Consider the following 113,592-nt stretch of genomic DNA (forward strand, 5'->3'; position numbering starts at 1 on the left):
GGGGGGGGGGGGGGGGGGGGGGGGGGGGGGGGGGGGGGGGGGGGGGGGGGGGGGGGGGGGGGGGGGGGGGGGGGGGGGCCGGCGCGCCCCCCCCCCCCCCCCCCCGGCCGCCCTCGCCGGCGCGGGATCAGCGACGACAGCGTTCCGCACCGTGGGCATGAACTTCCCTACGACAAGGGCGAGTTCAGCCGCGAAGAGCATCAGCATACGTAACGTCCGATCGATATCGCGAACACGGCCCTCTTGATGTGGTCACGCCCCCCAGGCCATATTGGTCCGGACCATTCCCGTCGAGGGAGGGCAGGGCTGTGCGACGCGTACTCCTGCGAGCCGCGGTGGTCTGCGGCGCGTTGCTCATGGTGGTGTCCTGCGGCTGGGGCGGTGAGGGCCCGGCCGCCGACCGGCCGCCCGCGGCCCCGGCGGGCGTCACCGCGGCGGCGGGCAGTTCCACCAGCGTGCACGTCATGTGGAACCGGGCCTCCGGGAAACCCGAGGTCGCCCACTACGAGGTGTATCGCGGCACCACGATGGTGAAGGAAGTACCGGGTTCGGACCACATGGTCGACATCACCAGGCTCAAGCCGTCGACCGCGTATGCCTTCTCCGTACGGGCGCGGGACGCCGACGGACGGCTCGGACCCCCCAGCGAGCGGGTGCGGGCCACCACTCCGGCCGCGACCGCCGCCGACGGACGGGCCCCGAGCACCCCCGAGCGCCCCCGCGGCAAGGCGGCCGGGAGCCGGGCCGCCCAGTTGTCCTGGGACAGGTCCACGGACGACCGGGGTGTGGCCTCGTATGACATCTATCAGGGCGACTCGAAGATCCACAGTGTGGGCGGCGCACAGTCGGCGACCGTGGTCACAGGGCTGCGGCCGGGCACGCGGTACTCCTTCACGGTCCGGGCGCGGGACGCGGCGGACAACGTCTCGCCCGCGAGCGCGGCGGTACGTATCACGACTCCCGCCGGCTCAGGGGACGGGAGGGGCACCGGCCTGGCACCGACCGGCTTCCGGGCCTCGACGCATCGCACCGACGGGGCGTACTACCTCGACCTCTCCTGGATTCCGCCCGACGCCGACACGATCGACGGGGTGATCACCGAGTACCAGATCCAGCTCGACCGGCAGCCCGCCACCTCGCTCGTCTGGGGCGGGACCGCACCCCGCGACAAGGCGACGTACAGCTTCTACGTGGGGCGCGAGGCCGGGGTCACCCAGCGGGTGCGGATCAGGGCGAAGCTGCCCGACGGGACATGGAGCGGCTTCTCGGCGGAACGGACGGTGACGACGGGAGCGGCGCGGCCGTAGGGCGGAGCGACGGAACGCGGTACGGCGGGGGCGGCAGGCGCCCGCACGTGGTCCGTCCATAGACAGGGCCTAGGATTCTCCGTATGCCCCATAGGGAGTCCAATGGCACCGCCGCGTCCGCCGCCCCGCTCGATCTCTCGCTGCTGCGGACCTTCCTCGCCGTGCACCGGGCGGGTTCGTTCACGGCGGCGGCGCGGCTGCTGGGGCTGTCGCAGCCGACGGTGACCACGCAGATCCGGTCCCTGGAGGACCAGTTGGGGCGCGAGCTGTTCGAGCGGCGGCCGCGCGGCGTGGTGTCGACCTCGGTCGCGGACGAGCTGGCCGCGCGGGTCGCGGCGCCGCTGGACGCGCTCGCGACGGTCACGGACCGCGGCGGGTTCGGCGCGGACGTGGTGCCGGAACCGGTCCATGTGGCGGGTCCGGCGGAGCTGCTGTGCACCCGGGTGCTGCCCGCTCTGGCCCCGCTGACCGGGCAGGGGGTGCGGCTGCGGGTCACCACCGGGCTGACCGACGGTCTGCTGGAGGGGCTGCGCGGCGGCCGCTTCGACCTGGCGATCGCCACGTCACGGCCGCGCGGCCGCGCCCTGAGCGCGGTGCCGCTGGCGGACGAGGAGTTCGTCCTCGTGGCCGCGCCCGCGTGGGCCGAGCGGATCGGCCGGGACCGGGTCGCCGCCGAGGGGCCCGCCGTGCTGCACGCGGCGCCGCTGATCTCGTACGCCGAGGATCTGCCCATCGCGCGGCGCTACTGGCGGCACGTCTTCGGCGTACGGCTGACCGGTCGGGCGGCGCTCACGGTGCCGGATCTGCGTGGCGTCCTCGCGGCGGTGGTGGCGGGCGCCGGGATCTCGGTGCTCCCCCGCTATCTGTGCCTCGACGAGCTGGCCTCCGGCGCGCTGGTCACCCTGCTGGACCCGGAGGACCCGCCGATCAACACCGCGTATCTGGTGCGGCGCCCGGGGGTGTCGGACAGCCCGCATGTCGCGCTCGTCGGGGAACGGATCCTGGCGGCCGGCCGGACCTGGTGACGGCCCGCGGAAAGTAGTGGGCAACCCAGGGGCAGGCCACCGGCGGTCGGCCGGACGAAGGAATTCGTCACCTGCCCGGTCCCGGCCCGCATGCGGAACCGGTGATCCTCGCATTGGCTCGGTCCGAAGGCGCACGGACGTTCCCAACCCTCGGCGGCGCATGGGATGTACCGCCAACCGTGCTGTCGGAGGGCAGTTCTATGCGTATGACCCAGATGCTCGTCCGCTCCGGTCTGACCGTGGCGGCCGCCGCCGCGCTGCCGCTGACCCTCACCGCCACGGAGGCCGTCGCGGTGAACACGGCCATCAATGTGACCACCAGCGGCACGACGGTGCAGGTGACCACCAGCGACTGCGCCACCAGGTCCAACGGCTCCATGGGGAACGCCTCACTGCTCTCCAGCGGTCAGGCCAACTTCGCACAGGGGCGCCAGGCGACCCTGTCCGGGACCAGCACCAGCCAGGCCGCGGCCTGGTCCAACGTCACCACCGGCACGTACACCGTCATCGTGGTCTGCGCCGACGGCACCACGGCGGGCACCCAGTCCGTCACCGTCTCCCCCGTCTCCAGCCCCACGATCTCCGCGACGGCGACGACCACCCCGACGTCTTCGGCGTCACCTTCGCGCGGGGTCATGGGCGGGATGGGCGGCGGTACGAAGGACTACGGCGCCGCCACCTACGCGGCGGGCGGTGTCCTGGTGGTGGCGGGTGTCGGGGCCACGGTCTGGGTCCTGCGCCGACGCTCCAAGCCGCACCGGCTGTGAGGAGGGCGGCGGCCCGGAATCCGGGTCTCGACGGCCGGAACCCCGGTCTCGACGAGGAGGCCGGGCCGCCGCCGACCACCGAATACCCGGACCGTCAGGACGCCGGGTCCTGCGCGGGAAGCCGATCGAACTCCTCCAGCGCGTGTGTCAGCCAGCCCGTCCAGAAGGTCTCCAGGTCGATCCCGGCCCGCAGGACGAGGTGCTGAAGGCGGTCCTGCGGCGCGTCCTTGCCGGGCGGGAAGTCCCGCTCCTGGATCTCCTCGTACTCCGCCAACTGCCGCTGGTGCAGGTCGAGATGGCGCCGCAGGTCCGCCTCGATGCCCTCCGTGCCGACCACCGCCGCGGCGCGCAGCCGCAGCAGCATCGTGTCGCGCAGCGGCTTCGGGTCCTGGGACGCGGCGGTCCACCTGGCCAGTTCGGCGCGGCCCGCGGGCAGGACCTCGTACCGCTTCTTCTGTCCTCGGGCCGGCTGTTGCGTCGGGAGGGCCCTGATGTGTCCCTCGGCCTCCAGTTTTCCCAGCTCGCGATAGATCTGCTGATGCGTCGCCGACCAGAAGTAGCCGATCGACCTGTCGAAGCGACGGGTCAGCTCAAGCCCCGAGGACGGCTTCTCGAGCAGGGCGGTGAGGATCGCGTGCGGGAGTGACATGGAGTCATCCTAGGGACGGTCCGTACGGTCCCTACAGCGCCGCCGCCAGCTCCGTGCCCTGCTTGATGGCCCGCTTGGCGTCCAGTTCGGCCGCCACGTCGGCGCCGCCGATGAGGTGCACGCTGCGGCCGTCGGCGCGCAGTGCCTCGTACAGGTCGCGGCGCGGTTCCTGTCCCGTGCAGAGCACGATCGTGTCGACGGGAAGGACGGAGGCCCGACCGTCGACGGTGACGTGCAGGCCGGCGTCGTCGATGCGGTCGTACTGGACGCCCGGGACCATGGTGACGCCGCGGTGCTTCAGCTCGGTGCGGTGGATCCAGCCGGTGGTCTTGCCGAGGCCTCCGCCGACCTTGGACGTCTTGCGCTGCAGGAGGTGGACGGTCCGCGGCGGGGCGGGCCGCTCGGGGGTGCCGAGGCCGCCGGGCGCGCGGTAGTCCATGTCGACGCCCCAGTGCCGGAAGTACGTGGCCGGGTCCTCGCTCGCCTTGTCGCCGCCGTCGCTCAGGTACTCGGCGACGTCGAAGCCGATGCCGCCGGCGCCGAGAATCGCGACCCGGTCACCGACGGGCGCGCCGTCGCGCAGCACGTCGAGGTAGCCGACGACGCTGGGGTGGTCGACGCCCGGGATCTCGGGTGTGCGCGGGCTGACTCCCGTGGCGACGACGACCTCGTCGTACGCGGAGACGTCCTCGGCGGTGACGGGGGTGTTCAACCGCACGTCCACGCCGTGCAGTTCGAGCTGCGTACGGAAGTAGCGGATCGTCTCGTCGAACTCCTGCTTGCCGGGGACCCGTCGGGCCACGTTGAGCTGGCCGCCGATCTCGTGCGCGGCGTCGTAGAGGGTGACGTCGTGGCCGCGTTCGGCGGCGCTGACCGCGCAGGCGAGTCCGGCCGGGCCCGCACCGACCACGGCAACCTGCTTGCTCCGCCTGGTCGGTGAGAGGACCAGCTCCGTCTCGTGGCAGGCCCGCGGGTTCACCAGACATGACGTGATCTTGCCGCTGAACGTGTGGTCGAGGCAGGCCTGGTTGCAGCCGATGCAGGTGTTGATGGCCTCGGGGCGCCCCGCTTCCGCCTTGGCCACGAAGTCCGGGTCGGCGAGCATCGGGCGGGCCAGCGACACCATGTCGGCGTGGCCCTCGGCGAGCAACTGCTCTGCCAGGTCAGGGGTGTTGATGCGGTTCGTCGTCACGAGCGGGATCGACACGGCACCCATGACCTTCTTGGTCACCCAGGCGTACGCGCCCCGCGGCACCGAGGTCGCGATGGTCGGGATCCGGGCCTCGTGCCAGCCGATACCGGTGTTGATGATGGTCGCCCCGGCCGCCTCGACGGCCTTGGCGAGCGTGATCACCTCGTCGAAGGACGATCCGCCAGGGACCAGGTCCAGCATCGACAGCCGGTAGATGATGATGAAGTCCTCGCCGACCGCCTCCCGCACCCGGCGGACGATCTCGACGGGGAACCTCATGCGGTTCTCGTACGAACCGCCCCAGCGGTCTTCGCGTTTGTTGGTCTGCGCGGCGATGAACTCGTTGATGAGGTAGCCCTCGGAGCCCATGATCTCGACTCCGTCGTAGCCGGCCTGCCGTGCGAGGCGGGCGGCCCTGGCGTAGTCGTCGATGGTCCGCTCGACCTCGTCGTCGGTGAGCGCGTGCGGCGGGTACGGGCTGATCGGCGCCTGGAGCGCGCTGGGGGCGACCAGGTCCTGGTGGTAGGCGTACCGCCCGAAGTGGAGGATCTGCATCGCGATCCTCCCGCCCTCGCGGTGCACCGCGGCGGTGATCCCGCTGTGCTGCTCGGCCTCCGCCTCGGTGGTGAGCTTGGCGCCGCCCTCGTACGGGCGGCCCGCCTCGTTGGGGGCGATGCCGCCGGTGACGATGAGGCCGACACCGCCGCGCGCCCGGGCCGCGTAGAACTCCGCCATACGCTCGAAGCCCCGCTCGGCCTCTTCCAGGCCGACGTGCATGGAGCCCATGAGCACACGGTTCGCCAACGTGGTGAAGCCCAGGTCGAGCGGGTTCAGCAGATGCGGGTAACGGCTCATGGGCCCCTCCGTACGCGGTGTCGTCATGTCTTTGTAGACGACGGAGGGGCCCTTTTGCAACTAGTTGCACAATCGCGACCCGAAGGGGCGCGGGGAACTGCGCGACCGGCCACAACGAACCCGCAGGTTCAGTCCCGCCCCCTGCGGAGCTGCTTCACGCCGATCACGACATTCGCGTAGAGCTCCTCCGAAACCTCCAGCCTCGCCATCAGCCCAGCACCGGCAAGGATCTCGACAGCCGGCCCGGCCTGGCGCTCACTCGTCTCGACGAGAAGACTCCCCCCGGGCGCCAGCCACCCCGGCGCCTCGACGGCGACACGACGCAGGACATCGAGCCCGTCCCCACCCCCGTCGAGCGCCACAAGAGGTTCATGGTCACGGGCCTCGGGCGGCAGCAGCCCGACCTCGCCACTCGGAACGTACGGCACATTGGCGGCCAGAACGCCGATGCGACCACGGAGACCACGAGGCAACGCCTCGAAGAGATCTCCCTCATGAACATGCGCACCCGCGCCCACGTTCCGCCGAGCGCACCGCACCGCGGCGGGATCGACATCGGCGGCGTGCAGCTCGACACCGGGAAGCGCGGCGGCGAGCGCCGCGCCCACCGCACCCGAGCCGCAGCACAGGTCCACGACGACGGGGGCCTCGGGGGCGAGCGCGACGGCCTGCTCGACAAGGAACTCGGTGCGACGGCGGGGCACGAAGACACCGGGTTCCACGGCTATCCGCAGGCCCCTGAACTCGGCCCAGCCCAGGACGTGTTCGAGGGGCAGGCCCGCGACCCGGCGGTCCACCATCACGGCGAGTTCGGCGGGTGTACGAGCGGTGGAGAGGATCAGTCGCGCCTCGTCCTCGGCGAAGACACAGCCGGCGGAGCGGAGCGCGGTGACGACATGTGCGTAAGAAGGTGGCATGGAAGCCGAGAGCCTTTCGGGAAGCCGAAGGGCACCCTCCAGGTCACCTGATGAAGGTGAGGCCCTGAGGCGAGAGCACCCGAGCTGACACAGCGGTAATGGGGCTCACCTCCTCGGTCCGTTCGCGACTGGGGCGGTCCGCAGCCGGACGGCAACATTACACGGCACCGACTCCGGCCGGGTCCCGGTTCCGGACCCTCCCCGCCTCGCACCCCCGGGCACCTCTAGTTGCATTAGGCAACCACTTAGTTGTACGGTGCAACCAGAAGAGGAAGGATAAAACCGTGAACGCAGCCGACGTGTCCATCGAGACGATCCACCACGAGCTGACGGCCTTCGCCCGCCGCGCCCGGGCCTCGGCGGGACGTCTGCACCCCGAGCTGTCCCTGGTCTCGTACACGCTGCTCGGCCACCTGGAGGATGTCGGCGGCTGCCGGGCCACCGACCTGGCCGCGCACTACGCCCTGGACAAGTCCACGGTCAGCCGTCAGGTCTCGGCCCTCGAACGGGCCGGGCTGGTCGAGCGCCGCGCCGATCCGCAGGACCAGCGCGTCCAGGTGCTCCACCTCACCGCCGCCGGCACGGAGATCCTCACCCAGGTGACCGCGAGCCGCCGGGTGGCTTTTCGCGAGCGGCTCGCGGGCTGGCCCGAGGAGGACCTGGAGCGGTTCGCCGGGTATCTGCTGCGGTACAACGCGGCGGCGGGCGGAGTGACCTTCAAGACCTCGCCCCAGACCGACTGAGGCACGTCGGGCAGGCGAGCGCGCGGGCTGCCCGACGTGCCTCTCAGCTTGAGGCCGCGTCTTGAGGCCCTCAGCTTGAGGCCCGCGACTTGAGGGCCGCGTCTTGAGGGCCGCCACACCACCGACTTTCAAGCCCGCCGCGGCTCCACGCCCTCCCTCACCGCTAAGCGACCCCCGACGTCTCCCGGTCACCGAGAGGTTCGGGCACCCGCGCACCCACGAACCGCGTCCTGCGCCGCAGCCGGAAGCCCATCGCCTCATAGAGCCTGATGGCGGTGGTGTTCTCCGCGGCGGCGTGCAGGAACGGGGTCTCGCCCCGGGCGCGGATGCCGTGGGCGACCGCCAGGGTCAGCCGCGTCGCGAGGCCCTCGCCGCGGAAGTCCGGGTGGGTACAGACCGCGCTGATCTCGGTCCAGCCGGGTGGATGGAGCCGCTCCCCCGCCATTGCGATCAGGGTCCCGTTCCGACGGATTCCGAGATACGTGCCGAGTTCGACGGTCCGGGGCAGGAACGGGCCCGGTCTGGTGCGCTCGACCAGGTCCAGCATCTCCGGTACGTCGGCGGGACCGAGCCGGACGGCCTCCGGCTCGGGTGCGGCGGCCAGGCCGTCGTCCACGAGCTGTACGCCGTCCAGGCTGAACGTCACTTCCCAGCCGTCCGGGATGCCTCCGTCGAAGGCGGGCAGACCCATCTCCTCACCGGGGCCGACGAGCGCCGCGAGGTCGGCCCAGTCGCCGGCGTCCGGCTCGTCGGGCAGCGCCAGCCAGGGCGACACGTCGACGGGGTAGCGCAGCACGCGCCCGTGCCGCTCGGCGAAGTGGGCGTGCGGGCCGGTCAGCGAGCCGAGCGCGGGGTTGTCCAGCGGGTGACGCACCCCGCTCATACGGCGACCTCGATCACGACCTTGCCGCGTGTGTGGCCCTCCTCAACTGTACGCAGGGCCTCCCCGGCCCGTTCGAGGGGGAAGGTCCGCGTCACCAAGGGGTCCAGCTTGCCGTCGGCCACCAGCCGGACCACCTGGTCGAGCACCGCGGCGGTACGGGCCCGCGCGACGGGCGAGCCGCCGAGGCGCGCCACGATGTCCTTGCCGCCGGCCGTGATCAGCTTCGTCCGGTCCGCGACCAGCTCGGCCGCTGCTTCCAGGACCTCACCGCCGACCACGTCGTAGACGGCGTCCACGCCGTCGGGCGCCACGGCCCGTACGCCGCCGGCGAAGTCGGGGCCCGACGGCACATGCACGGCACCGAGCGACTCGACCAGGTCCTTCTTGCCCGCGCTCGCCACACCGATGACGTTCAGTCCCTCGGCGCGCGCGATCTGGAGCACCGAGGCGCCCACACCGCCTCCCGCGCCCGTGACCAGCAGGGTCGAGCCGGCCGGCAGGTCCAGCTGGCGGACTCCGTCGTACGCGGTCGCCGCGGCTACAGGCAGGGCCGCGGCGTCCGTGAAGGAGACACCGGCGGGCTTGTGGGCGGTGACCGCCACGGGGAGCAGTACGTACTGGGCGAACGCCCCGGCGACCGGGTTGCCGAAGACCTCGTCCCCGACCGCGAAGCCCGTGACGCCCTCGCCGACCTCCTCGACGACTCCGGCGGCCTCGTTGCCGAACACGGCGGGCACCGCGCGCGGTTGCTGGCCGGGGCGCTGGTAGCCGGTGCGCTGCTTGGAGTCGACGGGGTTCACGCCCGCCGCGCGTACGGCGACCAGCAGCTCGCCGGGACCGGGGCTCGGGCGGTCCTGGTCGACGAGGGCTTCGGTCTCGGGGCCGCCGTACTGGGTGAAGACGTACGCCTTGGGCATTGCTCCGTCACTCTCCTTCGCACCGGGGTGGGCACTAGCGGCAAGGTGGATCGCGGGGCTGCTATTCCCCGGCCGCCGGACTGTTCATGCGGCCGCAACGATCCAGGGCGGGGCTTTCCGATGGGCCCGGTACCGTGGAGAGCGTACGCAACGATCAAGGGCCGCCGTCCGGCAGGCCTGGAGGCACCTCCCGCATGAACGTCACCCGAGGCTTCACCGGGCGCCCGCGCGTCCGCAACGACGGGCTGCCGCCCGGCCAGTACGACACGGGCGACGACTGGCCCGTCCTGTCCGCGGAGGTCACACCGGACCTGTCGCCCGAGGAGTGGACGTTCACCGTCGACGGACTGGTCGCCGAACCGCGCACCTGGGCCTGGGACGAGGCGCACGCGCTGCCGCCGTCCGCGTACGAGGGTGACATCCACTGCGTGACGAGCTGGTCGAAGTTCGGGGTGCGCTTCGGGGGCGTGTCGCTCGACGCGTTCCTCGACACGGCCCGTCCGGCGCCGGAGGCCACGCACGTCGTCGCGTACTCGCACACCGGCTACACCGCGAACCTCCCCCTCGCGGACCTCACCGGTGGGCGCGCCTGGATCGTGTGGGAGTACGGGGACGGGCCGCTGCCCGCCGAGCACGGTGGCCCGGCGCGGCTGATCGTGCCGCATCTGTACTTCTGGAAGAGCGTCAAGTGGATCGCGGGCCTCCGGCTTCTCGACCACGACGAGCCGGGCTTCTGGGAGCAGAACGGCTACCACCACCGCGGCAACCCCTGGGAAGAGCAGCGCTACTCCGGTGACTGAGAACACCATGTCCGCCACGGACTCCACGTCGTCGGCCGGCTTCACGCCGCCGACGCGCTTCGCCGTGCCCGGCCGGATCTCCGTGAACAACCTCACGGCGGCCACCTGGCAGCGCGCCACGCTCACCGAGGTCCGCCGGGAGACCCCGCACGCGGCGACCTTCCGGTTCGCCGTGCCGGCCTGGGAGGGCCATCTGCCCGGGCAGCACCTGATGCTGCGGCTCCGGGCCGGGGACGGCTATGTCGCCCAGCGGCACTACTCGATCGCCTCGCCGCCCGACGACACCGGGCACATCGAGCTGACCCTCGACCATGTCGACGGCGGTGAGGTGTCCGGCTGGTTCCACACAGTCGCCGAACCCGGCGACGAGGTGGAGGTGCGCGGACCGCTCAGCGGCTTCTTCGCCTGGCCGGGCGACCGGCCCGCCCTGCTCGTAGGCGCTGGCTCCGGCGTCGTACCGCTGATGTCGATGGTCCGCCACCGTCGCGCGCGGGGGCTGTCGGTGCCGCTGCGGCTGCTGGTCTCGGCCCGCAGTCCCGAGGAGCTGATCTACGGGTCGGAGTACGGGGCCGAGACGACACCCGTGTTCACGCGCACCGCGCCGGAGGGTGTGCCCGTGGGACGTGTGTCGGCCGCACATGTGGCGGCGCTCCTGGCCGACCGGCCCGAAGGTGGGTGGGAGGCCTATGTGTGCGGTTCGAACGGCTTCGCCGAGCATGCCTCGCGGCTGCTGGTGGACGCCGGCCAGCCGGTGGACCGTATCCGGATCGAGCGCTTCGGCTGATCGACCCGGGTCGCGCCATCGGGCCCGGTCGCGCCATCGGGCCGGTCGCGTGATCGGTCCCAGGCGCGTGATCGGCCCGATTCGCACGGTCGGCGCGTGTCGTGCGGTCCGCCCGGGTCGTGTGATCGAGCGGTGGCGTGTGATCCCTCTCAGGGATGGGGCACGACGGCGACCGGGCACGTGGAGTGGTGGACCAGGGAGCGTGCCGCGCGGCCCAGGCCCGGGCCGGCCGAGGCGCGGCGGCCGATGACCAGCAGTCCCGCCCGGGCGGACGCCTGCAGCAGATGGTGCCCGGCGTGTCCGTGGGCGACACGCTCGGTGACCTCGGTCTCCGGGTACTTGTGACGCCACGGCTGCAGAGTCACCGCCAGGGAACGACACTTGGCGTCCTCCTGCTCAGCCGTGTCACCCGGCATCCGCCCGCCGTCGAGGTAACCCCGTCGTGGGGACCGCGTCCAGGCGTGCACGACGTGCAGCGGCGCCGAGCGGACATTGGCCGTGTCGAAGGCATGGCCGATGAGGTCGTCGGCGGGGTGGGCGAGGTCGAGACCGAGGACCACGGGCAGGTACGGGGCCCGGTCCGGCGGGGTGGTTCCGTCGACGAGCGCCCGCTCGTCCTCGGGGAGCTCGCCCGCGCGCACCAGCACCACGGGGCGTTCGGCCCGCGCGGCCACGGCGAGCGCGACCGAGCCGACCAGGAATCCGGCGAAGCCGCTGAAGCCCCGCGAGCCCAGGACCAGGGTCTCCGACTCCGCGGCGGCGGCGACCAGCGCCGGGACGGCTGGTGTTTCGGTGCGGCGGGCGATGATGTCCAACGCCGGGTGGCCGTAGGAGAGTTGGACGGCGGCCCGGTCGAGTGTGGTGCGGACGGGCGTGCCGCCCGGGAGCCATACGGGTGCGGCGGGTTCGTCTCCGGCGTGCAGCAGCCTCAGGGCGACCCCGCGTCGCTCGGCCTCGCGGGCCGCCCAGTCGGCGGCGTCGAGACTCGCGCGGGAGCCGTCGATGCCGACGGTGACGGTCCGGGTGTCCTTGTTCATGGCTCGTACCTTTCGAAGCTCATGCCTCCTGCCTTTCGCCCGCGCGTCTCGGGGTACCCCTCTCACGCGTCTCGCGGATGCCTTCGCGGTGATCGCCGCCCCGGTCGCACACGACTTCCCGGTCACACACACGACGCGGGTTCCACACCGGGCGCGGATCAGTCGTGCGCGGCTGGCGAAGACGCCCGACGGAGAGGACGGTGGAAGGTGGGCGGTGTACGCCGGTGAGCGTGTGACGAGAGGCGGTAACGGTCACGAGCGGTGCCGAGAGGCGAGAGCGGTCACGTGGTGAGGAGGCCGGGACATGCGGACGCGGATTCGGGGCTGGCGATGGCGGCGCAATCCGCTGCGGCGCCGCTCGGACGTGGTGGAGGCGTGGACCGCGCTGTGCGTCGCGGTCCTGCTGTGCGTCGGTGGCCCGCTGGCCGGGATCGCCGCGGGCTGGTGGGCGTACGACAGCGCGCGGACCAGGGCCGAGGAGCAGCGCGCCCAGCGGCACCGGGTGCCCGCCGAGGTCACCGAGCACGCGCCCGCCGCGATGCCGACCTCCGAGGGCGAAGCCCAGCCGACCTACCGGGTGACCGTCCGCTGGACCGAGCCGGGCGAGCCGCCGCGCACCGAAAAGGCCCGGGTACCCGCCGGCACCCGGAGCGGCGACCGCGCGTACATCTGGCTGGACGAGCGGGGCCGGGTCGTGCCCGCCCCCGCGGACGGCACCGCCGTGTGGCAGCACACGCTGTCGGCGGGCGCCTGCGGCACAGGCGTGTTCGCGGGCGGTGTCCTGGCCGGGTACGCCGTCGTACGACGGGTCGCCACGCGCCATCGCCTGGCCGAGTGGGAACGGGAGTGGGCGTACACGGGGCCCGAGTGGCGGCGGCACTGCACGTGAGCGGATCCGCCGGCGATCAGCCCTCGGCGGGCGTCAGCCGAGTCGCTGCATGCTCCGCGCGATGCGCCCGTGCGCCCGCAGCGCGTCACGCAGCCCAGGCAGCACCGGCTCGCCCCGGTCGACGAGGACGCGGCCGCCGACCACCGTGGTCCAGGCGCGGCCGGGCCCGCAGCGCAGCCAGGCCTCTACGGGGTCGCTCAGCGCGCCCGCGAGCGCGACCTCGTGCAGGTCCCAGACGACGAGGTCGGCGCAGGCGCCCGGCCGCAGGTGCCCCAACTCGTCGGCGCGGCCCAGGCATTGGGCGGAGCCACGGGTCGCGATGTCGAGGGCGTCACGGGCGGTCATCGCGCCGGGTCCGCCCCGGTAGCGGCCGAGCAGGAGCGCGCCGCGGGTCTCCATCCACAGCGAGGCGTGGTCCGTGGAGGCGGAGCCGTCGCAGCCGATACCGACCGGCAGTCCCAGCTCGCGCATCTCCCGCACGCGGGCGGTGCCGCCGCCGATGAGCATGTTGGAGCTGGGGCAGTGCGCCACGCCGACCCCGGCCCCGGCGAGGCGCCGCAGTTCGGCGTCGTTCGGGTAGATGCAGTGCGCGACCCAGCTGCGGTCGCTCAGCCATCCCGTGTCCTCGAAGTACTCGACGGGCCGGCAGCCGTACGTCTCCAGGCAGTACGTGTCCTCGTCGCGGTCCTCGGCGAGATGCGTGTGCAGTCGTACGTCGTATCGTTCGGCGAGTTCCGCGGTCGCCGTCATCAGTTCCTTGGTGACGGAGAACGGCGAGCAGGGGGCGAGCGCGACCCGGACGAGCGCGCCCGGCTCCGGGTCGTGGTGGGCCTTGATCAGCCGCTCGCTGTCGGCGAGGACCTCGTCCTCGGTCTGTGTGACGCTCCTCGGCGGCAGTCCCCCGTCCTCCACGGACCGGGTCATCGAGCCGCGGGTGGCGTGGAAGCGGAACCCGATGTCCCGCGCGGCGCGGATCTCGGCGTCCACGAGGCGCGGGCGCGGATGTACGTAGAGGTGGTCCGAGGAGGTCGTGCAGCCGCCCATCAGCAGCTCGGTCATGCCGACGTACGCCGACACGTAGACCGCCTCCTCGTCGAGCGCGGCCCACAGCGGGTACAGCGTGGTGAGCCAGTCGAAGAGGGAGCCGTTCACCGCGGGCGCGTAGGAGCGGGTGAGGTTCTGGTAGATGTGGTGGTGCGTGTTGATCAGTCCGGGGGTAACGATCCGGCCGGCCGCGGACACCGTCGAGCGGGCCTCCGGTTCGGCACCGGGACCGCCCACGGCGGCGACCCGGCCGTCCCTGACGGCCAGCCAGCCGCCCGGGATCTCCCGTTCCCCGTCCACTACCAGCAGTTCGGCGTCCTTGACCAGCAGGTCCACGGCAGGCGGCATGGCGTCATCGTAGCCAGCACGGGCCGGTCGGCGGAGGAGGTCTGGCGACCCTCCGGCCACCCCCGTACGGTGTGATCATCCGCACCCTGATTCGTAGCAAAGGCGGTCTTCCATGGCCTTGTTCGACCTTCCTCTCGATCAGCTCCGGAACTACCGCAGTGCGTCCGTCGAGCCCGAGGACTTCGACGCCTTCTGGGGCAAGACGCTTCAGGAGGCGCGCGAGCACGGCCTGGACGCCCGCTTCGAACCCGTCGAGACCCATCTGAAGAACGTGAAGGTCTTCGACGTCACGTTCGCCGGGTTCGGCGGCCACCCCGTGAAGGGCTGGCTGACGCTTCCGGCCTGGGCGAACACACCGTTGCCGACGGTCGTCGAGTACATCGGCTACGGCGGCGGACGCGGCCTTCCCCATACGCATCTGCTGTGGGCCTCGGCGGGCTTCGCGCACTTCGTGATGGACACGCGGGGGCAGGGTGGGGCGTGGGGCGGCGGCGGGGACACGCCGGACCCGGTGGGCAGCGCGCCCGCGTATCCCGGGTTCATGACACGGGGCGTCGACGCTCCCGAGAACTACTACTACCGGCGGGTGTTCACCGACGGGGTACGGGCCGTGGAGGCGGCCCGCTCGCACGAGTTCGTCGACGCCGAGCGCGTCGCGGTGGTCGGTTCGAGCCAGGGCGGCGGTATCTCCATCGCCGTGGGCGGACTGGTGCCGGACCTCTCGGCGGTCGCGCCGGACGTGCCGTTCCTGTGCGACTACCCGCGCGCGACGACGCTCACGGACCGCGATCCGTACCGGGAGATCGGCAACTACCTCAAGACGCACCGCGGCCGCACCGAGCAGGTCCTGCGCACGCTCTCCTACTTCGACGGCGTGCACTTCGCCGCACGCGGCAGGGCGCCCGCCCTGTTCTCGGCGGCCCTGGAGGACCAGACCTGCCCGCCGTCGACGGTCTTCGCGGCCTTCAACGCGTGGGGCCACGACGACAAGGCGATCGAGGTGTACGACTTCAACGACCACGAGGGCGGCGGCCCGTTCCAGGAGGCAGTGAAGCTGGCCTGGCTGCCCCGGCGCTTCTGAGGCGGCCGGAATGGAGACCCGCAAGGCGGCCGAGCGGTTCGTCCGGGTGTGGGAGCGGGCCTGGGCGGAACACGACGTGGACGCGCTGCTGGCGCTGTACGCCGAGGGGTGCGTCCACCGGTCGATGCCATTCCGGGAGCCGCATGGGCCTCGACGCTGGCCGGGTGTGTCTTCGTGCGCTTCGACGCGGAGGGCTTCGCCGTGGAGGCGCGGGACTACTGGCACTCCGTGCCAGGGCATCAGGAGCCGGCGGGGTCGCTGTTTCTTGGCTGAGCGCGACGGGGAGGGGTGTCAGGTTGTTGGGTATCTGCGGACCGGCTGTGGCTGGGCGCGCAGTTCCCCGCGCCCCTGACGGGGCGCCCTTGTGGCCGTCTGCGGACTGCAGCGATCCCGCTTCACGGCCTGCACATGTGCCGCCCTACCACTTCCACCCAGTCCGACCAGTCGGTATGTTCAGGGCAGCCGGGCGCTCTCTCACGCCTGGCTTCCCGGCGGACGACGGAGGAGCCATGTCCCAGGTTCAGGGGCGGTGCGAGGCGCGCTTCGAGGCGGTGCGGGACGCGTTCGAGGAGAACTTCCGGGAGCGCGACGAACTGGGTGCGGCGGTGGCCGTCACGGTGGACGGCGAGACCGTGGTCGACCTGTGGGGCGGCTGGGCCGACTCGGCCCGGACACGCGCGTGGGAGCGGGACACGCTGGTCAACGTGTGGTCGACCACGAAGGGGCCCACAGCACTGTGTGCGCACATCCTGGCCGACCGCGGACTGCTCGACCTGGACGCGCCGGTGGCCACGTACTGGCCGGAGTTCGCCGCGGCGGGCAAGGAGGCGGTGCTCGTACGGCATCTGCTGTCCCACCGGGCGGGTCTGGCGGGGCTGCGTGAGCCGCACTCGCTGGACCAGCTCTTCGACTGGGAGCTGACCACGAAGCGGCTCGCGGCGGCGGAGCCCTGGTGGGAGCCGGGAACGGCGTCGGGCTATCACGCCTTGACCTACGGCTTCCTGGTCGGTGAAGTGGTGCGGCGCATCTCGGGGTTGCTCCCGGGCGCGTTCCTGGAGCGGGAGGTGACCGGGCCGCTCGGCATCGACTTCACCGTCGGGCTGCCCGAGAAGGAGGCAGGGCGCGCGGCCGAGCTGGTGCATCCGCCGGCCGCCTCGTCCAGTGAACAGGCCGCGATCTTCAGCCAGTTGACGCCGGTGGCGCTGGCCGCCCTGGCCAATCCCCCGACGGGCGCGGCCCAGGCCAACACGGCGGCGTGGCGGGCCGCGGAGATCCCGGCCGCCAACGGACACGGCACGGCCCGCGCGGTCGCCGCGCTGTACGGGATCCTCGCCGGGCGGGGCTCGTACGGCTCGCGGCGCGTCCTCTCCGCGGAGGCCGCCGAGCGGGTCCGTGAGGGGCAGGGTGCCTGCCGGGACCTGGTTCTCGGGGTCGGTTTCGAAAGCGAGACGGAGATCGGCCTGGGCCTCTGGCTCAGCGGCCCAGGCCGTTCCTACGGGCCGAATCCGAGGGCCATCGGTCATGACGGCTTCGGCGGTTCCTGCGGTCTCGCCGACCCGGAGTCGGGCGTCTCGCTGGGCTACGTCATGAACCGCATGGGCCCCCACATCGCCGACGACCCGCGGAAGATGGCACTCATCGACGCGCTCTACACCGCGCTCTGAAGGCAGGGCCGGGCTGGGCGCGGCCGGTTGCCCGACCACCGTCGGCACGGCGCACGGCGACCTCGCGCCCCTCAAGGAATTGCCGTCGGCGCCGCCTCGCGGTCCTCGCGGCCCGGATGGGGGGTGCCCGGTGAAGGCGGCCGCGCGCCCGTCACCGTGCGGCGCTCCTCCTGAAGTACAGGCGTACCACAGAGCCCCCCGGGGCCAGCGTCTGCGTGGCCAGGTCGCTCAACTGCCGTACCACCCACATCCCGTGGCCGTTCGGGGCGCGCGGATCGGGTGGCAGATGGCCGGGGAACGGCGGGCGCGGAGGCGCGGTCGGCGTGCCGGTGTCGGAGATCTCGCAGATGACGTGGTCGGGGTCGCTGCGCAGCCGCAGGACGCCCCGACCGCCCCCGTGACGCAGGGAGTTGACCACCGCCTCGTGCACCGCGGTCACCATGTCGTGCGTCAGCTGCTCGGGCACCCCCAGGCCACGGGCGTACGTAGAGAGCGCGCGCCGAACGTGCGCCGAACGGCCGCGCGCGAAGGGCACGTCGTCGTGTCCCGCGGGGAGCGCCGGAGGCCGTGTCCTGTCGCACTCGGCGTAGAACTCGGCCGGGTCGACATAGCGGCCGCAGTGCGCCGACTGCCGTGGTCCCAGGCAGAGTTCGGGATGGGTGCGGACCGCCGAGCGGATGATGGCGACCGGGAGGACGCGGATGTCGTACGGGCAGAGGATCCAGTGGCCGGTGCCCGCGAAGGCGATGTTGAGCACGGACTCGTAGCGCATCCACTCACGGACCTCCAAGGCCGTACGGTCCGACCAGACGGGCTCGCCGATGACCCGGACCCCGCGCGGCCTGCCGCTCGCGTCCGTGTCGTGCGCGGCGCAGTAGGCGTTGTAGCGGCCCAGGGTGCGGGACGGACTGCTGTACCAGTCGTCCGCGTCGACGAACTCGACCTCGTCGGAGCGGTGGCCGAGTGCCTCGTCGAGGAGGCCGATGTTGTGGGAGGTGACCACGGCGAGGACGGTGTCGCCGGCGTCCAGGCCGTCGCGGGCGAAGGTCAGCGTGCCGTCGAGGAACTCGTCGTCCGAGCCGTAGCAAAGCGCCTGGTGGACGAACCGCGTACGGCTCACGGGCGCCGCTCCTTCCGCCGGGTGCTCCTACAGGTCCGACTGCTCTACGACCAGCCCGGGCACCCGGTCCCAGCCGGTGACCCGCATCAGCCGCTGGATGTGCGGGGCGACGCCGTGCAGGACGAGGGTGCCGCCGGACGCGGACAGGGCGCCGCCCGCGAAGACCAGCAGGCGCAGCGCGCCGACGTCGATGAAGCGCAGTTCGCGCAGGTCGATCAGGGTGCGGACCCCGTTCACCGGGCGGGCGCGGGCACGGGCCGTCTCGGCGTGCAGGGCGCGGGCCAGGGCGGTCACGTTCGTGTCGTCGACCTCTCCGGCGAGCGCGAGACCGGGCGGGGCGAAGGTGCGGGTGATGGAGAGCAGTTCGTCGTGCCAGACGAGGTCGGCGGCGACCCTGCCGTGGTGCAGTCCGTCGAGAGGGGCCAGCTCGCCCTCGCCGAAGACACGGCGGTCGTACTGGCAGATGCCGAGCACCGGCAGGGACGCGAAGACGGGTTCGAGGAGGAGTTCGCTGTCGTGCAGCGTCTTGAGGCCCTTGCCCGCCTGGCCGCGCATGACCTCCATGCTGACGCGCAGGCCGAGGTAGCCGTCGCCGACGGCGCGGCGCGTCTCGCGGCGGATCACCTCGTCCAGGTCCCACAGGCCGTCTGGGGTCGCGAGGTGCGGGTCCACGGTCAGCCGTCCGGCGGCGAGTTCGTCGTCGACGGCGCAGCCGCGGGACTCCAGGAAGGTGAGGGCGAGGTCGGCGGGCAGATCGGCCGGGCCCAGCAGCAGCCCGCGGTGGCCGCTGGCCAGCCCGTCCAGGAGGAACGCGGCGACCACGGTCTCGCGCTCCTCGTCCGCTTCGTAGCCCAGGAGCAGATGGTCTCCGGCGCGCATCTCTCCGACTGCTCTGGGTGCGGGCACGGTGTCCATCCCCCGCACCTCCCAAGGTCACCACTCGGCGTGCCGGGACGCATCCACGCTACGCCCAATGCGGCCTCGGCGTGAGGGCGAGGGCCCGAATACCGGTCACCGGGACAGGGGTCGGACACGGGCGTTCCCGGGCGTTAGGGTGACCGCCATCGGTCGGTTGAGGGGGAGCGATGGCGGCCTCGGTGCGCAACGGCAGAACCGGCAATCTCCCCGCCGAGTCCAACGCGTTCATCGGCCGCACATCCGAACTGGCCGAAATATCGGCCCTGTTGGGGGCCGAGCGGCTCGTCACCCTCACCGGCCCCGGTGGTGTCGGCAAGTCACGGCTGGCGCTGCGGGCCGCGCACACCGTGCGGGCCGCCTTCCCCGGCGGGGTGTGGCTGGTGGAACTGTCCGACCTCAAGAACCCCGACCTCCTCACGAACGCCCTCGCCGAGGCGACCCGGCTGACCGAGCAGACCCTGCGCCCGCTCCTGGAGGCCGTCTACGAGCACCTGGACGACGGGCCGCTGCTGCTGGTCCTGGACACCTGCGATCACGTACTGGACGAGTGCGCGCGAGTCGTCCAGGAACTCCTCGCGCACGTACCGGAGTTACGGATTCTGGCCACCAGCCGTCAGCCACTGGGCGTGGCCGGCGAGCATCTGCTGTCCGTGACGCCGCTGCCGCTCGGCGAACGCGACGACGCGGTGGCGCTGTTCGCGGCCCGCGCCGCGGCCGCCGTGCCGTCGTTCGCGCTGACCGATGCCAACCGGGCGGACGTGGCGGCGGTCTGCGCCCGCCTCGACGGGATTCCGCTGGCCCTGGAACTGGCGGCGGTGCGGCTGCGCGGCTTCGCCCTCGACCGGCTCCTGTCCGGCCTGGACTCCCGGTTCGACCTGCTCGTCTCCCCCGCCCGGCCGCGGCTCGCCCGCCACCAGACGCTGCGTACGGCGATCGGCTGGAGTCATGAGCTGTGCACTCCGCTGGAACGGCTGCTGTGGGCCCGCCTCTCGGTGTTCGCGGGCGGCTGGGACGTGGAGGCCGCCGAATTCGTGTGCCACGGTGGCCCGTTGGACGCCGAGGAGATCCTGGCGCTGCTCGCGTCGCTCACCGAGAAGTCGATCGTGACGCGCGAGGGCGACGGTGTCGCCGGGCGCTACCGCATGCTCGACACGGTCCGTACCTTCGGCGCCGAGTGGCTCGAAGGACTCGGCGAGCAGGACACCGTACGCGGCCGTCATCGTGACTACTTCCGCTGGATCGCGCGCCAGGGCCAGGCCGAGTGGCTCGGCCCGGGCCAGCGGATGTGGGCCGAGCGGCTGAGTGTGGAGCACGCCAACCTGCGGGTCGCGCTGGAGGAGTGCCTGGCGGCGCCAGAGCCCGAGACGGCACTCGAACTCGCGGGCACGCTCTGGTACTTCTGGTTCGCGTGCGGCTTCGCCGAGGAGGGACGCGGCCATCTGGAGCGCGCGCTGCGGCGGGCGGGCGGCGGCGGTCCCGAGCACACCCTGGCGATCTGGGCACACCGCCTGGTCACCGTCGTGCCGGACGACCTGGACGCCGCCGAGTCGGTGAGCGCGGCGTACGTGTGGCTCGCCGAGGAGCGCCGACTGCCCGTGCCCGCACTGCCGTTGACCGGGGCGAGCCTCGCGGTGCGCGGTGAGTCGGCACGGTCCGCGCTGCTGTACGGCAGCAGTGCGAAGGGTCCTGGCGGCGGAGGCGGAGCGGAGTTCTTCCAGCTCCTCACGCTGGCACTGCAGGCGTATCTCCTGGCGGGCCAGGGCGCGTTCGAGCGGTGTGCGGCGGTGGCCGAGCGGCTGCGCGCCGACTGCGCGAAGCGCGGTGAGCTGTGGATGCGGGCCTGGGGCGACTTCTTCGTCGCCCTCGCCGGGATCGGGCTCGGGCGGCCGGAGGACGCGCTGGTCTCCGCACGCGAGGCGCTGGCCGCAAAGTGGCGCGTCCACGACCGGCTCGGCGCCGCGGCCGTCGCCGACCTCCTGGTCGCCGCGGAGGCCTCCCGCGGCGAGCCCGAACGCGCCGCCCGCCTCCTGGGCGCGGGCACCCGCCTCTGGCACGCGGCCGGCCTTCCCCAGCTCGGCGACACCGGCACGACCGTCTTCCGCCGGGAGTACGCACGCCACCTCCGCAAGGCCCTCGGCGACCCCGTCTTCGCCGAAGCGGTGCGCGAGGGACGGGAGTTGAGCCCGGAGGCGGCCATCCGGCTCGCGCTGGACGGCGTACTCGACGAACCGGATCTCTGAGCGACACCGGTCCGCGACGGCGGTCGCGTGACGGATGGCAGGCGCGGGTCGCGTGACGGATGGCAGGCGCGGGTCGCGTGACGGATGGCAGGCGTGAGTCGTGCGGCGGATGGCAGGCGCGGGGCGGCAGGCGTACCAGGGACCATCCCCTGTCCCGTATTGCCGGACCTCCCCTGTCCCCTATCCCTCCGGCCGGGGGCGGCCGTCCTCGGCTCAGAGCCAGCCGTTGCGCCTGAAGCCCCGGTGGATGACAAGGCAGAGGGTCACGATGACGCCGAGGACCAGGGGGTAGCCGTACGTCCAGCGCAGTTCGGGCATGTGGTCGAAGTTCATGCCGTAGAGACCGCAGATCATGGTGGGGACGGCGACGATCGCGGCCCAGGCCGTGATCTTGCGCATGTCCTCGTTCTGGGCGACCGTGACCTGCGCGAGGTGGGCCTGGAGGATCGAGTCGAGCAGCCCGTCGAAGGCATTGATCTGCTCGGTGACGCGGGCGAGATGGTCGGCGACGTCGCGGAAGTACGGCTGGATGTCCCGGGAGAGGGCCGCTGGCGGCTCGTGGGCGAGGATCTGCAGGGGGCGGGCCAACGGGACGACGGCCCGTTTGAGCTCCAGGAGTTCCCGCTTGAGCTGGTAGATCTGGCCGGCGTCGCCGCGTGCGGTGTGCTCGGCGAAGACGGCGGTCTCGACAGCCTCTATGTCGTTCTGTACGGCGTCCGTGACTTCCAGGTAGTCGTCGACCACATGGTCCGCGATGGCGTGCAGGACGGCGGAGGGCCCCTTCACGAGCTGCTCAGGCAGGCTCTCCAGGGCTTCGCGGAGCGGGCCGAGGGAGCCGTGGCTGCCATGCCGGATGGTGATCACGAAGTCGCGGCCGATGAAGACCATCAGCTCGCCGGTGTCCACCACCTCGCTCGTCGCGGTGAGCTGCTCGTGCTCGACATAGCGCACGGTCTTGAAGACGGCGAACAGCGTCTCGTCGTACCGCTCCACCTTCGGCCGCTGATGGGCGTGCACGGCGTCCTCGACGGCCAGCGGATGGAGGCCGAAGAGCTTGGCGAGGCCCGCGAACTCCTCGTCCGTGGGCTCGTGCAGTCCGATCCAGACGAAGCCGCCCCTGCCCTTGCGGGCCCGCCGGATGGCCTCGGCCGGTGCCCAGTCGCCGGGCTGCCGTCCACCCTCGCGGTAGACCACGCAGTTCACCACCGCGCTGCCGAGCGGGGAACGGGCGGGATGGCTGAGGTCCACGGTGCGGCGGTAGGCGCGGCGCACCGCTCTGCTCAGGTTGCTGATCATGGGCACGGGGCGGTCTCCTTCGGTGACCGGGTCAGTGTGCCACCGAATTCCGTTCGCTCCGCGTATGGGTCACCGGGCCGCTGACCGGGCAGAACACCTCCGGGCGGGGACAGGCCGTCACCCGCCCGGAGGTGGGTCCTCGCCTACAGGCCGACGTCCCTGCTGCGGATGTCCTCCAGCGACTCTCGGCGGACGAGGAGCCGGGCGTGACCGCGGTCGACGGCGACCACGGGCGGGCGTCCGACCAGGTTGTAGCCCGAGGCCATGGAGAGGTGGTACGCACCGGCCACCGGCGCGGCCAGCAGGTCCCCCGGGTGTACGTCACCGGGCAGCCGCACGTCCGAGGCGAGGATGTCGCCCGCCTCGCAGTGCCGGCCGACCACCGTGACCGGGGCAGGCTCCGCGGTGGAGTGGCGTCCGATCAGCCGGGGCGCGTACCGCACTCCGTAGAGCGCGGGGCGCGGGTTGTCGCTCATCCCGCCGTCCACGGCCACGAAGGTGTGGTCGGCGGTCCGCTTCACCGCGAGCACGTGATAGAGCGCGAGGCCCGCCGGTCCGGCGATGGCGCGCCCGGGCTCGATCAGCAGCCGCGGCACTGGCAGCCCGGCGTCCGCGCACCTCTCGACAAGTCCGGCGCGCACCTTGCGGGCCAGCGTGGTGAGGTCGAGTGCCTCCTCCCCCGGCCACCGGCGCGCTTCATGACGGGATGCTGACGGAGAACCGCCACGGACTGACGGGACGCTGACGCGAGGACCGCCGTGGACTGAAGGGGCGCTGACGCGAAGAGCCCCGGAGCCAGGCCCTCGTCCCTGCTCCACGGGCCGGCCGGCGCCGGTGGCGGCCGCGACGGCGGATACGCGGATACAGCGAGGTCCCGCCGACCGTCGGTCGGCGGGACCTGGGACGGGCCTCCGGGCCCGGTTTCCCGCGGGTGGCCGGCTCAGGCCTGTGTCTCGCTGATGTTGACCATCCAGGGGATGCCGAACCGGTCCGTACACATGCCGAACACGTCGCCCCACATCTGCTTCTCGAGGGGGACGGCCACCGTGCCGTCGGCGGACAGCTTCTCCCAGTAGCCACGCAGTTCGGCTTCGTCATCACCGCTGAGGCTCACCGAGAAGTTGCCGCCCGGGGTGTACTTCATGCCCGGCGGGGTGTCGGCGCCCATCAGCGTGAACCCGCTCGGGGTCTCCAGCATGCCGTGCATGATCTTGTCCGCGTGGGGGCTGTCCGCCATACCGGACTCCCCGAAGGTGTTGAGCGCCAGTGTGCCGCCGAGGACCTCCTTGTAGAACTCCAACGCCTGCCGGGCGTCGCCGTCGAAGCTGATGTACGGATTGAGGCGCGAGGCCATGAAAACCTCCCAGATCGGGCCAAACAATCAGATCTGCGCAGACTAGCGCGGCCCACTGACAACGGCCCGTCGTGGCTGATGGGCTCGTACGAAGGACAGGTGAACCGTCGGGGGTCCCGCCGCGCAGGGCGCTCCCGGCCAGGGGGCCGCCGGGGCGATCGACAGGCACGGTCCCGGCCCGGCTCTTACGCCATCCGTAGCGATCTCACCGAACCTGACGCCGTCCTGACGCCCTGCCGGGCAGGGCTCATCGGCTTCGGACCGCTCCCGCGCTTACGCTCGCGCCGTGTTCAACGTGACGGGTCTGCTGAAACGCCTGCTGATCGGCCGGGCCAGGCGCAGTGAAGAGCTCCAGGGGACGCTGCTGCCCAAACGGCTCGCCCTGCCGATCTTCGCCTCCGACCCGCTGTCGTCGGTGGCGTACGCGACGCAGGAGATCCTCCTCGTGCTCACCCTCGGCGGGCTGGCGTATCTGCACTTCACGCCGTGGATCGCGGTGGCGGTCGTGTCGCTGATGACAGTGGTGGTGCTCTCGTACCGCCAGGTGGTGTACGCCTACCCGAGCGGCGGTGGGTCGTACGAGGTGGTCTCCACGAATCTCGGCCCGTCGGCCGGTCTGGTGGTGGCGGCCTCGCTGCTCGTCGACTACGTGATGACGGTGGCCGTCTCCGTCGCCTCGGGGGTCGACAACATCATCTCGGCGATCCCCCAACTGGCCGACTACCGCGTCCCGTTGGCGCTGGCCTTCGTGGCGGTCCTGACCGCCATGAACCTGCGCGGCACCCGGGAGTCCGGGAACGCCTTCGCGGCGCCGACGTACCTGTTCATCGGCGGCGTACTGATCATGGTCGGGACCGGTCTGGTCCGCTATCTGCTCGGTGACGCGCCGGTCGCCGAGAGCGCGAAGTACGGCGTGACACCGGAGCCCGCGGACGCGAACCTCGCCGGGCTCGCGCTGCTGATGCTGGTCCTGCGCGCGTTCTCGTCCGGCTGTACGGCGCTGACGGGTGTGGAGGCGATCTCCAACGGCGTACCGGCGTTCCGCAAGCCCAAGTCGCAGAACGCGGCGGCGACGATGGTGGCGATGGGGGCCATCGCCGTCGTCATGTTCGTCGGTGTCACCACGCTCGCGATCGTCTCCAAGGTGCACATCACCGACGACTCCTGCCGGCTCACCGGCCTGGACGGCGACTGCGACGACCACACGCAGCGCACGGTCATCGCACAGATCGCGGCCGCCGTGTTCGGCGGCGAGAACAGTGTCGGCTTCTACTTCATCCAGGCGGCCACCGCGCTGGTGCTGGTCCTCGCCGCGAACACCGCGTTCAACGGCTTCCCGCTGCTCTCCTCGATCCTCGCCCAGCACCGCTATCTGCCGCGTCAGCTGCACAACCGCGGCGACCGGCTCGCCTTCTCCAACGGGATCCTGGCGCTCGCGGTCGTCGCCGGTCTGCTGCTGTGGGGCTTCCGGGCGAACGTCACGAACCTCATCCACCTCTACATCCTGGGCGTGTTCACCTCGTTCACGCTGTCGCAGACGGGCATGGTCCGGCACTGGAACGGCGAGCTGCGGGCCACGACCGACCCGGCGCCGCGCCGACGGCACCACTCGGCGCGCGTGATCAACGCGCTGGGCGCTGTGGTGACCGGCCTCGTCCTGGTGATCGTGCTCGCCACGAAGTTCCTGGAGGGCGCGTGGCTGGCGGTGCTCGCCGCGATCGTGCTGTGGGTGATGATGCGGGGCATCCGCCGGCACTACGACGCCACCTCCGCGGAGCTCGCCGTGACGGACCCGCGCGAGGAACTCGTCCCGCCCTCAAGGGTGTTGGGCATCGTGCTCGTCTCGACACTGCACAAACCGACCCTGCGGGCACTGTCCTACGCGCGTGCCCTGCGGCCCGACCGGCTGGAGGCGCTGACGGTGTCGGTGGACCGCGACGAGGCCCTCGCGCTGCGGGAGCGCTGGGAGGAGTACGGCATCGACGTACCCCTCAAGGTCATCGACTCGCCCTATCGCGAGGTGACCCGGCCGGTGGTCGAGTATGTGCGCTCGCTGCGGCGCGAGAGCCCGCGGGACGTCGTGGCGGTGTTCATCCCCGAGTACGTCGTCGGTCACTGGTGGGAGAACCTGCTGCACAACCAGTCCGCCCTCTGGCTGAAGAGCCGTCTGCTGTTCACGCCCGGTGTGATGGTCACCAGCGTCCCCTGGCAGCTGAGCTCCTCGGCACACGCCGACCGTCCCACCGCCCGGGCACCGGGCTCGGTCCGCCGCGGTGAGCCCGCCTACACGAAGGCGCGCGAGGACAACGACCTGAGCAGGCACTGACCGGCATCTCCCGCACCGGCATCTCCCGCGCCGGCATCCTCCGCACCGGCACCTCCCGCACCGGCGTCCCCCGCACCGGCGAAAGAAGAACTGCGAACGGTGACGGGTGGTTGCATTCCGGACGGACGCCGTACGACACGCGTCAATTTCGTCGGCCGGAGAGTCAGCGAAGCATCAAGTCGCTCCCACGGCGTGACACGCGTGCCTACCGTCGCCGCCATGTCTCGACGTATCGAGGGGCCCGCGTCCGGTCGTTTCCCCGATGTGCCGGCGTACGACGACGGCACCTGGGTCCATGACCGCGCGTGGGCGGGCGAGGCGCGCTCGGCCGTGGGCTGTGCCGCGCTGATGCTGGGGCTGTTGCTGGTGTTCGACGCGGGTTCGGAACGCCTCACGGCGTTGCGCTTCCTGCTGTGGGCGACGCTGGCCTTCGTCCTGTTCGCCGTGCTGCTGCCCGCCCGCGTGTCCGCGTGCGAGGGCGAGTTCGTGTGCCAGGGCCTGTTCGGGCACCGGTCCGTGTGCACGGACCGGCTCGTCGCGGTGTGCCGCTCGGACGGAGTGGCCCAACGACTCGTCCTGCGCGACGAGTTCGGCGGACGCGTCGAGTTCGATCCCCGGATCCTGGTCGCCAACCCCGCGCTGTGGCGGCTCCTGGACGAGGGCGCGCGGGCCTCGGCGGCGGGCGGCTCACTCGTCTGCGGTACGACGGAACTGCGGCGCCTGTCGGAACGGCTCGACCGGGAGACGGCACGGACGGTGTTCCGGATCTCCGGGCTTGAGTAGCCCCTACGGGCACCCCGGCCGGCCGTGGCTACTCCACACTCCCCGGCTTCGTCGCCACCACCATCCGGCAGCGGGGGCTGCCGTCACTCCTGCGCCCGAACTCGGGGAGGGCGTACAGCTCCACCGAGAAACCGGCGCGGACGAGTTCCCGTCGTACGTCGTCGAGGCGGAAATCCCGGTAGTACATGACGAACGGTGGACGCCACACGGCGTTCCGTACGCGCATCGCCGCGTCGAAGCCGAGCAGGGCCCAGTAGCCGCGTGAGCCGGGGCGGGCGGGGGCGCCGATCGGGAAGGCGAACCGTCCGCCAGGCCGGAGCACCGAGTGGACCTGCGCGAACAGCCCCGGCATTTCCCTGGGCAGGAAGTGCCCGAACGCCCCGAAGCTGACCACCAGGTCGAAGGCCGGCCCGAACGGGAGGGCGCGGGCGTCACCGCGTACCCAGGCGGCCGGCGGCCCGCCGGGATGTGCCGCCCTTTCCCGGGCCACGGCGAGCATGCCACTGCTGATGTCGACGCCGGTGACCTGCTCCCGGCACACCGACCGCAGCACGTCCATGCCCGCGCCGGTGCCGCAGCACAGGTCGAGTCCGCGCTGGAACGGGCCGATCCTCCTGAGTGCCCGCGCGACGGACCGCAGTACCGAGTCCGGCGTACGGAAGGGGGTGTGGTCGAACTTCGGTGCGAGGAGGTCGTAGCCGTGCTCGACGGACGACAGCGCCTGTACGGCGAGTTCGCGGAACGTGGGGCCTTGCGGGGTGAACATGGCTGCTCAGCGTAGGCGTTCCACTGGGGTGCGGTTGGTCGTCTGCGGGTTCGTTGTGGCTTGTCGCGCAGTTCCCCGCGCCCCTTCGGGGCGCTGCCCACTTTCCCGGGGTTCGGTCGCGCTGTCACCCTCCACCTATGAACTCCTTCCGTCCCGCACCCGCCTGGCTGGCCGATGCCGTGTTCTACCAGATCTATCCGCAGTCGTTCGCGGACTCGAACGGCGACGGGATCGGTGACTTCGACGGCATCGCCGAGCGCCTCGACCATCTGGCCTGGCTGGGGGTGAACACGGTCTGGCTGAACCCGTGCTTCGTCTCGCCGTTCGGTGACGCGGGGTACGACGTCGCCGACTATCTGAACGTGGCTCCGCGCTACGGATCCAACGACGACCTGGCGAAGCTCGTCGACCGGGCGGGCCGCCGCGGCATCCGCGTACTCCTCGATCTGGTCGCCGGGCACACCTCCGCCGAGCACCCGTGGTTCAGGGCCTCGGCGAACGATCCCGACGACCATCGCTACATCTGGGCGCCGGAGGGCCGGTCGGGGGTCACGCCGGACGGTTTCGTGGCCTCGCCGGGCAGTCGGCCGGGCGCGTATCTGCCGAATTTCTTCGACTTCCAGCCTGCTCTCAACTTCGGTTACGCACGCGAGAGTTCGGCCGAGCCGTGGCGGCAGCCGGTGGACGCGGAAGGTCCGCGCGCCAACCGTGAGGCACTGCGCACGATCATGGACCACTGGCTGAGCCTCGGCCTCTCGGGCTTCCGCGTCGACATGGCCGCCTCGCTCGTCAAGGACGACCCGGACAAGGCCGGGACGAGCAGGATCTGGGCGGAGCTGCGCCACTGGCTGGACCGTACGCACCCGGACGCGGTGCTGCTCTCGGAGTGGGGCGAGCCCGAGGTGTCGGTCCCGGCGGGGTTCCACACGGACTTCTTCCTGCACTTCGGCGGCCCCACCGACGGCCTGGCGCTGCGCTCGCTGTGGAGCAACGGCACCGGCACCGTCAATGAGACCTGGGACCCGCTCGACTGCTTCTTCGACCCGAGCGGCCAGGGCTCGCCCCGCCCGTTCGTCGAGGCCTGGCAGCGGGCTTCGTCAGCCCTGGGTGACAGCGGCTTCATCTCCCTGCCCACCGCCAACCACGACTTCTCGCGCCTCAACTGCGGCCCCCGCACGGCCGAACAGCTCCCCGCGGCCTTCGCCTTCCAGCTCACCTGGCCCACGCTCCCCGCCATCTACTACGGCGACGAGATCGGTATGCGCTACATCCCGGACCTCCCCGACACCGAGGGCAGCGTGCTCGGCCCGCGTTACAACCGGGCGGGTTCCCGCACCCCCATGCAGTGGGACGACGGCCCCAACGCGGGCTTCTCGACGTCCGACCACCCCTATCTCCCGGTCGATCCCGCCCCCGACCGCCCCACGGTCGCCACCCAGCGCGCCGACGACACATCCCTCCTCCATCTCGTACGCCGTCTCATCGCTCTCCGCACGACGACCCCGGAACTCGGGGCGGGCGGCTCGGTGGAGGTCCTGCACGCCGGCTACCCGTTCGTGTACGTACGCGGCGGACGGTATCTCGTGGTCGTCAACCCCCAGCAGAGGCAGGCGAGTTACCGTCTCGACGGCATCCGGCCCGGCCGAGCCCTGGAGGCATCCGGTGTCGGGACCGACGGTGACACCGTCACGGCTCAGGGCTTCGGGTTCGGGATCTTCGACGTGCGCGGGTAGTCCGGCCCCTGTCCGGCAGGACTGCGCCCGGCAGGCCGTCGCATCCGGCCGAGGAGGACGACTGCGACGGCCGTCCCGGCCACCGCGAGGACGACACACGCGACGAACGCGGCCCGGTAGCCCGTCGTGAGGGCGGCGAGCCGGTCCGCCCCGCTCGTGTACGACACCGCGACCGAGGAGACGACGGCGACGCCGAAGGCACCCCCGATCTGGAAGGCCGCGGTGTTGATCCCGGAGGCCACCCCCGACTCCCGCTCCCCCACTCCGGTCAGCGCGGCGATGGAACCGGCGACCGCGCAGGCACCGAGCCCCGGCCCGAAGACCAGCAGCCCGGGGAACAGGTCGCGCACGAACCCGCCGTCCACCGGCACCCCGGCCAGCAGCAGGCTGCCCACGCCGACCAGCGTGAGGCCGCCGACCGCGACGGGACGCGGGCCGACACGGGTGACCAGGGCCTGTCCGGCGTACGAGCCGATCACGGCCGTCACCGGCATCACGACGTTGTAGAGGCCGAAGCGCAAGGGCGAGGAGACGAGAACGCCCTGCCCGTACTGGGAGAGCGTGTACGACATCCCGAAGGCGCTGCCGCCGAGCAGGAACACCACGAGGTTGCCGCCGCTCACCCCACGGGAGCGCAGCAGTCGCAACGGTACGAGAGGCGCCTTCGACCGGGCCTCGACACGCACGAAGAGCAGCGCCAGTACGGCGGAGGCGACCAGCAGGCCCAGCGTCTGCGCCGACAGCCATCCGGCCCGGGGCGCCTCGACGACGGCGTAGACACAGGCGAGGAGCGCGGCCGTGACGGCCAGGGCGCCCGCGGGATCGTACGAGCGGGTCCGGGCCTCGGTGCGGCTCTCACGCAGCAGTACCGGGCTCAGGGCGAGCAGCGCCAGCGCCACAGGCACGTTCAGGAAGAACACCCACTCCCAGCCGAGGACGTCGGTGAGCGGGCCGCCGATCAGCAGCGCCGCCGTGGCGCCGAAGCCGCCGCTGCCGGACCAGAGGGCGAGGGCCTTGTTGCGCTCGGCGCCCTCTTCGAAGGTGTTCAGGAGGATGGAGAGCGCGGTGGGTGCCATGACGGCGGCCGACACGCCCTGCACGGCGCGGGCGGCCACCAGCACGACGGCCGTCCAGGCGAACCCGCAGAGCAGCGAGGCCAGCGCGAAGAGCAGGGTGCCGGTCATGAAGACGCGGCGGCGGCCCAGCAGATCGGCGATCCGTCCGCCGAGGAGCAGGAGCCCGCCGAAGCTGAGCAGATAGGCGCTCATCACCCACTGGGCGCCGCCCGCGGTGAACCCGAGTCCCTCGGCGATGGACGGCAGCGCGAGGACGACGATCTGTGCGTCGAGGATGACCATGAACCCGGCCACGCAGAGCAGGGCGAGGGCACGCCAGCGGCGCGGATCGGGGGCGGGGCCGGGGCCGGGGCCGGGGGTCGTGCCGGTCCGGATTTCCGGTGTCGTGGTGGCCATGGCTCAGCTCCCCAGCCGCAGGCCCGCGAGCCAGACGTCCGGGCCGTCGTCGGGGCCGCTGTCGGGGCCGCCGCCCGGGCTGTGGCCGGCCGAGGGTCGCGCCACGTGGGACACGGGCCGTCGGCGGCGCGGCGACAGCAGCGCGAGGAGCTTGTCGGTGCGCCGGATGGGGGCGGTGGGGGTGGTGGGGGCGATAGGGGTGGTGGGGACGGTCTCGGTCATCGGAGCCTCCGGTGTCGTCGGGTGCTTTCGCCCCACCGACGAACCGTTCCTACGCCGATCGACACTCCGCGAACCGCTTTTCCAGAAACCGCCGCTCGGCGTCGTTCTCCACCAGCTGCAGCGCCTTCTCGTACGCCTCGGCCGCTTCCCCCATACGTCCCGAGCGCCGAAGGAGGTCCGCCCGGGTGGCGGGCAGCAGGTGGTATCCCGCCAGGTCGCCCGCCTTCTCCAGCTCCGCCACGAGCGCCAGACCGGCCTCGGGGCTCTCGGACATGCCGACGGCCACCGCGCGGTTCAGCTTGACCACGTCGGACGGCACGTGGCGTGCCAACTCCCCGTACAGCGCGGCGATGTCGGCCCAGTCCGTCTCGTCGGCGGTGGGCGCGGTGACATGGCAGGCGGCGATGGCGGCCTGGATCTGGTAGGGCCCCGGCCGCCCGCGGCGCAGCGCCGTCTCCAGCAGGGCGGCGCCCTCGTCGGCCTCCGCCCGGTCCCAGGCCGTACGGTCCTGGTCCTCCAGGGTGACCAGGTCACCGGCCGCGTCCACGCGGGTGTTCCGCCGGGCGTCGTGCAGCAGGAGGAGTGCGAGCAGGCCGAGGACCTCGGGCTCGTCGGGCATGAGCCGGGCCAGTACCCGGGCGAGCCGGACGGCCTCCGCGCAGAGGTTCGTCCGCAGGAGATCGGCGCCGGACGTGGCCGCGTACCCCTCGTTGAACAGCAGGTACACGACGCCCAGGACGCCGGTCGTCCGCTCGGGCAGCAGATGCGCGGGCGGTACGCGGTACGGGATCCCGGCGTTGCGGATCTTCCGTTTGGCGCGCACGAGGCGTTGCGCCATCGTCGCCTCGGGGACGAGGAAGGCGCGGGCGATCTCGGGCGTGGTGAGGCCCGCGAGGGTGCGCAGGGTCAGGGCGACCCGGGCCTCGATGGGCAGCGCGGGATGGCAGCAGGTGAAGAGCAGCCGCAGTCGGTCGTCCGTGACCCCGCTGTCGTCGTCGAAGTCCGGGTCGTGCGGGTCGAACGGTCCCCCGTCCCGTGCCAGCACCGCCACCTCCCGCAGTTTCGCCGCGCCCACCGCCTCCCGGCGCAGCACGTCCATGGCGCGGTTGCGCGCGGTCGTGGTCAGCCAGGCGCCGGGGCGACGCGGTACTCCGTCACGCCGCCACCGGTCGAGGGCCTGGGCGAAGGCGTCCTGCGCGCACTCCTCGGCGAGGTCCCAGTCGCCGGTCACCCTGATCAGGGTGGCGACGACCTGGCCCCACTCCTCGCGGAAGGCGGCGGCGACGGCCTCCTCGACGCCGTCCGCGCCTTCGATGCCGTCCGCGCCTTCGTTCTCGTTCACTCCCAGACCGGCCGCACCTCCACCGAACCGCCGCCGAGCGCGGCGGGATGCCTGGACGCCAGCGCGATGGCCTCGTCGAGGTCCGCGACCTCGATGATGTCGAAGCCGGCGACATACTCCTTGGACTCCACGAACGGCCCGTCGCTGAGCAGGACTTCGTCGCCCTGGACGCGCACGGTGGTGGCGTCGGTGGCCGGCCGCAGCCTCGCGCCGCCCTTCACCACACCGCTGGTGCGCACCTCGTCGATGTACGAGGTGAAGCGGGGATCGTCGGCGATCTCCTCGGGGCTGAGCTCCTCGCCGCCGACGGGGGTGCAGATGAACATCACGTACTTCATGACCGGCCCTCCTGAATTCCCTCGGTTTCTGGTCCCTGCACCCCACCGACGAAGGGACCGGCGCCGGATCGACACATTCCCATGATTATTCGGGCGACACGAAGCTGTCACCGTCACAGGAAGGCGGTGCCCGGGTCGACTCCCGACAGGACGCGGCCGTAGATCTCCAGGTTGGTGGCCGGGTTGACGAAGGAGTGCAGGGACAGGGCGTTGATGTCGCGGGCGATGCGCTGCATCGGCACCTCCCGCTGGAGCGAGGAGGCGCCGGCGGCGGAGGCGAGCAGATCAACGGCCTCCTTGCAGAGGCGGGTCAGATAGCCGCTCTCGGCACGGATCCTGGCCCGCTCCACGAGGGTGTATGGGGAGCCGTCGCGCGCCTTGGTCTCGATCTCGGCGGTCAGCCGGGCGGCCACCAGCTCGGCGCTGGAGATCTTCATCTCGGCCTCGGCCGCCTGGAGATGGGTGACGGTGGCCTCGTTCTGCCGCTCGTGGAAGGTGTACGTGATGCCGCGCCGATGGATGCGCTCGCCGAACTCCGTCATCGCCGCCCGGGCCAGGCCCAGTGCCACCGGCGCGGCCCAGGCGCAGAACAGCAGCAGCACGGGCATGCGGTAGAAGGGGTCGTCCGCGTTGGCCTTGGACGGGATCTGCCCGGCGAGCATGGGACCGACCGGAAGCACGCGATGTGCGGGCACGGGAATGTTCCGGGCCCCGACGGTGTTGCTGCCAGTACCGGCGAGACCTGTGACATGCCAGTCGTCCAGGATCTCCAGCTCGGACATCGGCACCGCGGCCCAGACCATCTCGGGCGGCCCGTCCGGCGGCGAACCGTCGACGGGCGTGACCGCCGCCGTCAGCAGATGCCAGTCCGCGTGATGACAGCCGGTCGCGAAGGCCGAGGCGCCGTCCACCCGATAGCCCCCGTCGTACGGCACCGCCGTGGCGCCGGGGACGAGCGTGCCGCCGATCCTCGCGTCGGGCCCGCTCGGACCGGTGAAGAAGTCGTCCTGCGCCTCGTCGGGAAAGAGCGCCGCGATGTACGAGACCCCCGCCTGACTCAGTGTCACCCACGCTGTGGAGCCGCATTCGACGGCGATCTCGGCGAAGGCGTCGACCTGCGTGCGCAGCGGGGTCTGGTAACCGCCGTAGCGGCGCGGGACGTTCATCCGGTGGATGCCCGTGCCGGTCAGCGCGGCGACGACCTCGTCGGGCACGCGCCGTTCCCGCTCGGCCCGAAGCGCGTTCTCCCGGATCAACGGCCGCAGTTCCCTTACGCGTTCGACGATCCCGGCATCGGCCATGCCGACCACCGTGACGCGAGGCATCTCCCCTGTCAACGCCATGGGATCCGGCCGTCCGGCCCTCCCCGGAGGGAGTAGTGCTACAGTGCTATCAGCACTTGTGTACGCCCCTTTCTCGGGCGCCGGTGCCGAAGTACCTCTCATCCAGCTGAACCGCCCGTCCCTTCCGACCGGCGAAGCAGCTTCTCCGCACCACCTCTCCTCGTACGGGCACAACGCGTGCGAGTCGTGCGACTCCTACGGCGTGTCCGGCCACGGGTCTTCCCGTCCGCCGTACGCGGCGCGGCACGAGAGGTGATGTCTCCGCCGAGCCGGGGTGTGTCCATACCGCCCCCGATCCGGCCTCTCCCCCATCCCTCATGACCACATGAACCGTCCGCGAAAGGACACCCACCATGACCACCACACTCGAACGCCCGCCCACTCCCGTCACACAGGAGCAGGCCACCGGCGTACTCGACATCACCTCGAACGGGCAGGGCCACCTGCGCGCCCAGAGCCTGCTTCCCGGGCCCTCCGACCTTCAGGTCTCCGCCGCACTGATCCGCCGACACGGACTGCGCAAGGGGGACCTCGTCGAAGGCGTACGCGGAAGGCAGCGGGCCCTCACCGAGATCCAGCGGGTCAACGGCCGCCCGGCGGAAGAACTCCGCGGCCGCCCGCACTTCCATGACCTGACCCCGCTGCACCCGCGTGAGCGGCTGCGGCTCGAACACCCGGCGGGCGGTGCGACCACCCGCCTCATCGACCTGGTCGCGCCGATCGGCAAGGGCCAGCGCGGCCTGATCGTCGCCCCGCCCAAGACCGGCAAGACCGTGCTGCTCCAGCAGCTGGCCGCCGCCGTCGCCGGCAACCACCCCGAGGCCCATCTGATGGTGGTACTCCTCGACGAGCGGCCCGAGGAGGTCACCGACATGCGCCGTTCCGTACGGGGTGAGGTGCTCGCCTCCACCTTCGACCAGGCTCCGAAGCAGCACATCGCGCTCGCCGAGCTGGCCGTGGAGCGCGCCAAGCGGCTGGTCGAGGCCGGCCAGGACGTCGTGATCCTCCTCGACTCGCTGACCCGGCTGTGCCGGGCGCACAACAACGCCGCCACCACCAGTGGCCGCACCCTCAGCGGCGGTGTCGACGCGGCAGCGCTGCACGGGCCCAAGCGGTTCTTCGGAGCCGCGCGCCTCACCGAGGAGGCCGGCTCGCTCACGATCATCGCCACCGCCCTCGTGGAGACCGGCTCCCGCGCCGACGACTACTACTTCGAGGAGCTCAAGAGCACCGGCAACATGGAGCTCCGCCTGGACCGCGGCCTCGCGTCCCGACGGATCTTCCCCGCCGTCGACATCACCCCGTCCGGCACCCGCCGCGAGGAACTCCTCGTCCCGGCAGCCGAGTTGGGGGCCGTACGCGGTCTGCGACGTGCCCTGCTCTCCCGCGGGGACCCGCAGGCCGGCCTTGAGACGCTCCTGGACAAGCTGCGCCGGACCCCGGACAACGCGACGTTCCTGCGGCAGGTCCAGCCGACCGTGCCCACGGGCCAGTAGACATGGACCTCGCGGGCCCGCCCAGGACCGGGCAGGTCCGGGGACGCTGCGGCATCCGGGTGCTCGATGCCGCCTCCCGGCCCGGGCAGCCGGGGATGTGACCTGCGCGTTCCTAGGTTGGCAGTATGACAATCGGACTTCCTTCGCGTGCGGCCGTCTGCTGCTCCGCCGCCTGTGTGGTGGGCGCGCTGGCCTTCGCGCCGAAAACGGCCGCCGCCCACGACGGAGCCGCCCCGGCCACTCCCCACGTCTCCGCGTCGAAACCCGCCACCGCGCGACCCTCGACACTGGACCGGCCCGGGACCCAGGTACGGCCCCGGGCCGGGGCGCCCAGGGTGCCGCAGGACGTCTCGGCGCGGTCGTGGGTGGTGGCCGACGCCGGCACCGGCGAAGTACTCGCGGCGCACAACGCCCATCTCAAGCTGCCGCCCGCCAGCACGTTGAAGACCCTCTTCGCGCTGACCGTGCTGCCGGTACTGCCCGCGGCGGTCCGGCACACCGTCACGGAAGGGGAACTGGCGGGCGTCGGCGCCGGCAGCAGCCGGGTCGGAATCGCCGCGGGGCGTACCTACAGCGCCGCCGACCTGTGGCGGGGCGTCTTCCTGAACTCCGGCAACGACGCCGTGCACGTACTGGCCGAGATGAACGGCGGCTGGCGCAGTACGGCCGCCCAGATGCAGGCCAAGGCACAGGCCCTGGGCGCCCGCGACACGCGGGTCGTCTCGCCCGACGGGTACGACACGCCGGGCCAGGTGTCGTCCGCGTACGACCTGGCCGTCTTCGGGCGGGCCGGGCTGCGCAACGCGGACTTCGCGCGGTACGCGGCCACCGTCCGCGCCAAGTTCCCGGCCGACGGCTGGTCGTTCGAGATCCAGAACACCAACCGGCTGCTCACCGGCGCCGACGGAGTCGCGCCCTACAAGGGGCTGGTCGGCGTCAAGAACGGCTACACCTCCCAGGCGGGCAACACGCTCGTCGCCGCCGCGCGCCGGGGCGGGCGCACCCTCGTCGTCACGGTGATGGACCCTCAGGCGGGCGGCGGATTCACCGTGTACGAGGAGGCGCGCTCGCTGCTCGACTGGGGATTCGGGGCCGCCGGGCGTGTCGAACCGGTGGGCTCACTCCTGCCGCCGCGCCGCGTGTCCACGGCGGGCCCGACGGCAGTGCCCGCGGCCATGACGGGCGAGGCCGGCTCGGTCGGCTGGCTGGCGGAGGCGGGAACCCTCGCGGGCGCCGCCGGACTGGGCGCGGGTGCCGTGTCGCTCGTCCTGCGCCTCCACGGCGGGCGGTTCACTCGTGCCTGACCGACGGGCAGCCCGAGGAGCAGGCCGAGGGTGATCCACACATAGGTGTTGCTGCCCACGAAGCCGTCGATGCCGGACGCGTCGTCGAACCACAGCCACACCACACTGCTGCACAGCAGGGCGTACAGACCTCCCGCGATCCACAGCAGCCGCCTGCGCCTCAGCCCCTCCCCGAACAGGATCGCGAGCGACGGCAGCAGCCACACGAGGTGATGCACCCAGGTGATCGGGCTGAGGAGACAGGCGGCGAGTCCGGTGAGGGCGAAGGCGCCGAGGAGGTCGTCCGCGGCCAGTGCCCGGCGCGCGCGCCACACCCACACGCCGAGCACGGCCAGCGCCGCCAGCGCCCAGGCGGCGCGGCTCGGTTCGGCGGGGTCGGCGAGCCGGGCCAGTACGCCCTGCAGCGACTGGTTGGAGACGTAGTCGAGGCGGCCGATGCGGGTGGTGTCCCAGACCGCCTCGGTCCAGTAGAAGCGGGAGGCGTCGGGCATGACCCAGGCCGCGAGCGCGGTGGCGGCCGCGGCGACGCACACCGCGGTCCCGGCGGCTCGCCGACGTCCGGCGAGCAGCAGCAGGACGATGAAGATCGCGGGCGTCAGCTTGATCGCGGCGGCGAGCCCGATCCCGACACCGGCCCAGCGCGCACGGCCCGTCGACAGCAGCCAGGCGTCGCCGAGGACGAGAGCCAGGAGCACGAGGTTGACCTGGCCGAAGCTGAAGGTGTCGCGGACCGGTTCGAGCAGGGCGAGCAGACAGACCGTGACGGCGAGCCCGAACCAGCCGTGCCGGCGCAGCCTCTCCCCCGCCAGGACATGCAGGACGAAGGCCGTCGCGGCGAGGTTGAGCAACAGGCCCACGGCGATCGCGGCGTGCAGTGCGAGCAGCGCCATCGGCAGCATGCTGACCGCGGCGAACGGCGGATACGTGAATCCGTACTCCGTGCCCGGCACCCGGTAGTCGTAGACACTGCCGCCGTGATGGATCCAGGCGTCCACTGCCCCGTGGTAGACCCGCAGGTCGAACCAGTCCCTCAGAAGCGGCACGGTCGCGGTGAAGACGGCCACGGCGGTCGCGAGGGCGAGCACGAAGAGCAGCCGCCCGCGATCTGTGCTGGTCAGCCTCATGCGGTCCGCCCCAGAACGGATGCGTTCGTCGTCTGGTGGGCCTGCCAGAGCACGACCAGCGCGAGCATCCCGCCGGACACCGCCAGGGCCAGCTGCTCGGCGTCGGGCGGACCGCCGCTGGGCAGGACCGCGAGGGCGAGCCCCCCGGTCACGGCGGCGACCCGGTGGCGTACGGACGTACTGGGCGCGGCCGCGGCGATGAGGAACAGCCCCCACAGCGCGTACCAGGGGCGGATGGCCGGACCCAGCACGGCCACCGTCGCCAGGCTGAGGCCCAGTGCGTAGACCGGGCTGAGGCGGGGGCTGCACAGCCATATGGCGAGTACGGCGACGGCGGTGGCCACGAGGCCGAGGGCGTGCCAGGCGGGCAGCGCGAAGGGAGCGAGGTCGCTGCCCAGGCCTTGGAGAAGGGCACCGGTGGCACGGCCGAGGACGCTCGTGGGCGACAGGTTCTCCGCCGACACGGGAGTCTTCAGGGCGCCGATCCAGCCGTATCCCGTACCGGCGGCGGCCGTTGCGGCGACGGTGGTGGCCACCGCGGCGGCCGCGGTCGTGGCGACGGCTCGCGCCATGCTGCGGCCGGCCCGCACCTGGAGGGCCACGACGGCCGCGAGGCCGAGCAGGGCAGGGACCTTGACGAGGGCGGCGAGCGTGACGAGCACGGCGCCCAGGACGGGCCACCGGCCGAGTGCCGCCACGAGTCCCGCGCCCAGCAGGCCGAGCATGATGGCGTCGTTGTGCGCTCCGGCGACGAGGTGCAGCAGCACGAGCGGGTTGAGCGCGCCGAGCCACAGCGCGGCGGCCGGATCGGCTCCGCTGTGCCTGGCCAGCCTCGGCAGCGCGGCCGCCATCAGGGCCACGCCGAGCAGCGCCACGACCCGCATCCCGAACAGCCCGGCGGGCACCTCCCCCCGGGTCAGCCCGGACAGCGCGGAGGAGACCGCGAGGAAGACCGGTCCGTACGGTGTCGCGGTCCGCTGCCACACGGGTGCGACCTCGTCCGCGAGCGGTCCGCCGAGTATGGCGGGGCCGTGCGTGTAAACGTCGATATGCGCGTCGACCATCGCGCCCTGGGCGAGATAGCTGTAGACGTCACGGCTGAAGAGAGGTGGCGCGAGGAGCAACGGAGTGGCCCATACGGCGAGTACGACGAGGAGCGCTCGGGGACTCGGTGGCTCGGGACCTCGGATTACCCGACCCAGCAGCGCCCAGGCCGCTATCAGCAGCACCACTCCGAAGTACACGCCGACCAGCCCGAGCGCCGCCCGTCCGGACGCGAGGGCCGGCAACTCCCTTACGGGCAGCGCCCCGGCCGTCTCACCTCCCAGTGCGAGGACGACCGAGCCCGTGAGCCCGAGCAGTTGACAGCGACGCAGATCGACGGAGAAACCCTTGGCCAACACTCAGTCAGCGTGTCAACGCGGGGTGGCCGGAAAGCGACGCCTCTCCCTCTGAGCGGCAGCCGCAGTATGGCCGCCGTCTTACCGGACGGCGGCCGGGCCTTCGGAGCCGGCGGACGTTCCCGTCGAACTGGCTAGAACACGGACACGCCTGTGAGGGTCGTGAAGCGGTCCAGGGCCGTGACTCCCGCGACCGAGTTGCCCCGCTCGTCCAGACCCGGGCTCCAGACGCAGAGCGTGCAGCGGCCGGGGACGACGGCGATGATGCCGCCGCCGACGCCGCTCTTGCCCGGCAGCCCCACGCGGTAGGCGAAGTCGCCCGCCGCGTCGTACGTGCCGCAGGTGAGCATGATCGCGTTGACCTGTTTGGCCTGGCTCTGGGGCAGCAGGCGCGTGCCGTCGGAGCAGATGCCGTGGCGGGCGAGGAAGCCGGTGGCGAGGGCGAGGTCGGCGCATGACGCCTCGATGGAGCACTGGTGGAAGTACTGGTCCAGGAGGACCGGGACCGGGTTCTCGATGTTCCCGTACGACGCCATGAAGTGGCCCAGCGCGGCGTTGCGGTCGCCTCGGGTGGCCTCGGAGGCCGCGACGTCCTTGTTGATGGCGAGTTGTTCGTTGCCGCTCTCCGCGCGCAGGAAGTCGAGGAGGGTGCCCGCGGCGTCGCCGGTCCGGGTGTGGAGGCGGTCGGTGACGACGAGGGCGCCCGCGTTGATGAAGGGGTTGCGGGGGATGCCGTTCTCGTACTCCAGCTGTACGAGGGAGTTGAAGGGGTTGCCGGAGGGTTCGCGGCCGACGTGTTCCCAGAGTTCGCCGCCCTCCCGGGCCAGGTCCAGGGCGAGGGTGAAGACCTTGGTGATGGACTGGGCCGAGAACGGCTTCCGCCAGTCGCCGACGCCGTACACCGTGCCGTCCAGCTCCGCGACCGCCATGCCGAAGCTGTGCGGGTCGCATGCCGCGAGCGCCGGGATGTAGTCGGCCGGGCGGCCGCGGTCGGGGGCGGCCGCGATCTCTTCGGCGATGCGGTTCAGGACCGGCTGGAAGGTCAGGGGCGAGCGCATGATCACCATTGTGACGGAGTGTGGAGTGGGGTGGTTGTTGTTCGTTGACGGGTGCGGGTTGTGTGTGGCTGGTCGCGCAGTTCCCCGCGCCCCTAAAAGACGCGCCAGCGGTCTGTTGCCGGGTCGGGGCCGCGACGGGGCATCCGATCGCAGCTGTGTCATCCAGCACCTTTTGGTTGCCCATCAGAGGTCGTGCTGCGATCGGAAACCCCGACACGACCCCTTGCGGCAGGGGGCGACTGCCGCCCGGTGGGGGCAGCGCCCCGTCAGGGGCGCGGGGAACTGCGCGCTCAGCCCTCACCGGGCCGGCAGCCGACGAACGGCCGCAAGCCCCCACCCTCCAGGGGCGCGGGGAACTGCGCAATCTTTTGGCTTTTAGGGGCGCGAGGAACTGCGCGACCAGCCACAGCCGGCCCGCACCCGGCAATGAACCCCCCGCCCCCTCACCCCCGCTGGGAGCCCGCCAGAACCTCCGGGCGGAGCAGCGTCGCCAGGTGGTCCGCCGGGAGCAGGCCCTTCTCCAGGACCAGCTCGGCGACACCGCGCCCGGTCGCGAGGGCCTCCTTCGCGATGTCCGTCGCGGCGGAGTACCCGATGTGGGGGTTGAGCGCGGTCACCAGACCGATCGAGTTCTCCACGGTCACCCGCAACGCCTCCGTGTTCGCCGTGATCCCGGACACGCACCGCTCGGCCAGCGTCATACAGGCAGCCCGCAGATGCGTCAGGCTCTCGGACAGCGAGTGCAGGATGATCGGCTCGAACGCGTTCAGCTGGAGCTGCCCGGCCTCTGCCGCCATGGTGATGGTCACGTCGTTGCCGATCACCTCGAAGGCGACCTGGTTGACGACCTCGGGAATCACGGGATTCACCTTGCCGGGCATGATGCTCGAACCGGCCTGCACAGGCGGCAGGTTGATCTCGTTCAACCCGGCCCGCGGCCCTGACGACAGCAGCCGCAGGTCGTTGCAGCTCTTGGAGAGCTTGACCGCGATCCGCTTCAGCACCCCGGACATCTGGACGAACGCGCCGCAGTCCTGGGTCGCCTCGACCAGGTCCGCCGCCGTCACGAGCGGCAGGCCGGTGATGTCCGCGAGGTGCCGACGCGCCGCCTCGGCGTATCCGGTGGGCGCGTTGAGCCCGGTGCCGATCGCCGTCGCACCCAGGTTGATCTCGTGGATCAGCTCGACGGCCTCGGCGAGCCGGCTGCGGTCCTCGTCCAGCATCACCGCGTACGCGGAGAACTCCTGCCCGAGCGTCATCGGCACGGCGTCCTGCAACTGCGTACGCCCCATCTTCAGGACGTCGCGGAACTCCAACGCCTTGGCCGCGAAGGCGTCCTGCAGCACGGACATCGCCTTCAGCAGCTCGCGCACCGCGAACACCGTGGCGACCTTGACAGCCGTCGGGTAGACGTCGTTGGTCGACTGCCCGAGGTTGACGTCCTCGTTCGGGTGCAGGAACGTGTACTCGCCCTTGGCGTGGCCGAGGAGTTCCAACGCCCGGTTGGCGACCACCTCGTTGGCGTTCATGTTGGTCGAGGTGCCGGCCCCGCCCTGGATGACGTCCACGACGAACTGGTCGTGCAGCTTCCCCTCCCGGATCTCGCGGCAGGCCGCCACGATCGCGGCCGCCTTGCGGGGTTCCAGCAGCCCGAGGTCCTCGTTGGCGCGGGCGGCGGCCTCCTTGACGGCGGCGAGGGCCTCGATCAGGTGCGGGTACGCGGAGATCGGCATCCCCGTGATGGGGAAGTTCTCCTTGGCACGCAGGGAGTGGACCCCCCAGTACGCCTCGGCGGGGACGTCACGGTCGCCGAGCAGGTCGTGCTCACTGCGGACGGTCATGTCAGTGCGGGTCTTCCTTCTGGAGAGGAGAGGAGAGGGTGGGGCGAGGCTGCGCACGTTGTGCGACTTACTCCGCGAGCGGGTCGAGTGCCCGCGCCGGCCGGATGCTTCCGACCACCGCGCCGCCGCCGAGGAGTGGTGCTCCGGCGAACTCGGTGAGTGCGGCCGGGTCGACGCCGCAGCGGGCGAGCGCCGCCGCGGTGACCGGTACGCGGGCCCGGTCGGCGCCGTCCGCGATCTTCACGGCGACGGCCCGGCCGTCGGGGAGTGCGGCGACCTGTACGCCCTCGAAGCCGTCCTTGGTGAGCAGGCCCGGTACGGCCCGCATCAACGCGGCGACGTCACGGCCGGTGCCGGACGCCATCTCGGCGTGCTCGCGCATCGCGTCGGCGACCCGGGCCTCGGGGGTGCCGGGCGGGGCCGTCGTGATGCGGGCGGCGGCGCGGGCGAGCCCGTGCAGCGAGACGGAGAACAGCGGGGCGCCGCAGCCGTCGACCGTGACCCGGGCGATGGCCTGGCCGGTCAGGTCCTCGGCGATCTCCGCGATGGCCTGCTGGAGCGGATGCGCGGGGTCGAGGTAGTCGTCGAGCGACCAGCCGTTCAGGCGTGCCGTGTAGAGCATCGCCGCATGCTTGCCCGAGCAGTTCTGCGCGAGACGGGACGGCGGTCGGCCGGCGCGGATCCAGTCCTCTCGGACGACCGGGTCGAAGGGCAGGTCAGTGACGTTGCGCAGATCGTCCTCGGTGAGTCCGGCGAGTTCCAGGATCCGCCGGGTGCCTGCGAGATGGCGTTCCTCGCCGGAGTGGCTGGCGGCGGTCAGCGAGAGGAGATCGCCGTCGAGCGGCAGCCCGGCCCTCAGCATGGCCACGGCCTGCACCGGCTTGAGGGCCGAGCGGGGGTAGAAGGCCGCCTCGATGTCACCGATCTGCAGGTCCACGCTGCCGTCGGCGGCCAACACGACCACCGACCCGTAGTGGATGCCTTCGATGACTCCGCCGCGTACGAGGTGGGCCACGGGCGCGTGCAGCGGTTCCCTGATCGAGGGCGCCGCGGCGAGCGAGCAGCCGTAGTCGGCAAGGGCGTTGGGGCTCATGCGTCCGCCTCGGACTTGCGTATGGACTCGACCCGGCGGCGTACGCCGTACCAGCCTGCGACCAGCGCCGCCACGATCAGCGGCAGGCAGAGGACCGTGGTGCGACCCGCGCCTCCGTCCGCGTACATGAGGACCAGTACGGAGGCGAGGAAGAAGAGGGTCACGAGTTCGGTCCAGGGCGAGCCCGGGAGGCGGTAGCTGGGGCGGTCCAGTTCGCCGTCCTCGGTCTTCCGCCAGAACTGCAGGTGACAGATCATGATCATGCCCCAGGTGGCGAGGATGCCGATCGCCGCGAAGTTCAGCACGATCTCGAACGCGTCGGCCGGGACGACGAAGTTGAGTCCGACGCCGAGTACACAGATACCGCTGGTCAGCAGGATTCCGCCGTACGGGACCTGGCTGCGGCTCATCACGGAGGTGAACTTCGGCGCCGAGCCGGACATCGACATGGAGCGCAGGATGCGACCGGTGGAGTAGAGGCCGGAGTTGAGGCTGGACATGGCGGCGGTCATCACGACGAGGTTCATGACGCCGCCCGCGGCCGGGATGCCGATGTTGGAGAGCACGGTGACGAACGGGCTCTCTCCGGCGGTGTACTTGTTCCAGGGCAGCAGCATCGAGAGCAGCAGGACCGAGCCGACGTAGAAGAGGCCGACGCGCCACATGATCGAGTTGATGGCCTTGGGCATGATCTTCTCGGGGTTCTCGGTCTCGCCCGCCGCGACGCCCACCAGCTCGACGGAGGCGTAGGCGAAGACGACACCCTGGACGATCAGCAGCATCGGCAGGAGGCCGTTGGGGAAGAGGCCGCCGTTGTCGGTGATCAGCGAGGGGCCGGGCGTGGTCCCGTCCACGGGGCTCTGGGTGACCAGCAGGAAGATGCCGATCAGCATGAAGACGACGAGCGCGCTCACCTTGATGATCGCGAACCAGAACTCCAGCTCGCCGAAGATCTTCACCGAGATGAGGTTCACGGTCAGCACGACCGCGAGCGCGATGAGGGCGATCACCCACTGCGGGATGTCGGAGAACATGCCCCAGTAGTGGGTGTAGGTGGCGACCGCGGTGATGTCGGCGATGCCGGTGGTCGCCCAGTTCAGGAAGTACATCCAGCCCGCCGTGTACGCGCCCTTCTCGCCCAGGAACTCCCGGGCGTACGACACGAAGGCGCCGGACGACGGCCGGTAGAGGACGAGTTCGCCGAGGGCGCGGACGACCAGGAAGGCGAAGACACCGCAGACGGCGTACGCAATGAAGAGCGAGGGTCCGGCCTCGGCGAGGCGGCCTCCGGCGCCGAGGAAGAGACCGGTGCCGATCGCTCCGCCGATGGCGATCATGTTGACGTGCCGGGACTTCAGGGACTTGCTGTATCCCGCGTCACCGGCGTCGACGTGAACGGCGGCTTTCCGTGTCTGCCCTGTCTCTTTGTCGAGGGACTGCTCGCTCACGCCTTTGGTCCGCCTTCCGTGGGGGTGTCCGCGCCGTCCGCGTGCTCGGAGCGCACGATCGCGGTGAGGGTCGTCTCGACGCGGTCGAGGTGATGTGCCATCGCCTCGGTCGCGTCGGTTGCGCTGCCGTCGACCAGGGCCTCGACGATGGCGCGGTGCTCGCGGTTGGACTGTTCGCGGCGGCCGCCGAGTTCGTTGAGGAACGCGGACTGGCGGGCCAGCGCGTCCCGGATCTCCTCGATCACGCGGCGGAAGACCGGGTTCTGGGCTGCCTGCGCCACGGCGAGATGGAAGAGCGTGTCCATGGCCACCCACGCGGTGGTGTCGGTCTCGCGCTCCATCCGGTCGAGGATGTGTGCCAGGTGGTCGAGATCCTCGGGCGTGCGGCGCGCCGCCGCATAACCCGCCACGGGGATCTCGACGTGCCGCCTGACCTCCAGCAGGTCGCTGGCCGCGTAGTCGCCGAAGGTGGGGTCCTCGACGGGTCCGTTGGACAGGACGAAGGTGCCCTTGCCGGTCCGGGACACGGTCAGCCCCATCGTCTGCAGGGCCCTGAGGGCCTCCCGCAGCACGGGCCGGCTGACCTCAAGACGCCGGCACAGCTCCGCCTCGGAGGGCAGCTTGTCCCCCACGGCGTACTCACCGCGCTCAATGGCACCACGAAGGTGCCCGAGCACCGCTTCCATGGCGCTGATACGCCTCGGCACCGAGCCAGCTGTCTGGCTGTCTGACAGGTTCACGGGGTGATCCTGGGGGGAACAGGAGGCGACTGTCAAGGGAGGGCCCGGGGCGTGAGACCGGCCCGCGGGCCCCCGATCGCCCGGACGATCAGAGAACCCCGGCGCCCAGCAGCCCGAACAGCAGCAACCCGACGATGATCCGGTAGATCACGAACGCGTTGAAGGAATGCTTCGCCACGAACCTCAACAGCCACGCGATCGAGGCGTACGCCACCAGGAAAGACACTGTTGTCCCCACGGCCAGTGGAAGAGCGCCGGTGCCCGAGCCCAGGGCGTCCTTCAGTTCGTAGAGGCCTGCGCCGGTCAGGGCCGGGATGCCGAGGAAGAAGGAGAGGCGGGTGGCGGCTACGCGGTCGAGGTCGAGGATCAGGGCGGTGGACATGGTGGCACCGGAGCGGGAGAAGCCCGGGAAGAGCAGGGCCAGGATCTGTGAACTGCCCACCAGCATCGCGTCCTTGAACGAGGTGTCGTCCTCACCGCGCTTGTGCCGGCCCATCTGGTCCGCCGCCCACATCACCCCGCTGCCGACGATCAGGGAGCCCGCGACCACCCAGAGCGAGGCGAGCGGGCCTTCGATGAGCGGCTTGGCGGCCAGGCCGACGGCCACGATCGGGATCGTCGCGCAGATCACCCACCAGGCGAACCTGTAGTCGTGGTGGTAGCGCTCGCCGGGGTCCCGCAGCCCTCGGAACCAGGCCGAGACGATCCGCACGATGTCCTTGAAGAAGTAGACGAGCACCGCGGCGATGGCGCCGACCTGGATGACGGCGGAGAACCCGACGACGGCGTTGTCGTCGACCGGGATGCCCATGAGCCCCTCGGTGATCTTGAGGTGGCCGGTGGAGGAGACCGGAAGGAACTCGGTCACCCCCTCGACGGCTCCGAGAACGACGGCCTGACCGACGGAGATGGCGCTCATGGGATCCAGTTCTGGTGGACGGGCGTGCCGGCGACGGGCGTGCGGGCGACGGCCGCGGCACGGGCGGTCGTACGCAGACCGCGGCCGAGCCAGTCCTACTACGTCCAGGTGTGATCCCAGGGGCTACGCCCAGAGGGCCTCGGCCACCGAAACGCCCGCAAACGCCGCGCCCAGTCCCGCGACCACGCTCGCGATCACGTTGGCGGCGGCGTAGAGACGGGCCCCGTCCTCGGCCAGCCGCAGGGTCTCGAACGAGAACGTCGAGTACGTGGTGAGCGCCCCGCACAGGCCGGTGCCGAGCAGCAGCTGGAGGTGCGAGGAGGCCGCTCCGGCCACGGCCGCGCCGGTGAGGGTGCCCAGGATCAGACAGCCGACGACGTTCACCGTGAAGGTGCCCCAGGGGAAGACCGTGTCGTGCCGGGACTGCACCGCGCGGTCGGTGAGATAGCGCAGCGGCGCACCGACCATGCCGCCGACGATCACCAGTACCCAGTTCACAACGACTTCTTACCCTTCCCGCCCGTGTCACCGGGTTCGCCGGCGGGGTCCTCCCGGCCGACGTAACGGATCACCTCGCAGCTGTCGAGGATCACCATCCCCTCCCCCACCAGCTCGTCGAGCTCCGGCAGGAAGGCGCGTACGCGCTCCTCCGTGTCCACGATGACGACGGCCACGGGCAGGTCCTCGCTCAGCGAGAGCAGCCGTGTGGTGTGGATCAGCGAGGACGCGCCGAAGCCCTCGATGCCCCGGAACACGCTCGCTCCGGCGAGTCCCGCCGCGCGTGCGCGGTGCACGATCTGCGAGTACAGCGGCTTGCGGTGCCAGGTGTCGTTCTCGCCGATGAAGACGGTCACCCGCAGGGCCTTGCCCGTCAGCCTCGTCATCGCCGCCTCCATGCCCGTGGCGCTGCTCATCGGCGCCGCCGCCACGCCAGGGCCCGCCGCACGGCCGTCACCGAGAGCCAGACCGCCGCCAGCGCCGCCACCAGGGTCGCGGCGAGATAGGCGAGGCCGGTGCGGGGATGGCCCGTGTCGACAAGTCTCTGGATGTCGACGGCGTACGTCGAGAAGGTGGTGAAGCCGCCGAGCACTCCGGTGCCGAAGAACGGGCGTACCAGCCGGTGGGCCGCCCACACCTCGGTGATCACGACCATGAAGGCGCCGATCATGAAGCATCCGACGACGTTGACCCAGAACGTGGTCCACGGGAAGCCGCCCGTGTGCGTGGGCCACAGGAGCGAGGCCCCGTAGCGCGCCGAGGCCCCGATCGCGCCACCCACCGAGACGGCCACCACGGCCGGCCCCTGCCCCCGCCAGACCGAGGGCCGCCGGGCGGGCGCGCGAAGTTCCGCCGGTTCGTCCACCGTGTCGGAATGAGGGGCGGTCATGGGCGTACGTCTCCTGGTCGTGGCAGGAGATCAGGCTAAACCCCGGCCGGTCAGGACGCGCCCGACGCCTGCTTCTCGACGGCCTCGAACCGGGCCGCCATCGCGGCCTGGAGCGCCTGGGCCGCCGACAGCGGGCGGACCATGACAGTCAGCTCGTCGACGTGGCCGTCCTCGTCGAAGTGCAGGATGTCGCAGCCCTGGAGTGCGCGGTCGCCCACCCGTGCCTCGAAGACGAGGACGACGTCCCGGCCGTCCGGGTTCTCGATCTCGCGGATGTAGTGGAAGTCCTCGAAGACCTCGATCACCGCGCCCAGGATCGCCGCAGTGATCGGCTTTCCGGCGTACGGCTTGAACACCACGGGGCTGGTGAACACGACGTCCTCGGCGAGCAGGTCGACGACGGCCGCGTGGTCGCCGTCCTCCACCGCCTTGCGGAAGGGATTCATCTGCCACCTCTTAGGTAACTAATTGATTAGGCACTTCGGACAGTAGTGGCCGCTGGTGGCATCGCGCAACGCCGGGGTAGGTACGTATGCATCACCGACCCCGGAGGTGCTGTCGTGTACTACCCGCTGACCGTCCGTGACTTCCTCGACCGTGCGGCCCACGTCTATCCGGACCGCGTCGCCGTCGTCGACGAGCCGGAGCAGCCGGGGCCGAACCTCGGCGAACCCACCTACCGGGAGCTGGCGGCACTCGCCCGTGCCCAGGCCGCCAAGCTCGACCAACTGGACGTACCCGTGGGCGGCAGGGTGGCGGTGATCTCGCAGAACTCGGCGCGGCTGCTCACCTCGTTCTTCGGCGTCTCCGGCTGGGGGCGCGTCCTGGTGCCGGTGAACTTCCGGCTGACCCAGCCGGAGATCGACTACATCGTCCGGCACTCCGGCGCCTCGGTCGTCTACGCGGACGCGTCCTGCGCGGACGTGCTCGACACACTCGACGTCAAGCACAAGTTCGTCCTCGGCGACGACGAGGACCTCTTCCTGCACGACACGGAACCGCGGGAGTGGGCCGCACCGGACGAGAGCGCGACGGCCAGCGTCAACTACACGTCCGGAACGACCGCCCGCCCCAAGGGAGTTCAGCTCACGCACCGCAATCTGTGGCTGAACGCGGCCGTGTTCGGGCTGCACACCACGATCAGCGACCGTGACGTCTACCTCCACACCCTCCCGATGTTCCACGCCAACGGCTGGGGCATGCCCTACGGCGTCACCGGGGTCGGCGGCCGGCACATCGTGCTCCGCCAGATCGACGGCGCCGAGATCCTGCGGCGCGTCGAGCGGCACGGCGTGACCCTGATGTGCGCGGCGCCCGCCGTCCTGAACGCCGTGCTCGACGCGGCCGCCGACTGGGAGGGCGAGATCCCCGGCCGCGACCGGGTCCGTATCGTCTGCGCGGGCGCGCCGCCGCCGACCCGCACGATCGAGCGCGTGATGGGCGAGCTGGGCTGGGAGTTCATCCAGATCTACGGGCTCACCGAGACCTCGCCCCTCGTCACGGTCAACCGCGGTCGGGAGGAGTGGGACGACCTGGAGCCCACCGATCGTGCGCGGCGGCTCGGGCGGGCTGGGGTGCCCGCGCTCGGCGTCCGTATCGATGTGGACGTCGACGGTGAAGTGCTGACCGCGTCGAACCACAACCTGGACGGTTACTGGGACCAGCCCGAGGAGACCGCGAAGGCGCAGGCGGGCGGGTGGTTCCACACCGGGGACGGCGGATACCTCGACGACGAGGGGTACTTGGTGATCTCCGACCGCAAGAAGGACGTCATCATCTCGGGCGGCGAGAACGTCTCGTCGATCGAGGTGGAGGACGTGATCACCTCGCATCCGGCCGTGCGCGAGGTCGCGGTCATCGGGATTCCGGACGCCAAGTGGGGCGAGTTGGTGACCGCGCTCGTCGTGACGGACGGATCGGGCGTCACCGCCGAGGAGTTGATCGCCCACTGCCGTACGCGGCTGGCCGGTTTCAAGACGCCCAAGCGGGTCGACTTCGTGGAGTCGCTGCCGCGCACGGCGACGGGGAAGCTGCAGAAGTTCAAGCTGAGGGAGCCGTTCTGGCGGGAGCGGGACAAGGGATGAGGCGAGGGGAGGGGGGGGGGGGGGGGGGGGGGGGCGGCGGCGGGGGCGCCCCGGCCCCCCCCCCCCCCCCCCCCCCCCCCCCCCCCCCCTCCCCCTTGTCACGCCTTCAGTCCGTCACCGGTGGCTGAACCACGCCATCGCCGGCAGCGCCCTGTCGTCGTAGCCGAACAGGGCCTGGTTCTCCCAGCCGTTGCCGGAGGAGGCGTCGGTGGGGTCCCAGCCGTTGCCGGTGACCGCGGTCCAGGTGGACTCCCAGTAGAAGATGCCGAGTCCGCGGCCGTTCGGGACGGCCTCCACGATGCTGGCCACGTCCTTCATCCACTGCGTCTGACCGGCGGTCGAGGCCGGGTAGCCGGGCACCAGCTCGCTGCTGAGGTCGATGATGTTCTCGTGCGAGTCCTCGCTGTCCAGCCGGAAGGGGTAGGCCGTCTCGGCGAGGTAGACCGGCTTGCCGTAGCGGGCCGCCGCGTCGTCCAGGGTCGTCTGGAAGTCGGCGAGCGTGCCGTGCCAGTAGCCGTAGTAGGACAGCCCGATGACGTCGAACTTCACGCCGTTGGAGACCGCGCTGTCGAACCACCAGCGGGTGCCCGCCAGATCGCCGCCCTTGGCGAGGTGCAGGGCCACGGTCGTACCGGAGTTGACCGCCTTGACCGCGTCGTAGCCGGAGTTGAGCAGCCCGGCGAGCTGCGACCAGTTCGACGTGGAGCCCTCGTTCCAGAGCATGCCGCCGTTGATCTCGTTGCCGACCTGCACCATGTCGGCCGTGGTGCCCTGCGCCTTCAGCGCGTTCAGCACGTCGTACGTGTGGTTGTAGACGTCGGTCCTGAGCTGGCTGTACGAGTGTCCGGCCCAGGCTGCGGGCTTGGACTGGGCGCCCGGGTCTGCCCAGGTGTCCGAGTAGTGGAAGTCGACGAGGAGCTTCATGCCCTGCGCCTTGACGCGCTTGGCCGTGGCCAGCACGCGGGCCTTGTTGTTGTAGCCGTCGGCGGGGTTCACCCACACCTTGAGGCGGGCGTAGTTCTGACCGGCGGACTTGAGGATGGCGAGCGCGTCACCGGTCGTGCCAGAGCTGTACTTGTACACGCCGCCCTTGGCCTCGCTCTTGGCGAGCGACGACACGTCGGAGCCCTTGATGGGCAGGCCCGCCGTGCCGGAGGTGAACGTCAGGTCGTCAACGTTGATCCAATTGCCCGCCTTCGCATCGGAGTTGATGCTGATCGTGCACTGGTTGTTCGTCACGGCGACGGGGGTGACGATACGTATCCAGCCGCTGGACGAGACCGGGATGTCAGTGCGCTGTTCCGCACCGCCGCAGTTCTTGAGCGCGAGGTAGGCGGAGTTCTGGCCGCCGCCCGAGCGCACCCAGGCGGTGAGCTTGTAGTTGCCGTTGGTGAGGCCCGAGAGGTACTGGTACGTCTCCACCTTGTAGGCGGAGGCCGAGTAGTGCGTCAGGCGGTAGCTGCCGCCGTGACCGCCCGCCTCCGTAAAGGAGGCCGCGGTCTGGCCTCCCGCGGAGTAGGTCGACCAGCCGGTCGGGGTGGTCGTGCCGGTGCCGTTCGACTCGAAGCCGGGGTTGGTGAGGGTGCTTGCCGCGCCGGCGCTCTGCGCGGGCAGGGCGGTGAAGGCCAGGCCGGCTGCCAGCGGTAGCAGCAGGGCCCTGAGTGTGCGTCTGGGATGGAACATCGTCGTCCGTCGTCCCTTCGACGTGATGATGTGGATGTGCCCCTGAGTGGGGCGTAGGGGGGTGACGTGGGGTTCTTCGCCCCCGCCGCCCCTACCCGTTCCCGTCCCTTCTGGGGGCTGCCGCCCCCAGACCCCCGCATCGGCCTGAACGGCCTCGTCCTCAAACGCCGGACGGGCTGAAAATGTCGGCCCGGGCTGCGAAATCTTCAGCCCCTCCGGCGTTTGAGGAGCGGGGGGTTCGGGGGGCTGGCCCCCCGAAACGGACGGGAATGGGTAGGGGCGGCGGGGGCGAAAACAATGGGGCGAGTCAGTCGTCGAGGCGTACAACCCGGACGCCCCCGGCGGGCACCGCGAGGCGGCCTGCCGCACGCTCGCCCGTGAGCAGCTCCGTACCAGGCGCGTCCAGCGCCACCTTCGCGTCCGCGGCAGAGTGGTTGATCACAAACAGGAACGTCCCCGACTCCCCCACCCGCCGCACCACTTCGACATCCCGAGGCAGATCGCCCCGGGGCGCGATCCGCGCATCGTCGGCGGCCCAGCCGACAAGCGCGTCGAGCCCGTGGGCCCCGAGCCGCGTGGACACGTACCAGGCGGATCCCTCACCGAACCGGTGACGGGTGACGGCCGGATGCCCCTCGGTGAGCCCGTCGGCGTACGTCCACACGGTCTCGGCACCGCGCGGCACGACGAACTCGGTCCAGACGTCCCCGGCGAGTTCGGATCCGTCGGGTCCGGTGATGCGGACCCGGTCGCCGGCGAGCAGCGGCGAGAACTCCTCGACGGTCAGGCCGAGTACGTCCCGCAGCGGGCCGGGGTAGGGGCCGTCGTGCACGGCGTCGTGCTCGTCGACGATGCCGGAGAAGTACGAGACGACGAGGGTGCCGCCGTTCTCGACGTACTCCGTGAGGTTCTGTCCGGCGGCCTCGGTCATCAGGTAGAGGGCCGGCACGACGACAAGGGGATAGGCCGACAAGTCGGCTTCCGGGTGGGCGAAGTCGACGGTGAGGTGTCGGTCGTAGAGGGCTTCGTAGAAGGCGTCGGCGCGCTCGCGCGGGTCGTGGTCCTCGCTGGGGCGCCACTGGAGGTTCTGCGCCCACCAGGAGTGCCAGTCCCACAGGACGGCGGCGTCCGCCTGGGTGCGGGTGCCGCGGATCGTACTCAACGCGTCGACGGACGCGCCGAGTTCGACCACCTCGCGCCACACCCGCGAGTCCGTGCCCGCGTGCGGCAGCATCGCCGAGTGGAACTTCTCCGCGCCGCGCCGTGACTGCCGCCACTGGAAGAACATCGCGCCGTCGGAGCCTCGGGCCACATGGGCGAGGGAGTTGCGGGCCATCTGGCCGGGAGCCTTGGCGGGGTTGCGGGTCTGCCAGTTGACGCCCGAGGTGGAGTGTTCGAGCAGCAGCCAGGGGGCGCCGCCGGCGACGGAGCGGGTCAGGTCGGCGGCCATCGCGAGGTTCACGTGCGTACGGCGGCCGTCGGTGATCAGGTAGTGGTCGTTGGTGACGAGGTCGACCTCGCGGCCCCAGGCCCAGTAGTCGACGGAGTCGCACTGGCTGAGGGCGGTCATGAAGTTGGTGGTAACGGGGATGCCGGGCGCGAGGCGGTGCAGGATGTCCCGCTCGGCGACGAAGTTCTCGCGCATGGTGTCGTCGGCGAACCGCTTGTAGTCGAGCGCCTGGGCCGGGTTGCCGACCGTCGGGGTGACCCGGGGCGGGTTGATCTGGTCGAGGTCCGCGTACCGCTGGCCCCAGAAGGCCGTGCCCCAGGCCTCGTTCACCGCGTCGACCGTGCCGTACGTCCTGCCGAGCCAGCAGCGGAAGTGGGCGGCGCAGCTCTCGCAGTAGCAGGCCGAGACGGGGACGCCGTACTCGTTGTGGACGTGCCACATCGCGAGCGCGGGGTGTTCGGCGTACCGGGTGGCGAGCCTGGTGGTGATGTCGGCGGCGGCCGAGCGGTAGTGGGGGTTGCTGTGGCAGATGGCGCCGCGTGAGCCGAACTCGTAGCGGGTGCCGTCGGCGGTCACAGGCAGGGCTTCGGGGTGCTCGCGGTAGAACCAGGCGGGCGGCGCCACCGTCGGCGTACCGAGGTCGGCGCGTATCCCGTTCTCGTGCAGCAGGTCGAGGAGCCGGTCGAGCCAGCCGAAGTCGTGGTTCCCGGGCTCGGGCTCCAGCAGGGCCCAGGAGAAGATTCCGACGCTGACCATCGTGACGCCGGCCTCGCGCATCAGCCGGACGTCCTCGGGCCAGACGGTTTCCGGCCACTGCTCGGGGTTGTAGTCCCCACCGAAGGCGAGCCTCGAGAGGCCCTTGGGGGTGGTCTCCGGCATGGATTGTCTCCCGGTCGATCGATCATTTGGGAACGTGCACACACAGCGCCAGCGGCGCGGGGCCAACATAACCGCACAGCAACAACCATTGACAAGTGTCCTGGATGTTTCTCTACTGTGAACGCTCACAGAAGCAGCACGGGCGAGCCGGAGGGGCGCGCCGGTGTCGAGAGTGCGAGCGCGCGGAGGCCCGAAGGGCTGAGCACGGTCGTGATCTCGACACCGGCTGAAGCGTCCCGGAGCGAGCCGCACAAGAAAAAGGGGCAGGCCTCCGCAGCAGGCGGAGACCCAGGTCAGGGAGATACATCCATGCCACACACGAAGCTGCGTCGCCTCGTGACCATCTCGGTCGCCGTCACGCTCGGCGCCACCGCACTTGCCGCCTGCGGCTCCTCGGACGACAACGACAGCGAGGCCGACTCGGGGCCGGTCTCGCTGACGTACTGGTCCTGGACGCCGGGCATGGACAAGGTCGCCGACCTGTGGAACAACGGCCAGGGCAAGAAGGACCAGATCAAGGTCACGGTCAAGAAGCAGGCGTCCGGCGACACACTGGTCACCAAGATCCTCACCGCGCACAAGGCCAAGAAGGCCCCGGACCTGGTCCAGGCCGAGTACCAGGCCCTGCCGACCCTGGTCAGCAATGACGCGCTCGCCGACATAGCCGGCGAAGTCGACGGCGTGAAGGACAAGTTCGCCGACGGCGTCTGGCAGCAGACGACGCTGGGCTCGGACGCGGTGTACGCGATCCCGCAGGACTCCGGGCCGATGATGTTCTACTACCGCCAGGACCTGTTCAAGAAGTACGGCCTCGAAGTCCCGCAGACGTGGGAGCAGTTCGCCGAGACGGCCCGCGCGTTGAAGAAGAAGTCGCCGGAGACGGACCTGACCACCTTCTCCGCCAACGACTCCGGTCTCTTCGCCGGTCTCGCCCAGCAGGCGGGCGCCAAGTGGTGGACGACAGAGGGCCAGAAGTGGAAGGTCGGCATCGACGACGCGGCGACGCAGAAGGTCGCCGACTTCTGGGGCGGCCTCGTCAAGGAGGGCGCGATCGACAACCAGCCGATGTACACCCCCGCCTGGAACAAGGCGCTCAACACCGGCAAGCAGATCGCCTGGGTCAGCGCCGTCTGGGCGCCCGGCACCCTGACCACCGCCGCGCCCGACACCAAGGGCAAGTGGGCGATGGCTCCGCTGCCGCAGTGGTCGCAGAGCGACGACGTCACGGGGAGCTGGGGCGGTTCGTCCACGGCCGTCACCACGGATTCCAAGCACAAGTCGGCCGCCGCCAAGTTCGCCGCCTGGCTGAACACGGACCCCCAGGCGCTGACCGCGCTCGCCAAGGAGGGTGGCATCTACCCGGCCGCCACGACCGCGCAGACCAGTGACGCGTTCACCGAGCCGCCTGCCTTCTTCTCCAACCAGACGGACTTCTACGCCCAGGCCGCCGACATCGCGAAGACCACGGCTCCCTCCGCGTGGGGCCCGAACGTGAACGTCGCGTACACCACGTTCAAGGACGCGTTCGGTTCCGCCGCCAAGAACAAGTCGGACTTCGGCGCCGCCCTGAAGACGATGCAGGGCGACACCGTGGCCGACCTCAAGAAGCAGGGCTTCGAGGTCGCGGAGTGACGAGCGCACGCCGGAAGTCGTACGGGGTCAAGGGGGCCCCGTATGCCTTCCTTCTCCCCGCGACGATCCTGTTCGCCCTCTTCTTCGCGCTGCCCATCGGCTACGCGGTCTGGCTCAGCCTGCACAAGGTCCAGGTCAAGGGCCTCGGCCTGGGCGCGGGGGCCCGCCAGGAGGTCTGGGCGGGCCTGGAGAACTACACCGACTCCCTCACCGACTCCCAGCTGCTCGACGGTGCCGTGCGCGTGCTCGGCTACGGCGCCATCGTGGTGCCGGTGATGCTCGGGCTCGCGCTGCTCTTCGCGCTGATGCTCGACACCGACCGGGTCCGCCTCGCGCCGGTCACCCGGCTCGCGATCTTCCTCCCGTACGCCATTCCGGGTGTCGTCGCGGCGATGCTGTGGGGCTTTCTGTACCTGCCGGACGTCAGCCCCTTCTACTTCGTCCTCGACAAGTTGGGCATGCCGCAGCCCGACCTGCTGGACGGCGGGCCGCTGTACATCGCCCTGTCCAACATCGCGGTGTGGGGCGGCACCGGTTTCAACATGATCGTCATCTACACCGCGCTGCAGTCCATCCCGGCCGAGGTGTACGAGGCGGCGAAGCTGGACGGCGCCACCCCGCTGCAGATCGCGATCAGGATCAAGATCCCGATGGTGGCACCCTCGCTGGTGCTGACCTTCTTCTTCTCGATCATCGCGACGCTCCAGGTGTTCAGCGAGCCGACCACCCTCAAGCCGCTCACCAACTCCGTGTCCACGACCTGGAGTCCGCTGATGAAGGTGTACCAGGACGCCTTCGGCAAGGGCGACATCTACTCGGCGGCGGCGACCGCGGTGATCATCGCCCTTGTCACGCTGGTCCTGTCCTTCGGCTTCCTGCGGGCCGCGAACTCCCGTAACAAGCAGGAGGCAGCACAGTGAGTTCTCTTGCCGTCCGCAAGGCGTCCCCGGCCGCGGGGACGACACCCGGCACCGCTCAGGGGCCGCCGCTGCGCCGCCGGATCGCCTTCGTCCCGACGGTGACGCTGCTGATCGGCGCGATCTACTGTCTGCTGCCGGTGGCGTGGGTGGTGATCGCGGCGACCAAGTCGGGCAGCGAGCTGTTCTCGACGTTCACGTTCCTGCCGGGCACGGGCTTCGCCGAGAACGTCACGGACCTGAACGCCTACCGCGACGGCGTGTACTGGAAGTGGATGGGCAACTCCGCCCTCTACGCGGGCCTGGGCGCTCTCCTGTCGACCGTCGTCTCCGCGTTCAGCGGCTACGCCCTCGCGATCTACCGGTTCCGGGGCCGCGAGACCATCTTCAACATCCTGATGGCGGGCGTGCTGATGCCGCCGGTGATCCTCGCGATCCCGCAGTATCTGCTCATGGCCAAGGCCGACCTCACGGACTCGTACGCGTCCGTCCTGCTGCCGCTGATCCTGTCGCCGTACGGCGTCTACCTCGCGCGGATCTACGCCGCCGCGGCCGTGCCCAGCGACGTCGTCGAGGCGGGGCGGATGGACGGGGCGAGCGAGCTGGGGATCTTCACCCGGATCGCGCTGCCGATGATGGTGCCCGGGCTGGTGACGGTATTCCTCTTCCAGTTCGTGGCGGTGTGGAACAACTTCCTGCTGCCGTACATCATGCTCAGCGACGACGAGAAGTTCCCGATCACCCTCGGTCTGTTCACCCTGCTCGAACAGGGAGCCAACACCCCGGCCCTCTACACACTGGTGATCACCGGCGCGCTGCTCGCGGTCATTCCGCTCATCGCTCTGTTCCTGGTCATCCAGCGGTTCTGGAGCCTCGATCTGCTGTCGGGAGCCGTAAAGTCGTGACCATGAGCCAATCGGGGGGCCGGCGCAAACCGCCGACGATTCACGATGTCGCGCGCGAGGCGGGAGTCTCACGAGGGACCGTCTCGCGCGTGCTCAACGGCGGGCACTACGTGAGTCCCACGGCCCAGGAGGCGGTCAACGCAGCCATCCGCAGGACGGGTTACGTCGTCAACCGGCACGCCCGCTCACTGATCACCGGACGCTCGGACTCAATCGGCTTCCTGCTCACGGAGCCGCAGGAGAGGTTCTTCGAGGACCCCAACTTCAATGTCCTGCTGCGGGGTTGTACGCAGGCACTGGCGGCGCACGACATCCCGCTGCTGCTGATGCTGGCGGGCACCGAGGACGAGCGGCGCCGTATCACGCGGTACATCACGGCGGGTCATGTCGACGGGGTGCTGCTGGTCTCCAGCCACTCCGGCGATCCGGTCGCCGAGCAACTGCGGGAAGCGGGCGTGCCGTTGGTCATGTGCGGCAAGCCCATAGGCGTCGGCTCCAAGGTGAGTTACGTGGCCGCGGACGACCGGGACGGCGCCCGTGACATGGTGCGCCATCTGGTGTCGCTGGGCCGTCGCCGTATCGGCGTGGTGACCGGGCCCCTGGACACGCCCGGTGGTGTGGAGCGGCTCGCGGGCTATCGGGAGGTGCTCGCCGAGTCGGGCATCGACTTCGACGAGCGGCTCGTCGTGTCCGGTGACTACAGCCGGGCCAGCGGCGAGGCGGGCGCGGAACGGCTCCTGGCCCAGTGCCCGGACGTGGACGCGGTGTTCGTCGCGTCCGACCTGATGGCCCAGGGCGTACTCACCTCACTGGAGCGGGCCGGGCGCCGCGTCCCGGAGGACGTGTCGGTGGGCGGCTTCGACGACTCCTCGGCCGCCCTGGCCGCCCGCCCCCAGCTGACGACCATCCGGCAGCCCTATGACCGGATCAGCGCCGAGATGGTGCGGGTGCTGCTCGCCCAGATCGGCGGAGAGGATCCGGCGGCGGTGATCCTGCCGACGGAACTGGTGAAGCGTCAGTCCACCTGAGACCGGCGCTTCACGCGGCTTTCAGGGGTGGGCCCAGCAGCAGGTGCACGCCCTCCGCCGACAGTGTCACGGCCTCGGGCGAACCCGGGTCGATGGTGAGCGCCAAGCCGCGCCGGGGCCAGTGGGCCGGAATCATGCCCAGGGGTACGAGGTGGTAGCACTGGACGTCCGGCAGGGCCTGCGCCATGCGTTCCTCGGACGTGAAGACGAGGACGGCCCGGCCGATGACCGGCAGGACCAGTCTCCGCGTCCGCGCGTCCGAGGCCGGCACCAGCACCTCGGTGTCGGCCAGCAGCGTCCGCGCGTCGCCGTCCAGGCCGTTGTGCGCCAGGACGCTCAGCGCGCGCAGGATCACATCGGACGTGTCGTCCGAGGGTGTCGCTTCGTGGAGTGAGCCGTTCATGAGGGTTCCGCTCGTGAGTCGCGGGCGGGACCATCCCTTGCCCGTCCGCGTCGAGTGTTCTTCGCATACCCCCGCCCCGCACTCTCATGCGAGACCCGTATGTGTGTCCTGTACACTGAGTGGCTGCGAAGGGGAGTAGTCCTGCGAACCGGTCGTCGACACACTGGAACCCTCGGGTTCCCGGTGGCCGGGCCCGTGTGATCACACGGGTGGACGAGACCTTCGGCCAGGCATTGATGTGCCCGCGAGTCCTTGCGGCGCACCCGTCATGCCGGGCCGATCGGTTCTCCCGTCGCCCGAGTCGAGGGCGCTTCGCGAAGATCCGGGGGCCCGGCCCTAAAGAAAGCCACCCGGAATGCATCTCGACCCTCTGGCGATCCTCACCGCCTTCGGGCTGATCTTCCTCGCCGAGCTGCCGGACAAGACGATGTTCGCGTCGCTGGCCATGGGCACCCGCATGCGGCCGCTGTACGTGTGGTTCGGTACGTCCACCGCGTTCGTCGTGCACGTCGCGATCGCCGTCGGCGCCGGAAGTCTCATCGGTCTGCTGCCCGACTGGACCGTCAAGTCGGTCTCGGCCGCGCTCTTCGCGTTCGGCGCCTTCATGCTGCTGCGCAGCGGAGGGGACGACGGCGAGGAGGACGCCGGAGGCCGGACCGTCACCGGCTTCTGGCCCGTCTACACGACCGCCTTCATGGCCGTCTTCATCAGCGAGTGGGGCGATCTGACGCAGATCACGACCGCCAACCTCGCGGCCACCAACGGCGTCGCGTCCGTGGCCGTCGGATCCGCGGCCGCCCTCATGTCGGTCTCCGCGCTCGCACTGCTGGCCGGGCGGTTCATCGCCAAGCGCGTACCGCTGAAGACCGTGCAGCGCATCGGCGGTCTGTGCATGCTCGGGCTCGCGGTCTGGTCGGTCGTGGAGATCTTCACCGGGTGACGGGCCACGCTCCCGGGGCGCCCGGTCAGGAACGGACCGGTCAGGATCCAAGCGGTCCGTCCTGACCGGTCAGGAACGGAGAAGCGTGCTCCCACCCCTCGGCCATAGCGTGATTCCACCGGCGAGAAACCGGTCCGAACCGGTGACGACCACCGGTGACGACCACCGGTGGAGATCACCGGTGGAGATCACGACAGCGGAGGAGCCCGTCATGCCCGAAGTCCTCAGGACCATCACCTATCCCGTCAAGGACCTCGCCCGCGCCAAGGCCCTGTTCGGCTCGCTGCTGGGGGTGGAGCCGTACGTCGACGAGGCGTACTACGTGGGCTTCCGAGCCCCCGGCGGGCCGGAGATCGGGCTCGACCCCAACGGTCACGCGAAGGGTCTGACCGCGCCCGTCCCCTACTGGCACGTCGCCGACATCAAGGCGAGCCTGGCCGGTCTCGTCGGCTCGGGCGCCGAGGTCGTCCAGGACATCCAGGACGTCGGGGGCGGCACGCTGATCGCCTCCGTGAAGGACGCGGACGGCAACGACGTCGGTCTCATCCAGGAGGCGTCCTGAGCAGGGCGAGCAACTCCATGCAACTGCACTAGTTGCATCGTAAACAATGACCGCTTTCTCTGTTACCGTGCGGACATGGCAGCAGAGAAGGTCGCTCCCCCGCTCGAGGACCAGTGGCGGGACATCCTGTCGGTGCACGCGCGCACCATGTGCGAGATCGACCGCGAACTCCATCCGCACGGCCTCGGCGCCAGCGACTTCGAGGTGCTCGACATCCTCGCGTCGGGCACAGCGACCTCGGGCCCGGACACCGACTCGCATACGGGCACGGGCACGGGCACGGCCGCAAACACGGGCTCAGGCGCGGGTCCGGTCGAGCAGTGCCGGGTGCAGAACATCGCCGACCGCGTCCATCTGAGCCAGAGCGCCCTCTCCCGCCTCATCGGCCGCCTGGAGAAGGAGGGCCTGGTGGAGCGGACCGTCTGCCAGGAGGACCGCCGCGGGGTCTGGGTGGCCCTCACCGGCAAGGGCCGCGACCTGCACACCGAGGTACGCCCGCTGCAGCGGGCCGTCCTGGCCCGCATGCTCGCCGAGGGCTGAGCCGCCCCGCCAGGCGCTGAGTCCCCCGGCGGAGGCCGAGTCATCCCGCCGGGCGCAGCAGGTCCCGTACGGCCTCGAACGCCGCCGCGACCGTCGCCGGGTCTGCGCCCGGCCGGGCCAGCGCGCTCATCGGGATCGGTGTGACCGAGGGCAGTCCGTCGTACGGGCTCAGTCCGTCCGGCGCGGGGCCGACCGCGGCGAGAAGAGCCACGCCCACGCCCGTGCGCGCCACGTCGAGCACCCCCGCGAGATAGCCGGCGTCGCCGACCACCGTGGCCGCGACTCCGTGCGCGGCGAGGGTCGCGATGGCCCGGCGGCGGATCGCGCACGGGTCCTCGATGGCGACGAGCGGCACCGGGGCGGGCGCGGCCGGCGGCACCCAGCCGGGAGTGGCGTGCCAGGTGAGCGGGAGGCCGCCGACCGGAGTGCCCTCGGTGGCCGCCGCCTCCGTCACATACACCGCGACGTCCACGCTGCCGCGCTCCACGGCCTCGACGAGCCGTGCCGAGCGGTCGATACGGAAGCGCACCCGGCAGCCCGGCCGCACCTCCTGGACTGCCGCGGTCAGCCGGGGCAGGAACTGGTCGGCGGCGTGCTCGGTGGACCCGATGGTGACGGTGTCGCCCTCGGTGTCGAGCAGCACCCGCACGGCCTCGTCGTGGACGGCGAGGATGCGGCGGGCCTGCTCCACGAGGAGCCGCCCCTCGGGGGTGAAGCGGGTGCCTCGCCCCTCACGTTCGACGACCGGACTCCCCAGCGTCTTCTCCAGCCTGCGCACATGCTGGCTGACCGCGGACTGGCTCAGGGCGAGGGAGTGGGCGGCGCGGTGGAAACCGCCGCAGTCGGCTATCGCGGTCAGGCTGCGCAGCGCCACGATGTCCAGGACAGGTTGGGGCATACGGCGACCGTAGCCCGTCGCCCTCATCGATCGCGATAGCTGATCGATTTCGATGCGGAATCGTCGTTGGACGGAATCCGCCCCGGCCGGTCATGATGAACCCATGGTTCCCACGACCGCTTCCGCTGCCCTTCTGACGCAGCGCCGAGTCATCGACTTCGGCGTGGCGTGCAGCGCGCGCTGTCGTTGATTCCCCGCCGGTCACCGGCGTTGCCGCTCGGCCTCCACTGATCGTGTCTCCCCTGTCCTGACACGTGTCGGCAGGCTGCCGCGCCTCCCCCTTCGCTCTTGCGGTCCTCCTTTCCCCTGCCCTGAACAAGGGAGTTGCTTCCTCATGCCCTCCTCGCCGTCCACCTCTCTGTCCACCTCCTGGGACGAACCCGAAGGCCTCGCCGCCCGCGGCACGCTGATCGTGCTGGCCGGCCGGGGCGAGCACGGTGGTGTGTACGAGCGGTTCGGCCGCCGTCTCGCCTTCGACGCCTATCGCGTACGTGCCCTCGGTGACCCGGTCGCCGTTCCGTCCGTGCTCGACGAGGCGGCCAAGCTCCTCGCCGACGAGTCCCTGCCCGGCCCGAAGGTGCTGGTCGGCTCGGACACGGGTGCCCTGTACGCCGCCCGGCTCGCCGCCGAGCAGACCCCGGGGATCGACGCACTGATCCTGGCCGGTCTGCCCACCGCCCCCTGGGCGTCCGGGAGTTGGGAGGCGGAGGTCGAGGCACGCACCGCCTGCCCCACCCACCAGGCACGCCTCACGAACGACCCGGGTTTCCGGCGCGGGGCACTGGACACGGCCCCTGAGCTGCCCGAGCCGAGCCTCGATCTCGTACGGGTTCCGGTGCTGGCCCTGCACGGGGCCGAGGACACGGTGAGTCCGCTCGCCGACGCGCTCAGCGCCTACGAGGGGCACCCCGACGTACGGACCGTGACCTTCAACGGCGGCCGGCACGACGTCCTCAACGACGCGCTGCACCGCACCGCCGCCGCCACGGTCGTGCTCTTCCTTGAACGGCTGCGCCTCTCCCCCGAGCTGCCCGCGATCGCCGAGGGCCTCGCATGAGCGCCCGGGTGACGACGACTGTCGCGGAACTGCGCGAGCTGATCGACTCCGGGCAGCCGCCCGTCCTGCTCGACGTGCGCTGGGCGCTGGGCGACCCGCACGGCCGCGACCACTACGAGGCCGGCCACATACCGGGAGCGGTGTACGTCGACCTGGACCGCGAACTGGCCGGTCCGCCGAGCCCGGAGTACGGCCGCCATCCGCTCCCGGACCTCTCGGATCTGCAGGCGGCTGCGCGGAGTTGGGGTATCGGCGACGGGCGGCCTGTCGTCGTGTACGACGACCTGGGCAACACGGCCGCGGCCCGCGCCTGGTGGCTGCTGCGCTGGGCCGGAGTTCCGGAAGTGACCCTGCTGGACGGGGCGTTGGGCGCGTGGCGGGCGGCTGGGGTGCCGCTGGAGTCGGGTCCGGGTGCGACAAAGCCGGACGCGGAGGCGCCGAGGCAGGACCCCGATGCGCCGGAGCCGGACAACATCGTCCTCCGGCCGGGCGGACTGCCGGTGACGGACGCGGACGGGGCAGCCCAACTGGCCGCCACAGGGCTGTTGTTGGATGCCCGCGCCGGGGAGCGCTATCGCGGTGAGCAGGAGCCGGTCGACCCCCGCGCCGGCCACATCCCGGGCGCGGTCTCCGCCCCGACCGGCGAGAACCTCGCCGCCGACGGGACGTTCCTGCCGCCCGAGGAGCTGCGCAAGCGGTTCGAGGACCGCGGTGCCGGTGAAGCGGCCGTGATCGGCGTGTACTGCGGGTCCGGTGTCACCGCGGCCCACCAGATCGCCGCCCTCGCGATCGCCGGGTTCGACGCGACGCTCTTCCCCGGCTCCTGGTCGGCCTGGTCCGCCGATCCCGCCCGCCCCGCCGTGACCGGGCCCCTGCCGTCCTGATCCGCACCGAGCAGTCCCCAACCGCTTTCGGCCGTCCCGAGAGGAAGACCGCCATGCCGACGCAACAGATCGGGGCGACAGCCCCCGTACTGGAGAAGCCCGAACCACCCTCCCAGCCCTCACCCGCCCGCGTCACCATCCGCGGTACGGCGCATCTCCCCCGCCGCCGCCTGTCCGTCCCCCGTTCCGTACGCCGGGCCGCCGGGCCGGTCGGGCTCGTGGCCCTGTGGTTCCTGGGCTCCGTCACCGGCGTACTCCCGGAATCCGTGCTCGCCTCGCCCGTGGATGTCGTACGCCAGGCGGTCGAGCTGACGAAGAGCGGCGAACTGTCGGACGCGATCGCCGCGTCCGGGCGTCGGGCGGCAACCGGATTCCTCATCGGAGGGACGGTCGCGCTGTCGCTGTCCCTGCTCGCCGGGCTGTTCCGGCTCGGGGAAGACGTCATCGACTCCTCGATGGGCATGTTCCGGGCGATCCCGTGGGTCGGTCTGATCCCGCTCTTCATCGTCTGGTTCGGCATCGAGGAGACCCCGAAGATCGCGCTGGTGGCGCTCGGGGTGACCTACCCGCTGTACTTCAACATCTACGGCGGCATCCGCTCCACCGACGCCCAACTCGTCGAGGCCGCACGGATGATGGGGCTCGGCAGGCTCGGTCTCATCAAGTACGTCATCCTGCCGAGCGCGCTGCCCGGTGCCCTCGTGGGACTCCGGTACGCCCTCTCCACCGCCTGGCTGGCCCTCGTCTTCGCCGAGCAGATCAACGCCGACGCGGGTCTCGGCTACCTGATGAGCAACGCCCAGCAGTACTTCCGTACGGACGTCATCGTGCTGTGCCTCGCCGTGTACGCGCTGCTCGGCCTGGCCTGCGACTTCGCCGTACGGGTCCTCTCGCGCCGCCTGTTGAGCTGGCGTGCCTCCTTCGAAGGCGAGGCGTGACCATGACCGCGAACACCGTGAACACCCTGAAGTCCGAGCCCGCGCCTGCGACCGCTACGGCAGTGGCGAACAGTGTCGAGATCCGGGGGCTGTCCCGCGCGTTCGACGGCAACACCGTGCTGCACCAGCTCGATCTCGACATCCGTGAGGGCGAGTTCGTGGCCCTGCTCGGCCACAGCGGGTGCGGCAAGTCGACCCTGTTGCGCATCCTGGCCGGGCTCGACGACGAGATCGGCGGCGAGGTGACCGTGCCCGCCCGGCGCAGCGCCGCGTTCCAGTCGCCGCGGCTGCTGCCCTGGCTGAAGGTGTGGCGCAATGTCGTCCTCGGGCTGCCCGGCCGGCCCGACCGGGCGCTGGCCGACAAGGCGCTGGACGAGGTCGGGATCGCCGAGCGGGCCACCGTCTGGCCCAAGACGCTCTCCGGTGGTCAGGCACAGCGCGTCTCGCTCGCCCGTGCCCTCGTCCGCGAGCCCGAACTCCTGCTCCTGGACGAGCCGTTCGGGGCACTGGACGCGCTGACCCGCGGCAAGGTGCAGCAGCTCGTCGCCGAGCTGTGGGAGCGGCACGGCTGCGCGATCCTCCTGGTCACTCATGACGTGGAGGAGGCGCTGCTGCTCGCCGACCGTGTCCTGGTGATGGACGAGGGGCGCATCGCCCACGAGGTCACCGTCGAGCTGCCCCGCCCCCGCGATCTGACCGCCCCCGAGTTCGTCACGCTCCGCGCCCGCCTGCTCGGCTGGCTCGGAGTCACCCACACCGGTACCTCCGACGTCCCCAACCCCCGTACCCCCAACTCCCGTACCCCCGAAGGGAACCCCTCGTGAAGCGCACCATCTTCCGTACGCTCGCCGCCGCTCTCGGTCTGAGCGCCCTGCTGACGGTGACGGGCTGCGGAGGGGACTCCGCCGCGGACACGGCCGGCGGCTCCTCGGACGTCACGCTCACCATCGGCGACCAGGCCAAGACCCTCCAGACGATCCTCGCCGGTTCCGGGGCCCTCAAAGGCGCCGACTACAAGGTGAAGTGGGCCGAGTTCGAGGGCGCGGCCCCGCTCTTCCAGGCCGTGCAGGCGGGCGCCGCCGACACCACGTACTCCGCGGACCTGCCCGCGCTCCAGGCGCTCAGCGGCGGGGTGAAGTTCAAGAACGTCGCCGCGCTGAAGAACGACGGGCATCACACCGGGATCGTCGTCCGCAAGAACTCGGACGTGAAGAGCGTCAAGGACCTCAAGGGCAAGAAGGTCGTGGTGTCCTCCGCGAAGGGCAGCATCGCCGAGTACCTGCTCGCCAACGTGCTTCAGCAGAACGGCCTCAAGTACTCCGACGTGAAGGTCCAGTACCTGCTGCCGACCGACGCGCAGGCCGCCTTCTCCTCCGGGAAGATCGAGGTCTGGGCGACGTTCGGGGTCTACCAGGCGGTCGGCCTCCAGCAGGGCGGCAGGCTCCTCGTCGACGGCGCCGACGGGCGGATCAGCGGCTACGGATTCATCGGGGCCTCCGAGAAGGCCCTCGCGGACAAGGCGAAGAAGGCCGCACTCGGCGACTTCCTGAAGCGGCTCGGTACGGCCCTGAAGTGGACCAGCACCCACCAGGACGCGTACGCCGACGCCATCGTCGAGCGCAACGGCGCCGACCCCGCGATCGCGAAGACCCTCGCCTCGGCCGCGTACAGCAAGGTGCTGCCCGTCACGCCCGAGGTGAACGGGACCGTCCAGGACGTGGCCGACCTGATGCACGGCATCGGTGTCCTCGACCCGAACGTGGATGTGGCGAAGTCCGCCGACGCCTCCCTCCTCAAGTAGCGGCTCTCAAGGAGCAGGCCTCAAGTAGCCGCCGAGGGCCCTCAAGCGGCTTTCCGAGCAAAGGAGTTCACCATGCCTGTCGAGTTCATCAGCGCCGTGCACACCGACTCCGGGGCGTCCGGTCCGGCCGCCGCGAGCCGCACCGGTCTCGACGTCGACCATCTGCGCAGGTACGCCCGGGCGTTGGACGACGGAGGCTTCGACCACACGCTGGTCGCCTACCACTCGGCCTCGCCGGACGCCTTCCAGATCGCCCAGTTCGTGGCCACCCACACCGAGCGCATCCGTCCGATTCTCGCGCACCGGCCGGGCGTCATCTTCCCGACGCACGCGGCCCGCGCGCTCGCGACCCTCGACCGGATCAGCGACGGCCGCCTGACCGTGCACATCATCTCCGGCGGCAGTGACGAGGAGCAGCACCGCGAGGGCGACTACCTCGACAAGAGGGAGCGGTACGAGCGGTCGGACGAGTACATCCAGATCCTGCGGAAGGTGTGGCAGGCCGACGCGCCCGTGTCGCACGAGGGCAAGTATTTCAAGTTCGAAGGCTACTACTCGGACGTGAAGCCGGTGAACGGCCTGGTGCCGATCTCGGTCGGCGGGTCCTCCCAGGACGCGTACCGCGTGGGCGGGCAGCAGGGTGACATCTTCGGGCTATGGGGCGAGCCGCTGAAGGAGACAGCCGAGCAGATCGCCGCCGTGAACGCGGTCGCGGACGCCGCCGGGCGCCCCCGTCCCCGTATCTGGGTATCGTTCCGCCCGATCATCGCGCCCACCGACGAGCTGGCCTGGGAGAAGGCACACCGCACCCTGGGCGTACTGAAGGACCAGGCGCAGAACACCGAGCTGCTGCGCCACTACAAGACGAGCGGCCGTCCGGCCAACGTCGGTTCGCAGCGGCTGCTCGACATCGCGGAGCGGGGCGAGGTGCACGACCGCTGCCTGTGGACGGCCCCGGCGGTCGCCACCAACGCAGCCGGCGCCTCGACCGCACTGGTCGGCTCCCCGGAGACGGTCGCGAAGGCGCTGCTCGACTACGTGGACATCGGCTGCGACCTGCTGTCGATCCGCGGCTACGACCCGCTCAACGACGCGATCGACTACGCCCGTTACATCCTGCCGCTGGTCCGGCAGGAACTCGCCCACCGCGCTTCGGCGGACCGGGCCGCCTGACCGTTCAGGCCCTCACGCGCCCTGTTCCCCTTCCTCCCCGTCCTCCGTCCCCGTCTGAATCGATTCCTCTCATGGAGACTCCGTGTTCCGTCGCACCCTGCTCACGTCCACCGCCGCCCTCGCGCTGCTGCTGCCGCTCGCCACGGCCTGCGGAGGTGACGCGGAGGCCGAGTCCTCCTCCGGTCTCTCCTCGGTGACGCTGGCCGTCGGCGCCACCGGCTGGAAGAACGAGGAGGCCGTTCTCAAGTTCGCCCACCTCGACGACACCCCTTACAAGGTGAAGTGGAGCCTGTTCCAGGGCGGTGACCAGCAGCTCCAGGCCGTCCGGGCCGGAGCGCTCGACCTGGCCTCCTCCAGCGAGATCCCGCCGATCTTCGCCGCCGCCGACGGCAAGCCCAACTTCAAGGTCGTCGCCGTGCAGCGCGGCACGACCCTCAATCAGGAAGTCATCGTCCCCAAGGGCTCGAAGGTGACGGACATCGCGGGTCTGAAGGGCAAGAAGGTCGGCTACGTCCAGAACACCACCGCCCACTACTTCCTGTACGAGCTGCTGAAGCGGGCGGGCCTGAAGTGGTCGGACATCGACGCCAAGCCGCTCCTGCCCAACGACGGGCTCGCCGCTCTGAACGGCGGCGGCATCGACGCCTTCGCGTCCTACGGCACGTCGATCATCACCGCCCACCAGCAGGGCGCCGTCAAAGTCGGCTCGGGCAAGGACGTCCTGTCCGGCAACTTCCTCTGGTCGGCCCGCGACAACGTCCTGAAGAGCCCCGGCCGGCGGGCCGCCGCGGCCGATCTGATCGCCCGGATCACCAAGGCGTACGCGTACATCCGTGACGGCCGCGAGCACGAGTTCGCGAAGGTCGTCGCCGAGGCCACCCACCAGCCCGTGGCCCAGGCGGAGAAGGACTTCCGTGACGCCCAGGCACAGCGACCGACCCAGGCCAGGACGGTCGGCGACGACACCATCGCCTCGCAGCAGAAGGTCGCCGACGCCTTCACCGAACTGGGCGCCCTGAAGGGAAAACTGGACGTGAAGTCCTTCTGGAGCCGCGCACTCGACACCGATCTGGAGAAGGCCCTGTGACCGTGAACTCCCGCGCGAACCCGGACATCAGCCTGGATGTGAACCCGGAAGTGGACCCGGACGTGAACCCGGGCCTGACCGCGCGCCTCGCCGAACTCGCCGTGGGATACGACCGGTCGGGCGCCTTTCCCGCCGAGTCGATCCAGGTGGTGCACGAGGCGGGGCTGCTCACCGCGACCGTCGGGGAGCGGTACGGCGGCCGGGGTGCCCGGGTGGAGGAGACCGCGCGCATCCTGCACACCCTCGGCCGGGGCGATCCTTCCGTGGCCCTGATCACGGCGATGACCCTCAACACCCACGCCCGCGAGGCCGTACGACCGACGTGGCCCGAGGAGCTGTACGCGCGCGTGCTCAAGGAGTCCGAGCAGCGTCCGGTTCTCGTCAACCACGCGCGCGTGGAGCCCGATCTGGGTTCTCCCGCGCGGGGCGGACTGCCCGCGACCGTCGCCCGGCGCACCGGGGACGGCTGGTCGGTCAGCGGGCGCAAGCGGTTCGTGACGGGCGCGGAGGGTCTGGACTGGTTCCTGGTGTGGGCGACCACCGATGAGCCGGAGCCGCGCGTGGGCACCTTCCTGGTGCCCGGCGGCTCGCCCGGCATCGAGATCACCGACCGCTGGGACCAGTTGGGGCTACGGGCGAGCGGCAGCCACGATGTGACGTTCCGGGACGTGGAGGTCCCGTACGAGCATGTCGTCGGGCTCGGCCCGCACGGTCCCGCGAGCGAGCAGGACAACCGGGCGGGCGCCTCCCTCCACCTCCCACTCGCCGCCCTGTATGTGGGGGTCGCGCGTGCGGCGCAGGCCTTCTTCCACACCTTCGCGCACGCGCGCGTGCCCGCCAATCTCGGTCACCCGGTGGCCCGTACCGAGCGCTTCCGGCGGACGGCCGGGGAGATCGAGGTGCTCCTCGCCACCGCCGAACAGCTGCTCTTCGACGGGGCCGCGCGGGTCGACGCCGAGGATCCCACCTACACCCCGGAGCAGGCTCTCGGCGCGCGTGTACTCGCCGACCGGCACTCGGTACGGGCAGTCGAGCTGGCCGTGCGGCTGCTCGGCAATCCGGGCCTGGCCCGCGGCAATCCTCTGGAGCGGCACTTCCGTGACATCCAGTGCGCGCCCGTGCACGCGCCCCAGGAGGACGTCTCCCTGCTCGCCATCGGAACGAAGGCACTCGACCTGTGACCGCTCCCGCGACGACCGCTCTTGAGTCCACGAAGGCCGCCGAGCTGCTCGGGCTGCTGGCCCGTGACCTGGCACCCGACCGGCTGGCCACCGATCCGCGCACGGTGGCCGCGCACGCAACCGACCGTTCCGGCGCCCGGTCCGACGGCAGTCCCCTCGCTGTCGTCCACGCCCGGCGCACCGAGGACGTGACGGTCACCCTCCGGCACGCGCATGCCCTGGGCGTGCCGGTCGTGCCGCGTGGCGCGGGCACCGGTCTGTCGGGCGGCGCGACCGCTGGCGAGGGCGTGCTGGTCCTCGACCTGTCCGGGATGAACCGGATCCTCGAACTGTCGGCGGACGACCAGCTGGCGGTCGTCGAACCGGGTGTGATCACGGCCGAGTTGGACCGCGCGGCCGGCTCCCACGGCCTGCGGTACGCACCCGACCCCGCGAGCGCCGCCATCTCCACGATCGGCGGGAACATCGCGACCAACGCGGGCGGCCTGCGCTGCGCCAAGTACGGCGTGACACGGGACAGCGTGCTCGGTCTGGAGGCGGTGCTCGCGGACGGCACGGTGATCAGGACCGGCCGCCGCACGGTGAAGGGCGTCACCGGCTACGACCTGACCGCCCTGCTCACCGGCTCCGAGGGCACCCTCGCGGTGATCACCTCGGCGACGCTGCGGCTGCGGCCCGTCCCCATGGCGACGGCCACGCTCGCCGCGTACTTCCCGTCCTTCGAGGCCGCGGCCGAGGCGTCGTACGCGATCGGCCGGGCCGGGATCGAACCGGCGCTCGCGGAGCTGGTCGACGGGCCCGTGCTGCAGGCCATCGACCCCGAACTGCGGGAGCGGGGCGCGGCGTTGCTGGTCGTCCAGTGCGACGGGGCGGGAGCGGCCGTGGAGGCCGAGGTGGTCGCGCGACTGCTCACACCGCTGGCGACGACCGTCGAGGTGACCGACGATCCCGCCGAGGCCGAGTCACTGCTCGCCGCACGCCGGCTGGCCCTGCCCGCCCTCGAACGGCTGGGCCGGCCGCTGATCGAGGACATCGCGGTACCGCGCTCGCGGCTCGCGGAGGCGGCTCGTTCCATCCGTGCCGTTTCCGAACGCCATGGCGTGCCGATCTTCACCATCGCGCACGCCGCCGACGGGAACCTGCATCCGATCATCGTCGTGGATCCGGCCCTGGACCGGCTCCCGGATGCCGCGTGGGAGGCGGCGGGCGAGATCTTCGCGCTGGCGTTGCGGCTGGGGGGCACGCTCACGGGGGAACACGGCGTGGGTGTTCTCAAGCGGCAGTGGGTCGCGGAGGAACTGGGCCCCGCGGCGCACGCGTTGCAGCGGCGGCTCAAGGAGGCGTTCGATCCCCGGGGCATCCTCAACCCCGGCAAGAGCCTCTGAGCACCGGCCGCTCCCTGTTCTCTGTCGGGTGCGGGTTGTGTGTGGCTGGTCGCGCAGTTCCCCGCGCCCCTGAAGGGGCGCGGGCGCAGCCCGGCTCCTGTCTTTAGGGGCGCGGGGAACTGCGCGACCAGCCCCCACTCGCCCGCACCCGAAAGCGGACGAGTGGCGCAGGAGCCGTCAGGCGTTCGGCCGCGCCAACAGCGCGCGCACACCCTGCGAGCTGAGCGTCAGCCCATGCGGAGCACTCGCGTCGATGCTCAGCGAGACCTCACTGGAGGGCCACTGCGCGGCAAGCGCACCGAGCGGCACCAGGCGGTAGCGCGAAACCGACGGCAGCAGCTCGGCCATCCGCACCTCCGAGGTGAACACCGGAACCAGCGGGTCCCCGCCCGGCTGCTCGATGACGGGCAGGGCGACGACGGAGGGATCACCGGCCGCCTCGTCATCGGCGTCGTCCGGCACCGGGACCAGCACGTCGCTGCCGGCCAGGGTGTCCAGGGCATCGCCGTCCTCGGCGTTCTCGGCCAGCACGGTAAGCGCTCGCTCGGCCTCCGCCGTGGCGTTGTCGTTCGAGGAAATCTCCATGGCACATCCCGACGTAGTAACGAAAACAGGCCGCCCGGACCAGGTTCCGACCCGGGCGCGGCTGGTCGCGTACCCATCGCGGGATGTGCCATGCGTGTCTCACCCGGACGTCACCGAACGCTCACGGAATCAGCGGGATGTCGTGCGAGGGCAGCCCGAGCCGGTCGCAGCCGACGCGCCGCGCGAGCGGCTCGGCCATGCTCGGCCCGATGTGTGTCCAGTACGTGGCGGCGTCCCGGAAGTAGCGCTGCATCCGCTCGCCGTCGCGGGCGTGGCGAGAACCCGCCGTGCGGAAGAGGATGCTCTGCGTGACGTCCCAGGCCATGCGGCCGGCGGTGAGGAAGACCAGCGCGAGCCGGTTGTCGTCGGCGATGGTGAAGGGGGCCTCCCCGGAGACGTTCCGGCGGCAGGTCTCCATGTACTCCTCGGCGGCGCCCTGGAGTGCCGCATGAGCGGTGTGGATCGCGCCGAGCGCCTCGCCCAGGTGGCGCTGGTAGTCGTGGAGCTCGGCCCGTGTGCGGTCGGGTTCCAGGATCAGCGGCCTCTCGGTGACTATCCGGGCGTACTCGTCGGCGGCCGCGTACGCCGTGCCGACCATGATGGCGGCCAGCTCCCCGTGGAAGAAGCTGGGGGCCCGGCCCGCGTACAGCGCGTTGCCGTGCAGCTTCGATCCGGGTGTGCCGCCCTCCACCGGCAGGTCGAGCAGGCTCACCTCCCGGGTGAGGTACTCGGGGATACGGGCCTGTTCCATGCGGATGCTGTTGGAGCCGCTGCCGCGCAGCCCGAGGACGCCGTGCCAGTCGTCGAGCAGCGTCCACACGGAGCGCGGCGCGACGAACAGCACAAGGGGTCCGGGCGGTTCACCCGGTTTCTCCGGGGCTCGCAGCGTCTGGCCGACGTAGTGGGTGGAGTACGGCGATCCGGAGGCGTACGGCCAGGTTCCGTCGAGGACGACATGCCCGTCGCCGTCCGGGCGGGCCACGCCGACCGGCATGACCGTGGACGCGGCACGGAACTCGCCGTCGTCACCGAAGATCTCGTCCTGCGCCCGCTCCGCGAACTGCGCCGCGATCTGGAGCACATGGGCGGCGGTAAGGGAGAGCGCCCAGCCCGTGGAGGGACAGCCTCGGGCGATCTCGATGACCACGCGGTAGAAGGTCGGCAGGCCGAACTCGTATCCGCCGTAGCGGCGCGGCTGCAGGATCCGGTAGAAGCCTGCCCGCAGAAAGTCGTCGTGCGTGTCTTGCGGATAGCGCGTCAACCGCTCTGTCTCCGGCTGACGTTCGAGCAGTGCGGGCCGCAGGGCGACGGCTCGGTCGATCAGTTCGCGTTCGGTCAGTCCGGGCTCGGGAGCGGCGATCACGGTGCCTCCTGACGTGTGGGGCCGTCCGTACGTGTCGCGGTACACGTGATTGAACACGGCACGAGCCGCTGCTGTACCCACCGGATAGCGCCAAGTAGTTCCGTACGGGGGCGTACGGGAGTGATCCGGTAGCGCGCCGAGCGATGGCACGGCATCTCGGTCCCAGGGTGAAAACGGACCAGTAGTGGTGACCGTCGCCCACGCGTCGAACCGTGTGCACGCCTAGCGTGGAGCCATGCCGATGCGACCCTGGTTTCCCGATGCCAAGCTGGGCATCTTCATCCACTACGGCATCTACGCCGTGGGCGGCGCCGCCGAGTCCTGGTCGTTCTACACGGGCGAGATGACGCACGAGCAGTACATGAAACAGCTCGACGGCTTCACCGCGTCGCACTACGACCCGGACGCCTGGGCGGAGTTGTTCGCCCGGGTGGGCGCGCGGTACGCGGTGCTCACCGCCCGGCACCACGACGGTGTCGCCCTCTGGGACACCGACCACCGCAACCTCGACGTGGTGCGGGACACCCCGGCGGGCCGCGACCTGGTCGCCGGCTTCGTCGACGCGCTGCGCGCCCGGGACCTCAAGGTCGGCCTCTACTACTCGCACTCCGACTGGAACCACCCGGACTACGCGAGTCAGCGGCACCCCGGGCCGGTCATCGTGCCGCCCAACGAGTACTCGCACGCCGAGCCCGGCAAGGAGGACCCGGCGGCCTGGGCGCGCTATCTCGCGTATCGCGACGGCCAGGTCGGCGAACTCGTCGAGCGCTTCCGGCCCGACGTCCTCTGGTTCGACGGGGAGTGGGAGCGCACCGAGGAGCAGTGGCGGATGGGCGAGCTCGCCGAGCTGATCCTCTCCGGCAACCCGGACACCGTCCTCAACGGCCGCATGCTCAGTCACGGCGACTACGCCACGCCGGAGCAGGGCACCCCCCTGCGCGCACCGGAGGGCCCGTGGGAGCTGTGCCTCACGATCAACGACTCGTGGAGCTACCGGCCGCAGGACCGCGACTTCAAGTCGGTGCGCCAACTCGTGCGCTACTTCACCGAGACGATCGGCATGGGCGGCAATCTGCTGCTGGGCGCCGGGCCCCGCGAGGACGGGACGATCCCCGAGGAGCAGATCGAACGTCTGGAGGGCCTCGGCGCGTGGATCACGCGGCACTCCGACGCCGTGTACGGCACGGTCGCCGGACTGCCTCCCGGGCACCACTACGGCCCCAGCACCCTGTCCGCCGACCGGCGCACCCTGTACCTGGTGTGTTTCGACGCTCCGCGCGACTCCGTCTCGGTCCGCGGTCTGCGCAATCCGGTCCGGCGGGCCACGGTCCTCGGCACGGGCGCGGAACTGGGCCACCACGTCACCGGCGGCCTCGACGCCGTTCCCGGGGTGACGTGGATCGACGCGCCCACGTCCGCCGACCTGGACGAACAGGCGACGGTGATCGCAGTCGAACTCGAAGGGGAGCTGGACCTCTACACGGGGGCGGGGCGCCTCTGACGACGGTCTTCCGGCGAGGGCGCGTCAGGCGAGGGACAGGAAGAGCTTCTCCAGGCGCGCCCGCATCTGGTCGCGGTCCAGGTCCTGCTCGCCGCCCTCGTCGGTCATGCAGTGCTGGAGACCGGTCGCGATGATCGCGAACCCGGCTCGGTCCAACGCCCTTGAGGCCGCTGCCAGTTGGGTGACGACCTCTTCGCAGGACCGGCCCTGTTCGATCATGTTGATCACGCCCGCGATCTGCCCCTGGGCCCGCTTGAGCCGGTTGATCACGGACTTCAGCTCGTCGGCCGCCATCTGCAGTTCCATGTGGAGCGCTCCCTCGGTATATACCCCACCCGGTATGGTACGCCTCGCCCGATGGGGCCTGGGGTGCCGTGTGGGGTCTGCGGTGCTCGGGTGCTCACGCGACCCGGGCGAGCACCTCGGCCACGGTGACGACCCGAATCAGCGGCCGGTACAGGTCCATGATCTGCAGGGCCTTGGCATGCGAGGCGTCGTCCGCTCCCGCGCAGGCGTCGGCCGCCACCCACACCTCCACTCCGGCGTCGGCGGCGGCGAGCGCGGTGGAGAGCACACAGCAGTCCGTACTGACTCCGGCGAGCACCAGAAAGCCCTCGGGACCGACCCGCTCGGCCAGCTCGGGAGTCCACTTTCCGAACGTCGGAGCGTCCACCAAGTGCTGGGCGTGGGGCGCGAGTTCGTCCACCAGCTCCCAGAGTCGGTCGTGCGGCGGCCGCAGCGCGAAGGGCCACTGTTCGTAGTACGCCCGCCAGGCGCCAAGGGGCTTCTCGGGTGCCAGGAACCGGGTGAAGGTGACGTGTTCCGCGAAGGCGGGCAACAGGCGGCGTACCCCGTCGGCGGCCTCGTTGAAGCGGGGCGCGGCCCAGGGGCTGTCCGGCTCGGCGAAGACGCGCTGCATGTCGATGACGGCCAGCAGACCTTGGGGTCCCGATCGGCTCATGCGCCCGGCACCTCCACGTCCAGCGGCAGGCTCGGGGGCTGCTCCTCCTGCGTACGGACCCTGCCGCGGCCGAGTGCGAGGGTGCCGAGGAAGCCGAGGGCGAGCGCGGCGAGTACGCCGAGGTTGGCGTAGGCCCAGGAGCCGTCCTTGCCGCCCAGGCCCAGCGGGCCGAGCAGATAGCCCTGCCATTCGAGCCAGCCGGCGGCCGTGTTGGTGACCAGGCCCCAGCCGATCGCGGTGGCGGCGAGGGTCAGCAGCATCGGGAGCGGTTCGACATCACCGTACCGGCCGCGGGTGCGGAACAGGTCGGCCTCGTCGTAGTCGCGGCGCCGTAGCAGGAGGTCGGCGAGCATCACACCGCACCAGGCGGCGACGGGCACCCCGAGTGTGGTGAGGAAGCCGATGAACTCGCCCAGGAAGTCGTCCGTGAGGAACACGATGTAGATCGAGCCCGCGATCATCAGGACGCCGTCCAGCAGAGCGGCCAGATAGCGCGGCACCCGCAGGCCCGCCGCGAGCAGGGCGAGGCCGGAGGAGTAGATGTCGAGGACCGCGCCGCCGACGAGACCGAGTACGGCCACGGCGGCGAAGGGGATCAGGAACCAGGTGGGCAGGATCGTGGTCAGCGCGCCGATCGGGTCGGCCGCGATGGCCGTGTTGAGCTCGGTGGACGAGCCGGCGAGCAGCAGGCCGAAGACCAGCAGGAGCAGGGGTGCCACCGAGGCGCCGAAGGCGGTCCAGCTGACCACGCCCCGGCCGGAGGAGTCGCGCGGCAGATAGCGCGAGTAGTCCGCGGCGGCGTTGACCCAGCCGAGTCCGAAGCCGGTCATCATGAAGACGAGCGCGCCGATGAACTCCTGGGCAGAGCCGGCCGGTACGGCGCTGACCGCCGACCAGTGGATGTGGTCGGCGACGAGTCCGATGTAGACGACGGTCAGGACCCCGGTGACGACCGTGATCACCGTCTGCAGCCGCATGATCAGGTCGAAGCCCATCACTCCGACGATCACGACGAGCGCCCCGACGACGATCAGGGCGACCACCTTGGTCCCGGTGCCGCCGCCCCAGCCGAGCCGGTCGAGCACGGTCGCGGTGGCCATCGTCGCCAGGGCCGTGAGCACGGTCTCCCAGCCGACGGTGAGCATCCAGGAGACGACCGACGGCAGCCGGTTGCCGCGTACTCCGTAGGCCGCCCGGCTGAGCACCATCGTCGGCGCGGACCCCCGCTTGCCCGCCACCGCGACGAATCCGCAGAGCAGGAACGAGAAGACGATCCCGATCACCCCGGCGGCCAGCGCCTGCCAGAAAGAAATCCCGAACCCGAGCGCGAAGGACCCGTAACTCAGCCCCAAAATGGAGACATTTGCCCCGAACCAAGGCCAGAACAGAGTCCGGGGCGTGCCCTTGCGCTCGGCATCACCGATCACATCGAGCCCATGCACCTCCACCTGGAGCTGCCGACTGCCGGGCGAGTCCGTCATGGTCGTCCTACCCATCTGGCGAGACCCGCGCCCCAAAGGGGCGCGGGGAACTGCGCGACCAGCCACAACGCACCCGCAGACGACAACGGGCCACCAGCGGAGCGCTACGGCTCAGCTTCAGGCGAGCGTGGCCAGCGCCGCGTTCAGCGTCGCGGACGGCCGCATCACGGCCGCCGCCTTGACCGGGTCGGGCTGGTAGTAGCCACCGATGTCGGCCGGCGAACCCTGCACCGCGATCAGCTCGTCGACGATCGTCTGCTCCTGCGCGGTCAGCGTCTCGGCGAGCGGGGCGAACGCCTTGGCGAGCGCCGCGTCGTCGGTCTGCCTGGCCAGCTCCTGCGCCCAGTAGAGGGCGAGGTAGAAGTGGCTGCCGCGGTTGTCGATGCCACCGAGGCGACGGCTCGGCGACTTGTCGTTCTCCAGGAACGTGGCGGTCGCGCGGTCGAGCGTGTCCGCGAGGACCTGGGCACGCGCGTTGTCCGTGGTCTGCGCGAGGTGCTCGAAGCTGGAGGCCAGCGCGAGGAACTCACCCAGGCTGTCCCAGCGCAGGTAGTTCTCCTTGACCAGCTGCTGCACGTGCTTCGGCGCGGAGCCGCCGGCGCCCGTCTCGAAGAGGCCGCCGCCGTTCATCAGCGGGACGACCGAGAGCATCTTGGCGCTGGTGCCCAGCTCCAGGATCGGGAACAGGTCGGTCAGGTAGTCGCGCAGGACGTTGCCGGTGACCGAGATGGTGTTCTCGCCGCGGCGGATGCGCTCCACGGAGAGCTTGGTCGCCTCGACCGGGGCAAGGATGCGGATGTCCAGGCCCTCGGTGTCGTGCTCGGGCAGGTACTGCTTGACCTTCTCGATGAGCACGGCGTCGTGGGCGCGGCTCTCGTCCAGCCAGAACACGGCCGGGTCGCCGGTCGCGCGGGCGCGGGTGACGGCGAGCTTGACCCAGTCCTTGATCGGGTCGTCCTTGGTCTGGCAGGCGCGGAAGATGTCGCCGGCGGAGACCGTCTGCTGGATGACGACGTTGCCGGCCTGGTCGACGAGGCGGACCGTGCCGGTGGTCGGGATCTCGAAGGTCTTGTCGTGGCTGCCGTACTCCTCGGCCTTCTGCGCCATCAGACCGACGTTCGGGACCGAGCCCATCGTGGACGGGTCGAAGGCGCCGTTGGCGCGGCAGTCGTCGATGACGACCTGGTAGACGCCGGAGTAGCTGCTGTCCGGGAGGACCGCGAGGGTGTCGGCCTCTCCGCCGTCCGGGCCCCACATGTGGCCGGAGGTGCGGATCATCGCCGGCATGGAGGCGTCGACGATGACGTCGGACGGGACGTGCAGGTTGGTGATGCCCTTGTCGGAGTCGACCATGGCGAGCGCGGGGCCGTCGGCGAGTTCGGCGTCGAAGGACGCCTTGATCTCGTCGCCCTCGGGCAGGGACTCCAGGCCCTTGTAGATGCCGCCCAGACCGTCGTTCGGGGTCAGACCGGCGGCGGCGAGCGTCTCGCCGTACTTCGCGAACGTCTTCGGGAAGAAGGCGCGCACCACGTGACCGAAGACGATCGGGTCGGAGACCTTCATCATCGTGGCCTTGAGGTGCACGGAAAACAGCACGTCATCGGCCTTGGCGCGGGCGATCTGCGCCGTGAGGAACTCGCGCAGCGCGGCGACGTGCATGACGGACGCGTCGACGACCTCGCCCGCGAGGACGGGTACGGACTCGCGCAGGACCGTGGTGGAGCCGTCGTCGCCCACCAGCTCGATGCGCAGGGAGCCGGCCTCGGAGATCACAGCGGACTTCTCGGTGGACCGGAAGTCGTCGACACCCATGGTCGCGACGTTGGTCTTCGACTCGGGGGTCCAGGCGCCCATGCGGTGCGGGTGGGCCTTGGCGTAGTTCTTGACCGACGCGGGGGCGCGGCGGTCGGAGTTGCCCTCGCGCAGCACCGGGTTCACGGCGCTGCCCTTGACCTTGTCGTAGCGGGCGCGGATGTCGCGCTCCTCGTCGGTCTTCGGGTCGTCCGGGTAGGCGGGGAGCGCGTAGCCCTGCGCCTGCAGTTCCGCGACCGCGGCCTTCAGCTGCGGGATCGACGCCGAGACGTTCGGCAGCTTGATGATGTTGGCCTCGGGCGTCTTGGCCAGGTCACCCAGCTCGGAGAGGGCGTCGGGGATGCGCTGGCCCTCCTCCAGGAACTCGGGGAAGAGGGCGATGATCCGTCCGGCCAGTGAGATGTCACGGGTTTCCACAGTGACACCGGCCTGCGACGCGTACGCCTGGACCACCGGCAAGAACGAATAGGTCGCCAGGGCCGGGGCCTCGTCAGTGTGCGTATAGATGATGGTCGAGTCAGTCACCGGGTGCTCCGCTCCACGTCTGCAACATTGCTCGACATCAAGATATCTCCTGATCGGACCTGACCGGACAGGAGGCCGCAGATGTACGTCACAGTCCGGCCGGAGGCCGTCTGCGGCAGGGTCCGAGTGCGGTCGGCGCGGTTGTCTCAGCGCGCGGCGGGCGCGATGTGGAGGAGCAGGCCGGCGACCCGGTGCTGTTCCCAGGTCCGGGCGAATTCGGGCGCCTGCCCCTTCGGTGTCGTGAGCGCGGCGACCGGCAGCCGCTCGGCGGCCCCGACGATGTCCGCCGCGGTGATGTTGGCGTTGTGCCCCTGCGTCTGGACGGAGCGGCAGCCCGCGTAGAAGGCGATCGGGATGGCGAGGTGCCCGGTCAGCAGACAGGGCGGTTTTACGCCGAGCCGGTGCAGCTCGGCCGCCGTGCGGGCCCAGTCGCGGTGCGAGGCGGTGGTGCGGCCCACGGCATGCGCCAGCACGGTGAACTGGACCGTCAGATGCCCGGCGAGACCGAGCGCCACCAGGACTGCGGCCACCGGTCGCCGTTTGCGGATCGACGCGGTGACGAGGTGGATGAGCGCGTCGGCCACCGGGATGACCAGCAGCGCGTAGAAGGGGAGCAGGAAGCGCGGCGCGGCGTATCCGATCATGAACAGGTACGGGATACCCGCCGTCGTGGCGCAGGCCAGCGGCAGGAGGGTTCCCGCCGTACGCCGGGCCCTGACCGCGACCACCAGCCCGACGGCGGCGAGCAGCGGCAGGACGAACCACCACACGATGATCGGTGTGGCCGGAATCGATCCGGCGCACGGGCGGCACAGGCTGCGTCCGCCCAGAGTGCGCAGCTGGTCCAGGACGGCGATGTTCCAGCCGAGGCCGCCCTGGATCCCGGAGGCGTCGTCGAGCCGCTCGCTCAGACCGCCGAAACCGACGTACGCCTCGACGACCCACTGCGCCGCCCCGCTCACCAGACCGACGAGCAGCGCCGCCAACAGCCAGGGTCGTCGCCAGCGAGGGAGGCACACCAGCACGGCGAACAACGGCAGCGTGACCCAGACGGCGTCGGTGGGCCGCATCCACGCCATCAGCGCCGTGCTCGCGCCGACGCCCCACAGGGCCGCCCGGTCGTCGGGGTCTGCCTGTGCGCGCAGGAAGTAGCCGACACCTGCCAGGGCGCCGATCGCGACCCAGTAGTTGGGCATGGCCTGCGGACCGTAGAACAACGTCACCCACAGCGTCGCGAACAGGGCACCGCCGGCGCCGATCACCCGTGCGGGGAAGAGTCCGCGCCAGGCGCGCAGCGCCAGGAAGAGGCCGAGTCCGGACAGCAGGGCCAGATAGACGCGCAGCAGTCCGGTGGACGAGGACCACGAGGCGATCGGCGCGACCAGCAACGAGACACCGCGGGCGCGCGGGGCACTGAAGAACGCTGCCGGGGTATGACCGCTGACCTGGCTGACGTACACCGTCTCGTCCCAGCCGAGGCCCATCCCGGGGCGTACGAGCGCCAGTTGGGCCAGCGTGAAGGCGGCCGCGACCGCTGCCGGCCAGGCCAGGTCTCCGGTGCGCGGACCGATGCGGGCGGTCCGCGTCGCTCCGTGGCGCTCAGCCGGGGCGAGCGTGTCGTTCAAGGTCTTGGCCATCGTCCACCCTTCGTCCCCGCGCGGGCGCGGGGCCTCTTCCGTCTCCGCCAGGGCAGGCAGGACGAAAGGCGTTATCCGGTGAAAACATGGCCAAATTAACGTGCGATCTTCGAGGGCGCAGTGCGGGAGGAGGGAGGCGTTCCGCTGTCCGGAGCAACGCCCCCGCCGAACGCCGGGCCCGCGGACCTGACGCACGAGAGCCGTGGGGGGGGGGGGGGGGGGGGGGGGGGCGGCGCGCGCGCCGGGGGGGGGGGGGGGGGGGGGGGGGGCCGCCCCGGCCCCCCCCCCCCCCCCCCCCCCCCCCGCCCCCCCCGCCCCCCCCCCCCCCCCCCGCGCCCCGCCCCCCCCCCCCCCCCCCCCCCACGGCTCACTGCACGGGTTTCGGAGAGGTCAGGGGTGCCCCCCCGTCGGCTCAGATGACCGTCGCCGGCTCGCGGGGCGGGGTCCAGCGCAGGTGGACGTTCTGGTCGGAGTCGTCGGCGCGCAGCAGCGAGAGGCGGGGGCGCACGGCGTCCGTGCGCGAGGTGGGCGGCTTGCGGCTGCCGGCCCGGTACTGGACCGGCCACTCGCCCGCGGCGCCCCGGTACTCCTGCTCGGCCGCCGCGTGCAGGGTCCAGTGCGGGTCGTAGAGGTGGGTGCGGGCGAGGGCGCACAGATCGGCGCGGCCCGCCAGGAGGATCGAGTTCACGTCGTCGTAGGAGGCGATCGCGCCGACCGCGATGACGGCGGTGCCGGTCGCGGCGGTGACCTCGTGCCGGATCCGGTCCGCGAACGGGGTCTGGTACGAGCGGCCGTACGCGGGGTCCTCGTCCTTGGTGACCTGTCCCGAGGAGACGTCGATGGCGTCCGCGCCATGGGCGACGAAGGCGCGGGCGATGCCGACGGCGTCGTGCTCGGTGTTGCCGTCCGGCACCCAGTCGGTCGCGGAGATGCGCACGATCATCGGCCGCGCGGCGGGCCAGACGGCCCGGACCGCGTCGAACACCTCCAGGGGGAACCGGAGCCGGTTCTGCAGCGAACCGCCGTACTCGTCGGTGCGGTGGTTCGCGACCGGCGAGAGGAACGAGGACAGCAAGTAGCCGTGTGCGCAGTGCAGTTCGAGCAGGTCGAAGCCCGCCTCGGCGCCACGGCGGGCGGCCGCGACGAAGTCGGCGGTGATCCGGTCCATGTCGGCACGCGTGACCTCGCGCGGGACGGCCGATCCGGGGCCGTACGGGAGCGGCGACGGGCCGACGGTCTCCCAGTTGCCGTCCGGCAGCGGATCGTCCATGCCTTCCCACATCAGCCGTGTGGAGCCCTTGCGGCCCGAGTGGCCGAGCTGGAGGCCGATGCGGGCGGTGCTGCGGTCGTGGACGAAGGACACGATCCGCGCCCAGGAGTCACGCTGTTCCCCGGTCCACAGCCCCGTGCAGCCGGGGGTGATGCGGGCGTCGGGCGAGACGCAGACCATCTCCGTCATCACCAGTCCGGCCCCGCCCATGGCCTTGGAGCCGAGGTGGACGAGATGGAAGTCGCCGGGCACGCCGTCGACGGCCGAGTACATGTCCATCGGGGAGACGATCACCCGGTTCTTCAGCTCCAGCTCCCCGAGACGGAACGGCTGGAACATCGCCGGTGCGACCTCGTCGATGCCTTGCGACTCGGCGAAGGCGGCGTCGACGCGGTCGGCGAACTCCTGGTCGCGGGTGCGCAGGTTGTCATAGGTGATGCGGCGCGAGCGCGTGAGCAGGTTGAAGCAGAACTGGGTCGGCTCCTGGTGGACGTACATGCCGATGTTCTCGAACCACTCCAGCGATGCCTGCGCCGCCCGCTGCGTGGACTCGACCACAGGTCGCCGCTCCGCCTCGTAGGCCGTCAACGCGCCCTCGATGTCGGGGTGTTCGTGCAGACAGGCGGCGAGGGCGAGGGAGTCCTCCATGGCCAGCTTGGTGCCCGACCCGATCGAGAAGTGCGCGGTGTGCGCGGCGTCGCCGACAAGGACGAGGTTGCCGTGGTGCCACCGTTCGTTGCGTACGGTGGTGAAGTTGAGCCATTTCGAGTTGTTGGCGAACACCTGGTGGCCGGCGAGTTCCTCGGCGAAGAGTCCGCGTACGCGCTCCACGGCCCGCTCGTCGGAGGCGCCAGGCGGGAACTCGGTCTCCTCGGTGTCGTCGAAGCCGGCCCGCCGCCAGACGTCCTCGTGCATCTCGACGATGAAGGTGGAGCCGGTCTCGGAGTAGGGGTAGCCATGGACCTGCATAGTCCCCCACTCCGTCTGCCTGACGAAGAACTGGAAGGCCTCGAAGACCCGGTCCGTGCCCAGCCACATGTATCTGTTGTGCCGCCGGTCCAGCGAGGGGCGGAAGACGTCCGCGCGGGCCGCCCGGACCTGGGAGTTGAGGCCGTCGGCCCCCACCACCAGGTCGTACGAGGCACTCAGGTCGTCCACCGGAGGGGCGAGCGTCGAGTAGTGCACGGAGACACCGAGTCTGCGGCAACGTTCCTGCAGCAGGCGGAGCAGGTCCTTGCGGCTCATCGCGGCGAAGCCCTGGCCGCCGATGGTGTGGCTGCGGCCCCGGTAGTGGATGTCGATGTCGGTCCAGCGGGCGAACCGCCGTGCCATGGCGTCGGCGAACTCCGGGTCGGCGTTCTCGATGCCGCCGAGCGTCTCGTCGGAGAAGACGACACCGAAGCCGAACGTGTCGTCGGGGGCGTTGCGTTCCCAGACGGTGATCTCGTGGGACGGGTCGAGCTGTTTCATGAGAGCAGCGAAGTAGAGGCCGCCGGGGCCGCCGCCAACGATCGCGATCTTCACGGGAGTTCCTCTCACTGCTCGACGGCGGCCGGGCCGGCCTGCTCGTCCTCGACGATCCTGCGGAGCGCGAAGCGCTGCAGCTTGCCGCTGGCGTTGCGGGGCAGCGCGTCGCAGAACCGCACGTCACGCGGGTACTTGTAGGGAGCGATGACCTGTTTGACGTGGTCCTGGATCTCCCTGGCCTTGGCGGCATCGCCCGGCACGCCCTGGCGGAGCACGACGAACGCGCAGACGACGAAGCCGCGTTGGGCGTCGGGCTTGCCGACGACGGCGGACTCCAGCACATCGGGGTGGGTGTCCACGGCGGCCTCGACCTCTGGTCCGCCGATGTTGTAGCCGGAGGAGACGATCATGCTGTCGCCGCGGGCGTGGTAGTGGAAGTAGCCGTCCTCGTCCCGGTGGAAGACGTCACCGGTGACGTTCCAGCCGTCCACGGTGTAGCCCTTCTGGCGTTCGTCGTCGAGGTAGCGGCAGCCGACCGGGCCGATGACGCCGAGCCGTCCCGGCTCGCCGGGTCCGAGTTCCGAGCCGTCGGGGCCGAGGATGGTGGCGCGGTAGCCCGGCACCGGCTTCCCGGTGGCGCCGGGCCTGATGTCGTCACCGGCGGCGGAGAGGAAGATGTGCAGCAGCTCGGTGGCGCCGATCCCGTCGACGATCCGCAGCCCGAGCCGGTCCCTCAGCCGCTCCCACACCGCCTTGGGTATGTGCTCGCCGGCCGACACCCCGACCCGTAGTCCGGAGAGCCGCTGCTCCTGCCCCTCCCGCAGGATCGCCTGGTACGCGGTGGGGGCTGTCGCGAGCACGGTGACGCCCAACTCCTCTACGTACTGGGCGAGTTGGAGCGGTGTGGCGGCCTCGGTCAGCAGGGCGCAGGCGCCCGCCCGCAGCGGGAAGACGACCAGCATGCCGAGGCCGAAGGTGAAGGCGAAGGGGGCGCTGCAGGCGACCAGGTCCTCAGGGAGCAGGCGCAGCACATGGCGGCCGAAGGTGTTGTCGATGGACAGGATGTCGCGGTGGAAGTGCATGGTGATCTTCGGGACGCCGGTGCTGCCGGACGTCGGCGCGAGGAGCGCCACGTCGTCGGCGGCCGTGTCCACGGTGGTGAACTCGCCGGACTTGGCGCCGGCCCGCGCCACGAGGTCGTCCGGGCCGGTGCCGCCGAACTCCACGACCGTCAGCGCCGGCGACGTGGCGTCCCGTTCGGCATGCGCGTCCTGCGCCTCCCTGACAGCGTGCACATCCTCGGCGAACCGCCGGTCCACCAGCGCGACGGAGGGGCGCGTGCGCTCGACGATCGGGGCGATCTCGCGGGCACGCAGCGCGGCCATGACGGTGACGACCACTCCCCCGGCCTTGAGCACGCCGAGCCAACTCGCCACGGCCCAGGGGTTGTTGGGAGACCGCAACAGAACCCGCTGCCCGGGGACCAGCCCCAGGTCCTCGGTCAGCACCTGGGCGACCTGGTTGGCGCGGGTCCGCAGCTCGCCGTAGGTCCAGGTCTCCCCGGCCGGTGTACGCAGCGCCGGACGGTCGGCCCCGAACGTCGATACGGGGATGTCGATGAGCTCGGCGGCGGCGTTGAGCCGGTCCGGGTACCGCAGCTCCGGTGTGCTGAACTCGATGGTCGGCCACAGGTGCGCGGGAGGCAGGTGATCGCGCGTGAAGGTGTCCAGGTGCGCGGAGATCGCTGATATCGGGAGAGGCGACGGAGGAGTCAACGCGGGAGTCCTTCCGGGAGCCCACCGGTGGAGGCGGCGGGTCAGGTGGGGCGGATCATGCCCTCCTGGACGACGGTGGCCAGGTGACGGTGGTCGCGGGTGAAGAAGCGACCCGAGCCGAGACCGCGGCCCGCGTCGGCGGCGCCGGCTTCCTGGAGGTACAGGAGCCAGTCGCCGACGGGTTCGGGGCGGTGGAACCACATGGCGTGGTCGAGGCTGGCGGTGACCAGCCCGGGTTTGGCCCAGGGCAGGTCGAGTACGCGCAGGACGGGTTCGAGGATCGTGTAGTCGCAGACGTAGGCCAGCGCGGCCAGGTCCCGTTGGGCGTCGGTGAGCCCCTCTACGGACCTGAGCGGGTCGAACGGCTTGAGCCACACGGCCTGTTGGGGGACCTGCTTGCCCTCGACGGTGAGGTAGACCGGGCCGGGCACGTGCCGCATGTCGAAGCCGCGGCCGCCGGACCAGTAGGCCTTCGACTCCTCGGTCATGGAGCCGCCGCTGAGCCCGGCGAGATACGCCGCCGAGCTGGGCAGCTCCTCGGGGTCGGGCAAGTCCTGGGCCAGTTCCGGGAGTTCGGCCTCGAAGGTCTGGCCGGGCTCCCCCGCGGCGAAGTTGGCCAGGCAGACGTAGAGGGTCTTGCCGTTCTGGTAGCCGCGCACCTGCCGGGTGCTGTAGCCGCGGCCGTCGCGCAGCACCTCCACCTCGTAGCGCACGCTCGCCCCGATGTCGGCCGGGCGCAGGAAGTAACTGTGCATGGAGTGCAGGGACTTGCCGTCGGTCACCGACCGCATGGCCGCGGCGGCCGCCTGGGCGACCAGGTCTCCGCCGTACGCCTTGGGCCACGGGCAGGGCTGGGTGACGGCGGTGAAGGCGAGGTCGAAGTGCTCGGGCTCGGTCGGTGTCAGTGCGACGGCCGCGGTGAAGATCTCCGAGGTGGGCGGTGTCCCGTTCGTCATCGGTCCAGCCAATCCCGCAGGTCGGCGTCCGCGATGTCGGGCAGGTTGACCACGATGTTCTCCGGCGTCCGGGTGGTCATCCACGTCAGCGGCTTGTTGCGCGAGAGGTTGCACTCGATGTGCGGCATGAACGGCGGCACGAAGACCCAGTCGCCCTCCTGCATGTCGACGTAGTCCTCGAACTTCTCGCCGAAGTAGATACGGGCCCGCCCCGACAGGACGTAGCCGCCCGTCTCCGCCTCGCCGTGGTGGTGGGTCACCGAGCGGTAGCCGGGTTCGTTGCTGACCTTGCCGAACCAGAGCCGCCGGGCCGGGGTGTGCTGGGCGCTGACGCCCGAGACCCGGACGGCCCCACCGGAGTCGGCGGTGTTGGCGCTCTCGGAGCCGGCGCGGGTCACCACGGGTGCGACGAGCCCGCTGGGGAGCCGGTACATCGAGTTGTCGCCCTCAAGGCGGTATTTGCTGAGGTCGGGCTCCATGGAGGGGGCTCCGTTTCCGTCGTGACGGCTCAGACGACTTCGGTTCGGACGACTTCGGTTCAAACGGCTTCGGTCACGTTCGCGCTATCTCGTTTTTTTCACGACCGTCATTTACTGTCAATACATGCCACTGTACGGATCGTCGGATCGGACCGCGACCGACCTCGAACCGGAGGCCGCATGAAGCACATCCCCGTGAACCCGGCTGCCCTGCCGACGCCCAGTGGCTACTCCCACGGAACCCTGGCGGGGAACACCCTGCATCTCGGCGGGCAGACAGCCCTCGATGCCGACATGAAGATCGTTCCTGGGGGGATCGTCGAGCAGTTCCGCCAGGCGTTCGGCAACGTCCTGACGACACTCCGGGAGGCCGGCGGCCTGCCGGAGGACCTGGTCAGCGTGACGATCTACCTCACCGACATCCCCGACTACCAGGCCCACGGCAGGGAGATCGGCAGGGTCTGGCGCGAGCTCGCCGGGCCCGTGTACCCGGCGATGGCCGGCATCGGCTGCACCGCCCTGTGGCAGCCCGAGGCGATGATCGAGATCCTCGGCGTGGCCGTGATCCCGGAGGAACGGATCGTTCGACCAAGTCAGTGAGGCGTGCCGGGTCCGCGAGCCACACGACAGCGGCCTCGGTGGCCGCCCCTGTGTCGGGGCGGCCACCGAGGCCGCAGGTCCATCGCGAGACGCTCGGTCAGTCCGTCGGCGCCGCCTTCCGCAGGGCCGTGATGCACATGCTGACGGCCTGCTGGAGTTCCTCCAGGCGCTGGAGCATGTCGTCCTCGTAGATGGTGTCGAGGTCGTCCACGTCGTCGAAGGTCAGCTCCTCGAAGACCTTCGTCGCCTTCTGCAGGCTGCTGTAGAACTTCGTCCGGCGCTCCTGGAGGCGGAGTTCGGGGTTGGCCTGGACGGTCTGGGCGACGAGGTCCTTCACCGTGTCGTAGGCGTCGGTGGCCCACTCGCCGGTGTCCTCGTCCTCGTCGAGCTCGTCGATGAGGGACAGATGGCGCTCGGCCTCGGCACGGAGTTCGGCGGGAGCGTCGATCGTCTGTCCGGCGGGGGTCTTGACCTGGCCGTTCTCGACGATCTGGCGGACGTAACCGATCCGGCTCGCCGCCTGCGTCTCGGTGGCGACCGCCTTCTTCAGATCGTCGGTACGGGCGATGTCGCGCGCCAACTCGGTCTGCAGGGACGGGTCTTCCTTGAGCCGGTCCAGGAGGGCGGCGCGGGCCGCCTTGGCGGTGGAGGGGTCGGCGAGGATCGCGGCGCGCAGCGCGGTGGGGTTCTCCGCGACCTCCAGCGCCTTGGTCGGCCGGATGCCCTCGGCCTCGGCCGCCGCGGCGATCGCGGTGCCGCGGTCGGAGGCGGCGCTGGAACGGGAGATGTAGTACGAGTGCCACACGTCGGAGTCCGGCAGCTCCACCTCCTGGCCCGGGGCCAGCGCCTCGAAGTACGGGACGAGCCCATCGTCGGCCGCCTTGTCCCACGCCTTGTAGTAGCGCATGACCCGCTCCGGTGAGCACCCGGCCAGCTCGGCGAACTCCTTCGCGGAGATCTTCGGCGTCTCCCCCGCCGCCTCCCCGCCGGGCCGCACACTGCGGGCGACCTTCAGCGCGAAGGCCCAGCCGCCGGCCCGGACGTACGCCCCGAAGTCACGGGCGTCCTGAACCACCACGTCGTTCTCGGAGCCCTGCGCCACTCCATCGTTCGGGGTGGCCTGCGCCACGATGCCGTGCGCGGAGCCGGTGGGACCCCCGTCGCCGGACGCTCCGGGCTCCTCCCAGAAGGCCTCGTCCGCGGGCGTTCCTTCTCCGGGTGTCTCGTCGGCGGACTGGACGGCCGGTGCGGGCTGAGCGGTCTCCACGGTCACTGAGCGACTCTCCTGGGGAAGGCGGTACGGGCTGCAACGGACAGAGCGTGCAGCCTATATGAGCCTACTCATGATGCTTTGAACTCGCCCGAGTCGTCCTGCCGGACCACGCAGAGGGCCCAGATGATGAACGCCGAGAAGGCGATCATCACGATCGACCAGACCGGGTAGTACGGCAGGGACAGGAAGTTAGCGATGATGATGAAGCCGGCGATGGCGATACCGGCGACGCGCGCCCACAACGACGCCTGGAAGAGCCCGAGACTGACCACCACGGCGACGGCGCCCAGGATGAGGTGGATCCAGCCCCAGCCGGTGAGGTCGTACGCGAAGACGTAGTCGCGTGTCGTGACGAAGACGTCGTCCTCGGCGATCCCCATGATGCCCCGGAAGATGTCCAGTACGCCTGCAATCATGAGCATGACGGCTGCGAAGGCGGTCAGGCCATGGGCCCACGGCCGCCCGGCCGTCTGCGGGTGGTGCGATGCGGATGGTGCGCTATGTGTGGCGGTCATCGTGCTGCCTCGATTCGGTCTCGTGCTGTGCCCTCGGCCGGTGCGAGTGCCGTCAGCCGCCGGAGGCGGAGCCGCCCGCGCGTTCCGACGGGCCGTGGCCGCTCAGGACCAGCTCCTTCGCCCTGCGGAACTCCTCGTCCGTGATGTCGCCGCGGCCGCGGATCTCGGAGAGCTTGGCGAGTTCGTCGGCGCTGCTGGGCCTGCCGTCGCCGCCCTTGGCGGTCTCCCGGACGTAGCTCGCGAAGGCGTCCTGCTGTGCGCGTGCCTGCGCGGCCTCCCGGCGGCCCATGTTCTTGCCACGGGCGATCACGTAGACGAAAACGCCCAGGAAGGGCAGGACGATGGTGAACACCAGCCAGCCGGCCTTGGCCCAACCGCTCATCTTGTCGTCACGGAAGATGTCGACGACGACCCGGAAGAGCAGAACGAACCACATGATCCACACGAAGAACACCAGCATGGACCAGAAGACGCTCAGCAGGGGATAGTCGTACGCGAGGTACGTCGACCCGCTCATCTCTTTCCTCCGTCCCGGGCCTTCGCCCGCCGGCCGTTGTCTGTCGCCTCCAGCCTGCCCATGGCGAGGACCGGGCGGCCTCACCCGAGGCGGGTGAGGGGAGCCGGGCGGGGCCTCAGGCGGTCCGGGCGGGGTCGTGCGACCCGGCGACACCGGCCCTGCGGAGTGCGGCACGCCAGGCGAGGGCGAGGGCCACCTCGGCCAGGCCCAGCAGGACGAGCCACAGTCCGAGCAGCCGGGTCAGTGCCCGGGCGGACTCGGAGGGCAGGGCCAGCACCACGATCCCCGCGACGATGCCGATCACCGCGATGCCGAGGACGAAGCCCCGGTGGGGCAGGTCCCGGGCGGCGAGGGCCGTGTAGAGGGTGAGGATGCCGGAGACCACCCAGACGATCCCGACGATCAGTGAGAGCGCGGCGATGGTCTGCAGCGGGTTTCTGAGGCACAGCACCCCGCCGAGGACGTACAGCACGGCGAGGAGCAGTCCGGGCAGCCGTTCGCCGTGGTCCTCCCGGGCGAAGGTCTCGACGAACCGGAACGCCCCGGTCACGAGCAGATACAGGCCGATGAGGACCGCCACGACGTGCAGCGTCCCCTCCGGCCAGACCAGGATCAGGATGCCCGGCACGAGCGTGGCGATCGCGGAGCCCAGGACCCACGTCCAGGAGCGTCCGAGTTTCGCCAGCACCGCCGCGGGGTCGGCGGCGGGGACGGGGGCCGCCCCGTAGGGCGTGTGGGCCGGCCCGTCGGACGCATGGCCCGGTCCGTCGGGCGTGTGGCCCGGTCCGTCGGGCGTGTGGGCCGGTCCGGTGCCCGGTGCCGGATCACGCGACACGGTCATGGCTCCTCCTCCGCGCGATCGGGACGGTCGCTCCCGGGCCGCCGGCGAGGCGGCACACGGGGATCGCACGGCCAGCGTCCCGCCCGTCGCCGGTCACCGGGTCACCCCCGGCGGGTGATCCGTGCGGGCCGCCGGAGAGATGAGGTGGGGGCCGGAGGACACGCGCCGACGTGCGGCGCGCGGGACGAAGAGACACGAGATGGATGATCGAGCGGCTGCCGGGAGCGATCCCTCGGCCGCCCCTACCGAGTCAGCCCGGTCCGAGCAGGCGGCGTACCGGAAACGACCGGGTCCGGGGCGGCGGGAGACAGCCGTGTCCGTCGTACGAGCCGTGGGCATCGCGGCGGGTCTCGTCACCGCGTACTACCTGCTGCCCCTGGACGGGCGCGGCACGGCCCGCACCGCGACGCTGCTCACGTGCGGCCTGCTGGCGGTCGTCCTGGTCTTCCTGTGGGAGGTGCGGGCCATCACGCGCTCGACCTCGCCCCGTCTGAAGGCCGTCGAGGCACTGGCCGTCACGCTGGCGCTGTATCTGGTGCTGTTCTCGTCCGCCTACTACCTGCTGGAGCACTCCTCCGCGGGCTCCTTCAGCGAACCGCTGACGAGGACCGACGCGCTGTACTTCACCCTGACCACGTTCACCACCGTCGGGTTCGGCGACATCACGGCCCTGTCCCAGACAGGACGCGTGGTGACGATGCTCCAGATGTTCGGCGGACTGATCCTCGTGGGCATCGCGGCCAAGGTGCTCGCGGGCGCGGTCCGGGCGGGCCTGCGACGGCAGGGCCGGGAGCCACCGCCGGAGTAGGACTCCAGGACTCAAGGAGCGGGCTTCCGGCGGAGGCGTCACTCCGGCAGCTGGCGCATCTCCAGGACCCGTAGCCCCAGCGACCGGCAGCGGGCCAGCAGCCCGTACAGGTGTGCCTCGTCTATGACGGAGCCGTACAGGACCGTCTGACCGGACATCAGCACGTGATCCAGCTCCGGGAAGGCACCCGTCAGCGTCTCCGACATGTGTCCGTCGACGCGGATCTCGTAGCGCATGAGCTGCCCTCCCGCGGGTGGCCTGGGACAGGCGGGCTGCGGCCTTACCCTGCGATCCTCCGCCTCGGCGGACCACCCGGCCTCACCCCGTAGAGGTGATACGGCGGTCGGCACGCGCTTCACCTGCGTCAATGGGTCAGGTAGATCTTGAACGCGATGATCAGCAGCCCGAGCAGCAGGTTCACCGAGGCGGTGGTGGCCACCAGGCGCCAGGAGGCACCGGCCCGCCGTGCTGCGGCCGCCGACCAGCCCACCTGGCCCGCCACGGCGACCGCGAGGGCCAGCCACAGGGAGCCCGACAGGTCGAGGCCCAGGAGGGGGCTGACGGCCAGGGCGACGGCGGGAGGGACGGCGGCCTTGACGATCGGCCACTCGTCACGGCACACCCGCAGCACGATCGCGCGGTCCAGACTCAGTTCGGCCAGGCGCGCCCCGAACAGCTGGGCGTGCACATGCGCGATCCAGAACACCACGCCGGTGAGCAACAGCAGCAACACCAGTTCCAGCCGTGGGAACTCGCCCAGCGAGCCGGCGCCGACGATCACCGAGGCGGCGAGCATGGATCCGTAGACGCCACCGGTGTAGTCGGCGCGCTCCCGGCGCTCGGCGCCGCGCGCTCGGGCCTCGGCGTGCTCGGCCTCGGACATCGCGACCTCCCTCGTCCTTCGGAGTCAGCCGGCGGAGCCGATCGGTCAGCCGGTCGAGCCGATCGACCCGGTGGGCGCGGTGGGCGCGCCGACGTCGGGTTGCTTCGGACGGCCGGCCCCTCGGGTCGGCAGATGCGGCGTGACCAGGAAGCTGGCGAGTGTGATTCCGCCGGTGGCGAGGATCGCCGCCTTGAGGCCGTTGAGCTGCGCCGAGGCGTACGAGTCACCGAGGGCGTCGACCTCGGACGGCGGCAGCCCGGCGCGTTCGGCGGCCGAGCGCACCTGGTCCGTGGGCACGAAGGTGATGCCTGCTTCGAGGGCGACACCGGTCTGCTGCCGGGCCTCCTCCGACAGCTGCGGGTTCTTCTCCACCTGCGTGGTGAAGGCATGGGCCAGGGCGCCGATGAGCAGTGATCCGATGAGGGCTGTGCCCAGCGCGGAGCCCAGGTTCTGGGCCGTGAACTGCAGCCCGCCGGCCTCGCTGCGTTCCTCCTCGCCCACGCTGGACTGGACGACGTTGCCCAGCTGCGAGGCGAGCAGGCCCATGCCCACGCCGAGCAGGGCCATGGCTCCGGCGAACTGCGCGTCGTCGATGACCGGGTCGATGGTGGCCAGCAGCCATACGACAGCGCCGACCAGGGTCGCCAGGGCCAGCCGGACCACCCGGCGCGGTCCGGCCGCCCGACCGAGCCGGGCGGCGACCATGGAAGCCGCGAGCATGGTGATGGACACGGGGAGGAGTCGCAGGCCTGTCTGGAAGGCGTCGAAGCCCTGGACCACCTGCAGATACAGCGGGATGGTGAAGAACAGCCCCAGCAGGATGAGGTTCTGGCTCACCAGTGTCATCAGGCCGGATCGCAGCGCGGGCTTGCGCAGCAGGGGCAGATGCACCAGGGGCTCGGCGCCGGTCGCCTCCCGCCGCTTCTCCCAGTGCACAAAGGCGGCCAGCACGGCCACACCGGCGGCGACGACGAACAGGGTCGGCGCGAAGCCGAAGACGGTGAAGGGCGGGTTGCGGGGCTGCACCCATCCCCAGGAGCCGCTCTGCAGCACCCCGAGCACGCCGAGCGCGAGCCCGGTCGCCGAGAGTGCGGCGCCGACCCCGTCCAGGCGGGGGCTCGGACCGGTCCTGGGCTCTTCCGTGATCGCCCGGTGGAAGCAGAGCACGATCAGGACGACCACGACCTCACCGGCGAACACCAGCCGCCAGGTGAGGTACGTCGTCACCCAGCCGCCCAGCAGCGGGCCGACCGCGATTCCGGCTCCGGCGAGTCCGCCGATGACGCCGTACGCGACGGCTCTGTCCCGCCCGCGGTACGCCTCGGCCACGAGGGCGGCCATCGCGGGCAGCACCAGCGCGGCGCCGAGTCCTTCGATGACCGACCAGCCCAGTGCGAGGACCCACAGGGTGGGGGCCACGGCGGTCAGGGCCGACCCGGTGGCGTAGACGACCAGCCCGAACAGGAACAGGCGACGGCGTCCGAAGATGTCTCCGAGCCGACCTCCGATGATCATGAAAGCGGCCATGACCAGCGCGTACAACGTGATGACTGCCTGGATCGCGGTGACCTCGGTGTCGAAGTCCTCCACCAGCTGGCTGATCGACACGTTCATGACGGAGGTGTCCAGGACCATCAGGAACTGGGCCGTACCCAGGACCATCAGCGCCCGCCAGTGCCTCAAGGTGCCCACCTCGCCGAGTCGCCCCGGGGCCCGGCGGAGTCCACCGGGCGGCGGCCGGCCGATGCGCTGCCGCCACCCCCATGGCACCCGGAGAACCCGCCCCGCGCCTCACCCCGCACGGGCGAGCCGGGCGCGGTCCGAGGGCCCCCGGCGGGGCAGGGGCGCACGGCAGGAGTCCCCTGATGGGCAAGGAGTCCCCGGATGGGCAGGCCACGAAGGCGCAGCCACGCGCTCACAGCAGCCGCAGCTCCCGTGCGCGATGCACCGCGTCGTGGCGCCGGTTCACGGACAGCTTCCGGTAGACGCTCTTGAGGTGGGTCTTGACCGTGTTCACCGACACATACAGATCGGCGGCGATCTCCTCCGTCGACATCATCTGGGCGAGCCGTTCCAGTACGTCGTGCTCACGCCCGCTCAACTCCTCCACGACCGGTGCCGACGGCCGGCCCCCCGGGCGTGCCCGATGCGCGTCGCGCGGAGGCGGTCCGGGGGTGAGCCAGCCCTCGGCCAGCCCGCGCAGCGGCGCCGTGCCCAGCAGAGGCCGGATCCACGGTCCGGCTTCGAGGAAGGGGCGCCGCAGCCGCTCGCGCCGAGCCTCGTGGAGGGCATGGGCGACGAGTCTGCGCGCGGTGGCGGAGTCCCCGGCCCGGTCCGCGGCCTGGGCCCGCACCAGCGAGGCCCGGACGGTCACCGCAGGACCCGTACGGCCCTCGGGGCGCACTCGGTCGAGCAGGTCGAGCGCGTGGCCGGGCCTACCCGCGGCGAGCTGGGCCCGTGCGGCCCCCACGACACACGCCGGCTGGTCGCCGGAGACCTCTTCCAGCAGCTCGGCTGCGGTCTCCGGCCGGCCTTCCGCCAGGTGCGCGGCCGAGGTCACCAGCGCCTGGTGGGCCTCCGACCAGGGTGAGACCACGTCGGCGGCGACGCCCGCATCCGCCGCTTCGAGCGCCGCGTGCGTTTCGCCGCGGGCCAGGAGCAGCCGCGCGGTGGCGAGGGCCCGCCCCGCCCGCATCACCGGGTCCCGCATCGCGTGATGGGAGTCGGCCGCCGTGTCGAGGAGGGCCTGGGCCCGGTCGAGTTCGTTGCGGTCGACGGCCACGGCGGCCAGGACGAGCAGCTCGATGCCGGAGCCGGACTCCTCCCGCAGCCCGAACCGCTCGGTCTCGGTGACCGCCGCCAGGGCCTTGCGCTCCGCCCTGCCGGGCCAGCCGTTCAGATAGTCGATCAGGGCCAGGTGACCGAGGGCCTCCTCGCGCGGGAGGGCCGTCGAGGCACCCCCGGAACAGGCGACCGCCGTGCTCAGGGCGTCGCCTGCCTCCTCGAAACGCCCCGCCCACAGCCGCGTCGAGCCGAGATGGGTCGACAGGAGGGCGGCGAGTTCGGGATGCGCGTCCAGGAGCTGGGCGGGCACCTCCTGTTGGAGTTCCTCGGCCGTCTCCGCCGCCGTCTCCGCCCTCGCGGGTGAGCCCGTCAGGCGGCCGGCCAGGGCTTCCAGCAGGGCGCAGCTCAGCCGGGCCGCCGCGGGGCCGGGAGCAGCGCCCTGCCGGAAGCCCTGGCCGCCCGGTGTCCGCTCCTCCTCCGCCAGGCTCTGCTCGGCGTGCCGCAGGTGGGGCAGGCCCTGGTCGAGGTCGCTCCGTGCCAGCTCACGGGCCGCCCGGACGAGGTCCGTGGCGGGGCTCGTGGCCTCGGGGCCCATCCCCGAGAACAGCTCGGCGAGATGGTCCGAGCGGAGACCGGTGAAGAGCTGACCGATGGCGAGGTCGTCGACGAGGGCACCGGCGGTGAACTCCCAGTCGCCCGCGGCGGCACCGTGGCCGAGCGTCTCCGCGAGGGATCCGGAGTCCCGCAGCCAGGTCGCGGCCCGTCGGTGGAGTTCGGGCTCCAGGCCGGGCGAACGCATCCGCAGATGGGCGTGGAGGATCTCCCCGAACAGCGGGTGGAGCCGGTACCGGTCGTGCCCGAGATACTCGACGAACGCGTTCTCGCGGTGCAGCCCGGCCAGGAGGGACTCGGCATCGGTGCGCCCGGTCAGCGCGTTCGCCAGCTCCGGACCGAAGCGGTCGAGGACGCTGACCCGCAGCAGGAGATCCTGCGCCCCGGGGCTCTGCCGCTTGAGCACCTCCGCCAGCAGGAAGTCGGCCACCGTGGTGCGATCGACCTCGAACTCCTTCAGGTACGTCTCCGGATCCGGGCTCTCCTGCGCGGCCAGGGCACACAGCCGCAGTCCGGCGGCCCATCCCCGGGTGCGCTCCACCAGGGTCCGCGCGGCGGACACCGGAACGCGCAGCCCGTGCAGCTCCAGCAGCGCGGCCGCCTCCTCCGGGGTGAAGGCCAGCTCCGCGGCCCTGATCTCGGTCATGTCGCCGACCGCCCGGTAGCGGTGCAGCGGCAGCAGGGGCTCGGTGCGGGTGACGAGGATCAGGCGCATGCCCCGTCCCGCGTGGTGCAGGACGAATTCCAGCTGCTCCGCGATCTCCGGCGCCGTCACACGGTCGTACTCGTCGAGCACCACGACCACGGGCCGGTCCCGGTCGCTCATGCCCGCGGCGAGGCGCGTCAGCAGCGTCTGGTCGACTCGGCTCGCGTCGGCCGGCGAGCCGACCTCGGCGGACGGGGGTACACCTGAGGCGCTCAGGGCCTGGAGGAAGTACGCCCAGAACATGCCGCAGCCCTGGGCCGCGGCGTCGTTGGTGAGCCAGGCGACGGACCGGTCACCTCGTGCGGCCCAGTCGGCGGCCAGCAGTGTCTTGCCGGCGCCCGCCGCCCCGCTGATCATGGTCAACGGCGTCCGCAGAGCCTGGTCGAGGTGCCTGACCAGCCGCTCCCGTCGCAGGAACGTCGCGGGACGCGCGGGTATCGCGAACCGCGTGTGCAGGAACGGGTCTCCTTGGGGATCGGTGCACGACGTGGTCGGTTCCGGACCGTTCTCCTCCAGCCCAGCCATGGCGCTCACCACCACTGCTCGTCAGGTCATGGGCAGCGCTCCCCCTCAGCATCCCGCGGTTCCTGCACATGTGCACGCCAAACGGACGCCAGTGGTTTCTCCGGGGGCTGCAACGGCATCCGCCGTCCCGTCCTGTGGGTTCGTACGAGGCCCGTGCCCGCCGGCAGCGCCCGCCTGGTCCTCGATCGGCAGGACGGCTGTGGTCAGGCCAGGCGTGTGAAGGCCCGCGGTCGTTCCCGGTTCGCTTCCCCGTCGGGCCGATCTCCTCGGAGACCGGGCCGCCGTGATTGGTGGAGGCGGGCATCTCGTCGACGGCGTACGCGGCCGGGCCGGGCCGTCCCGCCGACGCGAGCGTGCGGACGTACGGGAAGCCGCGCCGGAGCACGCGCCGATCGTCGGCCGGCGGGGCCTCGCCGCGACCGCGCCGACGCGGTCCGACGTCACGACGGTGGCCTGAACTCCCCGCCCGAAAAGGTCACTCACCACCGTCCCCGGCTCCACGCTCGTTACTCTCTCCGGCGTGTGCGCAAACATCATGGTCGCCGAAGACGACACGAAGCAGGCCGAACTGGTGCGCCGTTATCTGGAGCACGAGGGACACACGGTCACGGTGGTGGAGGACGGCCGTACGGCTCTTGAGCAGGTTCGGCGCCGGGAACCCGACCTGCTCGTCCTCGATGTGATGATGCCCCGAGCCGACGGCCTCGACGTGGTACGGATTCTGCGCGCCGAGGGCCGCGAGGTGCTGGTGATGATGCTGACGGCCCGCAGTACCGAGGACGATCTGCTGCTCGGGCTTGACCTCGGTGCCGACGACTACGTGACCAAGCCGTTCAGCCCGCGTGAGCTGGTGGCCCGGGTGCGTACGCTCCTGCGCCGCAACCGGAGTTCGGACGGGCCCGCCCTGGGCGCCCCCGACCCCACGCCCGGCGCCGCCGGGGACAGCGCGCTGTCGGTGGGCGCGCTCAGAGTCGATCCGGCCCGGCACGAGGTGTCGGTCGGGGGGACGCCGGTCGTGTGTACGCCTGGCGAGTTCCGCATCCTGGCCGCGATGGCGGCGGAGCCCGACCGGGTCTTCACCCGGCAGCGGCTCCTGGAGGAACTGCACGGCTTCGACAAGTACATCAGCGGCCGCACGGTCGACGTACACGTCATGAATCTGCGCAAGAAGATCGAGCGCGCACCCCGGCGGCCGGACCGGCTGCTCACCGTTTTCGGCGTCGGCTACAAGCTGACGGATCCCGCGAGGAGCAAAAGGACCAATACGAGTACCGACGCGAAGAGCGTGCGCCGTGCGTCGTCGTGACGAGCGGGCGCGGCTGCCGCTCCGCAAGAGCCTGCTCGGGCGGCTGCTGACCGTGTCGGCGCTGGTGGCCTCGTGCTCGGTCGCCGCCACCGCCTGGCTCGCCGTGCAGACGACCTCCGGCGCGATCCGCCAGGAGCAGGGCCAGAACCTCAGCGCCGATGCCGAGATCTACAACACCCTGCTGGGGTACGCGGCGACCCACCCGGGCTGGGAGGGCGTCGACGGCACCGTGCGCAAACTCGCCGGGAAGTCCCAGCGCCGGATCGTGCTGACCACCCAGGACAAGCGCCCCCTCTTCGACTCCTCCGACGACTCGAACGGCACCTCCTCCACCGCCGCCCCGCTGCCACCGCAGGCCTCGGCGGTCGTCGACCCGCTGTCCGTCGACACCGTGCTGGTGCCCGACACCGCCTCCGCGGGTGCGGACCGCGTCGATCCACGCGCGGTGGGGCCGTTCCTGCTGCCCGCGCAGGAACGTACGCTCCTGCGGAAGGCCAGCGCCGACAGCGCGAAGTGCCTCGGTGCGGCGGGCATCGCCGCGGACGTCGTCGAGAGCCCGAGCGGGCGGTCCCGCGTCCAGTTCGTGAGCAGTGAGACCGACCGCTCCATGGAAATGAAGTGTCTGGCGTCCTACGCGTCCGGGCCCACGCCGACCGAGGGGAAGGCCCTGCGCGCGCTCAACCAACTGACCGACGCCTGTCTGAAGCGGCAGGGCCGCACGGGCGTGAAACTGAACCTGGACCTGTCCTGGGAGCGGGGATACGGGTCGGGAGGCACGGACACGGACACCGGCATACCGGCCGCGCTTCCCACGGCCGGCCTCAGCAAGCAGGAGGCGGATGCCCAGCAGCGGGCCGCGGAGCAGAAGGCGGTCGAGGAGAAGGCGGCGCTGGCGAGGGCGATCAAGCAGCGGGCGACCGACGACGGGCGCGTGCCCGCGGCTCACAGCAGCAAGCACGACCGGGCCATAGCCGCCTGCGTCGGCAGCGCCCGCCGCGAACAGCTCACGTCCTATGTCGCCGCGCCCGCACTGCTGTTCATCGACAGCACCGACGCTGCCGCCGGCGTGCCCGGTTTCGATCTCTCACCGGCCAACACCGCACGCATCGCCGGGGTCACTGCCCTGGTCCTCGCCCTAACCGTCGGCGCCTCGGTGATCGCCGGAGCCCGGCTCGTACGCCCGTTGCACGCGCTCACCGGCGCCGCCCAGCGGATGCGGGACGGCATGGACTCGGCGCCCGTGCCGGTCGGCTCGGACAACGAGATCGGACGGCTGGCGGCGGCCTTCAACGACATGGCCGCGCACCGGGCGCGGCTGGAGGAGCAGCGCAAGGTGATGGTCAGCGACGTCGCCCATGAGCTGCGTACTCCGCTGAGCAACATCCGTGGCTGGCTGGAGGCGGCACAGGACGGTCTGGCCGAACCGGACCCGGCGTTCGTCTCCTCGCTGCACGAGGAGGCGGTACAGCTTCAGCACATCGTCAACGATCTCCAGGACCTGGGAGCGGCCGACGTGGGCGCGCTGCGCCTGCATCTGGAGCCGGTACGCGTCGACGACCTGCTCGGCCAGGTCGCCGCGGCACACCAGGGACTGGCCGAGACCGCGGGTGTCACCCTGGCGGTCCCCGCGGCGCCGCCCGACGCGCCCCGGCCGCCGCTGCTCGACGCCGACCCGGTGCGGCTGCGGCAGGCCATGAGCAACCTGGTCTCCAACGCCGTACGCCACACACCGTTCGGTGGCCGGGTGACGCTGCGCTCGTACGTCACCGATTCCGGGGACCGGGTGGCCGTGGAGGTGTCCGACACCGGCAGCGGCATCCCCGCGGCCGACGTCCCCCATGTGTTCGACCGCTTCTGGCGGGCGGAGAAGTCCCGCAACCGGAGCACCGGCGGCAGCGGCCTCGGCCTGGCGATCGTCCTCAAGCTCGCCGAGGCCCACGGTGGCACGGCGAGTGTCGTGAGCACGGAGGGACAGGGCTCGGTCTTCACCCTGTGGCTGCCGGTCGCACGGGACGAAACAGCCGCCACCGGACCGGGAAACGGACCGGAAGGAACTGCGAAGAACCGCGGAATTCCGGGGGCCGGGGAGACCCCTGGACAGCCCTGATGCGATGACCATGAGCTTCTGACAGCTTCTTCACAAGTGGGCGCAAGTGTGGGGCCATGCCCGGAACCTGGTGCGGCTCGCCAACCAGGTACCACCAAGGCCGGGCTGGAACTGGAGCGATACATGTCCCGCCAACTCACCCTGCGTTTCGCCGTTCTGACCGCCGTCGCGACCGGCGCGATGCTCGTCCCGGTCGGCGCAGCGGTCGCCGACGACCCGACGCCCACGCCGACCGCGACCACTGGAGAAGACAAGACCGCGGCCGAGAAGAAGGCCGAGGACGCCAAGAAGGCGAAGGAACTCGAAGCCAGGAAGGCCGCGGCCGCCAAGGACCTTCCGAAGGGCGGCGTCGCCGCGGGCGAGGCCCCGGCCGAAGACACCGGCACCAGCACCAGCACCCTCGTTGGTTCGGCCACCGGCGCTCTGCTGCTCGCGGGCGCCGGCACCATCGTCCTGCGCCGCCGCGCCGCCGGACGCCACAACGGCTGACGCTCGGCACGGCCCCACCGGGCACAACAGTGGCGCCGCCCGTCTCCGGGCGGCGCCACCGCGTGTGCGCCTGGTCCCGTAAACCGTTCAGGTCCTCTGCCTCTGCTCTCGGTTCTGCTCTGGAGTCCGTCGTGTCACCTGCACCCCATCCGGTACGGCGCTTCGGCACCCTGCCCGCCCGTGCCCGCCTCGCCGTCGTCGTACCCGTGGTCCTGGCCGTGCTCACCGGCTGTTCGTCGGCCGCCGACAAGCCTGCCCCGGCCTCTCCGAACACCCCTGCTGCCGCCGGTATCGCCTCGCCCGGCGCTCCGGAGGCCACGCAGTCGGCTGTCCCTACCGAAGTCGCCATCCCGTCGATCGGGACCACCAGTTCCCTGATGGAGCTCGGTCGCAACACGGACGGGACCGTGGAGGTCCCCCCGGCCGAGAAGGGCATGACCGCCGGCTGGTACATCGGCGGCTCCGTGCCCGGTGAGGTCGGTCCCGCCGTGATCATCGGCCACAACGACACCCGCTTCGGCAAGGCCGTCTTCCACGACCTCAAGAAGATCACCAAGGGCGCGGACATCACCGTCACCAACGACCGCGGCGAAACGGCGCACTTCACGGTCACGGACACCGAGAGCGTCAGCAAGGACTCCTTCCCGACCGAGAAGGTCTACGGCCCGACGAAGGACCGCGCCCTGCGACTGGTCACCTGCGACGGCGACTTCGACGCCGAGGGCCATCCGGTGAACAACCTCATCGTGTACGCGACGTTGGCGTGAGCCGGGAGCCGGGAGCCGGGAGTTGGCAGCCGTGAGCTGTGAGCTGTGAAGCCCGAGCGGTGAACAGCGACCGCTCATCGGCGTGCCGGGCCCACAAGGATCGCCGCGGTCCCGTCCGCCCTCGGGTCGCTCGCCGCGTCGGGCTCGCCCGCGCGCAGGCGTGCCGTCTGCACATGGCCGGCCTCGTCGTGCGGTCCTGCCGTACGGGCGACCTCCAGGCCCAGGCGGTCCGCGACGGTGGTCAGGTGCTCCGCGTCGGGGGTTCCGGGTTCGAGGAGGAGCGTGGGGCGCGGACGGTTCAGGTCGCGGGAGCCGATGACCCAGCGTGGGCGGGCGAGCAGGGCTTTCGGGGCCGGGGCGTGGAGAAGTTCCTCGGCGACCTGCGACAGGATCCACGCCTGGGCCCTGCCGCCCTGGCAGCCGAGTGCCACCACACGCCCCGGGGCGGTGGCGAGTGCCGGGCACAGGGTGTGCGGGGGCCGCGCCCCGGGCCTCAGCGCCCCAGGGTGCGCCGGGTCCAGGCTGAACGCCGAGCCACGGTTGTGGAGCACTACTCCGGTGGCCGGTTCGGCGATGCCTGATCCAAAGCTCTGGAACACGCTCTGGATCAGCGCTGTCGCGTTGCCCTCGTCGTCGACGGCGGTGACGGCCACCGTGTCCCCGGCGGGTCTGGGGCCGGAGGGCAGCGCGGCGATGTCTCGCTCCGCGCGCAGCAGCAGGCCGTCGATGTCCACGGCGCCCGACCGGGGGTCGCCGAGGAGTGCGTCCCGGCTCAACTCCGCCTGCCGGGCGGCGGTGAGGCGGTCGCTGCCACGTCCGAGTACGGCCAGCAGGGACGCTCCCTGACTGGGCGGCGGGGCCGCCCACCAGGTGACGCCGTTCCCGGTCGTCGTGCTCAGCGGGTCGGTGTTCTCGGCCCGGTGACCGGCGAAGTCCGCCGCGTCGAGCAGGCTGCCGCGTTCACGCAGGCCTGCCACCAAGCGTCGGCCGGTCGGCCCGGTGTAGAAGTGGCGCCAGTCGTCGGAGAGTTCCTCCAGGGTCGCGGCGAGTGCCGGCTGGAAGAGGGTGACTCCGACGGGCAGTGGGTCTCCCGCCTTGTCCAGCAGCAGCGCCGACAGCCCCGGGTCGGCCCGTACGACGTCGAGGCGGTTGTGGATCGCCCGGGCCAGGCCCTCGCTCACCGGGACGCCGCCGGCGGCCAGGGCGATGGCCGGCGCGAGGCTGCGGGCGAGCGGCAATCGCGCCCCGAGACGGGCGAGTTCCGCCCACCCGGCGACCACTCCGGGGACCGTCACCGTGAGCGGGCCACCGGCCGGCATCCGGTCCCCCGCCGCCCGCAGCTGTGCCGGGTCGGTGGCCGCTGCCGCGGCTCCTGCCGAGAGCACCGCGCGGACAGTGCCGTGCTCACCGTCACGGACCAGGGCGACGAGGTCGCCGCCGATGGAGCACTGGTGCGGGTAGGCCACCGTGAGCGCGGCCGCGGCGGCGAGTGTGGCGTCGATCAGGCCGCCGCCTGCGGCGGTCACCTGGCGTGCCGCCTCGATGGCCGCGGGATGGGGTGCGGCGATGGCGATCGTGGCCACGGTCAGTCCCGGGTGGTGAGGATGGCACGGGCGAAGGAGCCGTCGGCGCCGACCAGTTTGGCGGGCAGGCAGGTCAGGTCGTAGGTCCCGGCGGGCACCTGGTCGAGGTCCGCGTTCTCCAGGATGAGCACGCCTGCGCCCAGCAGGGAGTGGTGGACGTCCCAGGTGTCGGTGCGGTGGTGGCTCTCGATGGTGAGGTAGTCGATGCCGATGAGTTCGACCTCGTGCTCGATCAGCCAGTCGGCGGCCTTCGGGGAGAGGCCCACCCACTGCGGGGCGCGCTCGGTCTCCTTGAGGGGGCCCGCGGAGTTGGAGGTCTTGAGCAGGACGCGGGTGTGTCCGGCCGCCCCGCCCTCTTCCAGGTGGTGCGGTTCCACGTCACCCTCGACATGGGTGAGGTCGATGACGAGTGCGGGCCCGACCAGCGAGTACAAGGACACCTCGTCGATGGGGGTGGCACCGTCGCGGAAGTGGGCGGGAGCGTCGACGTGCGTGCCGGTGTGGGCACCGAGCCGCCAGCGCGTGACGTTGGAGGCGTCACCGTTGGAGAGGGACTCGACGACCTCGACCTCGGGCTTGCGTCCCCAGTGCAGCATCTCGGGGTGGATGGGCAGGGTGATGTCGTAGATCTTCACGCGGTCGCTCCAGGACGGTGGGTCGGGTCGGGCCAGGGTTCGCGTACGGCGGCCGACACCGCTCGGGCGGTGGTGAGCAGACAGCGGTCGAACTCCTTTCCGCCGTGCTTGGCGTCGGCGTCGGCCACGTCACGGCCCCAGACGCCGGTCTCGCTGACCTGGTCCATCCGGTAGTCCCAGAAGGAGTCCACGTCGACGTGCGAGGTGGCCTTGTCCATCGTCACGAGTTCGGGGTGGAGGTGGAGCATGACCGAGGTCTCGAAGAAGTTGGCGTGCATCAGCGCCCGGCCGTACTGGACATGCCCGTCGACCTCGGGGCCGGGGTACATCGTCACGTAGCCCAGGGCCCGTACGCGGGCGTCGCGGTGGCGCACCCGGAGCTTCTCCGCGGACACGTCGAGCGCGCCGTTGTTCCAGATGTGCCCGTTGAGCAGGATGAACTGCCGTACTCCGGAGGCGTACAGGGAGTCGATGACGTCCTCCACGACGGCGATCAGCGTTTCCGGGCGCAGCGCCACCGTGCCGCCGAAGTCGCCGTGGGAGGCGGAGACGCCGAAGCTCAGCGGTGGCACCACCGGTACGCCGGTGAGGGCGGAAACACCGAGGGCGACGGCCTCGCAGATGAGGGTGTCGACGGCCAACGGCAGGTGGGGACCGTGCTGTTCGGTGGCCCCGACGGGGATGATCACGGCGTTCTGTGCGGCCGCGGTGGTCTCCGCCTGCTGCCAGGTCAGTTCCTCCCACCGCACCGGGACCCCGGACCCGCCCAGTTCGGCGGCGAGTGCGGGAACGTCCAGGCCGGTGGGGACGGCCGGCTGTCCGGGGAACTCGGGGACGGCTGGTGTCATGGTGCTTCCTTCTCCGCTGAGGTCACAGTGCTTGCTTCTCCGGTGAGGTCACAGTGCTTGCTTCGTCCGGGCGGCCGGGTTCGCGGCCGGGGTTCACCATGCGCGCCGGCTCTTGTCCGGCAGCAGGTCGAGGGCCCTGACCGGGACGACCTCGTTCTCCTCGACCGTGGTGATCCAGACCGTCGCGTCCGGGCTGTAGTCGCTGATCAGTTCCCGGCACACGCCGCACGGCGCGATCACCCGGAACCGTCCGGCGGGCTTGATCTGGACGGAGACGACCGAGGTGACCTCCAGCGGCCGTTCGCCCGGGTACGCCCCGCGAGCCGCTCCCAGGGCGACACCCTCGGCGCAGATGGAGCTGCGCCGGCAGGAGCCTTCGAGGTGGACCCCGGTGTGCACTGCGCCGTCGGCCGTACGGACCGCGGACGCGACCTCGTGCCGGCCGTCGCGCCAGACGCGGGCCAGCAACTCCTGTGCCAGGGTGAGCAGTTCGGCGTCGTCGTCGTTCATGGACGCGGGCACGGCGACGCGCGCGATGCCGGCGGGCGCCGTTCCGGGGAGCGCGGCGCTCATGCGGTGATCCCGAGCAGACGGGCCATGTTGCCGCCCTCGACGAGGGCACGGTCCTTCTCATCCGGTATCGCCTTCGCGATCTTCATGCGCTCCAGGTCGAAGTCGGAGCCGGGCCACTCGCTGCCCATGAGGATCTTCTCCGGCCCCAGTCGGGCGTAGGCCCGCTTCACGTCACTCATCAGCGTCGCCGAGGTCTCCAGGTACACGTGGGGCTGCCGCTCGGCGACGATGATCGCTTCGGGAACGTTCCACACCGCGCCCATGTGGGCGATGACCGTGGGGACTTGGGGATGGTCGCGGGCGATCTCCTCGATGGCCAGCGGGGCGCAGAAGGAGTCGTCCAGGGCGTTGACCAGGACCATCAGTCCGCGCCGCGCGCATGCTTCGAACAGCGGGTCCAGCAGGCCGTGGTCGGCGACGTGGTAGCCGTGCAGGCTGGGGTGGAGCTTGAGGCCCACCAGGCCGGCGTCGGCCATGCGGTCGATCTCCTCGATGGCGTCGTCGGCCTGCGGGAGGACCTGCCCGAAACCGAAGAAGCGGTCGGGGTGGGCGGCGACCAGGGAGCTGATGAAGTCGTTCTCGATCCGCTGGGCGAGCGAGCAGACCATGGCCATGTCGACGCCTGCGGCGTCCATCCGGTCCAGGATGCGCCGGGGTTCGAACGGGGTGTACGGCGGCGGCGCCTGACCCTTGCGGACGCCGGTGAGGTAGTCCGAGCGTCCCCGGACGTCCTGGGTGGTGTTGTACGCGTCGATGATCACGCGGGATCAGCCTTTCTCGGTGGAACCGGGCACCAGGGGCAGGTGACAGCGCACGGTGCGGCCGGGTGCGATGGTCCGCAGTTCCGGCACGCGGGTACGGCACTGGTCCTCGGCGAAGGGGCAGCGGGTCCGGAACAGACATCCCTCCGGCGGGTTCGCGGGATCGGGCAGTTCGCCCTCCAGGACCCGTCGTTCGCGCCGCCCGCCGGGGCGCAGGGACGGAACCGAGGACAGGAGCGCTTCGGAGTAGGGGTGGGCGGGGCCGGAGAAGAAGTCGTCCCGGGACGCGACCTCGATGATCTGGCCCAGGTACATGACGGCCACGCGGTCGGCGATGTGCCGTACGACGCCCAGGTCGTGGGAGATGAACAGCATGGTCAGGCCGCGCTCGCGGACCATGTCGGAGAGCAGGTTCAGTATCTGCGCCTGGATGGAGACGTCCAGTGCGGAGACCGGTTCGTCGGCCACGACGAATTTGGGCGAGGAGGCCAGGGCCCGGGCGATGCCGATGCGCTGGCGCTGGCCTCCGGAGAACTCGTGCGGCTTGCGCCGGCCCGCCTCGGCGCCGAGGCCCACCCGGTCCAGCAACTCCGCCACGACCGGCCCGGCTTCGGCCCGGCTCGCGCCGCGCGCCCGCAGCAGCGGTTCGGCGACGATGTCGGCTATTTTGCGCCGGGGGTTGAGCGAGCCGAACGGGTCCTGGAACACCATCTGCAGGTCGGCGCGGGTGCGGCGCAGCCGGGTGCCCCTGAGCCGGGTGATGTTCAGACCCAGGAAGTCGATGGTGCCGGACGCCGGCTCGATCACCCGGAGCAGGGCCCGGCCCAGGGTGGACTTCCCGCATCCCGACTCACCGACCAGGCCCAGCGTCTCGCCTTCGAGGATCTCCAGGTCGACATCGCGCAGCGCGCGAACCCTGCCGCCGCCCGAGCGTCCGCGGTACTCGACGCGCAGCTTCTCGGCCCGGATGAGCGGCGTCCCGGGCGGCGCCGGAGGCGTCGGGGATGTCGGGCCGGAGGCCGCGGTGGCGGATGCGGATGCGGATGCGGCCGGTGGCGAGGTCATGAGCGCCCCTTCTCGTTGCGTGCCAAGTCCCGGTCCGTCCGCACCGGTTGCGGGGCCGGGTCCCGGCCCGGCAGCGGGTCCCGGTCCGGCAGCGGGTCCGGGTCCGCGTTCGGGCCGGCATCGCGCGCTGCCTGGCGTACGGATCCGGTCAGCACGCAGGCGTCGAGGTGGCCGGGTTCGCCGTGGCGGTGGAGCAGTTCGGGCTGCTGTGCGCACGCGTCGTGCGCGAAGGCGCAGCGTGCGGCGAACGCGCATCCGCTGGGGCGGTCCACTCCGGTCAGCGGGCTGCCGGGGATGGCGGGCAGCCGGTCGGCGACCGGTCCGTCGATCGGCGGCACCGAACCCAACAGGCCGATGGTGTACGGGTGTTGGGGGTTGAACAGCACCTCGTCGCGCGAGCCCTGCTCGACGATACGGCCGGTGTACATCACGGCGACGCGGTCGGCGACCTCGGCGACGACTCCCAGGTCGTGGGTGATCAGGAGGACGGCGGTGCCATGGTCGGCGGCGGCCTGCTGGAGCACGGAGAGGACCTGGGCCTGGATGGTCACGTCCAGTGCCGTGGTGGGTTCGTCGGCGATCAGGACGGCGGGGTCGTTGGCCAGGCCCATCGCGATCATCACGCGCTGGCGCATGCCGCCCGACAACTGGTGGGGCAGGGCGCGGGCGTTGGCACGGGGGTTGGCGATGCCGACCTCGCCGAGCAGGTCAACGGCCCGGTCCATGGCCGTCGCGTACGGCATCCGGTTGTGGGCGCGCATCATCTCGGTGACCTGGGCGCCGACCCGGTGCAGCGGGTTGAGTGCGGCGAGGGCGTCCTGGAAGACGACGGCGATGTCCTTGCCCCGTACCGAACGCAGTTCGCGCTCGGACGCCTCGGCGAGGTTGCGGCCGCCGAAGGCCACCTCGCCGCTGATGTGCGTGCGCGGGCCCCGGTTGAGGCCGACCAGGCTCATAGATAGCGCGGACTTGCCCGAGCCGGACTCGCCGACCAGCGCGAGGATCTCGCCCTGGCGCAGGGTCAGGTCCACGCCTGCCACGGCCGGGAGCCGGCCCGAGGGGACGTCGAACCCGACCCGCAGCCCGCGGACGTCCAGGACCACGGGCTGTCTCGCCTGCCCCTGCACGGCGGCCGCGGGCCCGCTCACGAGGTGCCGCTCACGGCCGTGGCCGCGGTGTGGATCAGGTCGGCCACCCTTTGCGGGTGCACGAGCGTGGTGTAGTGGCTGCCGGGGACGTGCTCGGTGACGGCCCCCATACGGGCGGCCATGTCGCGCTGCGCTTCCGGGCGCAGGGTGCGGTCGTCGTCGGCGACCAGATACCAGGAGGGCAGGGTGCCCCAGGCCGGCTTTCCGGTCGGCTGGGTGAAGATGAGGTTCTCCGCCTTGCGTCCCTCGGCCTCGACGACGGCCCGTTGCGCGGGAGACAGGTCGGGGCCGATCTCGGCCCAGAACTCCTCGCTCGCCTCCGACTTCCACTCGCCGTTCGGGCCGCGCCGCATGTACGCGGAGATCTCCGCGGGCTCGTAGCGTTCGACGATGCCGTTGACGGTCTCGCCCTCGTCCGGGCCGAAGGCCGCGATGTAGACCAGGCCGCGGACGGCGGGGTGCCGGCCGACGTTGGTGATGACCGCGCCCCCGTAGGAGTGGCCGACGAGGAGCAGCGGTCCGTCCGTCTCCTCGATGAACTCCTCGACGACGGTGGTGGTGTGGGCCACGTCCTCCTGGAGGGAGGTCAGGGGGTTGGTGACGGCGACCGTCCGGTGTCCCCGGGCGGCGAGCAGGGGCTCGACCTCCGACCAGGTGGTGGGGCGTCCGCCCGCTCCGTGGACCAGCACGATGTCCATGCGGCTCAGCCTTTCCGTATGCGTGGATCGAGGATCATGTAGAGCATGTCCACCGCGTAGTTGACGAGGACGAACAGCAGGGCGATGGCGAGCGCGGCTCCTTGCACGACGGGGTAGTCGCGCTGGAGCACGCCCTGCACCAGCAGCCGGCCGACGCCGCCGTAGGAGAAGACGGTCTCGGTGATCACGGAGCCGCCCAGCAGGGACCCGAACTGCAGGCCGAGGACCGTCACGATCGGCAGCCAGGAGTTGCGCAGGACATGGCGGCGGATCACCGCGGACTCCGTGAGCCCCTTCATCCGTGCGGTCCTGACGAAGTCGTCGCCGAGGACGTCCAGGACGGAGGCACGGACGATACGGGTGATGTAGCCGGCCATGGACAGCGCCAGAGTGGTGGCGGGCAGGATCAGGTGCTGGATCCAGGGGCCGACCAGTTCGAGGCGGTTCTGCAGGATCGCGTCGAGGAGGACGAAGTTGGTCGTGGGGTGGTAGTCGAGCGAGCTCGGCAGCCGTCCCAGCACGGGCAGCCAGCGCAGCCAGACGCCGAAGACGACGATGGCGATCACTCCGAGCGCGAACCAGGGCAGGGAGAAGCTGACGGTCGCCACGGTCCGGGTCGTGGTGTCGATCCAGGTGCCCTTGCGCAGCGCGGCGATCACCCCGGTGACCACGCCCAGGAGCACGGCCACGGTCATCGCCGCCAGGGTCAGTTCGATGGTGCCCGGAAGGGCGTCGCCCAGCAGGCTCAGGACGCTGTTGGACCCGAAGAACGACTCGCCGAAGCGCAGATGCACCAGGTTGTCGAGGTAGGTGCCGTACTGGGTGAGCAGTGGCTGGTCGAGGCCGAGCGCCTCGCTGGCCCGGGCCTCGTTCTGCGCTATCTCGGCGGCCGTGAGGTTCGTTCCGCCGCCCGCCAGGGAGGCGGCGGGCGAGCCGGGCAGCAGTCGCATCGCGATGAACACCAGGGTCGCCAGGGCGAACAGGACGACCGGGATGCCGAGGAGCCTGCGGAACATGGCCCACAGGGCGTCGACCCGTTCGGACCGGTGACGGTGCGGGCGCCGCGGGCGCGGCAACGGGAGGGCGCTCATACGCTGCCCTTCGGGTCGAGCGCGTCCCGGAGGTCGTCGCCCACGAAGTTGCAGGCCACGACGAACAACAGGGTCAGGGTCGCCGGCAGCACCACCAGGCGGGGCGCCGAGTAGAGGAACTCCTGTCCGGCCTGGACCATGTAGCCCCAGTCGGGGGTGGGCGGCTGGATGCCGAGGCCGAGGTAGGACAGGCCGGCGGCGAAGCCGGCCGCGACCGAGAGGGTCATGACGATCTGGGCCACCATCGGCCCGGCGATGTTGGGCAGGATCTCCTGCACCAGGACGCGCGGGGTGCGGGTGCCTCCCAGGCGTGCGGCGACGATGTAGTCCCGGGCCGTCTCCCTGGCCGCGAGCGCCCGGGCCAGCCGCGCCAGGCCGGGGGCGAGGGACACACCGACGCCGACGACGAGGCTGGTGGTGCCCGGTCCGGCGGCGGCGACCAGCAGGATGACCAGGAGGATGGACGGGAAGGCCAGGGCCAGGTCGACGGCGCGCATCAGCACCTGTTCCACTGCGCCGCCCGCGTAGCCGGCGAGCAGGCCGACGCCGGTGCCGACCACGGCGGCCAGGGCGGTCGAGGCGAACGCCACGATCAGGAGCGGCCGTGCCCCGTGCACCAGCCTGGCCAGTTCGTCCCGGCCCAGGTCGTCGGTGCCGAGGAGATGGCCGGGCGAGCCGAAGGGCAGCATCGCCGAGGAGGTCTGCCGGACCGGGTCGGCCGAGATCAGCAGGGGCCCGACCAGGGCGACGAGGACGATCGCGACCAGGAACACCCAGGACACCTTCGCGGGCCAGGACGTGCCGATGCCGAGCTGCCGCAGCTTCGCCACCGGGCCCCGGCGCTCACGGTCCCGGCCGTCACGGTTCCGGCGCTCACGGTTCCGCCCGTCACGATCCCGGCCGTCACGGTCCTGTCCCCGGCGGGCGCTTCGGATCGCGCCGCCGGAGGCGGGGGCCGCGGCGAGCGCCTCCTCGGTCGTGCCGAGGCCGGAATCGGAACCCGTCCGGTCAGACACTGGCTTTCTCCATGAAACAGCGGTGGTTGCCGAGTGCGGCGGTGTTGATGCCCTTCACTCCGGCTCCGCTGACCACCAGGTTGGTGGAGCAGGCCAGCATGGCGATCACCATGTACTCCTCCGCCCAGCGCCGCTGGATCTTGGAGTAGGCCGCGGTGCGCTTCTTGCCGACCGGCAGGTTCTTGGCCTCCAGCAGGTCCTCGGCCATGGTGTCGACGCCGTCCAGCGTGTCCAGGCCGGTGATGGTGCTGCCGTAGAGACCGGCGGGGTTGGCCATGGAGCCGACCATGTTGTTGGGGTCGGGGACGTAGGAGTTGCGTTCCCAGATCATCAGGTCGTGGTAGTCGTCCTTGCCGTCGCTGAGCCGGCTGAAGTACGAGGCGGGGTCGACGGAGGTGGTCTTCACCTTGAAGCCGGCGTCCTCCAGGTTCTGCTTGACGATCTGCGCGGCCTTGGGATGCCAGGAGTCGCTGGCCGCCATCAGCCCCAGCTCGCGGCCCACCGCTCCGGCCTCCTTCAGGAGCTTCTTCGCCTGTGCGAGGTTCTTCGTGCTCAGGTCGGCGAGGCCGGTGTCGTAGCCGTTCTGGGCGGGCGGGATCGCGTAGCCGTCGGGCTCGCTGCCGACGCCGAAGAACGCCTGCTGGACGATCGCCTTGCGGTCGATGGCCAGGTTGATGGCCTTGCGCACCTTCAGCTCGGGAACGCGCCGGGCGTCGATCATCAGGATCGCGTCGAAGCCCTCCTTGGTCTCGTGGACGGTGACCGAGGGGTCGGACTTCAGCTGTTCGACGGCCGAGTAGGGGGTGAACTGGGTGGCGGACACGTCCCCGCTGAGCAGGGAGCTGACGATCGCCGAGGGGTCCTGCACCTGGCGCAGGACCAGACGGTCGATCGGCGGCCGGCCGAGCCGGAAGTCGTCGAAGGCCTCAAGGGTGATGGACTGGCCGGAGGTGGCGGAAGCGAACTTGAACGGACCGGTGCCGACGAGGTGCTTGCCTATGCCGGACCCGTACTTGTCGAGCGCGGCCTTGGAGATGATGCGGCCGCCGATGTCGGAGAGCTGGGCCAGGACGGTCCGGTCGGCCGCCTTGAGCACCAGTTTGACCGTGAGGTCGTCCTCGGCGGTCAGCGAGGCGACGTTGTTGCCGAGGGAGGCGAGCGGTCTGGAGGCGCCCTTCGGCAGGGTCTTGTTCTCCGGGTCGAACTGCCGGTTCAGGGTGGCCAGGACATCGGCGGAGGACAGCGTCGTACCGTCGTGGAACTTCACGCCGTCGCGGAGGGTGAAGGTGTACGTGAGCTGGTCGTCGGAGATCTTCCAGCTCTTGGCCAGGTCCGGCGTGGGCTCGTTGGACTCGAAGGAGATGAAGGTCAGGCCGCGGCAGATACAGTCCACCGCCATCCAGTCGCCCAGCGTCGTATAGAAGGCCGGGTCGTTGACCGCGCTGGTGGAGTCGATCGCGAGGGTGAGGGTGCCGCCCTTGCCGGATCCGCCACCGGACTTCCCGGACCCGTCGTCGGCCACACCGCAGGCGGCGAGCAGCGGGGTCAGCCCGAAGCCCACTCCGACGCCGAGGAGGCCGGCGCCGCGGAGCATGGTCCGGCGGGAAACCTGCGGTTCGGCCGGGTGGAGTGCGGGTCTTCCCTGCGACTGATCCGGCATGAGGGCCTCCTTGGGGCACCGTTCCTTTGAAGGAATGGATCTAATCTCATCTTGATTGGATCCAAAATCATCGTGTCCGGCCCGCGAGTCCGAGCCGTGTCCCGAGTGTTACGAGCACATGAAGCCGACGTCTTGTGCACTAACTTCCGAGATGCACCAACAGGCATGCTTTGTGACGGTTCATCAGGTTCCGCAGCAGCGGTCCGTGCCGGCCGACGGATCCGGGATGTCCATGGCCGGGTTGCGGTCGAAGAAGCCGTCGGGCTCGAAGACCAGTCGCACCCGGTCGACCGGCATGACCGGCCACTGCTCGGGCCGGGGGAAGTGGTGGCTGCCCACGACCGGCCACAGCACCAGCTCGGCACCGTCCAGCGAGCGGTCCTTGCGCTGCCAGACCTGCACGCCGTCCTCGCCGGGCTCCGCCTGGTTCGGGTACTGCCCTCCTACGTACTGCTCGGCCGGGTCGGAGACCGTCGCCCACAGATGCTGGTGGACGAAGGGCGCCCGGCGGGCCATCACCGAATCGGGCCGCGCGAAGGGCCGGGTGGTGTTGGGCAGCAGCAGCCGGTACGCGGTC

103 protein-coding genes and 2 pseudogenes (1 of these 105 only partly in view) are annotated in these 113,592 nt (G+C 71.2%); 40 read left to right on the forward strand and 65 right to left on the reverse strand.

Annotated features, from left to right (window positions below; translation table 11 throughout):
• Window positions 1-308 precede the first annotated feature (308 nt).
• The 3 genes from ACIBEI_RS08195 (at window position 309) to ACIBEI_RS08205 (ending at window position 3,099) form a co-directional block, all read left to right on the forward strand.
• Entirely contained in the window at window positions 309-1,307 is a 999-nt protein-coding gene (locus tag ACIBEI_RS08195) for a fibronectin type III domain-containing protein (RefSeq protein WP_398886370.1), read from the forward strand.
• An 83-nt stretch (window positions 1,308-1,390) separates the two neighbouring features.
• Window positions 1,391-2,332, forward strand: coding sequence for a LysR family transcriptional regulator (locus ACIBEI_RS08200; protein WP_398886372.1), 942 nt, complete (start codon window positions 1,391-1,393; stop codon window positions 2,330-2,332).
• A gap of 200 nt (window positions 2,333-2,532) precedes the next feature.
• Window positions 2,533-3,099, forward strand: coding sequence for a hypothetical protein (locus tag ACIBEI_RS08205; protein ID WP_398886374.1), 567 nt, complete (start codon window positions 2,533-2,535; stop codon window positions 3,097-3,099).
• 94 nt (window positions 3,100-3,193) lie between these two features.
• Here the strand turns inward: ACIBEI_RS08205 and ACIBEI_RS08210 are convergent, their stop codons facing one another.
• The 3 genes from ACIBEI_RS08210 to ACIBEI_RS08220 form a co-directional block, all read right to left on the reverse strand.
• Complete coding sequence (locus ACIBEI_RS08210) at window positions 3,194-3,748, reverse strand: PadR family transcriptional regulator (RefSeq protein ID WP_398886376.1); 555 nt, start codon at window positions 3,746-3,748, stop codon at window positions 3,194-3,196.
• A 31-nt stretch (window positions 3,749-3,779) separates the two neighbouring features.
• Window positions 3,780-5,795, reverse strand: coding sequence for an FAD-dependent oxidoreductase (locus tag ACIBEI_RS08215; protein ID WP_398886378.1), 2,016 nt, complete (start codon window positions 5,793-5,795; stop codon window positions 3,780-3,782).
• 128 nt (window positions 5,796-5,923) lie between these two features.
• Window positions 5,924-6,712 (reverse strand): putative protein N(5)-glutamine methyltransferase, encoded by a 789-nt coding sequence (locus ACIBEI_RS08220; protein ID WP_398886380.1) that lies wholly within the window; start codon window positions 6,710-6,712, stop codon window positions 5,924-5,926.
• 284 nt (window positions 6,713-6,996) lie between these two features.
• On the opposite strand from ACIBEI_RS08220, the gene ACIBEI_RS08225 reads away from it, so the two are divergent.
• Window positions 6,997-7,455 carry a MarR family winged helix-turn-helix transcriptional regulator gene (locus tag ACIBEI_RS08225; protein ID WP_398886382.1) on the forward strand — a complete coding sequence of 153 codons (459 nt, stop codon included), beginning with the start codon at window positions 6,997-6,999 and terminating at the stop codon, window positions 7,453-7,455.
• A 163-nt stretch (window positions 7,456-7,618) separates the two neighbouring features.
• On the opposite strand, the gene ACIBEI_RS08230 is transcribed toward ACIBEI_RS08225, so the two are convergent.
• Together ACIBEI_RS08230 and ACIBEI_RS08235 are read right to left on the reverse strand one after the other, a co-directional pair.
• Complete coding sequence (locus ACIBEI_RS08230; protein ID WP_398886384.1) at window positions 7,619-8,338, reverse strand: GNAT family N-acetyltransferase; 720 nt, start codon at window positions 8,336-8,338, stop codon at window positions 7,619-7,621.
• Window positions 8,335-9,255 carry an NADP-dependent oxidoreductase gene (locus ACIBEI_RS08235; RefSeq protein WP_398886386.1) on the reverse strand — a complete coding sequence of 307 codons (921 nt, stop codon included), beginning with the start codon at window positions 9,253-9,255 and terminating at the stop codon, window positions 8,335-8,337. Before ACIBEI_RS08235 ends, ACIBEI_RS08230 begins: the two co-directional genes overlap by 4 nt.
• A gap of 194 nt (window positions 9,256-9,449) precedes the next feature.
• Between ACIBEI_RS08235 and ACIBEI_RS08240 the strand changes: the two genes are divergently transcribed.
• On the forward strand, window positions 9,450-10,055 hold the full coding sequence (locus ACIBEI_RS08240; RefSeq protein ID WP_398886388.1) for a sulfite oxidase-like oxidoreductase: 606 nt from the start codon (window positions 9,450-9,452) through the stop codon (window positions 10,053-10,055).
• Window positions 10,056-10,062: 7 nt separating this feature from the next.
• Window positions 10,063-10,839 carry a ferredoxin reductase gene (locus ACIBEI_RS08245; protein WP_398887344.1) on the forward strand — a complete coding sequence of 259 codons (777 nt, stop codon included), beginning with the start codon at window positions 10,063-10,065 and terminating at the stop codon, window positions 10,837-10,839.
• A gap of 149 nt (window positions 10,840-10,988) precedes the next feature.
• Here the strand turns inward: ACIBEI_RS08245 and ACIBEI_RS08250 are convergent, their stop codons facing one another.
• Window positions 10,989-11,876, reverse strand: a complete 888-nt coding sequence (locus ACIBEI_RS08250; RefSeq protein WP_398886390.1) for a universal stress protein — start codon at window positions 11,874-11,876, stop codon at window positions 10,989-10,991.
• A gap of 304 nt (window positions 11,877-12,180) precedes the next feature.
• On the opposite strand from ACIBEI_RS08250, the gene ACIBEI_RS08255 reads away from it, so the two are divergent.
• Entirely contained in the window at window positions 12,181-12,765 is a 585-nt protein-coding gene (locus ACIBEI_RS08255; RefSeq protein ID WP_398886392.1) for a hypothetical protein, read from the forward strand.
• A 33-nt stretch (window positions 12,766-12,798) separates the two neighbouring features.
• Here ACIBEI_RS08255 and ACIBEI_RS08260 read toward each other — a convergent pair whose 3' ends face one another.
• Window positions 12,799-14,157, reverse strand: a complete 1,359-nt coding sequence (locus ACIBEI_RS08260) for an 8-oxoguanine deaminase (RefSeq protein WP_398886394.1) — start codon at window positions 14,155-14,157, stop codon at window positions 12,799-12,801.
• A 112-nt stretch (window positions 14,158-14,269) separates the two neighbouring features.
• Here ACIBEI_RS08260 and ACIBEI_RS08265 point away from each other — a divergent pair, with 112 nt between their 5' ends.
• Complete coding sequence (locus ACIBEI_RS08265; RefSeq protein WP_398886396.1) at window positions 14,270-15,238, forward strand: acetylxylan esterase; 969 nt, start codon at window positions 14,270-14,272, stop codon at window positions 15,236-15,238.
• A gap of 509 nt (window positions 15,239-15,747) precedes the next feature.
• On the forward strand, window positions 15,748-16,902 hold the full coding sequence (locus ACIBEI_RS08270) for a serine hydrolase domain-containing protein (RefSeq protein WP_398886397.1): 1,155 nt from the start codon (window positions 15,748-15,750) through the stop codon (window positions 16,900-16,902).
• A 151-nt stretch (window positions 16,903-17,053) separates the two neighbouring features.
• Here ACIBEI_RS08270 and ACIBEI_RS08275 read toward each other — a convergent pair whose 3' ends face one another.
• Together ACIBEI_RS08275 and ACIBEI_RS08280 are read right to left on the reverse strand one after the other, a co-directional pair.
• Entirely contained in the window at window positions 17,054-18,022 is a 969-nt protein-coding gene (locus ACIBEI_RS08275; RefSeq protein WP_398886399.1) for an anti-sigma factor RsbA family regulatory protein, read from the reverse strand.
• Between the two features lie 27 nt (window positions 18,023-18,049).
• Entirely contained in the window at window positions 18,050-18,937 is an 888-nt protein-coding gene (locus ACIBEI_RS08280; protein WP_398886401.1) for an MEDS domain-containing protein, read from the reverse strand.
• A 170-nt stretch (window positions 18,938-19,107) separates the two neighbouring features.
• Between ACIBEI_RS08280 and ACIBEI_RS08285 the strand changes: the two genes are divergently transcribed.
• On the forward strand, window positions 19,108-21,180 hold the full coding sequence (locus ACIBEI_RS08285) for an ATP-binding protein (RefSeq protein WP_398886402.1): 2,073 nt from the start codon (window positions 19,108-19,110) through the stop codon (window positions 21,178-21,180).
• A 213-nt stretch (window positions 21,181-21,393) separates the two neighbouring features.
• Here the strand turns inward: ACIBEI_RS08285 and corA are convergent, their stop codons facing one another.
• The 3 genes and pseudogenes from corA to ACIBEI_RS08300 form a co-directional block, all read right to left on the reverse strand.
• Window positions 21,394-22,476 (reverse strand): magnesium/cobalt transporter CorA, encoded by a 1,083-nt coding sequence (gene corA / locus ACIBEI_RS08290; RefSeq protein WP_398886404.1) that lies wholly within the window; start codon window positions 22,474-22,476, stop codon window positions 21,394-21,396.
• Window positions 22,477-22,619: 143 nt separating this feature from the next.
• Window positions 22,620-23,159 (reverse strand): annotated as a pseudogene (locus ACIBEI_RS08295) (diaminopimelate decarboxylase family protein); the annotation flags it as partial.
• Window positions 23,160-23,416: 257 nt separating this feature from the next.
• Window positions 23,417-23,830 (reverse strand): VOC family protein, encoded by a 414-nt coding sequence (locus tag ACIBEI_RS08300; protein ID WP_398886406.1) that lies wholly within the window; start codon window positions 23,828-23,830, stop codon window positions 23,417-23,419.
• Between the two features lie 286 nt (window positions 23,831-24,116).
• Here ACIBEI_RS08300 and ACIBEI_RS08305 point away from each other — a divergent pair, with 286 nt between their 5' ends.
• Window positions 24,117-26,156, forward strand: a complete 2,040-nt coding sequence (locus ACIBEI_RS08305; protein ID WP_398886408.1) for an amino acid permease — start codon at window positions 24,117-24,119, stop codon at window positions 26,154-26,156.
• Between the two features lie 219 nt (window positions 26,157-26,375).
• Window positions 26,376-26,939, forward strand: coding sequence for a hypothetical protein (locus ACIBEI_RS08310; RefSeq protein WP_398886410.1), 564 nt, complete (start codon window positions 26,376-26,378; stop codon window positions 26,937-26,939).
• Window positions 26,940-26,967: 28 nt separating this feature from the next.
• Here the strand turns inward: ACIBEI_RS08310 and ACIBEI_RS08315 are convergent, their stop codons facing one another.
• Complete coding sequence (locus ACIBEI_RS08315) at window positions 26,968-27,705, reverse strand: class I SAM-dependent methyltransferase (RefSeq protein WP_398886412.1); 738 nt, start codon at window positions 27,703-27,705, stop codon at window positions 26,968-26,970.
• 137 nt (window positions 27,706-27,842) lie between these two features.
• Here ACIBEI_RS08315 and ACIBEI_RS08320 point away from each other — a divergent pair, with 137 nt between their 5' ends.
• On the forward strand, window positions 27,843-29,438 hold the full coding sequence (locus ACIBEI_RS08320) for an alpha-amylase family glycosyl hydrolase (protein WP_398886414.1): 1,596 nt from the start codon (window positions 27,843-27,845) through the stop codon (window positions 29,436-29,438).
• Here ACIBEI_RS08320 and ACIBEI_RS08325 read toward each other — a convergent pair.
• The 5 genes from ACIBEI_RS08325 to ACIBEI_RS08345 all read right to left on the reverse strand — a co-directional run bounded on the left by ACIBEI_RS08325 (window position 29,399) and on the right by ACIBEI_RS08345 (window position 34,113).
• Window positions 29,399-30,910, reverse strand: a complete 1,512-nt coding sequence (locus ACIBEI_RS08325) for an MFS transporter (protein ID WP_398886416.1) — start codon at window positions 30,908-30,910, stop codon at window positions 29,399-29,401. The genes ACIBEI_RS08320 and ACIBEI_RS08325 overlap by 40 nt on opposite strands.
• A 3-nt stretch (window positions 30,911-30,913) precedes the next feature.
• Complete coding sequence (locus ACIBEI_RS08330) at window positions 30,914-31,132, reverse strand: hypothetical protein (RefSeq protein ID WP_398886418.1); 219 nt, start codon at window positions 31,130-31,132, stop codon at window positions 30,914-30,916.
• A 49-nt stretch (window positions 31,133-31,181) separates the two neighbouring features.
• Window positions 31,182-32,474, reverse strand: a complete 1,293-nt coding sequence (locus tag ACIBEI_RS08335; RefSeq protein ID WP_398886420.1) for an RNA polymerase sigma factor — start codon at window positions 32,472-32,474, stop codon at window positions 31,182-31,184.
• Entirely contained in the window at window positions 32,471-32,812 is a 342-nt protein-coding gene (locus ACIBEI_RS08340) for a YciI family protein (RefSeq protein WP_055616712.1), read from the reverse strand. Before ACIBEI_RS08340 ends, ACIBEI_RS08335 begins: the two co-directional genes overlap by 4 nt.
• Before the next feature lie 113 nt (window positions 32,813-32,925).
• The gene (locus ACIBEI_RS08345) at window positions 32,926-34,113 is read right to left on the reverse strand and encodes a flavin-dependent monooxygenase (RefSeq protein ID WP_398886422.1); all 1,188 of its coding nucleotides are present in this window, start codon (window positions 34,111-34,113) and stop codon (window positions 32,926-32,928) included.
• Window positions 34,114-34,508: 395 nt separating this feature from the next.
• Here ACIBEI_RS08345 and rho point away from each other — a divergent pair, with 395 nt between their 5' ends.
• Window positions 34,509-35,651 carry a transcription termination factor Rho gene (gene rho, locus ACIBEI_RS08350; RefSeq protein WP_398886424.1) on the forward strand — a complete coding sequence of 381 codons (1,143 nt, stop codon included), beginning with the start codon at window positions 34,509-34,511 and terminating at the stop codon, window positions 35,649-35,651.
• A gap of 125 nt (window positions 35,652-35,776) precedes the next feature.
• Window positions 35,777-36,619: pseudogene (locus tag ACIBEI_RS08355) on the forward strand (D-alanyl-D-alanine carboxypeptidase family protein); the annotation flags it as partial.
• Between the two features lie 59 nt (window positions 36,620-36,678).
• Here ACIBEI_RS08355 and ACIBEI_RS08360 read toward each other — a convergent pair.
• The 12 genes from ACIBEI_RS08360 to ACIBEI_RS08415 all read right to left on the reverse strand — a co-directional run bounded on the left by ACIBEI_RS08360 (window position 36,679) and on the right by ACIBEI_RS08415 (window position 48,411).
• Window positions 36,679-38,079, reverse strand: a complete 1,401-nt coding sequence (locus ACIBEI_RS08360) for a glycosyltransferase 87 family protein (RefSeq protein WP_398886426.1) — start codon at window positions 38,077-38,079, stop codon at window positions 36,679-36,681.
• Complete coding sequence (gene mptB, locus ACIBEI_RS08365; RefSeq protein ID WP_398886428.1) at window positions 38,076-39,482, reverse strand: polyprenol phosphomannose-dependent alpha 1,6 mannosyltransferase MptB; 1,407 nt, start codon at window positions 39,480-39,482, stop codon at window positions 38,076-38,078. Before mptB ends, ACIBEI_RS08360 begins: the two co-directional genes overlap by 4 nt.
• A 131-nt stretch (window positions 39,483-39,613) precedes the next feature.
• Window positions 39,614-40,546 (reverse strand): glutaminase, encoded by a 933-nt coding sequence (locus ACIBEI_RS08370; protein WP_398886430.1) that lies wholly within the window; start codon window positions 40,544-40,546, stop codon window positions 39,614-39,616.
• Between the two features lie 434 nt (window positions 40,547-40,980).
• Window positions 40,981-42,378 (reverse strand): aspartate ammonia-lyase, encoded by a 1,398-nt coding sequence (aspA, locus tag ACIBEI_RS08375; RefSeq protein WP_398886432.1) that lies wholly within the window; start codon window positions 42,376-42,378, stop codon window positions 40,981-40,983.
• A 67-nt stretch (window positions 42,379-42,445) separates the two neighbouring features.
• Window positions 42,446-43,471, reverse strand: coding sequence for an asparaginase (locus tag ACIBEI_RS08380; protein ID WP_398886434.1), 1,026 nt, complete (start codon window positions 43,469-43,471; stop codon window positions 42,446-42,448).
• A complete protein-coding gene (locus ACIBEI_RS08385; RefSeq protein ID WP_398886436.1) occupies window positions 43,468-44,919 on the reverse strand; it encodes an amino acid permease in 1,452 nt (483 codons plus the stop codon). The genes ACIBEI_RS08380 and ACIBEI_RS08385 overlap by 4 nt, the downstream gene beginning before the upstream one ends.
• Window positions 44,916-45,659, reverse strand: a complete 744-nt coding sequence (locus ACIBEI_RS08390) for a FadR/GntR family transcriptional regulator (RefSeq protein WP_398886438.1) — start codon at window positions 45,657-45,659, stop codon at window positions 44,916-44,918. The genes ACIBEI_RS08385 and ACIBEI_RS08390 overlap by 4 nt, the downstream gene beginning before the upstream one ends.
• 88 nt (window positions 45,660-45,747) lie before the next feature.
• The gene (locus ACIBEI_RS08395) at window positions 45,748-46,578 is read right to left on the reverse strand and encodes an undecaprenyl-diphosphate phosphatase (RefSeq protein WP_398886440.1); all 831 of its coding nucleotides are present in this window, start codon (window positions 46,576-46,578) and stop codon (window positions 45,748-45,750) included.
• 123 nt (window positions 46,579-46,701) lie between these two features.
• A complete protein-coding gene (crcB, locus tag ACIBEI_RS08400) occupies window positions 46,702-47,076 on the reverse strand; it encodes a fluoride efflux transporter CrcB (protein ID WP_398886441.1) in 375 nt (124 codons plus the stop codon).
• Complete coding sequence (locus tag ACIBEI_RS08405) at window positions 47,073-47,462, reverse strand: DUF190 domain-containing protein (protein WP_398887346.1); 390 nt, start codon at window positions 47,460-47,462, stop codon at window positions 47,073-47,075. Before ACIBEI_RS08405 ends, crcB (ACIBEI_RS08400) begins: the two co-directional genes overlap by 4 nt.
• 26 nt (window positions 47,463-47,488) lie before the next feature.
• Window positions 47,489-47,965 carry a fluoride efflux transporter CrcB gene (gene crcB, locus ACIBEI_RS08410; RefSeq protein WP_398886442.1) on the reverse strand — a complete coding sequence of 159 codons (477 nt, stop codon included), beginning with the start codon at window positions 47,963-47,965 and terminating at the stop codon, window positions 47,489-47,491.
• A gap of 50 nt (window positions 47,966-48,015) precedes the next feature.
• Window positions 48,016-48,411 carry a nuclear transport factor 2 family protein gene (locus tag ACIBEI_RS08415; protein WP_269654509.1) on the reverse strand — a complete coding sequence of 132 codons (396 nt, stop codon included), beginning with the start codon at window positions 48,409-48,411 and terminating at the stop codon, window positions 48,016-48,018.
• 114 nt (window positions 48,412-48,525) lie between these two features.
• Between ACIBEI_RS08415 and ACIBEI_RS08420 the strand changes: the two genes are divergently transcribed.
• Window positions 48,526-50,049 carry an AMP-binding protein gene (locus ACIBEI_RS08420; protein ID WP_398886444.1) on the forward strand — a complete coding sequence of 508 codons (1,524 nt, stop codon included), beginning with the start codon at window positions 48,526-48,528 and terminating at the stop codon, window positions 50,047-50,049.
• A gap of 114 nt (window positions 50,050-50,163) precedes the next feature.
• Here ACIBEI_RS08420 and ACIBEI_RS08425 read toward each other — a convergent pair whose 3' ends face one another.
• Both ACIBEI_RS08425 and ACIBEI_RS08430 read right to left on the reverse strand, forming a co-directional pair.
• Window positions 50,164-51,732 carry an arabinogalactan endo-beta-1,4-galactanase gene (locus ACIBEI_RS08425; protein ID WP_398886445.1) on the reverse strand — a complete coding sequence of 523 codons (1,569 nt, stop codon included), beginning with the start codon at window positions 51,730-51,732 and terminating at the stop codon, window positions 50,164-50,166.
• A 307-nt stretch (window positions 51,733-52,039) separates the two neighbouring features.
• Window positions 52,040-54,061, reverse strand: coding sequence for a beta-galactosidase (locus tag ACIBEI_RS08430; RefSeq protein ID WP_398886447.1), 2,022 nt, complete (start codon window positions 54,059-54,061; stop codon window positions 52,040-52,042).
• A 309-nt stretch (window positions 54,062-54,370) separates the two neighbouring features.
• Between ACIBEI_RS08430 and ACIBEI_RS08435 the strand changes: the two genes are divergently transcribed.
• The 4 genes from ACIBEI_RS08435 to ACIBEI_RS08450 are packed head-to-tail and all read left to right on the forward strand — an operon-like array spanning window position 54,371 to window position 58,543.
• Window positions 54,371-55,693, forward strand: a complete 1,323-nt coding sequence (locus tag ACIBEI_RS08435) for an ABC transporter substrate-binding protein (RefSeq protein WP_398886449.1) — start codon at window positions 54,371-54,373, stop codon at window positions 55,691-55,693.
• A complete protein-coding gene (locus tag ACIBEI_RS08440; RefSeq protein ID WP_398886451.1) occupies window positions 55,690-56,613 on the forward strand; it encodes a carbohydrate ABC transporter permease in 924 nt (307 codons plus the stop codon). Before ACIBEI_RS08435 ends, ACIBEI_RS08440 begins: the two co-directional genes overlap by 4 nt.
• Complete coding sequence (locus ACIBEI_RS08445) at window positions 56,610-57,515, forward strand: carbohydrate ABC transporter permease (RefSeq protein WP_398886453.1); 906 nt, start codon at window positions 56,610-56,612, stop codon at window positions 57,513-57,515. The genes ACIBEI_RS08440 and ACIBEI_RS08445 overlap by 4 nt, the downstream gene beginning before the upstream one ends.
• Complete coding sequence (locus ACIBEI_RS08450; RefSeq protein ID WP_190228598.1) at window positions 57,512-58,543, forward strand: LacI family DNA-binding transcriptional regulator; 1,032 nt, start codon at window positions 57,512-57,514, stop codon at window positions 58,541-58,543. The genes ACIBEI_RS08445 and ACIBEI_RS08450 overlap by 4 nt, the downstream gene beginning before the upstream one ends.
• A gap of 10 nt (window positions 58,544-58,553) precedes the next feature.
• Here the strand turns inward: ACIBEI_RS08450 and ACIBEI_RS08455 are convergent, their stop codons facing one another.
• A complete protein-coding gene (locus tag ACIBEI_RS08455) occupies window positions 58,554-58,946 on the reverse strand; it encodes an SseB family protein (RefSeq protein WP_398886456.1) in 393 nt (130 codons plus the stop codon).
• Window positions 58,947-59,301: 355 nt separating this feature from the next.
• On the opposite strand from ACIBEI_RS08455, the gene ACIBEI_RS08460 reads away from it, so the two are divergent.
• From ACIBEI_RS08460 to ACIBEI_RS08470, 3 genes are all read left to right on the forward strand, one after another.
• On the forward strand, window positions 59,302-59,886 hold the full coding sequence (locus tag ACIBEI_RS08460) for a TMEM165/GDT1 family protein (RefSeq protein ID WP_398886458.1): 585 nt from the start codon (window positions 59,302-59,304) through the stop codon (window positions 59,884-59,886).
• A gap of 211 nt (window positions 59,887-60,097) precedes the next feature.
• Window positions 60,098-60,448 (forward strand): VOC family protein, encoded by a 351-nt coding sequence (locus ACIBEI_RS08465; RefSeq protein WP_398886460.1) that lies wholly within the window; start codon window positions 60,098-60,100, stop codon window positions 60,446-60,448.
• 75 nt (window positions 60,449-60,523) lie between these two features.
• Window positions 60,524-60,988, forward strand: coding sequence for a MarR family winged helix-turn-helix transcriptional regulator (locus tag ACIBEI_RS08470; protein ID WP_398886462.1), 465 nt, complete (start codon window positions 60,524-60,526; stop codon window positions 60,986-60,988).
• Window positions 60,989-61,028: 40 nt separating this feature from the next.
• Here ACIBEI_RS08470 and ACIBEI_RS08475 read toward each other — a convergent pair whose 3' ends face one another.
• A complete protein-coding gene (locus ACIBEI_RS08475) occupies window positions 61,029-61,886 on the reverse strand; it encodes a LysR family transcriptional regulator (protein ID WP_398886464.1) in 858 nt (285 codons plus the stop codon).
• A 334-nt stretch (window positions 61,887-62,220) separates the two neighbouring features.
• Here ACIBEI_RS08475 and ACIBEI_RS08480 point away from each other — a divergent pair, with 334 nt between their 5' ends.
• From ACIBEI_RS08480 to ACIBEI_RS08520, 9 genes are all read left to right on the forward strand, one after another.
• Complete coding sequence (locus ACIBEI_RS08480) at window positions 62,221-62,943, forward strand: lysophospholipase (protein ID WP_398886466.1); 723 nt, start codon at window positions 62,221-62,223, stop codon at window positions 62,941-62,943.
• On the forward strand, window positions 62,940-63,827 hold the full coding sequence (locus tag ACIBEI_RS08485; protein WP_398886468.1) for a sulfurtransferase: 888 nt from the start codon (window positions 62,940-62,942) through the stop codon (window positions 63,825-63,827). The genes ACIBEI_RS08480 and ACIBEI_RS08485 overlap by 4 nt, the downstream gene beginning before the upstream one ends.
• 53 nt (window positions 63,828-63,880) lie before the next feature.
• Entirely contained in the window at window positions 63,881-64,765 is an 885-nt protein-coding gene (locus ACIBEI_RS08490; protein ID WP_398886470.1) for an ABC transporter permease, read from the forward strand.
• Between the two features lie 62 nt (window positions 64,766-64,827).
• Window positions 64,828-65,589, forward strand: a complete 762-nt coding sequence (locus tag ACIBEI_RS08495; protein WP_398887348.1) for an ABC transporter ATP-binding protein — start codon at window positions 64,828-64,830, stop codon at window positions 65,587-65,589.
• On the forward strand, window positions 65,586-66,566 hold the full coding sequence (locus tag ACIBEI_RS08500) for an ABC transporter substrate-binding protein (RefSeq protein ID WP_398886472.1): 981 nt from the start codon (window positions 65,586-65,588) through the stop codon (window positions 66,564-66,566). The genes ACIBEI_RS08495 and ACIBEI_RS08500 overlap by 4 nt, the downstream gene beginning before the upstream one ends.
• Window positions 66,567-66,638: 72 nt before the next feature.
• Window positions 66,639-67,739 (forward strand): LLM class flavin-dependent oxidoreductase, encoded by a 1,101-nt coding sequence (locus ACIBEI_RS08505; protein WP_398886474.1) that lies wholly within the window; start codon window positions 66,639-66,641, stop codon window positions 67,737-67,739.
• Between the two features lie 82 nt (window positions 67,740-67,821).
• Window positions 67,822-68,826, forward strand: a complete 1,005-nt coding sequence (locus ACIBEI_RS08510) for an ABC transporter substrate-binding protein (RefSeq protein ID WP_398886476.1) — start codon at window positions 67,822-67,824, stop codon at window positions 68,824-68,826.
• The gene (locus ACIBEI_RS08515) at window positions 68,823-70,007 is read left to right on the forward strand and encodes an acyl-CoA dehydrogenase family protein (protein ID WP_398886478.1); all 1,185 of its coding nucleotides are present in this window, start codon (window positions 68,823-68,825) and stop codon (window positions 70,005-70,007) included. Before ACIBEI_RS08510 ends, ACIBEI_RS08515 begins: the two co-directional genes overlap by 4 nt.
• Window positions 70,004-71,392 carry an FAD-binding oxidoreductase gene (locus tag ACIBEI_RS08520; protein WP_398886480.1) on the forward strand — a complete coding sequence of 463 codons (1,389 nt, stop codon included), beginning with the start codon at window positions 70,004-70,006 and terminating at the stop codon, window positions 71,390-71,392. Before ACIBEI_RS08515 ends, ACIBEI_RS08520 begins: the two co-directional genes overlap by 4 nt.
• Before the next feature lie 177 nt (window positions 71,393-71,569).
• Here ACIBEI_RS08520 and ACIBEI_RS08525 read toward each other — a convergent pair whose 3' ends face one another.
• Together ACIBEI_RS08525 and ACIBEI_RS08530 are read right to left on the reverse strand one after the other, a co-directional pair.
• A complete protein-coding gene (locus ACIBEI_RS08525) occupies window positions 71,570-71,977 on the reverse strand; it encodes an SseB family protein (protein WP_398886482.1) in 408 nt (135 codons plus the stop codon).
• Between the two features lie 121 nt (window positions 71,978-72,098).
• A complete protein-coding gene (locus tag ACIBEI_RS08530) occupies window positions 72,099-73,340 on the reverse strand; it encodes an acyl-CoA dehydrogenase family protein (RefSeq protein ID WP_398886484.1) in 1,242 nt (413 codons plus the stop codon).
• 235 nt (window positions 73,341-73,575) lie between these two features.
• Between ACIBEI_RS08530 and ACIBEI_RS08535 the strand changes: the two genes are divergently transcribed.
• Window positions 73,576-74,841: an alpha-L-fucosidase gene (locus tag ACIBEI_RS08535; RefSeq protein WP_398886486.1), complete on the forward strand. Its 1,266-nt coding sequence runs from the start codon at window positions 73,576-73,578 to the stop codon at window positions 74,839-74,841.
• Window positions 74,842-74,865: 24 nt separating this feature from the next.
• Here the strand turns inward: ACIBEI_RS08535 and ACIBEI_RS08540 are convergent, their stop codons facing one another.
• The 9 genes from ACIBEI_RS08540 to ACIBEI_RS08580 form a co-directional block, all read right to left on the reverse strand.
• Window positions 74,866-75,147, reverse strand: a complete 282-nt coding sequence (locus ACIBEI_RS08540; protein ID WP_055616905.1) for a metal-sensitive transcriptional regulator — start codon at window positions 75,145-75,147, stop codon at window positions 74,866-74,868.
• 94 nt (window positions 75,148-75,241) lie between these two features.
• The gene (locus ACIBEI_RS08545; protein ID WP_398886488.1) at window positions 75,242-75,802 is read right to left on the reverse strand and encodes a cysteine hydrolase family protein; all 561 of its coding nucleotides are present in this window, start codon (window positions 75,800-75,802) and stop codon (window positions 75,242-75,244) included.
• Entirely contained in the window at window positions 75,799-77,283 is a 1,485-nt protein-coding gene (locus tag ACIBEI_RS08550; protein WP_398886490.1) for a purine-cytosine permease family protein, read from the reverse strand. The genes ACIBEI_RS08545 and ACIBEI_RS08550 overlap by 4 nt, the downstream gene beginning before the upstream one ends.
• Window positions 77,284-77,400: 117 nt before the next feature.
• Window positions 77,401-79,620 carry an NADP-dependent isocitrate dehydrogenase gene (locus tag ACIBEI_RS08555; RefSeq protein ID WP_398886492.1) on the reverse strand — a complete coding sequence of 740 codons (2,220 nt, stop codon included), beginning with the start codon at window positions 79,618-79,620 and terminating at the stop codon, window positions 77,401-77,403.
• Window positions 79,621-79,766: 146 nt separating this feature from the next.
• Window positions 79,767-81,257, reverse strand: a complete 1,491-nt coding sequence (locus ACIBEI_RS08560) for a hypothetical protein (protein WP_398886494.1) — start codon at window positions 81,255-81,257, stop codon at window positions 79,767-79,769.
• 412 nt (window positions 81,258-81,669) lie between these two features.
• Window positions 81,670-84,051 carry a bifunctional salicylyl-CoA 5-hydroxylase/oxidoreductase gene (locus ACIBEI_RS08565; RefSeq protein ID WP_398886496.1) on the reverse strand — a complete coding sequence of 794 codons (2,382 nt, stop codon included), beginning with the start codon at window positions 84,049-84,051 and terminating at the stop codon, window positions 81,670-81,672.
• A gap of 11 nt (window positions 84,052-84,062) precedes the next feature.
• Window positions 84,063-85,769: an AMP-binding protein gene (locus tag ACIBEI_RS08570; RefSeq protein WP_398886498.1), complete on the reverse strand. Its 1,707-nt coding sequence runs from the start codon at window positions 85,767-85,769 to the stop codon at window positions 84,063-84,065.
• Between the two features lie 41 nt (window positions 85,770-85,810).
• Window positions 85,811-86,725: an acyl-CoA thioesterase gene (locus tag ACIBEI_RS08575; RefSeq protein WP_398886500.1), complete on the reverse strand. Its 915-nt coding sequence runs from the start codon at window positions 86,723-86,725 to the stop codon at window positions 85,811-85,813.
• Window positions 86,722-87,204, reverse strand: a complete 483-nt coding sequence (locus ACIBEI_RS08580) for a cupin domain-containing protein (protein ID WP_269650569.1) — start codon at window positions 87,202-87,204, stop codon at window positions 86,722-86,724. The genes ACIBEI_RS08575 and ACIBEI_RS08580 overlap by 4 nt, the downstream gene beginning before the upstream one ends.
• Before the next feature lie 180 nt (window positions 87,205-87,384).
• On the opposite strand from ACIBEI_RS08580, the gene ACIBEI_RS08585 reads away from it, so the two are divergent.
• Entirely contained in the window at window positions 87,385-87,804 is a 420-nt protein-coding gene (locus tag ACIBEI_RS08585; protein ID WP_398886502.1) for a RidA family protein, read from the forward strand.
• 97 nt (window positions 87,805-87,901) lie between these two features.
• On the opposite strand, the gene ACIBEI_RS08590 is transcribed toward ACIBEI_RS08585, so the two are convergent.
• From ACIBEI_RS08590 to ACIBEI_RS08605, 4 genes are all read right to left on the reverse strand, one after another.
• A complete protein-coding gene (locus tag ACIBEI_RS08590; RefSeq protein ID WP_398887350.1) occupies window positions 87,902-88,936 on the reverse strand; it encodes a hypothetical protein in 1,035 nt (344 codons plus the stop codon).
• 209 nt (window positions 88,937-89,145) lie between these two features.
• Window positions 89,146-89,592: a hypothetical protein gene (locus tag ACIBEI_RS08595; RefSeq protein ID WP_398886504.1), complete on the reverse strand. Its 447-nt coding sequence runs from the start codon at window positions 89,590-89,592 to the stop codon at window positions 89,146-89,148.
• A gap of 52 nt (window positions 89,593-89,644) precedes the next feature.
• Window positions 89,645-90,109, reverse strand: coding sequence for an SHOCT domain-containing protein (locus ACIBEI_RS08600; protein ID WP_398886506.1), 465 nt, complete (start codon window positions 90,107-90,109; stop codon window positions 89,645-89,647).
• A 115-nt stretch (window positions 90,110-90,224) separates the two neighbouring features.
• On the reverse strand, window positions 90,225-90,950 hold the full coding sequence (locus tag ACIBEI_RS08605; protein ID WP_398886508.1) for an HdeD family acid-resistance protein: 726 nt from the start codon (window positions 90,948-90,950) through the stop codon (window positions 90,225-90,227).
• Window positions 90,951-91,263: 313 nt separating this feature from the next.
• Here ACIBEI_RS08605 and ACIBEI_RS08610 point away from each other — a divergent pair, with 313 nt between their 5' ends.
• Window positions 91,264-91,758 (forward strand): ion channel, encoded by a 495-nt coding sequence (locus ACIBEI_RS08610; protein WP_398886510.1) that lies wholly within the window; start codon window positions 91,264-91,266, stop codon window positions 91,756-91,758.
• A gap of 38 nt (window positions 91,759-91,796) precedes the next feature.
• Here the strand turns inward: ACIBEI_RS08610 and ACIBEI_RS08615 are convergent, their stop codons facing one another.
• From ACIBEI_RS08615 to ACIBEI_RS08630, 4 genes are all read right to left on the reverse strand, one after another.
• A complete protein-coding gene (locus ACIBEI_RS08615) occupies window positions 91,797-91,994 on the reverse strand; it encodes a hypothetical protein (protein WP_269650563.1) in 198 nt (65 codons plus the stop codon).
• 128 nt (window positions 91,995-92,122) lie between these two features.
• On the reverse strand, window positions 92,123-92,641 hold the full coding sequence (locus ACIBEI_RS08620; RefSeq protein ID WP_398886512.1) for a hypothetical protein: 519 nt from the start codon (window positions 92,639-92,641) through the stop codon (window positions 92,123-92,125).
• Window positions 92,642-92,686: 45 nt separating this feature from the next.
• Window positions 92,687-94,324 carry an MFS transporter gene (locus tag ACIBEI_RS08625; protein ID WP_398886514.1) on the reverse strand — a complete coding sequence of 546 codons (1,638 nt, stop codon included), beginning with the start codon at window positions 94,322-94,324 and terminating at the stop codon, window positions 92,687-92,689.
• A gap of 232 nt (window positions 94,325-94,556) precedes the next feature.
• Window positions 94,557-97,268: a LuxR C-terminal-related transcriptional regulator gene (locus ACIBEI_RS08630; RefSeq protein ID WP_398886516.1), complete on the reverse strand. Its 2,712-nt coding sequence runs from the start codon at window positions 97,266-97,268 to the stop codon at window positions 94,557-94,559.
• Between the two features lie 283 nt (window positions 97,269-97,551).
• Between ACIBEI_RS08630 and ACIBEI_RS08635 the strand changes: the two genes are divergently transcribed.
• The 5 genes from ACIBEI_RS08635 to ACIBEI_RS08655 all read left to right on the forward strand — a co-directional run bounded on the left by ACIBEI_RS08635 (window position 97,552) and on the right by ACIBEI_RS08655 (window position 101,937).
• Window positions 97,552-97,725 carry a hypothetical protein gene (locus ACIBEI_RS08635; RefSeq protein WP_398886518.1) on the forward strand — a complete coding sequence of 58 codons (174 nt, stop codon included), beginning with the start codon at window positions 97,552-97,554 and terminating at the stop codon, window positions 97,723-97,725.
• A 78-nt stretch (window positions 97,726-97,803) separates the two neighbouring features.
• Entirely contained in the window at window positions 97,804-98,574 is a 771-nt protein-coding gene (locus tag ACIBEI_RS08640; RefSeq protein ID WP_398887351.1) for a response regulator transcription factor, read from the forward strand.
• Complete coding sequence (locus ACIBEI_RS08645) at window positions 98,561-100,681, forward strand: sensor histidine kinase (RefSeq protein ID WP_398886520.1); 2,121 nt, start codon at window positions 98,561-98,563, stop codon at window positions 100,679-100,681. The genes ACIBEI_RS08640 and ACIBEI_RS08645 overlap by 14 nt, the downstream gene beginning before the upstream one ends.
• 123 nt (window positions 100,682-100,804) lie before the next feature.
• Window positions 100,805-101,170, forward strand: coding sequence for a hypothetical protein (locus ACIBEI_RS08650; protein WP_398886522.1), 366 nt, complete (start codon window positions 100,805-100,807; stop codon window positions 101,168-101,170).
• Between the two features lie 131 nt (window positions 101,171-101,301).
• Window positions 101,302-101,937 (forward strand): class F sortase, encoded by a 636-nt coding sequence (locus ACIBEI_RS08655; RefSeq protein WP_398886524.1) that lies wholly within the window; start codon window positions 101,302-101,304, stop codon window positions 101,935-101,937.
• A gap of 74 nt (window positions 101,938-102,011) precedes the next feature.
• On the opposite strand, the gene ACIBEI_RS08660 is transcribed toward ACIBEI_RS08655, so the two are convergent.
• The 12 genes from ACIBEI_RS08660 to ACIBEI_RS08715 all read right to left on the reverse strand — a co-directional run.
• On the reverse strand, window positions 102,012-103,520 hold the full coding sequence (locus ACIBEI_RS08660) for a gamma-glutamyltransferase (protein ID WP_398886526.1): 1,509 nt from the start codon (window positions 103,518-103,520) through the stop codon (window positions 102,012-102,014).
• 2 nt (window positions 103,521-103,522) lie between these two features.
• Window positions 103,523-104,155: a cyclase family protein gene (locus ACIBEI_RS08665; RefSeq protein WP_362068969.1), complete on the reverse strand. Its 633-nt coding sequence runs from the start codon at window positions 104,153-104,155 to the stop codon at window positions 103,523-103,525.
• Window positions 104,152-105,003 carry a creatininase family protein gene (locus ACIBEI_RS08670; protein WP_398886529.1) on the reverse strand — a complete coding sequence of 284 codons (852 nt, stop codon included), beginning with the start codon at window positions 105,001-105,003 and terminating at the stop codon, window positions 104,152-104,154. The genes ACIBEI_RS08665 and ACIBEI_RS08670 overlap by 4 nt, the downstream gene beginning before the upstream one ends.
• Before the next feature lie 93 nt (window positions 105,004-105,096).
• Complete coding sequence (locus tag ACIBEI_RS08675; RefSeq protein ID WP_398886531.1) at window positions 105,097-105,576, reverse strand: cytidine deaminase; 480 nt, start codon at window positions 105,574-105,576, stop codon at window positions 105,097-105,099.
• Window positions 105,573-106,337 (reverse strand): amidohydrolase family protein, encoded by a 765-nt coding sequence (locus ACIBEI_RS08680; protein WP_398886533.1) that lies wholly within the window; start codon window positions 106,335-106,337, stop codon window positions 105,573-105,575. Before ACIBEI_RS08680 ends, ACIBEI_RS08675 begins: the two co-directional genes overlap by 4 nt.
• 6 nt (window positions 106,338-106,343) lie before the next feature.
• On the reverse strand, window positions 106,344-107,402 hold the full coding sequence (locus ACIBEI_RS08685; RefSeq protein ID WP_398886535.1) for an ABC transporter ATP-binding protein: 1,059 nt from the start codon (window positions 107,400-107,402) through the stop codon (window positions 106,344-106,346).
• A complete protein-coding gene (locus ACIBEI_RS08690) occupies window positions 107,399-108,550 on the reverse strand; it encodes an ABC transporter ATP-binding protein (protein WP_398886537.1) in 1,152 nt (383 codons plus the stop codon). Before ACIBEI_RS08690 ends, ACIBEI_RS08685 begins: the two co-directional genes overlap by 4 nt.
• Window positions 108,547-109,248, reverse strand: coding sequence for an alpha/beta hydrolase (locus tag ACIBEI_RS08695; protein ID WP_398886539.1), 702 nt, complete (start codon window positions 109,246-109,248; stop codon window positions 108,547-108,549). Before ACIBEI_RS08695 ends, ACIBEI_RS08690 begins: the two co-directional genes overlap by 4 nt.
• 5 nt (window positions 109,249-109,253) lie before the next feature.
• Window positions 109,254-110,339 (reverse strand): ABC transporter permease, encoded by a 1,086-nt coding sequence (locus tag ACIBEI_RS08700; RefSeq protein ID WP_398886541.1) that lies wholly within the window; start codon window positions 110,337-110,339, stop codon window positions 109,254-109,256.
• Window positions 110,336-111,355, reverse strand: coding sequence for an ABC transporter permease (locus ACIBEI_RS08705; protein ID WP_398886543.1), 1,020 nt, complete (start codon window positions 111,353-111,355; stop codon window positions 110,336-110,338). The genes ACIBEI_RS08700 and ACIBEI_RS08705 overlap by 4 nt, the downstream gene beginning before the upstream one ends.
• On the reverse strand, window positions 111,348-113,015 hold the full coding sequence (locus tag ACIBEI_RS08710) for an ABC transporter substrate-binding protein (protein ID WP_398886545.1): 1,668 nt from the start codon (window positions 113,013-113,015) through the stop codon (window positions 111,348-111,350). The genes ACIBEI_RS08705 and ACIBEI_RS08710 overlap by 8 nt, the downstream gene beginning before the upstream one ends.
• Window positions 113,016-113,198: 183 nt before the next feature.
• On the reverse strand, window positions 113,199-113,592 hold the final stretch of the coding sequence (locus ACIBEI_RS08715) for a primary-amine oxidase (RefSeq protein ID WP_398886547.1). Its footprint extends 1,568 nt past the window's final position; 394 of the gene's 1,962 nt are visible here — the last part of the coding sequence; the start codon falls outside the window, past its right edge; it ends in the stop codon at window positions 113,199-113,201.

This window comes from Streptomyces sp. NPDC050988, assembly GCF_044456225.1.
GTDB lineage: Bacteria > Actinomycetota > Actinomycetes > Streptomycetales > Streptomycetaceae > Streptomyces.

Coding starts and splice junctions, on each gene's coding strand:
- ACIBEI_RS08200 (WP_398886372.1), top strand. CDS start 1,391: ATGCCCCATAGGGAGTCCAATGGCACCGCCGCGTCCGCCGCCCCGCTC.
- ACIBEI_RS08205 (WP_398886374.1), top strand. CDS start 2,533: ATGCGTATGACCCAGATGCTCGTCCGCTCCGGTCTGACCGTGGCGGCC.
- ACIBEI_RS08210 (WP_398886376.1), bottom strand. CDS start 3,748: ATGTCACTCCCGCACGCGATCCTCACCGCCCTGCTCGAGAAGCCGTCC.
- ACIBEI_RS08215 (WP_398886378.1), bottom strand. CDS start 5,795: ATGAGCCGTTACCCGCATCTGCTGAACCCGCTCGACCTGGGCTTCACC.
- ACIBEI_RS08220 (WP_398886380.1), bottom strand. CDS start 6,712: ATGCCACCTTCTTACGCACATGTCGTCACCGCGCTCCGCTCCGCCGGC.
- ACIBEI_RS08230 (WP_398886384.1), bottom strand. CDS start 8,338: ATGAGCGGGGTGCGTCACCCGCTGGACAACCCCGCGCTCGGCTCGCTG.
- ACIBEI_RS08235 (WP_398886386.1), bottom strand. CDS start 9,255: ATGCCCAAGGCGTACGTCTTCACCCAGTACGGCGGCCCCGAGACCGAA.
- ACIBEI_RS08240 (WP_398886388.1), top strand. CDS start 9,450: ATGAACGTCACCCGAGGCTTCACCGGGCGCCCGCGCGTCCGCAACGAC.
- ACIBEI_RS08245 (WP_398887344.1), top strand. CDS start 10,063: ATGTCCGCCACGGACTCCACGTCGTCGGCCGGCTTCACGCCGCCGACG.
- ACIBEI_RS08250 (WP_398886390.1), bottom strand. CDS start 11,876: ATGAACAAGGACACCCGGACCGTCACCGTCGGCATCGACGGCTCCCGC.
- ACIBEI_RS08255 (WP_398886392.1), top strand. CDS start 12,181: ATGCGGACGCGGATTCGGGGCTGGCGATGGCGGCGCAATCCGCTGCGG.
- ACIBEI_RS08260 (WP_398886394.1), bottom strand. CDS start 14,157: ATGCCGCCTGCCGTGGACCTGCTGGTCAAGGACGCCGAACTGCTGGTA.
- ACIBEI_RS08265 (WP_398886396.1), top strand. CDS start 14,270: ATGGCCTTGTTCGACCTTCCTCTCGATCAGCTCCGGAACTACCGCAGT.
- ACIBEI_RS08270 (WP_398886397.1), top strand. CDS start 15,748: ATGTCCCAGGTTCAGGGGCGGTGCGAGGCGCGCTTCGAGGCGGTGCGG.
- ACIBEI_RS08280 (WP_398886401.1), bottom strand. CDS start 18,937: ATGGACACCGTGCCCGCACCCAGAGCAGTCGGAGAGATGCGCGCCGGA.
- ACIBEI_RS08285 (WP_398886402.1), top strand. CDS start 19,108: ATGGCGGCCTCGGTGCGCAACGGCAGAACCGGCAATCTCCCCGCCGAG.
- corA (WP_398886404.1), bottom strand. CDS start 22,476: ATGATCAGCAACCTGAGCAGAGCGGTGCGCCGCGCCTACCGCCGCACC.
- ACIBEI_RS08300 (WP_398886406.1), bottom strand. CDS start 23,830: ATGGCCTCGCGCCTCAATCCGTACATCAGCTTCGACGGCGACGCCCGG.
- ACIBEI_RS08310 (WP_398886410.1), top strand. CDS start 26,376: ATGTCTCGACGTATCGAGGGGCCCGCGTCCGGTCGTTTCCCCGATGTG.
- ACIBEI_RS08315 (WP_398886412.1), bottom strand. CDS start 27,705: ATGTTCACCCCGCAAGGCCCCACGTTCCGCGAACTCGCCGTACAGGCG.
- ACIBEI_RS08320 (WP_398886414.1), top strand. CDS start 27,843: ATGAACTCCTTCCGTCCCGCACCCGCCTGGCTGGCCGATGCCGTGTTC.
- ACIBEI_RS08325 (WP_398886416.1), bottom strand. CDS start 30,910: ATGGCCACCACGACACCGGAAATCCGGACCGGCACGACCCCCGGCCCC.
- ACIBEI_RS08330 (WP_398886418.1), bottom strand. CDS start 31,132: ATGACCGAGACCGTCCCCACCACCCCTATCGCCCCCACCACCCCCACC.
- ACIBEI_RS08340 (WP_055616712.1), bottom strand. CDS start 32,812: ATGAAGTACGTGATGTTCATCTGCACCCCCGTCGGCGGCGAGGAGCTC.
- ACIBEI_RS08345 (WP_398886422.1), bottom strand. CDS start 34,113: ATGGCCGATGCCGGGATCGTCGAACGCGTAAGGGAACTGCGGCCGTTG.
- rho (WP_398886424.1), top strand. CDS start 34,509: ATGACCACCACACTCGAACGCCCGCCCACTCCCGTCACACAGGAGCAG.
- ACIBEI_RS08360 (WP_398886426.1), bottom strand. CDS start 38,079: ATGAGGCTGACCAGCACAGATCGCGGGCGGCTGCTCTTCGTGCTCGCC.
- ACIBEI_RS08370 (WP_398886430.1), bottom strand. CDS start 40,546: ATGGTGATCATGCGCTCGCCCCTGACCTTCCAGCCGGTCCTGAACCGC.
- aspA (WP_398886432.1), bottom strand. CDS start 42,378: ATGACCGTCCGCAGTGAGCACGACCTGCTCGGCGACCGTGACGTCCCC.
- ACIBEI_RS08380 (WP_398886434.1), bottom strand. CDS start 43,471: ATGAGCCCCAACGCCCTTGCCGACTACGGCTGCTCGCTCGCCGCGGCG.
- ACIBEI_RS08395 (WP_398886440.1), bottom strand. CDS start 46,578: ATGAGCGCCATCTCCGTCGGTCAGGCCGTCGTTCTCGGAGCCGTCGAG.
- ACIBEI_RS08405 (WP_398887346.1), bottom strand. CDS start 47,462: ATGACGAGGCTGACGGGCAAGGCCCTGCGGGTGACCGTCTTCATCGGC.
- crcB (WP_398886442.1), bottom strand. CDS start 47,965: ATGACCGCCCCTCATTCCGACACGGTGGACGAACCGGCGGAACTTCGC.
- ACIBEI_RS08415 (WP_269654509.1), bottom strand. CDS start 48,411: ATGAATCCCTTCCGCAAGGCGGTGGAGGACGGCGACCACGCGGCCGTC.
- ACIBEI_RS08425 (WP_398886445.1), bottom strand. CDS start 51,732: ATGTTCCATCCCAGACGCACACTCAGGGCCCTGCTGCTACCGCTGGCA.
- ACIBEI_RS08430 (WP_398886447.1), bottom strand. CDS start 54,061: ATGCCGGAGACCACCCCCAAGGGCCTCTCGAGGCTCGCCTTCGGTGGG.
- ACIBEI_RS08435 (WP_398886449.1), top strand. CDS start 54,371: ATGCCACACACGAAGCTGCGTCGCCTCGTGACCATCTCGGTCGCCGTC.
- ACIBEI_RS08455 (WP_398886456.1), bottom strand. CDS start 58,946: ATGAACGGCTCACTCCACGAAGCGACACCCTCGGACGACACGTCCGAT.
- ACIBEI_RS08460 (WP_398886458.1), top strand. CDS start 59,302: ATGCATCTCGACCCTCTGGCGATCCTCACCGCCTTCGGGCTGATCTTC.
- ACIBEI_RS08465 (WP_398886460.1), top strand. CDS start 60,098: ATGCCCGAAGTCCTCAGGACCATCACCTATCCCGTCAAGGACCTCGCC.
- ACIBEI_RS08470 (WP_398886462.1), top strand. CDS start 60,524: ATGGCAGCAGAGAAGGTCGCTCCCCCGCTCGAGGACCAGTGGCGGGAC.
- ACIBEI_RS08475 (WP_398886464.1), bottom strand. CDS start 61,886: ATGCCCCAACCTGTCCTGGACATCGTGGCGCTGCGCAGCCTGACCGCG.
- ACIBEI_RS08480 (WP_398886466.1), top strand. CDS start 62,221: ATGCCCTCCTCGCCGTCCACCTCTCTGTCCACCTCCTGGGACGAACCC.
- ACIBEI_RS08485 (WP_398886468.1), top strand. CDS start 62,940: ATGAGCGCCCGGGTGACGACGACTGTCGCGGAACTGCGCGAGCTGATC.
- ACIBEI_RS08490 (WP_398886470.1), top strand. CDS start 63,881: ATGCCGACGCAACAGATCGGGGCGACAGCCCCCGTACTGGAGAAGCCC.
- ACIBEI_RS08505 (WP_398886474.1), top strand. CDS start 66,639: ATGCCTGTCGAGTTCATCAGCGCCGTGCACACCGACTCCGGGGCGTCC.
- ACIBEI_RS08525 (WP_398886482.1), bottom strand. CDS start 71,977: ATGGAGATTTCCTCGAACGACAACGCCACGGCGGAGGCCGAGCGAGCG.
- ACIBEI_RS08535 (WP_398886486.1), top strand. CDS start 73,576: ATGCCGATGCGACCCTGGTTTCCCGATGCCAAGCTGGGCATCTTCATC.
- ACIBEI_RS08540 (WP_055616905.1), bottom strand. CDS start 75,147: ATGGAACTGCAGATGGCGGCCGACGAGCTGAAGTCCGTGATCAACCGG.
- ACIBEI_RS08545 (WP_398886488.1), bottom strand. CDS start 75,802: ATGAGCCGATCGGGACCCCAAGGTCTGCTGGCCGTCATCGACATGCAG.
- ACIBEI_RS08550 (WP_398886490.1), bottom strand. CDS start 77,283: ATGACGGACTCGCCCGGCAGTCGGCAGCTCCAGGTGGAGGTGCATGGG.
- ACIBEI_RS08560 (WP_398886494.1), bottom strand. CDS start 81,257: ATGGCCAAGACCTTGAACGACACGCTCGCCCCGGCTGAGCGCCACGGA.
- ACIBEI_RS08575 (WP_398886500.1), bottom strand. CDS start 86,725: ATGACGAACGGGACACCGCCCACCTCGGAGATCTTCACCGCGGCCGTC.
- ACIBEI_RS08580 (WP_269650569.1), bottom strand. CDS start 87,204: ATGGAGCCCGACCTCAGCAAATACCGCCTTGAGGGCGACAACTCGATG.
- ACIBEI_RS08585 (WP_398886502.1), top strand. CDS start 87,385: ATGAAGCACATCCCCGTGAACCCGGCTGCCCTGCCGACGCCCAGTGGC.
- ACIBEI_RS08595 (WP_398886504.1), bottom strand. CDS start 89,592: ATGACCGCCACACATAGCGCACCATCCGCATCGCACCACCCGCAGACG.
- ACIBEI_RS08600 (WP_398886506.1), bottom strand. CDS start 90,109: ATGAGCGGGTCGACGTACCTCGCGTACGACTATCCCCTGCTGAGCGTC.
- ACIBEI_RS08605 (WP_398886508.1), bottom strand. CDS start 90,950: ATGACCGTGTCGCGTGATCCGGCACCGGGCACCGGACCGGCCCACACG.
- ACIBEI_RS08615 (WP_269650563.1), bottom strand. CDS start 91,994: ATGCGCTACGAGATCCGCGTCGACGGACACATGTCGGAGACGCTGACG.
- ACIBEI_RS08620 (WP_398886512.1), bottom strand. CDS start 92,641: ATGTCCGAGGCCGAGCACGCCGAGGCCCGAGCGCGCGGCGCCGAGCGC.
- ACIBEI_RS08630 (WP_398886516.1), bottom strand. CDS start 97,268: ATGGCTGGGCTGGAGGAGAACGGTCCGGAACCGACCACGTCGTGCACC.
- ACIBEI_RS08640 (WP_398887351.1), top strand. CDS start 97,804: ATGGTCGCCGAAGACGACACGAAGCAGGCCGAACTGGTGCGCCGTTAT.
- ACIBEI_RS08650 (WP_398886522.1), top strand. CDS start 100,805: ATGTCCCGCCAACTCACCCTGCGTTTCGCCGTTCTGACCGCCGTCGCG.
- ACIBEI_RS08670 (WP_398886529.1), bottom strand. CDS start 105,003: ATGACACCAGCCGTCCCCGAGTTCCCCGGACAGCCGGCCGTCCCCACC.
- ACIBEI_RS08675 (WP_398886531.1), bottom strand. CDS start 105,576: ATGAGCGCCGCGCTCCCCGGAACGGCGCCCGCCGGCATCGCGCGCGTC.
- ACIBEI_RS08685 (WP_398886535.1), bottom strand. CDS start 107,402: ATGACCTCGCCACCGGCCGCATCCGCATCCGCATCCGCCACCGCGGCC.
- ACIBEI_RS08695 (WP_398886539.1), bottom strand. CDS start 109,248: ATGGACATCGTGCTGGTCCACGGAGCGGGCGGACGCCCCACCACCTGG.
- ACIBEI_RS08700 (WP_398886541.1), bottom strand. CDS start 110,339: ATGAGCGCCCTCCCGTTGCCGCGCCCGCGGCGCCCGCACCGTCACCGG.
- ACIBEI_RS08710 (WP_398886545.1), bottom strand. CDS start 113,015: ATGCCGGATCAGTCGCAGGGAAGACCCGCACTCCACCCGGCCGAACCG.